This is a genomic window from Dokdonia pacifica (assembly GCF_900188275.1).
In the GTDB taxonomy this organism is placed as follows: domain Bacteria; phylum Bacteroidota; class Bacteroidia; order Flavobacteriales; family Flavobacteriaceae; genus Dokdonia; species Dokdonia pacifica.
The window spans coordinates 57,672-173,014 of sequence record NZ_FZNY01000008.1 but is presented as its reverse complement, the minus strand read 5'-3'; the positions used below and the strand labels follow the sequence as shown (position 1 = coordinate 173,014).

The 115,343-nt window shown below is 34.4% G+C and carries 114 protein-coding genes (2 of these 114 cut by a window edge); 56 read left to right on the top strand and 58 right to left on the bottom strand.

Annotated elements, in window-relative coordinates; translation table 11 throughout:
* Positions 1–778 carry the 5' portion of a sensor histidine kinase gene (locus CHB80_RS20880; RefSeq protein ID WP_089373449.1) on the bottom strand. 32 nt of this gene lie to the left of the window's left edge, so the window shows 778 of its 810 coding nt (coding positions 1–778); the start codon lies at positions 776–778; its stop codon lies beyond the left edge, outside the window.
* 635 nt (positions 779–1,413) lie between these two features.
* Positions 1,414–1,893: a hypothetical protein gene (locus tag CHB80_RS20875; RefSeq protein WP_089373448.1), complete on the bottom strand. Its 480-nt coding sequence runs from the start codon at positions 1,891–1,893 to the stop codon at positions 1,414–1,416.
* Positions 1,894–2,232: 339 nt separating this feature from the next.
* On the opposite strand from CHB80_RS20875, the gene CHB80_RS20870 reads away from it, so the two are divergent.
* Complete coding sequence (locus CHB80_RS20870) at positions 2,233–3,075, top strand: hypothetical protein (protein WP_143337202.1); 843 nt, start codon at positions 2,233–2,235, stop codon at positions 3,073–3,075.
* A 357-nt stretch (positions 3,076–3,432) separates the two neighbouring features.
* Here the strand turns inward: CHB80_RS20870 and rlmH are convergent, their stop codons facing one another.
* A complete protein-coding gene (rlmH, locus tag CHB80_RS20865) occupies positions 3,433–3,906 on the bottom strand; it encodes a 23S rRNA (pseudouridine(1915)-N(3))-methyltransferase RlmH (protein WP_089373446.1) in 474 nt (157 codons plus the stop codon).
* A 348-nt stretch (positions 3,907–4,254) separates the two neighbouring features.
* Here rlmH and nadC point away from each other — a divergent pair, with 348 nt between their 5' ends.
* From nadC to priA, 7 genes are all read left to right on the top strand, one after another.
* On the top strand, positions 4,255–5,115 hold the full coding sequence (gene nadC, locus CHB80_RS20860) for a carboxylating nicotinate-nucleotide diphosphorylase (RefSeq protein WP_089373445.1): 861 nt from the start codon (positions 4,255–4,257) through the stop codon (positions 5,113–5,115).
* Position 5,116: 1 nt separating this feature from the next.
* Positions 5,117–6,049, top strand: coding sequence for a YihY/virulence factor BrkB family protein (locus tag CHB80_RS20855; protein ID WP_089373444.1), 933 nt, complete (start codon positions 5,117–5,119; stop codon positions 6,047–6,049).
* A gap of 3 nt (positions 6,050–6,052) precedes the next feature.
* Entirely contained in the window at positions 6,053–6,613 is a 561-nt protein-coding gene (locus CHB80_RS20850; protein WP_089373443.1) for a chalcone isomerase family protein, read from the top strand.
* 69 nt (positions 6,614–6,682) lie between these two features.
* A complete protein-coding gene (locus CHB80_RS20845) occupies positions 6,683–7,117 on the top strand; it encodes a DUF2147 domain-containing protein (RefSeq protein ID WP_229746961.1) in 435 nt (144 codons plus the stop codon).
* Between the two features lie 147 nt (positions 7,118–7,264).
* A complete protein-coding gene (locus tag CHB80_RS20840; protein WP_179218232.1) occupies positions 7,265–7,804 on the top strand; it encodes a phage tail protein in 540 nt (179 codons plus the stop codon).
* Between the two features lie 46 nt (positions 7,805–7,850).
* Positions 7,851–8,390 carry a phage tail protein gene (locus CHB80_RS20835; RefSeq protein WP_179218231.1) on the top strand — a complete coding sequence of 180 codons (540 nt, stop codon included), beginning with the start codon at positions 7,851–7,853 and terminating at the stop codon, positions 8,388–8,390.
* 161 nt (positions 8,391–8,551) lie between these two features.
* A complete protein-coding gene (priA, locus tag CHB80_RS20830) occupies positions 8,552–11,005 on the top strand; it encodes a replication restart helicase PriA (RefSeq protein ID WP_089373441.1) in 2,454 nt (817 codons plus the stop codon).
* Between the two features lie 235 nt (positions 11,006–11,240).
* Here priA and CHB80_RS20825 read toward each other — a convergent pair whose 3' ends face one another.
* On the bottom strand, positions 11,241–11,942 hold the full coding sequence (locus tag CHB80_RS20825; RefSeq protein WP_089373490.1) for a LytR/AlgR family response regulator transcription factor: 702 nt from the start codon (positions 11,940–11,942) through the stop codon (positions 11,241–11,243).
* A 286-nt stretch (positions 11,943–12,228) separates the two neighbouring features.
* Here CHB80_RS20825 and rpsF point away from each other — a divergent pair, with 286 nt between their 5' ends.
* The 4 genes from rpsF (at position 12,229) to CHB80_RS20805 (ending at position 14,026) form a co-directional block, all read left to right on the top strand.
* Positions 12,229–12,567, top strand: coding sequence for a 30S ribosomal protein S6 (rpsF, locus tag CHB80_RS20820; protein ID WP_089373440.1), 339 nt, complete (start codon positions 12,229–12,231; stop codon positions 12,565–12,567).
* Positions 12,568–12,569: 2 nt separating this feature from the next.
* Complete coding sequence (gene rpsR, locus CHB80_RS20815; RefSeq protein WP_089373439.1) at positions 12,570–12,869, top strand: 30S ribosomal protein S18; 300 nt, start codon at positions 12,570–12,572, stop codon at positions 12,867–12,869.
* A 13-nt stretch (positions 12,870–12,882) separates the two neighbouring features.
* Positions 12,883–13,335 carry a 50S ribosomal protein L9 gene (gene rplI, locus CHB80_RS20810; protein ID WP_089373438.1) on the top strand — a complete coding sequence of 151 codons (453 nt, stop codon included), beginning with the start codon at positions 12,883–12,885 and terminating at the stop codon, positions 13,333–13,335.
* A gap of 211 nt (positions 13,336–13,546) precedes the next feature.
* Positions 13,547–14,026: a DUF6495 family protein gene (locus CHB80_RS20805; protein ID WP_089373437.1), complete on the top strand. Its 480-nt coding sequence runs from the start codon at positions 13,547–13,549 to the stop codon at positions 14,024–14,026.
* 56 nt (positions 14,027–14,082) lie between these two features.
* Here the strand turns inward: CHB80_RS20805 and CHB80_RS20800 are convergent, their stop codons facing one another.
* The 3 genes from CHB80_RS20800 to CHB80_RS20790 all read right to left on the bottom strand — a co-directional run bounded on the left by CHB80_RS20800 (position 14,083) and on the right by CHB80_RS20790 (position 17,290).
* Positions 14,083–15,318 carry an ABC transporter permease gene (locus tag CHB80_RS20800; RefSeq protein ID WP_089373436.1) on the bottom strand — a complete coding sequence of 412 codons (1,236 nt, stop codon included), beginning with the start codon at positions 15,316–15,318 and terminating at the stop codon, positions 14,083–14,085.
* Positions 15,319–15,329: 11 nt separating this feature from the next.
* Positions 15,330–16,745 (bottom strand): alpha/beta hydrolase family protein, encoded by a 1,416-nt coding sequence (locus tag CHB80_RS20795; RefSeq protein WP_089373435.1) that lies wholly within the window; start codon positions 16,743–16,745, stop codon positions 15,330–15,332.
* 152 nt (positions 16,746–16,897) lie between these two features.
* Positions 16,898–17,290, bottom strand: coding sequence for an endonuclease domain-containing protein (locus CHB80_RS20790; protein WP_089373434.1), 393 nt, complete (start codon positions 17,288–17,290; stop codon positions 16,898–16,900).
* 331 nt (positions 17,291–17,621) lie between these two features.
* Here CHB80_RS20790 and hisS point away from each other — a divergent pair, with 331 nt between their 5' ends.
* The 3 genes from hisS to CHB80_RS20775 all read left to right on the top strand — a co-directional run bounded on the left by hisS (position 17,622) and on the right by CHB80_RS20775 (position 21,385).
* Complete coding sequence (gene hisS / locus CHB80_RS20785) at positions 17,622–18,992, top strand: histidine--tRNA ligase (RefSeq protein WP_089373433.1); 1,371 nt, start codon at positions 17,622–17,624, stop codon at positions 18,990–18,992.
* A 262-nt stretch (positions 18,993–19,254) separates the two neighbouring features.
* Positions 19,255–20,817 carry an NAD(P)/FAD-dependent oxidoreductase gene (locus tag CHB80_RS20780; RefSeq protein WP_089373432.1) on the top strand — a complete coding sequence of 521 codons (1,563 nt, stop codon included), beginning with the start codon at positions 19,255–19,257 and terminating at the stop codon, positions 20,815–20,817.
* A gap of 109 nt (positions 20,818–20,926) precedes the next feature.
* Positions 20,927–21,385, top strand: a complete 459-nt coding sequence (locus CHB80_RS20775) for a hypothetical protein (protein WP_089373431.1) — start codon at positions 20,927–20,929, stop codon at positions 21,383–21,385.
* Here CHB80_RS20775 and CHB80_RS20770 read toward each other — a convergent pair.
* From CHB80_RS20770 to CHB80_RS20750, 5 genes are all read right to left on the bottom strand, one after another.
* A complete protein-coding gene (locus CHB80_RS20770) occupies positions 21,353–22,591 on the bottom strand; it encodes an RNA polymerase sigma factor (RefSeq protein WP_089373430.1) in 1,239 nt (412 codons plus the stop codon). The genes CHB80_RS20775 and CHB80_RS20770 overlap by 33 nt on opposite strands.
* Before the next feature lies 1 nt (position 22,592).
* Positions 22,593–22,940, bottom strand: a complete 348-nt coding sequence (locus CHB80_RS20765; protein WP_089373429.1) for a YciI family protein — start codon at positions 22,938–22,940, stop codon at positions 22,593–22,595.
* 418 nt (positions 22,941–23,358) lie between these two features.
* Positions 23,359–23,769, bottom strand: a complete 411-nt coding sequence (locus CHB80_RS20760) for a VOC family protein (RefSeq protein WP_089373428.1) — start codon at positions 23,767–23,769, stop codon at positions 23,359–23,361.
* Positions 23,769–24,185, bottom strand: coding sequence for a hypothetical protein (locus tag CHB80_RS20755; protein ID WP_089373427.1), 417 nt, complete (start codon positions 24,183–24,185; stop codon positions 23,769–23,771). Before CHB80_RS20755 ends, CHB80_RS20760 begins: the two co-directional genes overlap by 1 nt.
* On the bottom strand, positions 24,182–24,922 hold the full coding sequence (locus CHB80_RS20750; protein WP_089373489.1) for a protein phosphatase 2C domain-containing protein: 741 nt from the start codon (positions 24,920–24,922) through the stop codon (positions 24,182–24,184). The genes CHB80_RS20755 and CHB80_RS20750 overlap by 4 nt, the downstream gene beginning before the upstream one ends.
* Positions 24,923–25,071: 149 nt before the next feature.
* Here CHB80_RS20750 and CHB80_RS20745 point away from each other — a divergent pair, with 149 nt between their 5' ends.
* From CHB80_RS20745 to CHB80_RS20725, 5 genes are all read left to right on the top strand, one after another.
* A complete protein-coding gene (locus CHB80_RS20745; RefSeq protein WP_089373426.1) occupies positions 25,072–25,536 on the top strand; it encodes a heme-binding domain-containing protein in 465 nt (154 codons plus the stop codon).
* Between the two features lie 137 nt (positions 25,537–25,673).
* Entirely contained in the window at positions 25,674–26,900 is a 1,227-nt protein-coding gene (locus CHB80_RS20740; RefSeq protein WP_089373425.1) for a DUF4856 domain-containing protein, read from the top strand.
* A gap of 64 nt (positions 26,901–26,964) precedes the next feature.
* A complete protein-coding gene (locus CHB80_RS20735; protein ID WP_089373424.1) occupies positions 26,965–28,083 on the top strand; it encodes an imelysin family protein in 1,119 nt (372 codons plus the stop codon).
* A gap of 6 nt (positions 28,084–28,089) precedes the next feature.
* Entirely contained in the window at positions 28,090–29,484 is a 1,395-nt protein-coding gene (locus CHB80_RS20730) for an HTTM domain-containing protein (protein WP_089373423.1), read from the top strand.
* Positions 29,465–31,903 (top strand): TonB-dependent receptor domain-containing protein, encoded by a 2,439-nt coding sequence (locus CHB80_RS20725; RefSeq protein WP_089373422.1) that lies wholly within the window; start codon positions 29,465–29,467, stop codon positions 31,901–31,903. The genes CHB80_RS20730 and CHB80_RS20725 overlap by 20 nt, the downstream gene beginning before the upstream one ends.
* A 74-nt stretch (positions 31,904–31,977) precedes the next feature.
* Here CHB80_RS20725 and CHB80_RS20720 read toward each other — a convergent pair whose 3' ends face one another.
* Together CHB80_RS20720 and CHB80_RS20715 are read right to left on the bottom strand one after the other, a co-directional pair.
* On the bottom strand, positions 31,978–32,736 hold the full coding sequence (locus CHB80_RS20720) for an HmuY family protein (RefSeq protein ID WP_089373421.1): 759 nt from the start codon (positions 32,734–32,736) through the stop codon (positions 31,978–31,980).
* A 13-nt stretch (positions 32,737–32,749) separates the two neighbouring features.
* Positions 32,750–34,915, bottom strand: a complete 2,166-nt coding sequence (locus CHB80_RS20715) for a TonB-dependent receptor plug domain-containing protein (RefSeq protein WP_089373420.1) — start codon at positions 34,913–34,915, stop codon at positions 32,750–32,752.
* 113 nt (positions 34,916–35,028) lie between these two features.
* On the opposite strand from CHB80_RS20715, the gene CHB80_RS20710 reads away from it, so the two are divergent.
* Genes CHB80_RS20710 through CHB80_RS20690 form a run of 5 tightly spaced genes read left to right on the top strand, consistent with a single transcriptional unit; the run spans position 35,029 to position 40,498 of the window.
* Positions 35,029–35,934: a DUF6607 family protein gene (locus CHB80_RS20710; protein ID WP_089373419.1), complete on the top strand. Its 906-nt coding sequence runs from the start codon at positions 35,029–35,031 to the stop codon at positions 35,932–35,934.
* Between the two features lies 1 nt (position 35,935).
* Entirely contained in the window at positions 35,936–37,432 is a 1,497-nt protein-coding gene (locus tag CHB80_RS20705; RefSeq protein ID WP_089373418.1) for an ankyrin repeat domain-containing protein, read from the top strand.
* 1 nt (position 37,433) lies between these two features.
* Positions 37,434–37,922, top strand: a complete 489-nt coding sequence (locus tag CHB80_RS20700; RefSeq protein ID WP_089373417.1) for a DUF2271 domain-containing protein — start codon at positions 37,434–37,436, stop codon at positions 37,920–37,922.
* 11 nt (positions 37,923–37,933) lie between these two features.
* Complete coding sequence (locus tag CHB80_RS20695) at positions 37,934–40,129, top strand: PepSY domain-containing protein (RefSeq protein ID WP_089373416.1); 2,196 nt, start codon at positions 37,934–37,936, stop codon at positions 40,127–40,129.
* 15 nt (positions 40,130–40,144) lie between these two features.
* Entirely contained in the window at positions 40,145–40,498 is a 354-nt protein-coding gene (locus CHB80_RS20690; RefSeq protein ID WP_089373415.1) for a DUF6686 family protein, read from the top strand.
* Between the two features lie 87 nt (positions 40,499–40,585).
* Here the strand turns inward: CHB80_RS20690 and CHB80_RS20685 are convergent, their stop codons facing one another.
* A complete protein-coding gene (locus CHB80_RS20685; protein ID WP_089373414.1) occupies positions 40,586–40,831 on the bottom strand; it encodes a hypothetical protein in 246 nt (81 codons plus the stop codon).
* Positions 40,832–41,215: 384 nt separating this feature from the next.
* Between CHB80_RS20685 and guaB the strand changes: the two genes are divergently transcribed.
* On the top strand, positions 41,216–42,688 hold the full coding sequence (gene guaB / locus CHB80_RS20680; protein WP_089373413.1) for an IMP dehydrogenase: 1,473 nt from the start codon (positions 41,216–41,218) through the stop codon (positions 42,686–42,688).
* A gap of 100 nt (positions 42,689–42,788) precedes the next feature.
* Here guaB and CHB80_RS20675 read toward each other — a convergent pair whose 3' ends face one another.
* The 3 genes from CHB80_RS20675 to CHB80_RS20665 all read right to left on the bottom strand — a co-directional run bounded on the left by CHB80_RS20675 (position 42,789) and on the right by CHB80_RS20665 (position 44,491).
* Positions 42,789–43,400, bottom strand: a complete 612-nt coding sequence (locus CHB80_RS20675) for a hypothetical protein (RefSeq protein ID WP_089373412.1) — start codon at positions 43,398–43,400, stop codon at positions 42,789–42,791.
* Between the two features lie 193 nt (positions 43,401–43,593).
* Positions 43,594–44,064, bottom strand: a complete 471-nt coding sequence (locus CHB80_RS20670; RefSeq protein ID WP_089373411.1) for a nuclear transport factor 2 family protein — start codon at positions 44,062–44,064, stop codon at positions 43,594–43,596.
* A 10-nt stretch (positions 44,065–44,074) separates the two neighbouring features.
* Entirely contained in the window at positions 44,075–44,491 is a 417-nt protein-coding gene (locus CHB80_RS20665; protein WP_089373410.1) for an FKBP-type peptidyl-prolyl cis-trans isomerase, read from the bottom strand.
* Between the two features lie 98 nt (positions 44,492–44,589).
* Here CHB80_RS20665 and CHB80_RS20660 point away from each other — a divergent pair, with 98 nt between their 5' ends.
* Positions 44,590–45,096, top strand: a complete 507-nt coding sequence (locus CHB80_RS20660) for a lipocalin family protein (protein ID WP_179218230.1) — start codon at positions 44,590–44,592, stop codon at positions 45,094–45,096.
* Between the two features lie 7 nt (positions 45,097–45,103).
* On the opposite strand, the gene CHB80_RS20655 is transcribed toward CHB80_RS20660, so the two are convergent.
* From CHB80_RS20655 to CHB80_RS20630, 6 genes are all read right to left on the bottom strand, one after another.
* A complete protein-coding gene (locus CHB80_RS20655) occupies positions 45,104–45,766 on the bottom strand; it encodes a leucine-rich repeat domain-containing protein (RefSeq protein ID WP_089373408.1) in 663 nt (220 codons plus the stop codon).
* Between the two features lie 78 nt (positions 45,767–45,844).
* Positions 45,845–46,927, bottom strand: a complete 1,083-nt coding sequence (locus tag CHB80_RS20650; protein WP_089373407.1) for an amidohydrolase family protein — start codon at positions 46,925–46,927, stop codon at positions 45,845–45,847.
* Between the two features lie 111 nt (positions 46,928–47,038).
* The gene (locus CHB80_RS20645) at positions 47,039–47,755 is read right to left on the bottom strand and encodes a phytanoyl-CoA dioxygenase family protein (protein ID WP_308490026.1); all 717 of its coding nucleotides are present in this window, start codon (positions 47,753–47,755) and stop codon (positions 47,039–47,041) included.
* A 5-nt stretch (positions 47,756–47,760) separates the two neighbouring features.
* A complete protein-coding gene (locus CHB80_RS20640; protein ID WP_089373406.1) occupies positions 47,761–48,495 on the bottom strand; it encodes an SGNH/GDSL hydrolase family protein in 735 nt (244 codons plus the stop codon).
* Between the two features lie 439 nt (positions 48,496–48,934).
* Positions 48,935–49,504, bottom strand: a complete 570-nt coding sequence (locus CHB80_RS20635) for a hypothetical protein (protein ID WP_089373405.1) — start codon at positions 49,502–49,504, stop codon at positions 48,935–48,937.
* A gap of 21 nt (positions 49,505–49,525) precedes the next feature.
* On the bottom strand, positions 49,526–49,720 hold the full coding sequence (locus CHB80_RS20630) for a hypothetical protein (protein ID WP_089373404.1): 195 nt from the start codon (positions 49,718–49,720) through the stop codon (positions 49,526–49,528).
* Between the two features lie 391 nt (positions 49,721–50,111).
* Here CHB80_RS20630 and CHB80_RS20625 point away from each other — a divergent pair, with 391 nt between their 5' ends.
* The 9 genes from CHB80_RS20625 to CHB80_RS20585 all read left to right on the top strand — a co-directional run bounded on the left by CHB80_RS20625 (position 50,112) and on the right by CHB80_RS20585 (position 59,343).
* Complete coding sequence (locus tag CHB80_RS20625; RefSeq protein ID WP_089373403.1) at positions 50,112–50,621, top strand: IS1096 element passenger TnpR family protein; 510 nt, start codon at positions 50,112–50,114, stop codon at positions 50,619–50,621.
* Between the two features lie 42 nt (positions 50,622–50,663).
* Entirely contained in the window at positions 50,664–51,719 is a 1,056-nt protein-coding gene (locus CHB80_RS20620) for a nucleoid-associated protein (RefSeq protein WP_089373402.1), read from the top strand.
* 103 nt (positions 51,720–51,822) lie between these two features.
* Positions 51,823–52,722 (top strand): ABC transporter ATP-binding protein, encoded by a 900-nt coding sequence (locus CHB80_RS20615; protein WP_089373401.1) that lies wholly within the window; start codon positions 51,823–51,825, stop codon positions 52,720–52,722.
* Between the two features lie 6 nt (positions 52,723–52,728).
* Positions 52,729–53,571, top strand: coding sequence for an ABC transporter permease (locus CHB80_RS20610; RefSeq protein WP_089373400.1), 843 nt, complete (start codon positions 52,729–52,731; stop codon positions 53,569–53,571).
* Positions 53,561–53,821, top strand: a complete 261-nt coding sequence (locus CHB80_RS20605; RefSeq protein ID WP_089373399.1) for a hypothetical protein — start codon at positions 53,561–53,563, stop codon at positions 53,819–53,821. The genes CHB80_RS20610 and CHB80_RS20605 overlap by 11 nt, the downstream gene beginning before the upstream one ends.
* A 38-nt stretch (positions 53,822–53,859) precedes the next feature.
* Entirely contained in the window at positions 53,860–56,823 is a 2,964-nt protein-coding gene (locus tag CHB80_RS20600) for a T9SS type B sorting domain-containing protein (RefSeq protein ID WP_089373398.1), read from the top strand.
* Between the two features lie 60 nt (positions 56,824–56,883).
* On the top strand, positions 56,884–58,245 hold the full coding sequence (locus CHB80_RS20595) for a DEAD/DEAH box helicase (protein ID WP_089373397.1): 1,362 nt from the start codon (positions 56,884–56,886) through the stop codon (positions 58,243–58,245).
* Complete coding sequence (bla, locus tag CHB80_RS20590) at positions 58,242–59,003, top strand: subclass B1 metallo-beta-lactamase (protein ID WP_089373396.1); 762 nt, start codon at positions 58,242–58,244, stop codon at positions 59,001–59,003. The genes CHB80_RS20595 and bla overlap by 4 nt, the downstream gene beginning before the upstream one ends.
* 97 nt (positions 59,004–59,100) lie before the next feature.
* Positions 59,101–59,343 (top strand): CDGSH iron-sulfur domain-containing protein, encoded by a 243-nt coding sequence (locus CHB80_RS20585; protein WP_089373395.1) that lies wholly within the window; start codon positions 59,101–59,103, stop codon positions 59,341–59,343.
* Positions 59,344–59,502: 159 nt separating this feature from the next.
* Here the strand turns inward: CHB80_RS20585 and CHB80_RS20580 are convergent, their stop codons facing one another.
* The 3 genes from CHB80_RS20580 to CHB80_RS20570 are packed head-to-tail and all read right to left on the bottom strand — an operon-like array spanning position 59,503 to position 62,632.
* Complete coding sequence (locus CHB80_RS20580; RefSeq protein WP_089373394.1) at positions 59,503–60,921, bottom strand: CCA tRNA nucleotidyltransferase; 1,419 nt, start codon at positions 60,919–60,921, stop codon at positions 59,503–59,505.
* A 24-nt stretch (positions 60,922–60,945) separates the two neighbouring features.
* Positions 60,946–61,506 (bottom strand): L-threonylcarbamoyladenylate synthase, encoded by a 561-nt coding sequence (locus CHB80_RS20575; protein ID WP_089373393.1) that lies wholly within the window; start codon positions 61,504–61,506, stop codon positions 60,946–60,948.
* Between the two features lie 10 nt (positions 61,507–61,516).
* The gene (locus CHB80_RS20570; protein WP_229746960.1) at positions 61,517–62,632 is read right to left on the bottom strand and encodes a glycosyltransferase family 4 protein; all 1,116 of its coding nucleotides are present in this window, start codon (positions 62,630–62,632) and stop codon (positions 61,517–61,519) included.
* A gap of 35 nt (positions 62,633–62,667) precedes the next feature.
* Between CHB80_RS20570 and CHB80_RS20565 the strand changes: the two genes are divergently transcribed.
* From CHB80_RS20565 to CHB80_RS20555, 3 genes are all read left to right on the top strand, one after another.
* Positions 62,668–63,423, top strand: coding sequence for a Kdo domain containing protein (locus CHB80_RS20565; protein WP_089373392.1), 756 nt, complete (start codon positions 62,668–62,670; stop codon positions 63,421–63,423).
* Between the two features lie 141 nt (positions 63,424–63,564).
* Entirely contained in the window at positions 63,565–64,851 is a 1,287-nt protein-coding gene (locus CHB80_RS20560; protein ID WP_089373391.1) for a DEAD/DEAH box helicase, read from the top strand.
* Positions 64,790–65,506, top strand: a complete 717-nt coding sequence (locus CHB80_RS20555) for a DUF547 domain-containing protein (RefSeq protein ID WP_089373390.1) — start codon at positions 64,790–64,792, stop codon at positions 65,504–65,506. Before CHB80_RS20560 ends, CHB80_RS20555 begins: the two co-directional genes overlap by 62 nt.
* 52 nt (positions 65,507–65,558) lie before the next feature.
* On the opposite strand, the gene CHB80_RS20550 is transcribed toward CHB80_RS20555, so the two are convergent.
* From CHB80_RS20550 to CHB80_RS20440, 22 genes are all read right to left on the bottom strand, one after another.
* Complete coding sequence (locus CHB80_RS20550; protein ID WP_089373389.1) at positions 65,559–67,529, bottom strand: vanadium-dependent haloperoxidase; 1,971 nt, start codon at positions 67,527–67,529, stop codon at positions 65,559–65,561.
* 516 nt (positions 67,530–68,045) lie between these two features.
* Positions 68,046–69,326 carry an NAD(P)/FAD-dependent oxidoreductase gene (locus CHB80_RS20545; RefSeq protein ID WP_089373388.1) on the bottom strand — a complete coding sequence of 427 codons (1,281 nt, stop codon included), beginning with the start codon at positions 69,324–69,326 and terminating at the stop codon, positions 68,046–68,048.
* A 212-nt stretch (positions 69,327–69,538) separates the two neighbouring features.
* Positions 69,539–69,958, bottom strand: a complete 420-nt coding sequence (locus tag CHB80_RS20540) for a hypothetical protein (RefSeq protein ID WP_089373387.1) — start codon at positions 69,956–69,958, stop codon at positions 69,539–69,541.
* 24 nt (positions 69,959–69,982) lie between these two features.
* Entirely contained in the window at positions 69,983–71,671 is a 1,689-nt protein-coding gene (locus CHB80_RS20535) for a glycoside hydrolase family 13 protein (protein ID WP_089373386.1), read from the bottom strand.
* Between the two features lie 58 nt (positions 71,672–71,729).
* On the bottom strand, positions 71,730–72,650 hold the full coding sequence (locus tag CHB80_RS20530; protein WP_143337201.1) for a hypothetical protein: 921 nt from the start codon (positions 72,648–72,650) through the stop codon (positions 71,730–71,732).
* Between the two features lie 168 nt (positions 72,651–72,818).
* Positions 72,819–73,655, bottom strand: a complete 837-nt coding sequence (locus tag CHB80_RS20525) for a sialate O-acetylesterase (protein WP_089373384.1) — start codon at positions 73,653–73,655, stop codon at positions 72,819–72,821.
* 118 nt (positions 73,656–73,773) lie between these two features.
* Complete coding sequence (locus CHB80_RS20520) at positions 73,774–74,427, bottom strand: hypothetical protein (RefSeq protein ID WP_089373383.1); 654 nt, start codon at positions 74,425–74,427, stop codon at positions 73,774–73,776.
* 184 nt (positions 74,428–74,611) lie between these two features.
* Complete coding sequence (locus CHB80_RS20515; protein ID WP_089373382.1) at positions 74,612–75,439, bottom strand: LytR/AlgR family response regulator transcription factor; 828 nt, start codon at positions 75,437–75,439, stop codon at positions 74,612–74,614.
* Positions 75,440–75,527: 88 nt separating this feature from the next.
* On the bottom strand, positions 75,528–76,574 hold the full coding sequence (locus CHB80_RS20510) for an alpha/beta hydrolase family protein (protein ID WP_089373381.1): 1,047 nt from the start codon (positions 76,572–76,574) through the stop codon (positions 75,528–75,530).
* A gap of 198 nt (positions 76,575–76,772) precedes the next feature.
* Positions 76,773–78,527, bottom strand: coding sequence for an alpha/beta hydrolase-fold protein (locus CHB80_RS20505; protein WP_089373380.1), 1,755 nt, complete (start codon positions 78,525–78,527; stop codon positions 76,773–76,775).
* Positions 78,528–78,737: 210 nt separating this feature from the next.
* Complete coding sequence (locus CHB80_RS20500) at positions 78,738–79,496, bottom strand: toxin-antitoxin system YwqK family antitoxin (protein WP_089373379.1); 759 nt, start codon at positions 79,494–79,496, stop codon at positions 78,738–78,740.
* A gap of 252 nt (positions 79,497–79,748) precedes the next feature.
* Positions 79,749–83,246: a glycoside hydrolase family 9 protein gene (locus CHB80_RS20495; protein ID WP_089373378.1), complete on the bottom strand. Its 3,498-nt coding sequence runs from the start codon at positions 83,244–83,246 to the stop codon at positions 79,749–79,751.
* 580 nt (positions 83,247–83,826) lie between these two features.
* Entirely contained in the window at positions 83,827–84,369 is a 543-nt protein-coding gene (locus tag CHB80_RS20485; RefSeq protein ID WP_089373376.1) for a hypothetical protein, read from the bottom strand.
* Positions 84,370–84,591: 222 nt separating this feature from the next.
* On the bottom strand, positions 84,592–85,167 hold the full coding sequence (gene gmk, locus CHB80_RS20480; protein WP_089373375.1) for a guanylate kinase: 576 nt from the start codon (positions 85,165–85,167) through the stop codon (positions 84,592–84,594).
* Between the two features lie 128 nt (positions 85,168–85,295).
* On the bottom strand, positions 85,296–86,111 hold the full coding sequence (locus CHB80_RS20475) for a class I SAM-dependent methyltransferase (protein WP_089373374.1): 816 nt from the start codon (positions 86,109–86,111) through the stop codon (positions 85,296–85,298).
* A gap of 167 nt (positions 86,112–86,278) precedes the next feature.
* Complete coding sequence (locus CHB80_RS20470) at positions 86,279–86,953, bottom strand: ZIP family metal transporter (RefSeq protein WP_089373373.1); 675 nt, start codon at positions 86,951–86,953, stop codon at positions 86,279–86,281.
* Positions 86,954–86,996: 43 nt separating this feature from the next.
* Positions 86,997–87,422 carry a nuclear transport factor 2 family protein gene (locus CHB80_RS20465; protein ID WP_089373372.1) on the bottom strand — a complete coding sequence of 142 codons (426 nt, stop codon included), beginning with the start codon at positions 87,420–87,422 and terminating at the stop codon, positions 86,997–86,999.
* Between the two features lie 38 nt (positions 87,423–87,460).
* Positions 87,461–88,540 carry a zinc-dependent alcohol dehydrogenase gene (locus tag CHB80_RS20460; RefSeq protein WP_089373371.1) on the bottom strand — a complete coding sequence of 360 codons (1,080 nt, stop codon included), beginning with the start codon at positions 88,538–88,540 and terminating at the stop codon, positions 87,461–87,463.
* A 195-nt stretch (positions 88,541–88,735) separates the two neighbouring features.
* On the bottom strand, positions 88,736–89,311 hold the full coding sequence (locus CHB80_RS20455) for a Crp/Fnr family transcriptional regulator (RefSeq protein WP_089373370.1): 576 nt from the start codon (positions 89,309–89,311) through the stop codon (positions 88,736–88,738).
* 150 nt (positions 89,312–89,461) lie between these two features.
* Positions 89,462–90,514: an SMI1/KNR4 family protein gene (locus tag CHB80_RS20450; protein ID WP_089373369.1), complete on the bottom strand. Its 1,053-nt coding sequence runs from the start codon at positions 90,512–90,514 to the stop codon at positions 89,462–89,464.
* 467 nt (positions 90,515–90,981) lie between these two features.
* Complete coding sequence (locus CHB80_RS20445) at positions 90,982–91,416, bottom strand: DUF6326 family protein (protein ID WP_089373368.1); 435 nt, start codon at positions 91,414–91,416, stop codon at positions 90,982–90,984.
* 92 nt (positions 91,417–91,508) lie between these two features.
* Positions 91,509–92,204 (bottom strand): DUF4386 domain-containing protein, encoded by a 696-nt coding sequence (locus CHB80_RS20440; RefSeq protein WP_089373367.1) that lies wholly within the window; start codon positions 92,202–92,204, stop codon positions 91,509–91,511.
* Positions 92,205–92,599: 395 nt separating this feature from the next.
* Between CHB80_RS20440 and CHB80_RS20435 the strand changes: the two genes are divergently transcribed.
* On the top strand, positions 92,600–92,962 hold the full coding sequence (locus CHB80_RS20435; RefSeq protein ID WP_143337200.1) for a hypothetical protein: 363 nt from the start codon (positions 92,600–92,602) through the stop codon (positions 92,960–92,962).
* Positions 92,963–93,179: 217 nt separating this feature from the next.
* Here the strand turns inward: CHB80_RS20435 and CHB80_RS20430 are convergent, their stop codons facing one another.
* The 4 genes from CHB80_RS20430 to CHB80_RS24890 form a co-directional block, all read right to left on the bottom strand.
* Positions 93,180–93,692, bottom strand: a complete 513-nt coding sequence (locus CHB80_RS20430; protein ID WP_089373365.1) for a hypothetical protein — start codon at positions 93,690–93,692, stop codon at positions 93,180–93,182.
* 109 nt (positions 93,693–93,801) lie between these two features.
* On the bottom strand, positions 93,802–94,587 hold the full coding sequence (locus tag CHB80_RS20425) for a hypothetical protein (protein WP_089373364.1): 786 nt from the start codon (positions 94,585–94,587) through the stop codon (positions 93,802–93,804).
* Between the two features lie 171 nt (positions 94,588–94,758).
* Complete coding sequence (locus CHB80_RS20420; RefSeq protein ID WP_089373363.1) at positions 94,759–95,316, bottom strand: hypothetical protein; 558 nt, start codon at positions 95,314–95,316, stop codon at positions 94,759–94,761.
* A gap of 1 nt (position 95,317) precedes the next feature.
* Complete coding sequence (locus tag CHB80_RS24890; RefSeq protein WP_218823098.1) at positions 95,318–95,773, bottom strand: HTH-like domain-containing protein; 456 nt, start codon at positions 95,771–95,773, stop codon at positions 95,318–95,320.
* Between the two features lie 511 nt (positions 95,774–96,284).
* Here CHB80_RS24890 and pyrR point away from each other — a divergent pair.
* The 5 genes from pyrR to CHB80_RS20385 all read left to right on the top strand — a co-directional run bounded on the left by pyrR (position 96,285) and on the right by CHB80_RS20385 (position 99,775).
* Positions 96,285–96,824 (top strand): bifunctional pyr operon transcriptional regulator/uracil phosphoribosyltransferase PyrR, encoded by a 540-nt coding sequence (pyrR, locus tag CHB80_RS20405; RefSeq protein ID WP_089373485.1) that lies wholly within the window; start codon positions 96,285–96,287, stop codon positions 96,822–96,824.
* 2 nt (positions 96,825–96,826) lie between these two features.
* On the top strand, positions 96,827–97,756 hold the full coding sequence (locus tag CHB80_RS20400) for an aspartate carbamoyltransferase catalytic subunit (protein ID WP_089373362.1): 930 nt from the start codon (positions 96,827–96,829) through the stop codon (positions 97,754–97,756).
* Positions 97,756–98,091 carry a ribonuclease Z gene (locus CHB80_RS20395; protein WP_089373361.1) on the top strand — a complete coding sequence of 112 codons (336 nt, stop codon included), beginning with the start codon at positions 97,756–97,758 and terminating at the stop codon, positions 98,089–98,091. Before CHB80_RS20400 ends, CHB80_RS20395 begins: the two co-directional genes overlap by 1 nt.
* Positions 98,092–98,431: 340 nt before the next feature.
* Complete coding sequence (locus tag CHB80_RS20390) at positions 98,432–99,349, top strand: ribonuclease Z (protein WP_089373360.1); 918 nt, start codon at positions 98,432–98,434, stop codon at positions 99,347–99,349.
* Between the two features lie 18 nt (positions 99,350–99,367).
* A complete protein-coding gene (locus CHB80_RS20385; protein WP_089373359.1) occupies positions 99,368–99,775 on the top strand; it encodes a hypothetical protein in 408 nt (135 codons plus the stop codon).
* A 403-nt stretch (positions 99,776–100,178) separates the two neighbouring features.
* On the opposite strand, the gene CHB80_RS20380 is transcribed toward CHB80_RS20385, so the two are convergent.
* Positions 100,179–101,756 (bottom strand): FAD-binding oxidoreductase, encoded by a 1,578-nt coding sequence (locus tag CHB80_RS20380; RefSeq protein ID WP_089373358.1) that lies wholly within the window; start codon positions 101,754–101,756, stop codon positions 100,179–100,181.
* 11 nt (positions 101,757–101,767) lie between these two features.
* The gene (locus CHB80_RS20375) at positions 101,768–102,139 is read right to left on the bottom strand and encodes a hypothetical protein (protein ID WP_089373357.1); all 372 of its coding nucleotides are present in this window, start codon (positions 102,137–102,139) and stop codon (positions 101,768–101,770) included.
* A gap of 153 nt (positions 102,140–102,292) precedes the next feature.
* Between CHB80_RS20375 and pdxH the strand changes: the two genes are divergently transcribed.
* From pdxH to CHB80_RS20350, 5 genes are all read left to right on the top strand, one after another.
* Positions 102,293–102,937, top strand: a complete 645-nt coding sequence (gene pdxH, locus CHB80_RS20370) for a pyridoxamine 5'-phosphate oxidase (protein WP_089373356.1) — start codon at positions 102,293–102,295, stop codon at positions 102,935–102,937.
* Positions 102,938–102,940: 3 nt separating this feature from the next.
* Entirely contained in the window at positions 102,941–103,423 is a 483-nt protein-coding gene (locus CHB80_RS20365) for a SixA phosphatase family protein (RefSeq protein WP_089373355.1), read from the top strand.
* Between the two features lie 3 nt (positions 103,424–103,426).
* Entirely contained in the window at positions 103,427–105,490 is a 2,064-nt protein-coding gene (gene ppk1 / locus CHB80_RS20360) for a polyphosphate kinase 1 (RefSeq protein ID WP_089373354.1), read from the top strand.
* Positions 105,490–106,377 (top strand): Ppx/GppA phosphatase family protein, encoded by an 888-nt coding sequence (locus CHB80_RS20355; protein ID WP_089373353.1) that lies wholly within the window; start codon positions 105,490–105,492, stop codon positions 106,375–106,377. Before ppk1 ends, CHB80_RS20355 begins: the two co-directional genes overlap by 1 nt.
* 201 nt (positions 106,378–106,578) lie before the next feature.
* Positions 106,579–107,223 carry a porin family protein gene (locus CHB80_RS20350; RefSeq protein ID WP_089373352.1) on the top strand — a complete coding sequence of 215 codons (645 nt, stop codon included), beginning with the start codon at positions 106,579–106,581 and terminating at the stop codon, positions 107,221–107,223.
* Positions 107,224–107,301: 78 nt separating this feature from the next.
* Here CHB80_RS20350 and miaE read toward each other — a convergent pair whose 3' ends face one another.
* The 3 genes from miaE to CHB80_RS24465 are packed head-to-tail and all read right to left on the bottom strand — an operon-like array spanning position 107,302 to position 110,005.
* Positions 107,302–107,883, bottom strand: coding sequence for a tRNA-(ms[2]io[6]A)-hydroxylase (miaE, locus tag CHB80_RS20345; protein ID WP_089373484.1), 582 nt, complete (start codon positions 107,881–107,883; stop codon positions 107,302–107,304).
* Between the two features lie 27 nt (positions 107,884–107,910).
* A complete protein-coding gene (locus CHB80_RS20340; RefSeq protein WP_089373351.1) occupies positions 107,911–109,773 on the bottom strand; it encodes a DNA polymerase III subunit gamma/tau in 1,863 nt (620 codons plus the stop codon).
* 58 nt (positions 109,774–109,831) lie between these two features.
* Positions 109,832–110,005 (bottom strand): Lacal_2735 family protein, encoded by a 174-nt coding sequence (locus CHB80_RS24465; RefSeq protein ID WP_143337199.1) that lies wholly within the window; start codon positions 110,003–110,005, stop codon positions 109,832–109,834.
* A 97-nt stretch (positions 110,006–110,102) separates the two neighbouring features.
* Here CHB80_RS24465 and CHB80_RS20335 point away from each other — a divergent pair, with 97 nt between their 5' ends.
* From CHB80_RS20335 to rpsU, 6 genes are all read left to right on the top strand, one after another.
* Positions 110,103–110,333 (top strand): PspC family transcriptional regulator, encoded by a 231-nt coding sequence (locus CHB80_RS20335; protein WP_089373483.1) that lies wholly within the window; start codon positions 110,103–110,105, stop codon positions 110,331–110,333.
* Between the two features lie 3 nt (positions 110,334–110,336).
* Entirely contained in the window at positions 110,337–111,347 is a 1,011-nt protein-coding gene (locus CHB80_RS20330; RefSeq protein WP_089373350.1) for a potassium channel family protein, read from the top strand.
* A gap of 97 nt (positions 111,348–111,444) precedes the next feature.
* The gene (locus tag CHB80_RS20325; protein WP_089373482.1) at positions 111,445–113,058 is read left to right on the top strand and encodes an alanine/glycine:cation symporter family protein; all 1,614 of its coding nucleotides are present in this window, start codon (positions 111,445–111,447) and stop codon (positions 113,056–113,058) included.
* A gap of 14 nt (positions 113,059–113,072) precedes the next feature.
* Entirely contained in the window at positions 113,073–113,948 is an 876-nt protein-coding gene (locus CHB80_RS20320; protein WP_089373349.1) for a helix-hairpin-helix domain-containing protein, read from the top strand.
* Between the two features lie 58 nt (positions 113,949–114,006).
* Positions 114,007–115,185 carry an acyl-CoA dehydrogenase family protein gene (locus CHB80_RS20315; protein WP_089373481.1) on the top strand — a complete coding sequence of 393 codons (1,179 nt, stop codon included), beginning with the start codon at positions 114,007–114,009 and terminating at the stop codon, positions 115,183–115,185.
* A 91-nt stretch (positions 115,186–115,276) separates the two neighbouring features.
* Positions 115,277–115,343, top strand: partial view of a 30S ribosomal protein S21 gene (gene rpsU, locus CHB80_RS20310; RefSeq protein ID WP_089373348.1) — the 5' end (the start) only. It continues 128 nt past the right edge of the window; only the first 67 of its 195 coding nucleotides appear in the window; its start codon is at positions 115,277–115,279; its stop codon lies beyond the right edge, outside the window.

Here is a 115,343-nt window from a genome sequence, read left to right as displayed (position 1 = left end):
TTCCTTTATCAATTTCGCTTTCTACATCTAAGTCACATTCTAGAATGGCAGTTCTGCTTTTAATATTTTGTAAACCAATCCCTGATTGCTTTCTAATTTTTTTAATATCAAACCCGTTACCATTGTCTTTACAGGTAAACATAAAACGGTTCTCTCCTTCTTTCTTTAATTGGATGTTCATACGGCTGGCATCTCCATGACGTATGGCATTATTAATTAATTCTTGTGCAATTCTGAAGATATGTAGGTTGTTTGTTTTACTTAAAAAATCAAGTTCGTCTATATCGTATTTGATTTGTACTTGTTTGCTCTTTGTAAAATCTTCAAAGAGTTCTTCTAAGGCTACTTTAAGTCCAAATTTATCTAAGATAGGAGGGAGGAGGTCATGTGCAATTTTACGAGAGCTTTCCAGGGTGGTGGTCGTCACGCCTAAAATGTGTTCTAGTGATGCTTTTTGCTCTTCATTGATATCATCATCATCTAGTAATAAGTTGGTGGTAAGACTCACGACATTGAGGCGCGCACTAATAGCGTCGTGTAAGTCTTGTGCAATACGTTTGCGCTCTTCTTCTTGGGTAGCAATGGTTGCTTGTAAGATGGTTTTTTGGTGTTCTAGTTTTAAAGCCGCCTTTTCAAGCTCTTTTTGAATGATCTTACGTCTTGAATAATGGAAAAACAAAAGCAGTCCCGTAGTCAATAAGACTAGGAATATAATTCCATAGACGAGTGCAGCTATTACTGTACTTTCATCTTGTGTGATGAGAAACTGTTTTTCCATTCTAATGTTAATAAGATTAAAAAGATAGAATATAATATTTTTAATATGAGCCAAATACCTCTTGCTAATTCTCTATCTATACCTCTAATGTAATTTCCTAGTATGAAAATTAATGTGCTCGCGGTTAAATAAATTAGAATAGCAGCATTTATATATAAGAATTTTCCTTCTGTTACTAACGAATTATAGAGGTGAATAATTGAGTAAGTTATTAATGGAAAAGAAGTTAAAAGTACCTCTAATAAATTAAAATAGAAAAAGCTCAAAGGAGTCAGTATGTATTGAATCATTAAAATTAATATGACTATTATAAATGAAGCCTTTACATATATTTTTTGTTTTTTGTTTTTGAATAAGTGTAAATAGAAATATGTGAATAAAATAAATTGAAATATTAAATAGAAATTAGATAAATATAAATTTTCAATTCTTTCGTGATACAAATATTCTATTGTTAAAGAGTTAATTAGATTTAGTATTATGTATATTATTAGTAAGTTGTAAGCCATAACCTTTGAGAAAAGATTATGGCTTCTCAAATACAATTCAACATTCACAAATAATAAGCCTAACGTTAAATATTGAAAGACATTATTTAAATCTGTAATTGTCATTAATTTTGCAAATTATATTTATTAATGGTTAAGCGGACTATTAGGATCGCACTCATTTGGACATGGTCTTGTAAAATCATAAATACCACTACCTTCAATAGAGTATCTTGCTCCTGGAGGATAGGTCACTCTATTTTTTTCGTCTACCATAACGTCAATATCTACATTTGGTGTAAATGGATCAGGCATAGTTCCTACCATAATTAGTTTTTCGCCAAATCCATTTTTTCTGAATTTAACTGGGTCTTTTCCTCCCCCGTAAGAAGAATAGATAGATGTGTCAATACCCATATAAGCTCTTACTTCTTGATTATTAGCAGCTGAAGTGTTACCTGTTATGTTCCCCGTAGCAGGATCTACAGCAATAATTTCCATTTCAGCAAGCATAGCTAATAAATCACCTGTAGGGATTAAAAAAGCTTTTGCGTGATCTGGGTTGAGTTTTTGCCATAAGTCAGTGTCAGCGGTAGCATCATCAAATGGAATTGTTTTGGTACTCATAAGTTTAGAGGTTTTTGGTTAATAAGTCTCCAAGTTCGTTAAAATTGCTTGATTAAAAAATAGTTTTCTTAAAAACAGGTAGTTTTACGGGGTGTTGTTTTTAAAAGGGTTTCTAAGCTACTGTTTTTAATTGATTCTATATCTAAAAAGTGGCATAATAAAGCACATGAAATTAGAGTATTGCATTATTCTTATAGCTGTAAGAAAAACGAATGTAAATTATATGCTAGTATTCAGAATTGTCTTATATAAGGCTGTGGTTTTCCCGTAGAAGTACGTATAAATAGGTGCTTGTTGCATATTACATTTGCACTATTATAACATTTTAAAATACATGTGATGATGAATGTTAACTATAAAATATCTTCCCTGCGACTATTTATTGTTTTTGTTTTTTTGGTGTTGTTTATTATCAGTTTTGTGGGTTGTAAGCACAGTAGAGATACCAAAGTAGAAGTTGAAAGCTCAAAAACTTTCATAAAGCAAAAGAATATCCATCCAGGATATGATAGTGTGCAAGTAGCCCATTTAGGAGAATTATTTGAAAAAGCGATGATAGATGCTCAAAATCCTACTCCTACAGAGCGATATGCGCATCTATTACCTATAGAGGGAAACCCTAATCTCATCGATACACTCATTAATGGAGAGCGTTATATACAAGTAGTGTCTTGGAAATCGCATCCTGACAATTATTCTAAAAAAGGGATAGATAGTACGCAAGGATATGATATCTGGGTGACATTAGCTCCTATCATCAAAGATAGTTGTAGAAGCTTTTTTAAAACACAAAAGGATCCTATTATGCGTTTACGACAATTATTGGGATTACAACCGTTTACTCAAGAAACCTTCTTTTTAGAATTATGGGTAAAACCGGAAGATATATACCGTCCATGTCCAGATAATGGAACAGATGACACCATTTGTGATTTAAATGTGCCTAATGATATCTCTGAAGAATACCGAGCATGGTTTAATCACACAAGAGCAGTTCAGTATAATGATTGCACAGATACCGAATTTAAAGAATACGGATACCCATGGACACAATTAGGATATACCTATGATTGGAGTCCTGAGAACCCTTCAAATATAGGATTGTCTGAATTTGTGATTCGTAGACACCGATATATCTATGTGAGAGGAAAACATAAAACGGAGGTGTATTGTACGGAGTGATTCTTATAATAGAGTAGTGCTCTTTTTTAGAAAATGACATTATTTTCAGTAGAATACTTATTCAGATACTGTAGTTTTTTATGTGACGTATTCAACTATAGATTATTGTTATGTCAACCTGAACTCGTTTCAGGTTCTCATCAAAAGGAATCTGTTATTTGTATGATGAGATTCCGAAATAAATTCGGAATGACGGTATGTATTCATTTATCTATGGTGATAGGGTTCTCCTTTTATAACAAGATTTGATAACGGAAAGTTTCTATAAAAATGTGCTAAAAATTACATTTTTAAATAAACAACCACCCTAAATTATAGAGATGATGTCTTTTTTAACTAACGACTAATAGCTAAAGACTATCTATGATGATAGGGTTCTCCTTTTAGGATTGTGAAACCTCTATATAATTGCTCTGTGATAAATAATCGCACCATCTGATGGCTAAAAGTCATTTGTGATAAGGCTATTTTTCCTTGAGATGCTTTGTATACCGTTTCAGAAAATCCATAAGGTCCGCCAATCACTAATACTAGTGTTTTGTATCCGCCATTCATTTTTTTCTGTAAATATTGAGAAAAACCAATACTATTCATCTCTTTTCCATTTTCATCTAGAAGAATCAAATGATCTTGTGATCCTACTTTAGATAAAATAAGCTGCCCTTCTTTCTCTTTTTGTTGTGCTTCACTAAGGTTTTTAACATTTTTAATATCTGGAATAATTTCGATAGAAAATTTGATATAATGATTCAGGCGTTTGGTGTACTCTTCAATGAGTGCCAGTAAACGTTTGTCATCTGTTTTTCCTATACAGAGTAGTTTGATATTCATGGGGTAAAAATACTAATTCTTACTTTCTTACTCTGAATGTTATTAGTAGTTAGTTTTGAGTACTTAGTTTCAGGTTTCAGGTTTCAGGTTTCAGGTTTCAGGTTTCAGGTTTCAGGTTTCAGGTTTCAAGTTTCAAGTTTCAGGTTTCAAGTTTCAAGTTTCAGGTTTCAGGTTTGGAGTATAAAAGTTGATTTTTTAAATTTCGTATTTCGTATTTCGTATTTCGTATTTCGTATTTCGTATTTCGTATTTCGTATTTCGTATTTCGTATTTCGTATTTCGTATTTCGTATTTCATTATTCGTTATTTGTAGGGCTTTCCTTATTTTTACATAAACTAGTTATATATATGATTTCTCAAACGCAATTTGATCAAGAGATAGAAGGTATTATTGCAAATGCTATTCGTGAAGATGTAGGTGATGGTGATCACAGTTCGTTAGCCTGTATTCCAGCAACAGCCACGGGTAAGGCAAAATTATTAGTAAAAGACGAAGGGATTCTTGCTGGGGTAGCTTTCGCGAAAGCGGTCTTTGCCTACGTAGATCCATTACTTCAAGTAGAAGATCGTATTCCTGATGGAAGTCGTGTACAGCATGGAGATATTGCTTTTTACGTAACAGGTCCTTCACAATCTATTTTAAAAGCAGAACGATTGGTGCTGAACGCCATGCAGCGTATGAGCGCCATTGCAACGAAAACAGCCTTTTTTGTGAATTTACTGGACGGTACAAAAACACGCATTTTAGATACTCGTAAAACAACACCCGGTATACGCGCATTAGAAAAATGGGCTGTAAAAATAGGAGGAGGCGAAAATCACAGATTTGCATTATATGATATGATTATGCTTAAGGATAATCATATAGATTTTGCAGGAGGTATTACGCAAGCGATTCAAAAAACAGTAGCGTATCTAAAAGAAACAAAACGTGATTTGAAAATTATTGTAGAAGCTCGGGATCTAGACGAAATAGATGAGATTTTACAAAGTCATAATGATGTATACCGTATTTTGATAGATAACTTTAATTATGAAGATACCAAAGAAGCCGTACGCCGTATAGGTGACTTATGCCTTACGGAGTCCTCTGGGGGGATTAATGAAAAAACCATACGTGAGTATGCATTATGTGGTGTAGATTATATTTCTAGTGGAGCACTCACACATTCTGTATATAATTTGGATTTAAGTTTGAAAGCAGTATAAAATGGCATCGCTAGAAAACAAACTAGAACGCTTTGCTATTTTTAGATTCTGTGTGCATTGTCTTAAAAAAGTAACACTTCCTGGTTTTAAGGGGATGACTATTTATCATCTCATTAAAACATATCTCACAGGAATTATACGAGGTACACTTTCTGCAAGAGCAGGATCTATAGCCTATAGTTTTTTTATGGCTATATTCCCAACCTTACTTTTCTTACTGAATTTAATTCCTTTAATACCGGTGGAAGGATTTCAAAAGAAGTTTATGGATTTTATTTATGAATTAATCCCTAAACAATCACTGGCCTTTTTTGAACCCGTATTTTCTGATATCTCGCAAAACCCGCGAACAGGCTTGTTATCCTTTGGAGCTGTTTTGGCATTAGTATTAATGAGTAATGGAATTAATGCTATTTTTAGTGGTTTTGAAGGTTCATTTAATGTAAGTATTAATAGAAACTTTATTAGGCAATACTCGGTTGCATTAGGTGTTGCAATCGTTTTGGCATTGTTGTTGGTTACTACTATAACAGTATTAATATATTTTGAATATGTACTACATATGTTAAGAGATAGTGATATGGTGAGTGATGGTGCAGATGTTACGTTAGTTTCTGTAGGGAGTTATATATTTTTCGTTATTATGATATATATTGCAGTAGCAACATTATATTATTTTGGAACAAAACAAGGGAAGACGAGTAAATTTTTCTCTCCAGGTGCCTTAATGACCACTATATTATTTATGTTAACAACCTATCTTTTTGGAATTTATATCGATAATTTTTCAAATTATAATGAGTTGTATGGCTCTATAGGTGCTCTTTTAATTATGATGTTATATATTTGGCTTAATTCAAATCTGTTATTACTCGGTTTTGAATTGAATGCAGCATTACAAAAATTGAAAATGAATCAAACCCTCAATAAATAAACAATGAGAAATTTTATGTTAGCCTTAATGGCGATTTTTAGTATTGGATTTGCAAATGCGCAAACACAGGTAGGAGATGCAACACTTCCTAATCAAATGACATTAGAAGGTACAGATCTTGTACTTAATGGAGCTGGAATGAGAGAGAAAGTAGTTTTTGATCTATATGCAGGAGGATTATACCTTCAATCTAAAAGCAGCGATGCACAACGTATCATAAATGCAGATGAAACGATGGTGATAAAACTTGATATCGTTTCTAAACTCGTATCAAGTAAGAAAATGAAAAGTGCAGTAGATGATGGATTTGAAGCTTCTACAGATGATAATATTGCACCATTTGCAGAGAGAATTGAAAAATTTAAAAGCTTCTTTAGTGATAAGATTGTAAAGACAAATGTATTTGATATTGCATATATCAAAGGACAAGGAACTGTTGTTTACAAAAATGGAACTAAAATAGGAATGATTGAAGGATTAGATTTCAAAAAAGCACTTTTTGGAATTTGGTTAGGAGAAGATCCTGCAGATGACGATCTTAAAGAAGGAATGTTAGGGAGCTAATATCCTTATATGATATGATAAACGGTAGGCCTTAGCCTACCGTTATTTTTTATATGAAATTTGAAATAGATGAATAGTAAAGTTTTAATGCCTTTTGTATGCCTATTGTTTTTTGTGCAAGCTTATGCGCAACAAGGAACTATTTTTGGTAAGTGGAAAACAATAGATGATGAAACTGGAGAAGCAAAATCTACTGTTGAGATTTATAAAAAAGGAGATGCTGTATATGGAAAGGTAGTGGCAATTACAGATGTAACTCGTCAAGATGAGGTCTGTAATAAATGTGAAGGCAATGAAAAGAATACTCCTGTGATAGGTTTAGATATTATAAAAAACCTCAAAGAAGATGATGGAGAATATAAAGGAGGAACCATTTTTGATCCTGAAAAAGGAAAGAAATATACGGCAAAAATATGGCTAGATGAGGAGGATGCTTCTATCCTTCATGTAAGAGGATATATAGCTTTTTTTTACAGAACTCAAGATTGGATACGTATAGAATAATACTAGTAAATAATTACTTAATTATAAAACCCCGTAAAAATACGGGGTTTTTTCTTGGTCATAAGTTTTAGATTTGGTGGAATGTCAAATTATTTAAAAATTATTTGATGGAGAAAATTATTAACTAACACTAAAACACACACAATTATGAATCCATTTATTGGCGAAATTGTAATGTTTGCGGGGAATTTTGCGCCTAGGAGTTGGGCATTTTGTAATGGACAATTATTGCCTATTGCACAAAATACAGCTCTATTCTCTATCCTAGGAACTACCTATGGAGGAGATGGCAGAACAACCTTTGCATTACCTGATTTGAGAGGTAGAACACCTATTCACCCTGGTCATGGTCCTGGACTATCTACATATAGATTAGGACAAAAAGGAGGGTCTGAAGAACATACCCTTACTATTGGTCAGATGCCTACTCACAATCACATAGCAGCAAGTAATACAGACGTAAATGTAGGCGATACTGGAGGAGAATCTGATCCAGATGGAAACTTCTTAGGAGAGGGAGATGCTTATACAGGCGCATCAGCAGGAAATAAGCTTAACGGTGGAGCTATGACAACAGCTAGTTCTATGACTAACACTGGCGGAGGTCAAAGCTTTAATACCATGAAACCTTTTGGTACGGCTAATTATATTATTTGCATGTTTGGATCGTATCCATCTAGAAATTAATAGCTATCTAATCAATTTTACTAACAATACAAAAAAACAATATATCATGGATCCATTTTTAGGAGAAATTAAACTATTTGCAGGAAATTTTGCACCAAGAGCTTGGGCATACTGTGACGGACAATTATTAGCTATAAGCCAATACTCGGCTTTGTTCTCTATCTTAGGAACTACCTATGGCGGAGACGGAAGAACAACATTTGCATTACCAGATTTAAGAGGTAGGGCTGCTATCCACCCAGGAAATGGGCCAGGATTAAGTGCTTATCGATTAGGAGAAAAGGGAGGAAGAGAAACAATAACTCTTAATATAACAAATTTACCTTCTCATAATCATACAGTAACTTCTACTACTTCAGTAAATGTTGGTGATACAGGAGGAGAATCTGATCCAGATGGAAACTTCTTAGGAGAGGGAGATGTATATACAAGCGCATCAGCAGGAAATAAACTAAATGACTCTGCAGTAACTACAGCGACTACTGTAGGTATGAATGGAGGGCAACAAGCATATAATAACTTACAACCATTTTTGGGAGTACATTATATCATAGCACTACAAGGGGTATTCCCAAGTAGAAACTAGAAATAAATAATTTTCAATTTTTAATTGAAAAGATATAAGGGGAAGCAGCCTTCGGGTAGCTTCCTTTTTTTGTTACTGTTTTTACTTTGTTTATAATTCTTATCCAGATACAGCAAGAACATCTTACTTACTTTGTATTTTCGTTTATATTTTGATGCTAAATGCCATACTTTATAGATGCCATACTTCCTATTCCTGTAGAAAAAGCTTTTACGTATAGTATTACCGAAGCTGAAGCAAAATTTTTACAAGCAGGTATGCGGGTAGCAGTTCCTTTTGGAAAGTCAAAAGTGTATGCTGCTTTAGTAAAAAATATACATACAACGCCACCTACACTATACGAAGCCAAGGAAATAGAACATATTCTTGATGAAAAACCTATAGTAACTCAAAAACAATTTGAACTATGGTCTTGGATGGCTTCCTACTATATGTGTACAGAAGGAGAGGTCATGCGAGCATCACTTCCTAGTGCTTTCTTGTTGGAAAGTGAAACAATCATACGATTACAACCTGAAGTTGTTCTTCAAGATGAAGATCTTCAAGACGATGAGTTTTTAATCTACGAAGCGTTACAACATCAATCTGTGATTAAAATACAGGAAGTCATGGATATATTGGGTAAGCGTAAAGTATTACCCACCATTAAAAAATTACTAGATAAAGGAGCAATATCTGTACAAGAAGAAGTATATGAACAATACAAACCTAAGCTTGTTACTTTTGTGCAATTACACTCCCATTATAAAGAAGAAAAGGCTTTTGTAGCATTGTTGGATTCTTTATCGAGGGCTCCTAAACAGAGAGAATTATTACTTGCTTTTTTTTCGCTTAAAGCGAAAACCAATAAACCCATTACAACATTAGCATTACAAAAAGCGGCAAACGCAACAGCAACACAAGTTAAAACTCTTGTTGCAAAAGGTATTTTTGAAACATATGAAAAAAGAAAAGACCGCGTAGAATTTGAAGGAGAAACAAGCGGCACAAAAACATTAAATGAACATCAAGTAGAAGCTTTAGCGCAAGTCAAAGAAAGTTTTGAAACACAAAATGTATGTTTACTCCATGGTGTTACAGCATCAGGAAAAACAGAAATATATGTATCTATAATAGAAGAGTTGCTCCATACAGGAAAACAGATTTTATACTTATTACCTGAAATAGCATTAACCACGCAATTAATTTCTAGATTACAAAATTATTTTGGAGAAAAGGTGGCTGTTTTTCATTCTAAATATTCTGTACATGAACGCGTAGAAGTTTGGAATAATGTACTTCAAAATGCTTCGAAAGCTCAGATTATTATTGGTGCTCGTAGTGCAATGTTACTCCCTTTTTATGAACTAGAATTAATTGTTGTTGATGAAGAGCATGAAAGTAGTTTTAAACAATATGATCCTGCGCCTCGTTATCATGCAAGGGATGCTGCAGTGGTATTAGGGCACTTGTTTAAAGCAAAAGTGATACTAGGGTCGGCAACCCCTAGTGTAGAAACTGTCTACAATGCTAGACATGGAAAATATGGTTATGTATACTTAGGGCATAGGCATGGTAATATCTTAATGCCAGAAATAAACCTAGTAGATATTAAAGAAAAACAACGAAAGCGGGAGATGACAGGGCATTTTAGTGACACGCTATTAAGGGCAATCACAGATGCATTACAGCTAGGAGAGCAAGTTATCTTGTTTCAAAATAGAAGAGGTTTCTCACCTGTTTTAGAGTGTAAGACTTGTGGGCATGCTCCACAATGCCCTAATTGTGATGTGAGTTTGACATATCATAAATATAGAAATCAGTTGCGATGTCATTACTGCGGACATCATATCGCAATGCAATTAAAATGTATGGCTTGTGGAAGTCCGGATTTAACAACCAAAGGTTTTGGCACGGAACAAATAGAAGCAGAGCTTAAAGAATTATATCCTGAATACTCCATTGCGCGTATGGACTCTGACACAACAAGGGGTAAATATGGGTTTGAAAAAATAATAACAGCATTTGAGCAAGAGGAAATTGATATTCTGGTAGGTACACAGATGCTTACCAAAGGTCTTGATTTTAGAAATGTAACTTTAGTAGGCATACTGAATGCAGATAGTATGCTTAATTTTCCAGACTTTAGGGCACATGAAAGAAGTTATCAATTAATAGCCCAAGTGTCGGGTAGGGCAGGTAGAACAGAAAAACAAGGGAAGGTATTAGTGCAAACATACAATCCGTATCATCAAATATTGCAACAGGTATCTGCCAATAAGTTTGATGCGATGTATGAAGAACAACTGCAAGAACGACACGATTTTAAATACCCGCCTTTTTATAGACTTGTGCGTATTACTTTACGACATCGAGATTATCAGAAAATAGAAGAATCTAGTATATGGGTAGCAAAAGCTTTACGCCAAGCATTAGGGCGTGATGCTGTATTAGGCCCTGAAACCCCACCTGTAGCGCGTATTCGTAATCAATACCGTCGTAATGTGCTCATTAAGATTAATAGAAGGCAAAACTTAAAACAAATAAAAGGGCTTATTGCTAGGGTACAAACTAGTTTTAAGGCCATACCTCAATACAGAAGCGTACGTCTTATAATAGACGTAGACTGTTATTAGTCTATACTTTTAGGTTTTACCTTATAGTTGTGAACCTGTCTGCCGGCAGGCAGGTCTCGCAAGCTCGATTTCGTACTTCGACTCGCTCTGCATACTTCTACGTCACAATGTTCTCTGAAAGCGTATGTCGTCAACCTACTTGCACAAATAAATTTAGCTTCGTCTTTAAAAATAGCGCATAAAAAAATCCGCTTATTTGGGGGAGCGGATTTTACTGTTGTAAATTGGAATTAATTTAAGCAGATAATGCTTCAATTAACTCTGTCTTTTTATGACGACTTAATGGAATTTTTTCTCCATCAATCTCAATGTTTCTACTATTGTATTTATCTACTTTATCTATATTGATAATGTAAGATTTATGAATACGCATAAAACGTTCTGGTGGTAGTTGTGCTACAAAAGATTTCATAGTAGCAAGTACTACGATAGGGTCATGTACTGTAACAAGCTTTACATAGTCACCTAATGCGGTGATATATTTTAGCTCATTAAGCATTACCTTTTTCTTTTTAAGATTACTCTTTACAAAGATGTAATCATCATCATCTACAGCTCCTTCTGTTTTTAGTTTGTATAAACTTATTGCTTTGTATACCGCATTTGTAAATCTATCTTTCGTTATAGGCTTGCGTAAATAATCAATAGCATTATAATTAAATGCTTTGTACGCATATTTTGTTTTTCCTGTAACAAATATGATTTGTGGTTTATGGATAAGATCATCAAGGAGATCAAATCCAGATAAAATAGGCATTTCAATATCAAGAAAAATCAGATCTACTTTTGTTTCAAGTAAACCATTTTTTGTCTCTATGGCATTATTGTATTCGGCTACGAGTCGTAAATTAGGATGATCACTGATCATTTTTACAATCGCAAGGCGTTGTAGACTTGAGTCGTCAACAACAGCGCAATCTAGAATTACTCCTTCCACAGTCTTTAATTTAAATAGGTTAAGTGATACAATAATACTCAAAAAAAAAGGAAACACCAATAAAAAAGTGAATTTCGTCGGATTTTTATGTTTTTTATCGACTCTTTGAGTGTGATGATGTGAGTTCTATATGGCTATAAGTTGTTTTATTATAATTAATTAGGGTTAATTATTACACGTATTCAATAAAAACGAGTATTTAAGAGCATATTTATCTAAAATATACTTTGCTAAATCAATAACTATACTTAATTTTGCACTCATTTTTAAATTAAAATCATTCTATATGAATCATTATGAAACTGTTTTCATCTTGAATCCCGTTTTATCTGATGAACAGATAAAGGAAACAGTTAAGAAGTACGAAGATTTTCTTAAAAGCAAGGGTGCTAAGATGGTTAACAAAGAGGATTGGGGGCTTAAAAAGCTTGCTTATCCTATCCAACACAAGAAAAGTGGTTTTTATCACTTATTTGAATTTACAGTACCTGGAGAGGCAATCTCTGAGTATGAGCTTACGTTCCGTCGTGATGAGCGTGTAATGCGTTATCTTACTGTAAAATTAGACAAGCATGCAATTGCTTGGGCTGAAAAAAGAGTAGCTAGAAACAAAAAACAAGCGTAATTATGGCATCTTCTATCGAACAACAAGCAAAAGGAAAAAAAGACGGAGATATCAGATATCTTACGCCTTTAAACATTGAAACTAATAAGACAAAAAAATACTGTCGTTTTAAGAAATCAGGTATTAAATACGTTGATTATAAAGATGCAGATTGGTTATTGTCTTTTGTAAACGAGCAAGGTAAATTGTTACCACGTCGTCTTACTGGAACATCATTAAAATATCAACGTAAAGTAAGTGTAGCTGTAAAACGTGCACGCCACTTAGCACTTATGCCTTACGTGACTGATTTATACAAATAAAAACTAGACATTCATGGAACTTATATTAAAAAGAGACGTTGAGAATCTAGGATTTGCAGACGATATCGTAACAGTGAAAAATGGTTACGGAAGAAATTTTCTAATTCCTCAAGGAGCAGCAGTACTTGCAACTCCTTCTGCAAGAAAGGTTCTTGCAGAGAACTTAAAGCAAAGAGCTTATAAGGAAAAGAAAATAATTGATGATGCTCAGAAAGAAGCAGATAAATTAAAAGGATTAGAAGTGAAGATCAGTTCTAAGACTGGTGATGGAGATAAACTTTTTGGATCTGTAAATAATGCAGACCTTTCAGCGGCTTTAGAAAAAGAAGGCGTTGCTGTAGAGAAGAAATTCATTACTATCCCTGGTAATAACATCAAACGTTTAGGTAGCTATGAAGCGAGTATACGTTTTCATAGAGATGTTGTTGTGCCATTTGCATTTGATGTAATTGCAGAAGCAAAATAAGAACATAGGTATTAGAAGTTACTATTAATTTCTGATCATACATATTTAAAATCGCTCCATATGGAGCGATTTTTTTATGACATATATTGATAAACAACCCTGTAACTACTTATGAAATGGGTTTTTTATAAGTATCTTTGCATCCCTAAAAATAAAACATCTTTATACGCTTTCGCGAAAGCGTACTCAGACACATAAAACAAGGTATAGCATGCAATACGCTCGACTTACAAAAGAACAATTAGAAGAATTACACCAAGAGTTTATTAACTTTCTTGCTACACAATCCATCACCGCAGATGAATGGCAGGAGATCAAAACCAATAAACCTCATGTTGCCGAAGAAGAGATTGATGTCTTTTCTGATCTCGTTTGGGAAAATGTATTAACAAAGGCTAGTTACCTGGAGCATATGTCTCCTAACCAAATGCATCTTTTTGAATTGCGAGAAGATAAAATGGCATTAATTGCTGTAAAAATTGATAAAGAGGGCATCGATATTACTACAAAAGAAGGGTATCAGTGGTTGCAGCAAAATTTAGGAGACGATAATGTGGTGTTTATGAGTGCTAGTAAAAACTATGGCGAAAAACCCAATGCTGATAAATTTAAATTGATTCAACAAGGTGCTGTTATCACAAAAGGTGATTTATATCAATGGTTTTCTCGTTTTGTAGATATTAAAGAGTAGTATTTTAGGTAATTATATGAGGGTTTTTAGATCTTTATATAATTACCAATACTAAATTACTCATATCTCAACGACTCAATAGGGTCTAATTTGGCAGCTTTCAATGCTGGGAATAATCCTGATACCACTGCTATAAAAAATGTAATGGTTGTTGCTGCGATAATAGCATTCCATGGAACTGTAAATACAAGATCAAAGGATATTGCAATGATGAGTCCGACGCCAATTCCTAGAAATATACCTAATGCTCCTCCTAATTGTCCAATAATAATTGCTTCATATAAAAACTGAAATGCAATCGTAGATTTTTTAGCTCCTAATGCTTTTCGAACTCCAATTTCTCGGGTACGCTCCGTGACCGAAACGAGCATGATATTTACTAAAGCGATACAAGATCCAAAAATGGTAATTAAACTTATTGCCCATGCGGCTATTCCTAATGCTCCAGTTATGGTAGCAATCTGATTTACTAAATCATCACTACGACCTATTCCAAAATTATTTTCTTCAACAGGTGATAGCTTTCGGATATTTCTAAAGGTAAGTACCGCCTCTTCTTCTGCACTATCTAAGTATTCGGGGTCATCTACCATGACACTTACATTATAATTAATGTTGGGCTGTGTAAACATAGTGCGAGCTACTTGTATAGGAATAAGCACTCTTAAATCTTGATTATTACCAAAAGTAGCGCCCTTTTCTTCTAGAATGGCAATAACACTAAATTTTGTACCACGTATACTTATTGTTTTTCCAATAGGGTTATCATCTTTAAATAGATTCTTATTAAAATCACTACCTAATACACAAACACGAGTGTTGTTACTAATGTCAAAAGGAGTAAAATTCCTTCCTTTGTCTAATTTAAGCCCTCCATTTTGAAGAAAATTTTCATTTACTCCAACCACACGTACTTCAGGATCTGTTTTTTCACTTTCATATTTTACTTCAGCATTTCGAGTACCTGTAAAAGATATAGCTGTTTGAGCAGTAGGATATGAATATGTTTCTGCAAATTCTTTTACATCTCGGTATCCAATAACAGGATTTATGATTTTACGTTCCCCTCTTCGTTGGTTTGAAAATTCATAACGCTGTATGGTGATGGTATTACTTCCGATAGAAGCAAAATCATTGGTAAGTGTATTTTCAAATGCTTTTATAAATGTAAGTATTCCAACCAGCGCAAAAATTCCAAGGGAAATAATAAGTACGGTTAAGATAGTTCTCAATAATTGACTTTTGATACTATCTAATGAAATACGGAAATTTTCTCTAAAAAGTGAAAACATAGTGTGGTGTGTTATTTAGTCTTTTCTATAATCCAATCACTCAGGACTTTTAATGCATCTGGTGAAAATGTTTCTTCTAATTGTGCATATTCAGTTGGGCTTCCTGTTGTGGTGGTTTGAAATAGATGGTTCAAATTAGGAAATTCTACGGTAGTGACATCGGTATTTCCACCTTTTTTAACAGAACTTTCGATATTCTCAAGATTCTTCTTTGAGGGTACTTGTAAATCTAAAGATCCATTAATAGCTAATACAGGACATGTCACCTTTTCTAAAGTAGGTCTAGGATCTGTAACTATCAAATACTGAAACCAGTCTGAAGAAAGCGTGTTAATTTCACGTTTCATAAGTGCTTCTTTAGAACTTCCTTCTGGAATCATTTCTGGATTTTCATCTAAAGCATTACTTAAATATCTCGTGAGTTCTTCTTTAATTTTTGGAGTATCGCCATAATATTCTTTTACGGTGCCAAACATCATTTCTTGTGCAATACGATTTTTACGTAACATCTCATCATCAAACCCTTGAGCTTTCCCAATAAGATATCCTTGATCCATAAGTAATTCGTCTCCAGGTTGTCCTACTCCTGCTAACAGTGCTATGAATGAAACTTCTTTATTTTTAGCAGCCACCATAGGAGCGATCAATCCACCTTCACTATGACCCGCAAATCCTATTTTAGAAGCATCTATATCTGGATGATTCTTCAAAAAATCAAAAGCTGCTTGTGCATCTGTAGCAAAATCGGCGCTAGTAGCTCCTTGAAAATCTCCTGTAGATTTTGCTGTACCTCTGTCATCATAACGCAATACCGCAATACCATTACGGGTTAAATAATCTGCAATGACTAAGAAAGGTTTATGACCTAATAACTCTTCATTACGATCTTGTGGTCCAGATCCAGATATTAAAATAACTGCAGGAAGTTTCTTTTTACCTTTAAAAACAACTTTAGGAAGGGTGATCGTACCTGAAAAAGTAGCATTAGCTGCGGTGTTTTCAAAAGTTACTTCTTCTGTTGTATATGGAAAAGGCGCTTTAGGTTCTTGTGGCCTATTAGGCGCTTCTACAGTAACGGCTTCACGAGCAAATTCTAATGGAAATGTCTGTCCTCCTTGTTTGAAGGTTCCTTCTATATGTTTGTCACTATTTACGGTGCCTTCATAGGTAAGTCCCATATTGGTGATAGCAATGTTTAGGATGGCGTCTGTATAAGTAACAGTGGTAATAGGAATTCCAAATGCTTTTTGGTCAGGACTATCTAACGTTCCACTATAAGTTCCATCTGCTTCTGTAATATGTAACACTAACGGGAGTGTCATGCCTGGTTGTACTTCTAAGTTTCCATACCAATCTCCTGTCGCATTTTGAGCGAAATTAAAATGGCTGATAAGCCCCAATAAAACAACAAATACAATTCTTTTCATCAATACAAGTTTTAATAGTTGTTTGTGATAAGACTATTAAGGAGTAAAAAAGTTACGAGAAGTTTGAAAATTATTCTGAGTAATTACTAATATTCCATTTTTTGAAGACAAATAGTATTAGATAATTTAGCCAAAAATCAATTTCCCCAACCCTAAAGGGAGTGATTTTTTGTGATTGAGGTTATAGTAGCTATAATAGTTTCTTTTACTTTTCTAAAGTTAGTACGTATCTCTTCGTTTGAAAATCGTATTTCAGAGATTCCATATTCGTTGATTACTGATGTCCTATCTTTATCATATTGTTTTTGAGTTGAGTGTATAGGGCCGTCAATTTCAATAGATAATTTTGCTCGATGACAATAGAAATCTAGTATATAATCGTTAAAGGGGTGTTGTCTTCTAAATTTATAACCTTTAGGACGTTGTTTTAAATATTCCCATAATTTAGTTTCTTCTGGAGTAGCATTTTTTCGTAAATATTCGGCAAAGGCAAATTTGTCACTTTTTGCCTCTCCGTGCATCCCTTCATTTTTTAAATGATCCATTCTCAAAAGTAAAAAATAATCGATAAGTTCTCAGGCAATTTTCCCTACCCTTTAGGGCTAGGGAAATGGGAAAATTGGTGGCGTGTAATTTTTCTTCCTTTATATAAACCATAAGAAAAGACTATAAATACTAATCATAAACAGATTAATAATGTCTAATTTTTATGATATTTGCACTCATTCAAATCAAAGTTGAAATTCGAAAATAACACCGAAGTTCTATGCATTGATTCACTGTATAAGGAAAAGAAAATGATAGCAGGTTGATTTTTATACTATATAGCATATGAAAACAACTAGCTAACGACTAAAAGCTAACGACTAAAAACAAATGGCACAAAAACCTTCGATACCTAAAGGAACTCGCGATTTTTCACCGATAGAGGTCGCAAAACGATCCTATATTATGAATACCATTCGTACACAATTTCAGCACTATGGATTTCAGCCTATTGAAACTCCGAGTTTTGAAAAAAGTAGTACACTCATGGGAAAGTATGGGGAAGAAGGAGACCGTTTGATTTTTAAAATTTTGAATAGTGGGGATTATTTAAGTAAAGTGAAGGATGACGCTTTCGCGAAAGCAAACTCAAATGCACTTACGCCACAAATCTCAGAAAAAGCCTTGCGTTATGACCTAACCGTGCCTTTTGCACGTTATGTAGTACAACATAGAAATGATATTGTATTGCCATTTAAGCGTTCTCAAATGCAATTAGTATGGCGTGCAGATAATCCGCAAAATAATCGTTACAGAGAGTTTTGTCAATGTGATGCCGATGTAGTAGGGAGTGATTCTTTATGGCAGGAAGTAGAGTTTGTACAATTGTATGATGCTGTATTTACTGCGTTGAAACTTGAAGGAGTTACCATTAAAATGAATAACCGTAAAATCCTCTCTGGAATTGCTGAGGTGATTGGAGCAAGTGATAAACTCATAGATTTTACAGTGGCTTTAGATAAGCTTGATAAAATAGGGAAAGAGAAAGTGATCGCAGAAATGCTTTCTAAAGGTATTTCTGAGGAGGCTATCAAAACCGTAGATCCACTATTTACGATTTCAGGTAGTTTTGGAGACCAGTTAGCAACACTCAAAGGACTGCTGGCTACTTCAGAAACAGGAATGCAAGGAATTGAGGAGTTAGTCTTTATTAATGAAGCAATCGAAAGTTTAGGGTTGGAAAGTGCTACCTTACAACTTGATGTTACGCTGGCTCGTGGTTTGAATTATTATACAGGCGCCATTTTTGAAGTAGCGGCACCAGAAGCGGTGAAGATGGGAAGTATAGGTGGCGGTGGCCGTTATGCCGATCTTACAGGAATTTTTGGCTTAAAGGATGTAAGTGGGGTAGGGATATCTTTTGGATTAGATCGTATTTATAATACAATTGAACAATTAGATTTATTTCCAGAAGAAGCGATAGAAGGAATCAAAGTGTTGTTTATCAACTTTGGGAAAGAAGAAGCATTATATGCTATGAAAGCAATTAAACAGCTTCGTTCTAACGGGATTACTGCGGTGTTATATCCAGATGCGGCTAAGATGAAAAAGCAAATGACGTATGCCAATCGTCGTGAAATTCCATTTGTAATTTTAGCGGGTGGCGAAGAGATGGAAAACAAAACGTTTGCGTTAAAAGATATGGTAGCCGGAGAACAGGAAACCGTAACACTAGATGCTTTAATTGAACGATTGAAGTAATATTTTGATTGGAGATTAACGATTGTTGATTGCTGATTTTTGAACTTAAAAATATTGAATGCTTAAGTAAAAAAGAGTCATTTCAACAGCGTGAGGAACGAATGACGAGAAATATCATGGCAGTGAGCATCACCTGAAACTGTTTGTGTGATCTCTCCTAAAGTTTATCTTGAACGAAGTCGAAGGATCGAGATGACTGAATAATAATGATTTCCGCTTTCGCAGAAATACATACTAATAGCTAAAGACTAAGGACTATTCCATGAGTACACTCGTTCAAATAAATGTATTACCGCATCAAGCTGAAGATGATGATTATATTGCTGAGAAAGCTTTCGCGAAAGCGAGACTACGCGCAGATGATGTACGAGAATGGGATATCCGAAAGCGTAGTATTGATGCGCGTAAATCACCTGTAAAGATTTCATTACAAATTGAGTTTTGGAAGCATGATGAAGTACGAGAGTCTCTTCCTGTGTTTGTACCTCAAGAGGTACATAATGCTCCTGAAATTGCCATTATTGGTGCAGGACCCGCTGGATTATATGCTGCTTTACGTGCTATAGAAGGAGGATTGAAGCCTATTGTTTTTGAACGAGGAAAAGACGTACGAGCAAGACGTCGAGATCTTGCAGCTATCAATAAAGATCATATTGTAAATGAAGACTCTAACTATTGTTTTGGAGAAGGGGGTGCGGGTACGTATTCAGATGGGAAGTTATATACACGATCTAAAAAACGAGGTAATGTACTAAAGGCGATAGAATGGTTTGTACATTTTGGTGCTGTAGAAGATATTTTGGTAGATGCGCATCCACATATCGGGACTAATAAGTTGCCAAAAATTATTACTGCCATGCGAGAAGCGATTATTGAAGCAGGCGGTGAAGTTCGTTTTGAAAGTAAACTTACCGATCTTAAAATCGTAGATCAGCAGATTTCAGAAATACAAATTAATGATACAGACTGGTTATCTTTTAAAAACGTAATCCTAGCAACAGGACATAGTGCTCGTGATATTTTTTACTTACTACATAAAAGAAACGTAAAGATAGAAGCAAAGCCTTTTGCGATAGGCGTTCGTATAGAGCATCAGCAAGAATTGATTGATCATATCCAGTATCATGGTGATAGTGATAATCCGTATTTGCCACCAGCTTCCTATAGCTTGGTACAACAAGTAGATGGGATGGGGGTGTATTCTTTTTGTATGTGTCCAGGCGGTATTATTGCACCATGTGCGACGGCACAGGAAGAAGTAGTAACCAATGGATGGAGTCCTTCCAAACGTGATAACCCGTATTCAAACTCTGGGATTGTGGTGAGTGTGACTCCAGAAGATTTACCCAATTATAAAGAAGACGACCCGTTTGTGTGCTTAGATTTTCAAAAATCTGTAGAGCGTGCTTGTTGGGAAGCTGCTGGAAAAACACAAGCAGTACCTGCACAACGTATGCGTGATTTTGTAGATGGACGTATTTCAAAAAACTTTCCAAAGACTTCCTATCAACCGGGAATTGTCTCGGTAGACTTAAATAAGGTATTACCTCCAATGCTCTCAAAGCGTCTTAAGAAAGCATTCCTTGCTTTTGGAAGAAAGATGAAAGGGTATTTAACTAATGATGCTGTATTACATGCTCCGGAAAGTAGAACATCATCTCCGGTGTCTATCCCTCGTGATCCTGTTACGTTAGAGCATATAGAAATAAAAGGATTATATCCGTGTGGGGAAGGAGCAGGGTATGCAGGTGGTATTATTTCGGCGGCTATAGATGGAATTAATTGTGTAGACAGAGTGGTAGAGAAGTATAATTTACAGGATTAAACAATACCAAATAGGGTATTTCATCTGTAAATTTTTGTATTTCACAGGGTTACTAGATTTTTGTTTTTTAGTTTTTCTATTTTGAATAGAATGCGCTATCTTGCTTGCAATGGAGCCCCTAGATCCACATAATGTAAGTAGTGCTTTTCAATTGACGAAAACCATTACAAGTAAGATTGCCACGGTATATGTTTACAATAAAAATATTCTTGTTGTAGAGGTAAACGAAGGCGTTAATCTATCCTATGCATCAGCAGCGTCATTACTCTTTAAAGGATTATTGGTTTTGAAAAATAGACCTTGGGTGTATATTTCTCATCGCGTTCATTCGTATTCTGTGGTGCCCACTGACTATGAGTATCTTCATAGAATAGGAACATTAAAAGCACTTTCAATCGTTGTTCCTACTGGAACAGATCCTTCTACCACAGCTATAGAACAAATTTTTTGTAGAAAACCTTTTAAACTTTTTAATAATGGTTTAGAAGAAGCCATGATTTGGGCTGAAAAAATGCTCAAAGATGAGGTTAATGACTTAAAGAATGAGCGCAATTCTCTTCTTCTCTAAATATTCTTTTTCTTGTTGATTTGTTACTAGATCTATAGCGATATCCATGTGCATTATTGCTTTTTTGTAATCTTCTTGTGTTAGATAATAATCCGATAGTGTCGCATAATAAAGGTAACTACGTTGTCCCAACGTTTCTGGCTCTAATTGTTGCAGGAGTTGGTAGCTTTCGCGAAAGCGGGAATCCTGTAATTGAACTACCGCGATATTGAGCAAGTGTATAGGCATAGGTTGTAACGCATATAAGCATTCATACCAATGTAAGATTGCTTTCCAATTGGTATCTTTAAATGTTTTTGCTTTGAGATGTTCGGCAGCAATAGCAGCTTCATAATGATAGGTAGAGAAGGTATCGGTTTCTACGGCTTTGTGCATGGCAGTATTTCCTAGTTTGATAAGCGGGAAATACCATTGAGAGCGATCTTGATGTTGTAAATCTAAGAGCTGATTGTCATGCGTCGTTTTAGAATCTATACGCGCTGCATGAAAACACATAATAGCAAATAGGGCGTAGGATTTTGTGGTCTTTGTATTTTTATGATTGAGAAGCATTTTACATAAACGCATTGCTTCGGCGCAGAGTTCTTTGCGAACAATAATTTCTTTTTTTGTAGAATGAAACCCTTCATTAAAAATGAGATATAATACTTCTAAAACACTGTCCAAACGTAATGCTAATGTCTTTCCTTTTGGAATCTGAAAAGAAATATGTTCTTTTTGAATGGAAGTGCGTGCTCGGCTCAGGCGTTTTTTTATGGTCTCTTCTTTGGAAAGTAATGCTGCTGCAATTTCTTTACTACTAAACCCAGAAACCGTTTTTAAAGCAAAAGCAATACGATCTTTAGGATTGAGATAAGGGTGACAAGCAGTAAAGATCATACGTAGCTGACTATCTTCAATCTCACTGTCCAAAAAGAGTTCTTGTATAGCAATGGTGTCAATACCAGATGCGATATGAGGAACCCGTTTCTTTTCTGCAGTGAGTTTCCGAAATAAGTCTAGTACTCTATTTTTTGCTGCTTGTGTAAGCCATGCTTCTGGATTGTCTGGTTGATTATTTTTCCAGGAAAGTGTGGCTTTGATAAATGTATCTTGTATAGCGTCTTCTATAATTTCTAAATGTGGTAATCCAAAAATACGTACCAAAACAGAGACCATCTTCCCGTAGTGGTGCCTGAAAAGATGGTCTATAAGTTTTGGTTCCATATTATTTGTCAAAAACCATGATTTCACGAATTTCAACAGTACCTCCTAAATCATAATCAGGGAAATCTTGTGCAATGTCTTGTACTTGGTCTACATCTTTTGCTTCTACAATATAATAACCACCTACAATTTCTTTTACTTCGGCAGAGGTAAGATCTGTTACCGTTCTATCTTGACCAGAAACTCTGCGCATGTTTGGTGTAAGTGCATTACCGCCACGTAAAACACCTGCTTTCTCCATTTTCTCACCCCAAGAAAACCATTTTCCCATGCGGCTTTGTAACTCTTCTGGAGATAATCCAAGATCAGCATAATCAGCTCCCGTAAAAATCATCATAAATTCTTTCATAATTGTCGTTTTTAATTAAAGATTGTTTACTTCTAAGACGAAGCTGTTTTTTAATAAGGGGACAAAAAGTAAAAAAAATATTTCTTTTTTAAATATTCTTGGCTTCTTCTTCTTATTTAATTTTTAAAAAAGGGTATATGATATACGTTTTTTAAGATACTGATTTCAGATCAATCTCTTCAGTACTAAATATTTAATTGGTACGCTATTTGATTATATAATAGTAAAACAATAAAATAGTCTAACAAACGTTAGTTACTTTGAATAACTTAACCTATTTCAGATATGAAACATAAAGTAAACACCAAATTGAGCCCTGGATGTCACTAAAAAGAAACATATTGAAATATGTATAAATGAAAGCCTTCTTTTTAGAAGGCTTTTTTATGTTTACATCTGAATGGATCTTACATACTACTTACCCATAAAATGTATCTGAATCTCCAATAATAGTGGTAAGTTCTACAGTATGGCCATCAGGATCTTCTGTATAGATAGAATGGAAGTGTGTATGATCTCTAAAAATATATTCTAGTTGTAAGGCTTCGTATTTTTTTCTCGCTTTCGCGAAATTTTCCATACTTACATAAAAAGCAAAATGATCTATTCTTACGTTTCTTGAAGAAGCATTCAGAGGTGGGTCATCTAGTGTAGCAGGAAATATGGCAATACCCGTTTTGCCTGCCAGCATAAAAATAGGATATTCTCCCCATTCTGGAACTACTTTGCGTTTAAGTCCAAGAACGTTTTCATACCATGAAGCAGTAACTTCTATATCTTTCACACGTATAGCAACATGATCTAAATACTCTATAGCAAAATCATTCATTATACTTTTTTTAATTCAAATTCTCCCCAATCCCCTTGTTCAGGTTCTATACTCATTTCCCATTTCCCCATAATCTCATTCTTATCATCATTTAAAAAACCTGTATATCGTATTTCGGGATGTGGTTTATCTGGATCTATAGCAAGTTCTCCTTGATCATTTAAAAAATAAAGACAAGGGTATTGTTTAGTAAAGCTAATCAGATTTTTTTCTATAAATCCTTTTACTTCTGCGGGCTTGTCAAAGAGATGCTTTGATTCTTGGTCAATAGCAGTTCCTATAAATACATTGTCATGTATACTAATAGTCATATCAAATGGAATACGATGTTCTTGATTTACGAATTCTCCTTTCTCATCATAGATAGGATATGTAAAATAACCTGACCAATTTTGTTTGAGATATACTAGTTTCATGGGGTATTTATAATTCTTATAATAGCAAGATCATCTGTGACAACATGCTTCCATTGATTCTTTAAATGACGTATTTTTCTATCTAATAAAGTGTCATATTCCATATGCTCAGTATCTTGTAATACATATTCAATAATTTCTGATACTGGTTTTTGCTTTTCTTTATTTTCTAAATGCTTAAAGGTAAATATTCCATCAGTACAAAACGACATATCTTTAAAATTTGGGATCGATAATTTTTGTTCTTGATGATCATACCAAGTGTCAAAATCGTCATATAAATGATATCCTAAATAATCTGGCTTATCATTTTGCTCATACTCATACGTATTTCCATCTATATAAATCAAACCATCTCCAATGGTGATACATTCTGTTGCATGAGATGTTGTGTCTATAATTCCTAGTATAAGAGTAGCTAGTAATTCGTTTATTTCTAGTCCCAATTGGTTTTTGATAACAACCGTTTCTTTCATTACTTCTTTAAGAACCTCTTTAAGAGTTGTTTTTAAATCTAGAGTTTTGTTGGTAACAAACTCTTTATAGAATGTGCTTTTAGCAATCTTTCGTAAAATTTTTCCATAAAGCATAGATGCAAAAACAGATTCAGTGCCCATAGTACATCCGTCAAGCACTGCTATTAATTTATGATGGGAGGAAATTTGTTCGGTAATAAGGAAATCTTCGCAATGATTCGTGTGGAAAGCTCCTATTTGGAGCGTTGTGTATATATTCATTGCTGTAAAAGTCTTTATTAAATCTGAAGTATCCAAACGAGCAACGTATTACGATACTTATTGTTAACTTTCTTTTATTTAGAATAATTAAAAATAGTATTGTAAATACGTTCATATATTTTTACTTTTGTCGAAAATATACACACCTCATGATTCGTAAAGTTGTAAAGATTATCGCAATTGTAGCGCTTATAGCATTGGTTATTATTCAATTTATCAGACCTGATAAAAATATAGGAGACTATTCTGATATTGCTGCTTTTGAAGCAGAGACAAAACCATCTGAAGAAGTAAAAGCAATTCTTAAAAATAACTGCTACGATTGTCACAGTAATACAACTGTATATCCTTGGTATGCAGAAGTAGCTCCTTTTTCATTTTTCCTGGCAGATCATGTAGAAGAGGGTAAAGAACATCTTGATTTTGCAAAATGGGAAAGCTATTCTGTAAAGAAGAAAGATCATAAATTAGATGAGCTTGTGGAAGAAGTAGAAGAAGGTGAAATGCCATTAGAATCCTATACATTGATACACGGAAACCTCTCTGAAGAAGAAAAAGAGCTCTTGGAAACTTGGGTGAAGTCTGTACGAGCAGAGTTGCAAACCCAGTTATAATCTACAATTGCTGGCACATAACTAAAACTTAACATTGCTTATTTAAATTTAATCTAAATAAACTTGGCTAAATGATTTCTCTGACTTATTTTTGTCGTCGTAATTAAAAACGTTATTTATATTAAGTCTAAATAAAAATGAAAAAAATCCTATTTTCCACACTAGCCATTACGACTTTAGCTTTTACTTCTTGTAGCAATGATGATGACGGAGTCATTGTAGATCCGGGTCCAGATCCTGTAAATATTGAAACTCCTGTTACCTATTCTTTTGAAAGAGACGGAGAGTCTACCGTAAGTTTTTCAGGACAAACTACACGTATCCTCATGGGAGAAGAGTTAATCGCTACCATGTTAGATTTTGATACAGCCTCAGAGCAATTGTTATTAGATATGTATGCTAATGAAAACACTCCTTTTTCAAGTGAAGATTTAAATGCTTCAGATAAAAACGTACGAGGAAAAGTAGCAGCTTCTCAAGATTATTTTAGTAATAACAGTGCAGCATCTGCAACCATCAAACAATTTTTTGCAGATCTTATTTCTGCCCAAATAGATGAAGTATTTCCAGGAGAAAGTACTGTGGCAGAAGCTGGTGTTCCGGGTCAAATAGCAGATGGAGGAAGTACACGTTACATTAATTCTAAAGGATTAGAATATAATCAAGCAGTAACAAAGGGATTAATAGGAGCTTTAATGGTAGACCAAGCGCTTAATAATTATTTAGGAACTGCAGTACTAGATGCAGGAACTAATATAGCAGATAATGATAATGATATCGTAGCAGAAGGAAAACCATATACCAATATGGAACATAAGTGGGATGAAGCTTATGGATATGCATATGGTACTGCAGCAGATCTTACAAATCCAAACCCTACTATCGGAGACGATGATAGCTTCTTAAATAAATATATTGGAAGAGTAGAAGGAGACAGCGATTTTGCTGGAACTGCCGCTGCTATTTTTGACGCATATAAATTAGGACGTGCAGCTATTGTTGCCAAGAATTATGAAGTAAGAGATGAGCAAGCTGCCATCTTAAGACAATTAATTTCTGAAGTGGTTGGAATACGTGCTGTTTATTATTTACAACAAGGTAAAAACGGAATTGAATCTAATGACTTAGGAGGTGCTTTTCATGATCTTTCTGAAGGATTTGGATTTATCTATAGTTTACAGTTTACAAGAAATCCAGAAACGAATGCTCCTTATTTTTCAGCAGTAGAAGTACAAGGGTTTATTGATCAGTTAACTGAAGGAAATGGATTCTGGGATGTAACACCAGCAACATTAGATGAAATGTCTAGTACCATTGCAAATAGGTTTTCATTTACAGTATCACAAGCAGAAGCTGTAAATTAATTAAAAGAAAAACCCAAATACAGGGAGCCTTAGTGCTCCCTTTTGGTGGTAAAAAACAATACGAATGAAAAGATTTTTAGGAATTATTGCGTTAGTTTTATTTGCATATGCATGTTCTAGTGATGACGGTGACAATCCAACAGGAGGACCAGATCCAACACCTTCATCTTTTGATAGAACTGCGCTATTAGAAAATTGGGCAGATAATATTATTGTTCCTGGCTATGTAGATTTTCAATCTAAGGTAAATACACTTCAAACAGAAACTGCTGCATTTGTAGGAAATTCAAATGACTTAACAGCCATCAGAGCTGCTTGGTTAGATGCCTACACTACCTGGCAACGTGTATCTATGTTTGAAAATGGGCCTGCCGAAATTGTAGGGCTTCGTTTAAATGTAAATATCTTTCCTGCAAATGTTACTACCATAGAAACTAATATCGCTTCGGGTTCTTATGACTTAGCTTTATCTTCTAATAGAGCAGCTAAAGGGTTTCCAGCATTAGATTATCTTCTTTTTGGAATTGGAGCAGATGAAGCAACGATACTTTCTATTTACAATGGAGCAGAAGGAGATTTATATAAGCAATACCTTCAAGATATTGTAGCAGATATGCAAACTCTTATCACAACTGTATTAAACGAATGGCAAGGAGGTTTTAGAGATACCTTTGTAAATAATAATGGTTCTTCTTCTACCGCTTCTGTAGATCGCCTAGTAAACGATTATATCTTTTATTATGAAAGACATTTAAGAGCAGGTAAAATGGGAATTCCAGGAGGTGTATTCTCAGGTTCTGTAGAGCCTAATACTATAGAAGCACTCTATGCAGGAGACCTATCTAAACAATTCTTTTTAGAAGGATTAGATGCAGTACAAGACTTTTTTAATGGTCGCGCTTATAATGGAAATGCATTAGGCGAAAGTTTAAGTAGTTACCTTGATGAGTTGAATATCATCAAAGATGGTGCAGATTTAAGTACGATTATAGATAATCAGTTTAATTCAGCAAGACAAGCTGTTCAGAGTTTAGGAAGCTTTGAACAAGAATTACAAAATAATCCACCCACTACATTTTTAAATGCATATGACGAGGTACAACGTATTGTACCATTATTAAAAGTAGATGCAGTAAGTGCATTAAGTATAAGCATTGACTTTGCAGATGCAGATGGAGATTAGGACTTCATGAATAAAAAACTCCAAACATATTTGAATAGCCACATAGAGGCCGCTCCATTAGCGGTCTTTCGTGTGTTTTTTGGTATTCTGATGTTTGTGAGTATTATTCGTTTTTGGAGTTATGGATGGATTGAAAAATTTTACATCACTCCAGAATTTCATTTTACATTTTACGGCTTTAGTTGGGTACGACCTTGGGGCGAATGGACCTATCTTTTATTCGGTATTTGTGCCGCAAGTGCTGTGATGATCACAATAGGATGGAAGTGTCGCTTTGCAATGATTACCTTTTTTCTGAGCTTTACATACATAGAGTTGATGGATAAAACCATGTATCTCAATCATTACTATTTCATTTCTATACTTAGTTTCTTATTAATTTTTGTACCTGCAGGGCATTATTTTTCGCTAGATACGCTTTCGCGAAAGCGTAAACAAAAAGATCCTCTTTCTACAACAATGGCTATTGGATATGTACCGCGTTGGACCATTGATAGCATTAAATTAGTATTAGCAATTGTCTATGTGTATGCAGGACTTGCCAAATTAAACAGTGATTGGTTACTAGAAGCAATGCCCCTTAAAATATGGCTACCTTCAAAATTTGATATTCCTTTGATTGGAGATATAGTAAGTCAAGAATGGGCGCAATATGCCTTTAGTTGGATAGGCGCTGGCTATGATCTGTTTATTCCATTTTTATTACTCTGGAAGCCTACGCGTACGTTTGCCTTTGTGATGGTGGTGATCTTTCATGTATTGACACGCGTTTTATTCCCGATAGGAATGTTCCCATACATCATGATTGTAAGCGCATTGATATTTTTTGATGCTAGTTTGCATAAGAAAGTGGTATACGCTTTCGCGAAAGCGATAAAATATCCCAAAGAACTTTTAGAAGGAACTACCGTTTGGAAACCCCTTTCTGTACAACGATACAAACTGTCTGTAGGAGTTGTGGTCGTGTTCTTTTGTATCCAATTACTACTCCCTTGGCGATATGCTTTTTATCCAGGAGAGCTTTTTTGGACAGAAGAAGGGTATCGTTTTTCTTGGCGTGTGATGCTCATGGAAAAATCAGGATATGCACAATTCAAAATCAAAGATGGAGTGACGGGCAAACGCTTTTATGTGAATAATGCAGATTTCTTGACACCCTTACAAGAAAAACAAATGAGCTTTCAGCCTGACTTTATATTGGAATATGCACATTATCTTCGCGATCATTTTACAGCGCAAGGTCATAAAAATGTTGAGGTGTATGTAGAATCATACGTAGCTCTTAATGGGCGGTTGAGTACCACATATATAGACCCAGATGTAAATCTGGCAGAAATAAAAGAATCATTTACACACAAAAATTGGATCAAACCCTTCACTGATGAGATTAAAGGTTTATAATTTATTGTTTTTTATACTACTATCATTTTATGCACAAGCACAGTATACTGTTTCTGGTGTTATTACAGACGATACCAATACCCCATTGGCTGACGTAGAACTCTATCTACAAGGCGGGAATCAAGTAGTCACAACTGATACACAAGGAGCTTATGTTTTTGAAAATGTACAAGAAGGTACGTATGTGCTTACTGTTTTCGGACTTTCCTTTGAGCTCGTAGAAGAGCCACTTACGGTTCAGGGAAATACTCAAAAGAATTACAGTCTAGTACCTCTAGGAGAATCTTTGTCTGAAGTTGTTTTAAGTACGCGTAAAGAAAAAATATTTGCATTACGTTCTTTAAAGAAGGTAGAAGGAACAGCTATTTATGCAGGTAAAAAAAGTGAGGTAGTACTGATCGATCAAATCACAGGAAACCTTGCGGCAAATGCACCTCGTCAAATTTATAGCCAAGTAGTAGGGTTGAATATTTATGAGAATGGAGATGCGGGATTACAATTAAATATTGGAGGGAGAGGATTGGATCCTAATCGTTCGGCCAATTTTAATATTCGTCAGAATAATTATGATATCAGCGCAGATGTGTTGGGGTATCCAGAAAGTTATTATACACCTCCTGCAGAAGCATTGAGTGAGATACAAGTAGTACGTGGTGCCGCGTCTTTACAGTATGGAACACAGTTTGGAGGATTGATAAATTTCAAATTTAAAAAACCAAATCCAGATAAGAAAATAGAACTTATATCAAGACAAACTGCGGGTTCGTTTGGGTTGCTTACTTCTTTTAATAGTATAAGTGGAACAGTTGGGAAATTTAGCTATTATACCTATTTTAATTATAAAGAAGGGGATGGTTTTCGCCCCAATTCCCAATTTAATAGCCGTAACTATTTTGCACACGTAGGTTATAAATTGAGCGAGAAAACAACTATTACAGGAGAGCTTACCTTATTTAATTACCTAGCAAAACAAGCTGGAGGACTTACAGATGTTCAATTTTTAGAAGATCCAGATTTTAGTAATAGAGATCGTAATTGGTTTGATATCGATTGGAAAGTATATTCGTTACGTTTAGATCATAAATTTAGTCAGAAAACAGATTTTAGTTTACATCTATTCGGATTAGATGCGAGGCGAAGTGCTGTAGGATTTCGTCAAAATAGAGTTTCTCAGTCAGATGATTTAGAAGAGCCAAGAGAAGTTTTGGTAGATGATTTTTCAAATTGGGGAGCAGAAGCACGATTATTGACACGTTATAACATAGGAAAAAAAGATGCTGTACTTTTGGTAGGGTCTAAATATTATGACGCTAATAATAATCAACGTCAAGGACCAGGTACCACCGCCGCAGATGCTGATTTTTCTTTTGCAGATGATCAATTTCCAAATTTTGAACGTCAAGCACAGTTTGACCTCCCAAATAGAAACCTAGCTGTTTTTGGAGAAAATATTTTTAATATTACAGATAGACTTACGGTAACACCAGGATTTCGTTTTGAATATATCAAAACAGAAAGTGAAGGATCGTTTAGAAATATTGTGTTGGACTTAGCTGGAAATCCTTTATTAAATGAAGAAGTACCAGATAACAGAACTTTTGAACGTGACTTTGTGTTATTAGGAACCGGTATAACCTACAGATTAAATCAGGCAATAGAATTGTATGGAAATGTAAGTCAAAATTACCGATCGGTGACATTTAGTGATATTCGTATTGTAAATCCATCATTTGTAATTGATGAAAATATTACTGATGAAGAAGGATTTACCATTGACATTGGTGCGAGAGGTCGTATCGATAATAAATTGTCTTATGATGTGAGCTTATTTGGAGTGCGTTATGACGAACGTCTGGGGGAAGTATTGTTTACAGATACTGATAATAGTATTAAGAGACGAAGAGGAAATATAGGTGATGCGTTTATTTATGGACTAGAATTTTTTGGAGATTGGAATGTGAGAAATACATTCTTTGAAGAAAAAGAAAATATCAAACTAAATCTATTTGCAAACCTAGCTTTGACACAATCTGAATATGTAAACTCTGAAGAAATAGGGGTAGAAGGGAATCAAGTAGAATTTATTCCTGATGTAAACCTTAAAACGGGTATAAACTTTGGATATAAAAATTTAACGGCAAGTATTCAATATACCTATTTGACAGAACAATTTACAGATGCAACTAATGCTCCTCAAGATGTAAATGATAATCAACGTGGTATAGAAGGAAGTATTCCGTCGTATGGTATTTTAGATATCTCTGCGGCATATACTTATAAACGTTGGCGATTAGAAGCAGGTATTAATAATGCACTAGATGAATCGTATTTTACGAGAAGAGCCACTGGGTATCCTGGACCAGGAATTATTCCTGCAGAGCCACTAGCGTTTTATACGACCCTGCAAGTGAAGTTGTAATAAAAGGATATCGATATGATACTAAAAAAGCCTCTCAAATGAGAGGCTTTTTTAGTAAGTGATTAATTTTTGATTTAAAAAACAGTAACATTATTATTAGGTTGATACACATAATTAAATGTAAAATACCTACTAGCATCTACTGTTGTATCAGGATTAGAAGGAGCGCCTTCATAATAACTTAAAATTTCGACTTTTGCATAACGACCTTCTGTAGTTCTAAATACTAAAATCTTCCCTGGTAAAGGAGTAATTAAGAATAATGGAGGTCCTGAATAATTATACCAACCATTATCACTTCCTGAAGGAATAGCAAGTATATCGGCAGCATCTTGAACAAACAAATTGGTGTCTACAGATGTAATATCACTCATCGTTCCTGTAGCGATATAAGCGCCAGCATTACCAGTTCTCTCTGGCTCGTCTGTGGTTCCTTGTGAGACACCACCATTTACAATAATGGTCGTTGCTCTAAAAGCAATATCCCAATCTGTATCGCTAGTTGTGATTTGTCCTGTATCAAGATCAAACTTGGTAAAATCTCCTGAAATGGGTTGCCCTTGTCCTCCTTCTTGTGGGGCATGTACGTCTGTAATAGATGCAGTAATCAGATTTGCTAATGCTTGCGTATCATCATTATCATCCGAATTTGCAACAAAACCTTCTGGAGCTTCGCAGGCACTTTGTGATTCGTTGGCATTTCCTAAGCCATCGCCATCGCTATCTTCAAAGAATGTGTTTTCTGCGCAAGCTACCTCACCTCCGTCATCATCATTACTACATGAAGCAATAATGAAACTAACTAGTACTAATAAATAAAATCCTTTTCTCATTGTTGTATATATATTAAAATTGGTAATTAATTTTCACGTATCCTCGAGTTCCTGGAATTCCAGGAATGTTAGTATTTTGGAAATCAAACAGATTATCGGCTCCTGCTTGTATTTCAAAGTGGTCAAATAGCTTTTTACTAGCAGCTATATTAACAGTAGCAAAACCATCTACTACTATGGCATCGTCATCAAAGGCATCAAATGTTCCGTTTCCATTGGTATCTCCTAATCCGTATTTACTTCGATAAATGACGCGAGCATTGATATTGGATGTCCATTTTGGAATGTTATAAAAGAGTTTGAGATTAGCGGTATGTCTTGATCTATTAAAAAAACCAAAGTGATCATCTTCAGAGAGTGGAATAGAGGTCAAGTCTTCGTCTCTTACAAAGAGTTCTCCATTTTCTACTTGGTCTTTAATATCTTTATTGAAGGCATATAATAATTGGTAACCACCACTAATTTTAATATGCTGTGTGATTTTATAAGTAGCATTCAGCTCAAGTCCTTCTGTATAAATGCGGTCAAAATTTTTATAACTAAATACATTTTGACCGTTTGTTTTTCTTGCGATTACTTGGGTGTCAATAAGGTCGCTAAAGTTATTTCTAAAGGCATTAATATCTAGGGTAAGTTCATTAAAAGGGTGATAAGTAAACCCTATGTTATATCCTACTGAACTTTCGGCTTTTAATGCATCATCAAATTGAGAAATGATTTCATTCACATTTGCTTGCCCTTCTACAGTAGATATATTTTGTCCTAATGCTAATTGCCCTTGTTCAAATAATGTTTGTAATTCATTTGGTACAGCATTGTAACCTAATACTGTGTATCCTACTGTTGAGTTGGTGAAATTGAAATAAAGTTGTCTGAAATCGGGCGCTTTAAATCCATACCCTACAGAACCTTTTAAGGCTAGTTCATCTGTAATATTATAGCGTAAAGCTACTTTAGGGCTTAATTGGTTGCTGTATTCAGAGTGATTGTCAAAGCGCCCTCCAACGATTATATTCAAATTTTCAATAGGATTAAAATCATATTGTGCATATACATATTGCGAATTAAAACTCACTTGCTCATCAAAAAACGAACGATCTAATGATTCGTATTGGTACCCAGCACCTGCTGTTAGAGTACCTTCATTTTCAAAAGTGTAATTACTGCGTATTTCAGGTCGTACTAATTGTTGATCAAAAAATGTATCGGTAATAATTGTATCGGTATCAGTATCTCTTGCAAGGGATTCAGCGATGTAATTTGTATAGTACAATTCATATGAAGTGGTTAGGTTATCATTCCACTCTTGATCCAATCGTACATGCCCATTCCAGTCTTGTTCATTAGCTTCACCAGCAGCAGTAATAATTACTTGTTCTCCATTGGTATTGGTATCTGTAAAAGAAAATCCAGAATCTTGTGATTGATCAAAATAACGCCCAGAAGCAAATAGTTTTAATCGATCTGAAAAATCATAATAAAATCTGCCATTAAACGTATAGTTTTCAAATGGATTTACCGTCTGAGATACTGTTTCTGGGGTGAGATCATACCCTTCACTTGAAAAACGATTCCCAAAAATAGCGTATCGTATTTTTCCTTTCTTTTGTTGGAATGAAAGGTTAATATCCTGTTCTGTAAAGGAACCTACACGATAAGAAGCTTCTCCTTTTAACTTCTCATTTTTAGGTGTTTTAGTAATGATATTAATAACGCCTGCTAATGCTTCAGAACCATATAAGCTACTAGAAGGCCCTTTTACAACCTCGATTTGCTTTATATTCCCAGCGGTAAGTCTGCTTAGGTCAAAATTACCAGCCCGTCTTCCTACAAGAGGAACTCCATCTATTAATACAAGCGTATAATCAGAATCTATTCCTTGTATTTGTATGCCTTCAAAACCACTTTCATCTGTAGCTAGAACGAGACCAGTTTGTTCTGCCAGAATATCGTCTATTCGTAAACTTCCAGATTGTTTGATAGTCTTGCCAGAAACTAATGTAACGGGTAGTGGTAATGATGATAATTGGCGTTCTGTGCGGGTTGCTGTAAGAACAACTTCATCAAGTTCAGAGACGCGCGTAGTGTCTTTTTTCTTTTGAGGTTGTATTTCTTGTGTATACGCTTTCGCGAAAGCAAAAAAATATAACGTTAAGATTAGTAGGTAGTTAGCTTTCATTTTATCTAGAATGATTCTTAATAGTGAGCAAATATATAAATTATTCTTATTTAGATTTAATAAAAATAATTATTTTTGCACACGAACAATTAATCCAATTAAAAAGAGATATCATGAAAAGAACTGTGATTGCACTTATTGCAATTTTTATGCTAGGAATAGTACATGCACAAAACAAAAAAAAACAAGACGCAGCGGCTATAAAGAAAATGTGTGGTTGTTTTGAAGTGACTTTTAATTTTGTTGAAACATTTGAATACAGTGGAGATTCTTTATATAAACCATCCCACCCAGAAACCTCTACAGCTCTAGAATATGCAGCATTGGTGGCTGATGAAAAAAATAAGGTGTCTATACAGCATCTTTTGCAAGTTGGAAACCCTTCTCAACCACATATTGTAAAGCATTGGAGGCAAGATTGGATGTTTGAAAACCAAGATTTTTATATGTACGATGGAGATAATAAGTGGCGTTTCGAACAAAAACCTAAAGACCATGTAAAAGGACAATGGACGCAGAAAGTATATCAAGTAGATGATAGTCCTAGATATGAAGGATCTGCAACATGGGTACATGTAGATGGCAAGAGTTTTTGGGAAAATAGAACAGATGCACCATTACCACGTAGAGAATATACAACCCGTAGTGATTATAATATTACCGTACGTGGAAATCGTCAAGAGATTACCTCAGAAGGATGGATTCATGATCAGGATAATGATAAAGTGATACGTGAAGCAGGAAAAGAGGATATGGTGATTGCCCAAGAAAAAGGCTACAATACCTATAAGAGAGTAGACGAGAGTCGTTGCGCTGCTGCTGCAAAATGGTGGCAAGAGCATACCCAAAAATGGGAGTTAGTTCGTGTTAAATGGGAAGAAGTATATGGGAGAAAAAGTGATTTGTCATTAGAAGCTAAAGTGGATAATAAAGCATTATACAAACACCTTTTTGATGAAGCCATTACTGAATCTGTACAGATTAATCCTGTCATTGAATCTTTTATAAAAAAACCATAATATGAAATCAATACAATATATCTGTGTAGGAGTAGTACTTGTATGTTCGCAACTCGTATTTGCTCAAAATAATGTTTTCTTACAACGAGATTACTGGAAAGAAAATCCTTCTGTAGAAAAAATAAAAGAAGATATCAAAGCAGGAAATAATCCTTCTGAGCTCAATGGTAATGCTTTTGATGCTGTCGTATATGCGTTACTTGAAAACACAAATGAGAATGCTATAAAGTATCTTCTTTCGCTAGAAGGAAATGACGTAAAGAAACGAACGCATGATAGTCGTACCTATATTTTCTGGGCTGCATACAAAGGCAATACAGGAATTATGGAGCATCTTTTTGAAAAAGGAGCAGCTATTGATATCACAGATAGTCATGGAAATACACCAGTAACCTTTGCAGCCTCAACAGGTCAAAAGAATACAAAAGTGTATGATTTATTTGAAAAGAATGGTGTGATACTTACTCAAGAAAAAAATAAGGATGGTGTAAACGCATTATTCTTAATAGCGTCTTCTTTAGAAAATGAAAAAGAGCTTGCTTATTTTATAACGAAAGGATTTGATGTAAAAGAAAAAGACCCCAAAGGAAACACGCTCTTTACGTATGCGGCTAGAAATGGAAATGTCCCATTTTTGAAATTACTTATTAAAAAAGGAGTCGATCCAAATACAGTCAATAAAGAAGGAGGTAATGCCATCTTGTTTGCAAGTCAAGGGACACGTCGCTCGCAAAATGGATTGGAAACCTATACTTTTTTAGAAGGTTTAGGAATTCAACCTAATGTGATAGGAGATCGTGGTCGTAATCCTTTACATGCGATTGCTTATAAATCTAATGACTCTGCTATTTTCTCATATTTTATAGAAAAAGGAGTGGATGTGAATTTACAAGATAAAGACGGAGATTCTCCTTTTATGAATGCTGCAAATAGCAATACATTAGAAATTGTTCAGTTTTTATCGGAGTATGTAAAGGATCTCAATGTAAAAGATGAAAACGGACGCTCTGCACTTGCGATGGCTGTCAATCGGAATACCTCTGATGTAGTAGCCTTCTTATTAGAAAAAGGAGCCGATATCCAAACCAAGGATAAAGATGGAAATTCACTAGCATACTATTTACTGAATACATTTAGGGCAAAAGATTCAAAAGTGTTTGATGCAAAATTGAAATTACTTCAAGAAAATGGTTTGTCGATGAATCAAACACAATATGATGGGAATACATTATTGCACCTTGCGACACAGAAAAATAATCTTGCTTTATTAAAAAGAGTAGTTGCTTTTGATATAGATGTAAATGCTAAAAATAATGAAGGGTATACCGCATTGCATATTGCAGCAATGAAAGCAGAAAATGATGAAATCCTTAAATGCCTATTAAGTCTAGGAGCCGATAAAACCATAAAAACGGATTTTGATGAAACGGTATTAGATCTCGCTAGTGAAAATGAACTTTTACAACAACAACAAACACCATTAAATTTTCTTAAGTAATATGAAACGTATTATCAAACAAAGCACCATCGCCATTTGCGCTATTTTTTTATTGGTTGCTTTTACAAAACCTAGAGAAACTACTTCAGTAAAATGTATGATTCAAATGGTAAATTATACAGGGGAAGGAGCCTATATCGTAGTTTCATTAATCAACCCTGAAGGAGCCTATGAAGAAACCTTATATGTGCAGGGAAAAGATAAAGAGTGGTATAGTGATATTACAGAATGGTGGAAATTTTACGGAAAACGCCGTCCAGATATAGATGCGATTTCTGGAGCAACCATAAGTGGTGGAGAGCGTAAAATTAATGTGCTGAAAATTCCAAGTGATAAAATAGATGCTGGCTATAGCATCCGATTTGAAACTGCTGTAGAAGACCAGGAGTATTATGTAGATGATGTTCAGTTTGAGTTGACATCAGAAAGTGTAAAAAGTAAAGTAGAAGGAAAAGGATTTATTCGATATATCCGTATGATACCTCAATAATACATTCATATATGGTACTTTCTCTCTGGAGGTATAGTCACTTAGTACTGGCTATATCTTCTGCTTTATTTCTAATTATAGCTTCTATCACTGGAATTATTCTAGCATTTGAACCTATATCTAATAGTATACAACCTTATGTTGTAAACAACCTCCATGAAATATCTTTAGGAGAAACTATCCAAACGCTCAAAAATGAATATGATGAAGTATTAGAATTTGAAGTAACACCTTCAGATTTTGTCATAGCATCTGTCATTACTAAAGATGGAGAAAGTCAGACAGGGTATATAGACCCTATTACAGGAAAGATACTTGGAGAAGTAAAGGAGAGAGCTCCTATTTTTAGTTTTACAACAAACCTTCATAGGTCACTTTTCTTAAAAAGTATAGGACGGTTTTTTATAGGATTGGTATCTCTATTGCTTTGTTTGATCGCAGTCACAGGACTTTTAGTATTGGCACAACGACAAGGAGGTTTTTTAAAACTCTATACAAAGGTTCAAGAACGTAATTTTAATCAGCGGTATCATGTTATTTTAGGAAGGTGGTTGTTATATCCTATTTTAATACTTGCGATCACAGGAGTGTATCTTTCTGCAGAGAAGTTTTCCTTACTACCTGAAAGTGATTTACAGCATCATTGGGATGTTGATGGAACTGAAAATAAACCATCACTAGATCTTATTGATTTCCCAATCTTTAAGCAAACTTCTCTTAATGAAGTGCGAAAAATAACATTTCCTTTTTCTGAAGATACCGAAGACTATTATGAAGTAGCATTACTAGATAAAGAGTTATTCATACATCAATATAATGGTGCTGTTGTAAGCGAGTTAACATATCCATTTGTTCGAGTAGCATCTCAATTAAGTTTTAGATTGCATACAGGTCAGGGGAGTGTACTTTGGTCATTGGTGTTACTAGTCGCTAGTATGAGTATATTGTTTTTTATATACTCTGGTATTGCTATGACTTTAAAGCGTAGTAAAAAATCAAAATCAGAAAAGCCAATAGTTTCTCAAGGTAAAGATGCTAGTGAATATATTTTATTGGTAGGATCAGAAACAGGAAACACATATACGTTTGCAAGAGCGGTGCATAGATCGCTTGTTCAACAAGGGAAAACTGTTTTTATGTCTTCACTAAATGAGTATAGTACCTATAAAAAAGCCACACATTTACTCATCTTTACGGCCACGTATGGAGATGGAGATGCCCCTACAAATGCTCGTAATTTTGAAAAATTAGTAGCAAAAATCACCCCTATAACTCCTTTAAAATTTGCAGTAGTAGGCTTCGGATCATCTATTTATCCAAAGTATTGTCGATTTGCAATACGTGTAGATGCATTATTACATAAAAACCCTATGTATCAACCTGTGATGCCTTTACATAAAATAGATGATCAATCTGAAGATTCCTTTCAGCATTGGGTACACGATTGGAATACACACACAGAAATGTCACTACAAGCATCTATACGTCAAAATAAAAAGAAGCTACACAGCTTTACTGTTGTAGAAAAGACAGATCTTAATAAGGATGACACCTTTATACTTCAGTTAAAAAGTGCGAAAAGAGTACCATTTCAATCTGGGGATTTGGTAGCGATTACGCCAGAAAATGAAACAAAAGCACGGCAGTATTCTGTAGCGAAAATAGATAAGAAAATTGTGTTAAGTGTTAAGAAGCATGACCAAGGGAAATGTTCTTCATACATGAGTACGCTTGAGTTGGGCAACAAAATAAGTGGTACTCTAGAAAAGAATACGAAGTTTCATTTCCCTAAACATGCGCGTTCTATTATATGTATTGCAAATGGAACTGGAATCGCTCCTTTTTTAGGAATGATAGAAGAAAACACAAAACAAATCCCAATGCATATATTTTGGGGAGGTCGTACAGAAGAGTCTTTTGCAATGTATGAGAAGTTTATGCGTCGTGCGCTTTCGCGAAAGCGTATAAAATCTTATAAAAATGCTTATTCCAGAGAAGGAAATCAACAGTATGTGCAAGATGTTTTAGCTACAAAACGAGCTCTTATAGCCGAAGTATTGACTACAGGAGGTGCGATTATGATATGCGGATCATTAGCAATGCAGTATCAAGTGTTAGAGCTGTTAGAACAGGTTTCAAATGAAGAATTAAAACGTCCATTAATATATTTTGAAAAGAATCAACAACTATTCATGGATTGTTATTAAAAAAATAATAGTAGTATGTGTCATCAAGTAAAAACAATTGCTAAAAACTGTGACGGACAACTTTCTTTTTGTGAAAATTGCCAAGTATATCATTTGACATTTAATAATTTATATATAGAATTTACTGCTAGAGAACTAGAGTCTTTTAAGCGGTATGTATCTGGTATTGAAGTAGAATATTGGGAAATGAAGTATGAACGTATGGTTATAAAACGTAAAATTCCTATTCAGACTATGCAACAAAACCTATCTATGATGTTTAATAAACAAGAGCTATTATCATTAAAAGATTTGATTATGCAAAAGACCCAAAAGCCATTTGAAAATCTATCGTTATTAGATATTGATTATACGTTTTTTTTGAACTAGAATTTACACCAGTTTTAATAACAAGTAATACGACATAAAAAAAGCCTTATGACATATACCATAAGGCTTTTTTTATGTCGTATTTCGTTAAGCTTGCGCTTGTGGAGCCCATGAAGCGCATAACATACCTGGAGCAGATTTTTCTGGATTTGCACAATCACTTTTTTCGTATCGAGAGCAAGTAACACAATTACGTTCATCCTTAAGTGAAGCCTTCATTTCAAAGCTATCACACGTATAATGAGTATTTACATGCACCTTGTGTTTTGCGCAAAAATTTCCGTCTTTTAATTGATCACAATTACTACAATTGTGTGCGAGTCTAATAGCCATAATTCTTTTTTTTAGTGATTAAGTACATACAATTTAAAAACCAATAATTTTAGAAACAATATAAATAGCTGTTTTCAAAGCATTTGTATTTAGATTGAATTAAGATAATGTAGTATAAATACGATATAGACTTTAAAAAACGTACTTATAAAGGTCAATAATGCAATCACTAATAATAGTATAGAATTTTATGCACTTAAAAGAATGGATCGCTTATAAGAATTAAGTTTCCTTTGCTTAAAGTCTTCATTTTATCACTATCTTTGCACGCAATTAAATGTTAACTAGTAGGAACTTTTCTTAGTTTTTACGCTTTCGCGAAAGCATATACTGATTTTATCAAAATAGTATATAGAAGTACCGAACTAATAAAACATAATTGCAATGACTGCACACGAAAACAAAATCTTAGGAGAAGGTCTTACTTATGATGACGTACTTCTTGTCCCAGCTTTTTCTGAAGTACTCCCAAGAGACGTAAGTATACGCGCAAAGTTTACTAAAAACATTACACTTAATGTGCCTATTGTATCTGCTGCTATGGATACAGTTACCGAAAGCCGTATGGCAATTGCGATTGCACAAGAAGGTGGTATTGGAGTGCTTCACAAGAATATGACGATTGAGCAACAAGCCATGAAGGTGCGTAAAGTAAAACGTGCAGAAAGCGGAATGATCATAGATCCAGTAACACTACCATTAAGCTCTATCGTGTCTGATGCAAAAAATGCAATGCGCGAACATAGTATAGGTGGTATTCCTATTGTAGATGATGCAGGAAAACTATTAGGGATTGTAACCAATAGAGATCTTCGTTTTGAGAAAAATAACGATCGCCCAGTATCAGAAGTAATGACTTCTGAAAATCTAGTGACTGCAGAAGAAGGAACTTCACTTGCACAAGCAGAAGAAATATTACAAGATCATAAAATAGAAAAACTACCCGTTGTTAAAGATGACAATACATTGGTAGGGCTGATTACTTTTAGAGATATTACGAAGCTTACCTTAAAACCAAATGCAAATAAAGATTCATTTGGACGCTTACGTGTTGCAGCTGCTATTGGCGTTACTGGTGACGCTGTAGAGCGTGCTGGTGCTTTAGTAAAAGCAGGAGTTGATGCGATTGTAATCGATACAGCACATGGACATACAAAAGGCGTAGTAACGGTATTGAAAGATGTGAAAGCTGCATACCCAAATTTAGATTGTGTGGTAGGAAATATAGCTACAGGCGAAGCGGCAAAATACCTAGTAGAAGCTGGAGCCGACGCTGTTAAAGTAGGAATTGGACCAGGATCTATTTGTACAACACGTGTTGTTGCTGGTGTAGGTTTTCCACAATTTTCGGCAGTATTAGAATGCGCAGCAGCTATTAAGGGTTCTGGTGTACCCGTAATTGCTGATGGAGGTATTCGTTATACAGGTGATATTCCTAAAGCGATTGCAGCTGGAGCAGATTGTGTGATGCTAGGATCACTACTAGCCGGTACCAAAGAATCTCCTGGAGAAACTATTATTTATGAAGGACGTAAATTTAAGTCTTACCGCGGAATGGGTTCTGTAGAGGCCATGAAAAAAGGTTCAAAAGATCGTTACTTCCAAGATGTAGAAGATGATATTAAAAAATTAGTACCAGAAGGAATTGTAGGACGCGTACCTTATAAAGGAGAATTGAATGAAAGCATCCACCAATTTGTAGGTGGCCTAAGAGCAGGAATGGGATATTGTGGGGCTGGTACTATAGAAGCTTTAAAAGAAAATGGCCGATTTGTAAAAATCACTGCAAGTGGTATTAATGAAAGCCATCCACATGATGTAACCATTACAAAGGAGGCACCTAATTATAGTAGGTAATTCATAATATTCTTATACGACTATATAATAGTACGTAAAGATCAAACATTCATAAAAAAAATGCCTAGTCAAAATGACTAGGCATTTTTTTAACCTTTAGTTATTCCACAGAAAAGAAATATAATTTTGTAGAAGTATCAATGTTAGGTAATGTAGAAACAATACCACAATTGTCAAACTCTAACGTATTTGGATTGCCATCTACAGGATAATTAGATAAGATTTCTGTATTCCTATCGGTATTTGTTATAGAAGTATCAAAATTCCAACTGAGTACATAGTCTCCTTCTTCCACTGGTTTTAAACCAATTTCATAACGATATTCAGAACTGTCTTCAGAAAGTGTCCCTTCAATAGCTAAACCACCATTGGGACATGCACCTAAACGGGAAGTTTGTCCAACTTCTTCAATGATCTCAAAATTATTAATAGCGTCTACACTATTACTTTGATCCATAGCAGGTCTTAGCTTGTAAATAGAAACTAAATCCCCATTGTTAAAATCATTAGGGATGGAGTCTCCAAGTGTTTCATTAAAGGCTTGTGAAGATACTCTGCCAGTAATCCACAAGGTGTCATTTAGAGATACATTTGTAGTAGATACAGTAGCTTTAAAGTTATTTGTTATGATAACTTCATTGGGTTCATCCTCGCACTGAAAAGACATACATACTAAGGATAAAGCGAATAAGAGAGAAAGGGACTTTTTCATAATTGTTTTTTTTTGAATAATGAATTCTTTATTATTAAACAATTCATTTTATGGTACTCCTACTTCCTCTTATGTTAATTAGTGTTAACGTGTAAAAATGTAAACAAGGAATAATTGACAACATAATAAAATACCTGAAGAGGTAGTTGTCGTACTAAATCAAAATAAAAACCGTAACATCAAATACTGCGAATTAATCCTTTTGCATTGCTATAAATACATCCAGTGCTTTCTTAGTTTGCGCTTGTAATTTATTCTTAAAGAAGTTAGTGCCTCCTATTAAGGCTCCTTTAAAACCTAATGCTTGTCCGGCCCATTTACGAAGATTAAAGGTGTCAATATGTTTGATGATTTTACCATCTTTAAACTCAAAAGTAGCATCTATCTTATTATGTACTTTACGTCCGGTTTTACTAAAGTTATATTTGGCTTCCCAATGTGCCGTTCCTTTTCCTTGATCATACGTGATATCAGAAAAAGCAATTAGAAACTCTTTGTCTTTTTGAGATGCGCATAACATACGCCACATCTGACCTGGCTTTTCGCCCGTAAGCACGCCAAATGCAGGATCTTCAAATTGAATATCTTTATGATAACAAGCAATCATTGCTTCTGGATCTTTGGCCGCAAATGCAGTATAAAATTTTTCAATAACCTCTTTCATAGTAGGATGTTTAGTGTATGATATCAATAAGTTCTATTCTATAAACTAAAATGGAATCTTTAGATAATATGGGTGGATAACTAGAGCGTTTACTTAGTGAAGTTGGAACAATAAGTTTACGAATCTCTCCTTTTTTCATACCGCGTACGCCTTCATCTACTCCTTGAATTACCATTTTTCCTCCCAGTGTAAATTGAAGTGGTTTCATTCCTTCTGAAGAAAAGATAAGTGTTCCATCTCTATACGAAGTACTCTCGTGTATCTGAACATCTTGACCCAATTTTGCTTCCTCTCCTGTCCCTTCTTTCAGGATTTTATATTGTAATCCTGATACCGTTGTAATCATACCATTTTGTTGTTGTGTGTGTTTTTGACAACTAAATGATGCAATACATACCATTACAATTATTGAAAATAATTTGGACATACTTCGTAATTTCCTCCTAAGATACAAATACACTATCTAATTGGTGTGATACGATACGTTAATACCTTATAGAAATATAGAATATGTATTTTAGAGATATGAAACCATATGCAATTTTTTCCTGTATTCTTTTCAGCGTCTTTATATCGTGTAAAGACAAAACAAAAGAACCTTATATCATTCCTGAAAATGCTGTACACTTATTAACGGCAGATTCAGTCAAGACTTGGAAAATTGCAAAGCGATATAATGGAAAAACAAGAATGAATATGGGGGATTGCTTTTTAAAATACAGGCAACGCTTTCGCGAAAGCGGACTCGTAAAGGATAACAATGATTTGCAAAGAGATTGTGGTCCTTCTTTAGAAGCCACTTGGGAAATCACATCTTCCGAAAAAGGAGACTATTATTTAAAATTAACTAGTGATCAAATTCCTGAATTATTACAGCAAGAATCTAATGAGAAGTTTTTTAAAATCCTGTATCTAAGTAAAGACTCTCTTACGCTTTCTTATGTGCACAAACAATTCAATAACCGTCGCAGAATTACGGATTATTTAGTACGAGATGACTTAGAAGTAAAAGATCGCGAATTTCACTGGTGATGTGACTCTAATTACAATCTAATGATAAGGTGTCGTTGGTATCTAAAACCCAATTAGATGGTGTGTTTTCCAGTTGCGATTGACTTACTTTAATACAACTTAAAGGATTATTAAGGACTTCTAGGGTAAAGAGTTCTGGATTGTTTGACACATCCAATGCATTGATGTTGTTCCCATCTAAAATCAAAAATTGTAATTGTTGATTCGTAGTAACATCTATTTCAGAAATAGTATTTCCTTTTAATTCTAACTTCTCTAGATTAGGCATATTACTTACGTCAATTGTAGAGATAGAATTGTTTTCTAGGAAGATAAACTTTACTCTATTATTTTGAGAAAGGTCTATTTCTGATAATTGATTATCATTAAGCCATAAGTTATACAGGTTTGTGAATCCTTCTATTCCAGTGAGGTCAGAAATTCCTTTTTCATTAAGGACTAAATCCATGACATCTTCGATATTTTCTGTAGGAACAGAACCATCTAATTCATTATCTAAGTTTAATTCAATGAGTGCGGCTTCAAAAGCAGGGTCAGGAATAAGCGTACGTTGCACTTCTTGAGCTGTTGGTTCTATTGGAGTAATATCGGCATCATCATCGCCACAAGAAGTACTACTAAATGCTATGACAGACAAAAGGACTGGAAAAATAAACTTTGAAGATTTCATAATTAGCTAGTTTTACACTCCTAAAATATGAAATATTAGTTTTGTTTAATAAAAATTCAAAAAAGTTTAACAAAATAATTATTCTGGAAATAATGTTTTATCTAATCCAGGTACAATTCGCAATGCATTTTTATAGTATACTTTTTTAAGAACATCGTCTGGTAAGTCTAATCCATACATAGCCCAGAATGCGTGGTATTTTTTATGGTATGGGAAATACTCATCATCACTTTCTAATACTCTAAAATAGGTTGGGAATTCTTCAGGTTTCCAGCTATCTTTTCCAAATAGAATGCGATCTTGATATTTTATAAAGAAAGCTTTGGCTTGTCTTGGTTGTCTACCTAGTTCTGCTATAATAGCACCAATGCCTACATTCATATTAGGCATCTCGTCTAATAGTTGACTTAGTTTAGGGAGGTTGTTTGCATACCATCCCATATGAGCATTGATAAACGTTGTGTTTGGGTGTTTTTTAAACATACGATGTTGCTCAGCGATAAGTGTTTCCCATGGAGCTGGGTTATCTTCACCTCTTTTTCTTCTAGGTCGGGTTTTTAATTCTAACCATCGTTCATTATCTGCATCAAATTCATCCCAAAATGGTTTTGGATCTGCGGTATGGATTAATACAGGAATCCCTAGTTCTCCACATTTAGCCCATATAGGATCTAGTCTTGAGTCGTCTACTGTAACACGATTTCCTTGTGTGTCATTATATCGTAATCCTAAGCTCTTGTATATTTTTAAACCTCTCGCACCATTTTGCACATCTTTTTCTAATTGAGCTACCGTTTTTTCTGTCCATCCTGTGCTACCCACTTCACTAAAATCGATATTCGCAAAAACCACAAATCTATTCGGGTAATGATCTGCTATATTTTGAACAGATTTTTTTAAGTTTTCTCCAGAACGACCACTTAAGTTTACCATTATTCCCATATTAAGTGTATCCATTGCTGCAATCACTGGAGCTAGGTCTTGAGTTGGCATTCGGTACTGATGTCCGTGTACGTCTATAAATGGGAATTTTGCTTGGTTAACAATGTTCCCAGGAACGACGAGCGTAGAAGTAGGGTTGTATTCTTCAAAGGTGAGGTCTTGTGCTTGTACAGTAATTGATAGTATACAAATTGCTAATAGGAGTACTTTCTTAGACATAAAACGTTGGTTTTGGTTTCAACATAAGCCTCTAAGGTACTATCTAAAATTGATGCATAATAGATTTTAAAATAGCTTTAACGTTATGGAGTCATAAAAGTTTGCTTTGAGCTATAGGGAATGGTATTCTAACCATTCTAAAGGACTTTCTAGTTTTTGATCACAAAATTCTAGATGAATTACTCTTCTACGTTTTCCATTTGTGGTTCTATTAGAAGCATGTAATGTTAATGGTTTCATGAGCATTGCTCCTCCTTTTTTTACATTACCTATTTTTTCTGTATTTATATCCCAATCTTTTAAATCTGTACGGATAATTCCTTTTGAATGTGAGGTAGGTATTACCTTTAATGCACCATTTTCTAGAGTTGTGTCATCTAAATGTATTCTAATTGCGGTGCTGTTTTCTAAAACCTTTAGTGGTGGCTGTACACCATATTGCCCTTTTTTATAGGTCCAGTTTTTATAATTTGGCGTATCTATTTTTTGATTTACAGAAATACTTAAGTCTTGGTGATAGGGTACAAACCAATTTGAAGTTGGGGGTTTGTCAAAATATATTGCTTTTGTTAAAAAGTATTTTGTCTTATAAATAGTAGATAATAATGAAATAAGATGGGTGTTAAAAAGAACTTCTTTGAGTTTCGGAATGTTTTTAAGAAGCTGTCTTACAGCAAATAAATCATTTGTTTTTAAGAAACCTTCGCTATTTTGAGAAGCTTGGTCTACATGTGTCGTTATTTGTTGTATCTCAGAAATTGAATATACATCATCTAAAATAAAATATCCTTGTTTCTCAAGTGTATGTGCTAGATGATGTATATTCAATGAATTTATCTTTCTAGATTCAAATTTACAGAATTAAAATATTTATCGGCTACTACTTTTGCTCCTAGCGTATTATAATGTACTTCATCAGCTAGTAATACATCATACCATCCTGATGCCATATCTACAGAGATAACATCAGAATCTTGGGTTGTACGTTCTTGAGAAATAGTTGCGATGGCATCATTAAATCCATTAAAGATTGCTAAATTTTCTTCGGTATAGATTTCTGATACAGCTGGTGCAATTTGTTCTATAAATATGGTTATGTCAGGATTGTGATCTTGTAGAATATCAATGATTCCATGTATGTTTTCAATAGCATCTTCATTAGGCACATTGAGTACGAGGTCATTACCTCCAATACCTAATAAAATAACATCAGGCATTTCTACTTCTGCTAACATTTCTTCTAGAGAAAATAATAAACTTTTTGTAGTATATCCGCCTACACCTCCGTGGTTATTGTCGAAGTTTATTCCTTCTACTGGAGGATATTCGCTAGTGTCTACATTAGGTCCTAAAAAATCGACCGTCCAGTTATTTTCTATAAAGTTTTTCCAAAGCTCAAAACGATAGCTTTCATGGTTTGGTCTATTACCTTGAACTCTAGAATCTCCTAGGGTTAAGATGTTTACTTCATATGCTGGTGGAGCATCTTCAATACCTGTCTCATCAACACACGAAGTGAGAATGAAAAATGATAAAATAAAAGTGAGTTTATATATTCTTGGTGACATAATAATCTTGATTTGGGGGATGAGTATACTATGAATAATTAGTAGGTATAATTACTATAGAAAATGACCATGAATTTTAGCTTTTTGCTATTTTTATCTAGATGTATTCTATTTCATACATAGTATATGTGTATGAAAAATGATCTAGCTATAAAACATGAAAAGCAATATTATGGTTATAATATTTACTAGTAATTATACAATAGAATTTTGCTTATTACTTATTTGAAACTGGAAGTAATGTGGATACGAGGATGTAGAAGTGTAATTTGTGTCATGACGTTTAATTTTTGATTTGGGAAGTACAAATATAGTTAAATATGTGTATTTAAGCGATAATTAATTAAAAACATGTGACGATTATTCCTACAAAAATGTTAAAATCGATGAAATACATAGTTTTTTTAGAATTTCACAGATAATTACTTGTAAATAATTGTTAATCAGATGATTGTATTTTTATTAGTTGAGGGGAATGTTTTGTCCCTAACCATCCTTTTTTAAACAGGATTTCTACAGTGTCTCTATGCTTTAACTTATGATAGGCTGTTTTATTGATTTTTATTTTATTATTTAAAAATTCATCTGATTCAGGTTTCATAAGCCAGTTTAAATAATAGTGACCATCAATATTTGATTTTTGCGCTAGGATATACTTTTCAGTTACTTCTTCAATATTTTTTTGTCTATTTAAAAATAACTCAAGCCCTATAAATAAGGGTTTCGTAGAAGTGTAAAAAAATAATATTAGTATAGAAAAGGTAGCTATCATATTCAAGATTTCTTTAATGTTTCTTTCTTTGAAAGATCTAACAATACTAGAAAAGAATATAATCAATAATAGTACTATTTGTGTAATGATAATGATGTAAAACCTATTTTCTTCCAAATACTTAATATCTGAGTATGCGTATTTCTCTTCTTCTGCGGGATAAAAATAGAATTCTACAACTGTAGTAATCGCCAGAAAAATGATTAGAAAAGAATACTTTTTTATAAATTTTATCATTGTGAGAGAATATTTATACGTTTAATTATTTCCTTTTTTCCAAAAATTTATAGTTACATATATAAATAAGCCGGTCATACATAATGACATAACTGTTAATGATGTTCGTTGCGGCGTAATATCTGGAGCAGAAGAAGTTAGGATGCTATAGGTTTCGGAAATGCCACCTAAGCTTAAAAGTCCAAATAAATAGGCTACTACTTTGTTTGTATTCATAGAGATATTTCATAAGTAATAAAAAGTAAAACTACAATTTTAAATGGATTGATGTTTCTAAGTTTTTTCAATATGCTTATCAATACCATCTGTGACTATTCCAGCTAAACCGAAAATAGTGATGAGAAAGACAAATACACTTCCTGTTTTTTTTAAATAAATTCAATGATCCAGAAATTTTTGTTCTATCATAAATAGAACAAGTCTGATGATAAAATACTTATTGGAAACAAAGTATAGATGTTAATCTAACTGATTAATTATCAAGATGCAAAAGAGATAAGAAGTGATATGCATTTATAAAGAAATATTCTCTTAATAACTTCTTATACATAGACCCTGTATACTCGTAAAGGTATTAGTATCTTTACCCTCTAATATTTTTGAAGATATGATATATCGTTTTAGAGTCATTCTAGATACTGAAGAGGATGTATTTAGAGACTTAGAGATTGATCAAACGGCAACATTGGAAGACTTTCATAATGCCATCAATCAATCTTTTGGATTTGATGGAGGGGAGATGGCTTCTTTTTATAAGAGTGATGATCAATGGAATCAAGGAGAGGAGATTTCTCTTTTTGATATGAGTGATGGAGCAATGCAAGTACGATTAATGAATGAAACGCTCGTAGAAGATGTGATTAGTGAGGCAGAAACACGCTTATTATATGTGTATGATTTCTTAAGCATGTGGCGTTTTATGGTAGAGCTTGGTGAAATAGCAGAGCGAGAAGAAGGTATTACGTACCCTAATTTGATGTTTGTACACGGGCAAATTCCTGATCAAGCACCAGAAATTGCTTTTGAAGCTGATGAAGATGATATGGGACCAGAGTTTGATGATGATCTTGATATAGATGATCTAGATAACCTTAATTTTGATCAAAACTGGAACTAATTTTATTTCCTATTTGTAGCATATTTATAACAAACCAATTACATGATTAATTTATACAGCACACAAATTGAGTCCCTTTCTATTCATAGAATTGGGAATAAAAGTAAATCAGAAGGTCTTTTTGTGTCTAATGATCCATATCCTTTAAGTGATGAAATAACGCCTTTGATTAAGGAGTTCTTTTTTAAGCCATTTAGAGAAAAAGAAGAAAATTATTACCGCTTTGATCATGAAACAGATTTAGAATTCCATACGTTGTTTGGAATTGCACAGAAAGTTTTTGAAAACCCAGGAGCGACACACTTATTATCTGAAGAGATCGCAAAGCATTTATACGACCAGAGCGAACATCCCCATATTAAAGCGGGTGAATTATATATCGCACATTTAGAAAATGTGATGATTGATAATATCAAAACGGATGCTATTGGGATTTTTAAAAGCGAGTTAAAGCAAGACTTTTTACAATTTCGCGAAAGCGGGTCTAATTTAGAAATGCTTTTAGAACAAGGAATCAATCTTAATAAGTTAGATAAAGGGTGTTTGATTGTGAATCATAAACCAGAAGAAGGATATAAAATCCTATCAGTAGATTCAAATCGCTATGATACAAAGTATTGGCTTGAAAATTTCTTAGGTGTTGAGATTTTTGAAGATGATAATTTTTACACAAAAAAGTATTTGAAATTCTGCCAAGACTTTGCAAAAGATGTTGTGCTTCCTGCTGAAGATAAGAAGGAAGAGGTGCTTTTTATGAATCGTGCTGTTAATCATTTTGCTAAAAATGATGCTTTTAATGAAAGTGCATTTGTGAATGAAGTACTGGATAATCCAGATTTAATTCCTGAGTTTAAACATTACAAAACAGAGCAAGCTCCCAAATATAAAATAGAAGACTTAACAGAGTTTCCTATTAGTAATAAAGCCGTAAGTACGCAACGTAAAAAAATAAAGAACCTAATTCAGTTAGATACAAACATTCAAATCAAGCTAGATTTTATCAATCCTGAAAGTGCTGAAAAGTTTGTAGAAAAAGGTTGGGATGAAGAAAAACAGATGTATTACTATTTAGTTTATTTTAACAAAGAGCAGCAATAGCAAGGCTTAACGAAATACAGTCCCGCAATGCGGGACTTTTTTTGTAACAAAAAGTTTGAGTAACCGTCTAGTTTACATAACACAATCAAAAAACAATATCTTTTTGGAAACAATACTCACATTAAACAACCTTACCAAGCACTATGGTGCCGTACGTGCTGTAAATGATCTTTCATTTACCATAGAAAAAGGCAATGTATACGGTATTTTAGGCCCTAACGGAAGTGGAAAATCTACTACTTTAGGAATGGTGCTCAATGTCGTAAATGCTACTAGAGGAGATTATCATTGGTTTGACGGATCAGATTCTACACATAACGCACTCAAGAAAGTAGGAGCAATTATAGAGCGCCCTAATTTTTATCCATATATGACAGCTACTCAAAATTTGGGACTGGTATGTCAAATAAAAGGAGTGTCTAAAGATAAAATAGACGAAAAACTGGAAGTTGTAGGACTTTTAGATCGTAAGGATAGTAAATTCAGGACCTATTCTTTAGGGATGAAGCAACGTCTAGCCATTGCATCAGCTTTATTAAACGATCCAGAGATCTTAATTCTTGATGAACCTACCAATGGATTAGATCCACAAGGAATTCATCAAATTAGAGAGATCATAAAAAAAATTGCATCATCAGGAACTACTATTCTGCTGGCTTCTCACTTGCTTGATGAGGTGGAGAAAGTATGTTCTCACGTAGTGATTTTACGTAAAGGGGTAAAGTTGTATTCAGGACGTGTAGACGCTATGAATGCAAGTCACGGTTTCTTTGAATTAAAATGTGATGATACAGAAAAGCTGGTTGCTTATCTTAAAAACAATCCACTTTTTGGGGAAGTAAAAACTGAAGGCGATTTAGTTACTGGATTTTTAAAGAATCCGTTGAGTGCAAGAGAGTTGAATAGTCAACTTCATGCGCAGGGCATCGTTCTTAGCTACCTTGTACAACGTAAGGAAAGCCTAGAAGAGCAGTTCTTACAATTGACTAACAACTTAAACTAAACCGCTATGCTACGACTTTTAACTATAGAATATTATAAACTTAAACATAATAAAGTCTCAAGAGTTCTCATCTTAGGATACTTTATATTACTGTCTGCCATAGCACTTTTAGCATCTATAAAATTTAATCTTTTTGGTGCAGAGTTTAGACTGGCAGATCAAGGAATCTTTAACTTTCCATATATATGGCATTTTAATACCTACATCGCTGCAATTCTTAAATTTTTCCTTGCTGTCGTGATTGTGTCTATGACAGCCAATGAATATAGTAATAGAACATTGAAGCAAAACCTAATAGATGGATTAAGTAAAAAAGAATTTATTCTCTCTAAATTTATTACCGTTATTGTCTTTTCTGCAATCTCGACACTATTTATTTTTGTGGTGAGTTTGTTACTAGGTCTATCTTTTTCAGACTATAATGAGCTCAGTATCATAGTACAAGATTTAGAATATCTATTTGCATTTTTCTTAAAACTAGTGGGCTTCTTTTCTTTCTGTTTGTTTTTAGGAATTTTAATAAAACGATCAGCATTTGCGATAGGGTTTTTACTCTTTTGGTACTTTATAGAAGGGATCATACAACTCATTATGTTATATTTTGAAAATACACATAAAATAGAGGGACTAAGAGCTTCTGTGGTTCAGTTTTTACCATTAGAGTCTATGAGTAATCTTATAGAACAACCCTTCACAAGATTGAATGTCATCCAGTCTGCAGCAAATCAATTACAAACAGACATAGGTTTTGATTATGCAGTACATTGGTATGAAGTAGCGATCGTATCTGTATGGATTTTTATATTTATTTATTCATCATTTGCATTATTGAAAAAACGTGATTTATAATTTTCTTTTCGCTTTCGCGAAAATGAATCAGGATACAAAACAATCAAGAGCCAAGACAGAATATATGTCTTGGCTCTTTTTTTACGCTTCCGCGAAAGATGACTCATCTATTTACGAAGTACATATTCAGGAGCATACTATCAGAAAAAGGCATCTTAATTCTTATAGCAAAGCGGTCTTGATTCTTAGTCCTTTTTCGCGAAAGCGAAAAAACATACCTACATTGAGGAGGTTTTGGTATAGCACATAAAAAAAAGAAATGGTACATTTATAGGATACTAGGCAGTTATGCAAAAAAACTACTTTAAAATCCTACTCTTCTTTTTGCTTACTTCGCCCTTTCTTGAGGCGCAAGAGATAGAGCAGTTTACCATTTTTGCAGGACGTTTTGATTATACCGCTATAGGAAATACCCTCAATACAGATGAGAATGGAGGAGGAGCTCCTTGCGAAATTCTTACAGAAAGTGCTGCTACTTTAACTCTTGAATCAGATCAAACGGTAGAAGCGGCATACTTATATTGGGCAGGATCTGGAACAGGTGATTTTGATATTACACTTAATGATATCCCACTTACTGCAGAGCGTACATTTGCAGATCAAATAGATGATGATCGTGTATTTTTTGCAGGATTTGTAGATGTAACAACCATTGTTCAAGAAACAGGATCTGGAACATATACTTTTGGAGATTTAGACTTAACCGATGTGATTCCTCCTTTTTGTCCTACGGGAACTAATTTTGCAGGATGGGCCATTACTGTGATTTTTGAAGATCCAGATTTACCCTTGAATCTTGTCAATGTATTTGATGGTCTTGAAAATGTCTCTCAGTTTAATAATGAGCTTACTATAGAACTTGAAAACCTCAATGTGTTGGATAATGAAAATGCGCGTATTGGTTTTGTAGCTTGGGAAGGAGATGCAGGTATTGCTGTAAATGAAACCTTATCTATTAATGGAAATGTATTAAGTAACCCACCTCTTAATCCGGCCGATAATCAGTTTAATGGCACTAATAGTTTTACAGGACAGGATGATTTATTTAATATGGATATTGATTTTTATAGTATCGAAAACAATATTAATATAGGAGATACTTCGGCTACCATAATGCTTACTTCTGGGCAAGATTTTGTAATGATTAATAATATAATTACCGTATTAAATAGTCAGTTACCAGATGGTATCATTGCTATAGATGCCTTTGATGTTGCTTGTGGAAGTAGAGATGTAGAAGTTACATATACAGTATCAAATCAAGGTACTGACCCATTGCCAGTTGGAACACCCATTGCGTTTTATACAGATGGAACACTTGTAGGAACATCCATGACTGTAGAGGCTATAGCACCAGGAGAATCCCTTGTTGGAATGATTACACTTACCATTCCCAATGGGATTCCAGATATATTTACCTTGATAGCTGTTATAGATGATAACGGAACAGGAAATGGCGAAGTCACAGAAACCAATGAAGTAAATAATGAATCTACAGGAGTTACTATAAATCTTAATGTCATAGACCTAGTAACTCCATTAGAAGATATACACGTATGCGATGATGAAAGTAATGATGAGATTGCCATATTTGACCTTACAATAAATGAAGATCTAGCACTAGGTGGGCAGACAGGTATTATAGTAACATATCACGAAAATGAGGCAGATGCCATAACGGGAGATAACCCTATTCTTAATCCTGATGCCTATACCAATAGCTCAAATCCGCAAGAGATTTTTATGCGATTTAGTTTAGAAGCCGATCCTTTGTGTGTACGTATAGAATCTTTTCTATTACAAGTAGAGACACAGCCTATCATTCCTGAATTAGAAGATAGTATCGTGTGTGATGATGTGAGTAATGACGGATTTGCCTCGTTTAACTTAACGCTTCAGAATGCGCTGATTATTGGAACGCAAACTGAAGTTGCTATTCAGTTTTATACAAGTCTAGTAGATGCCCAAACGGAAACAGATCCTATTGAAAATCCGACAGCATTTCAAAATACTGTAAACCCACAAACTATTTTTGTAAGACTTTCTAATACATTGGCAACAGATTGTTTTGATATATCTTCCTTTCAACTTATTGTAGAAGATGTGCCAGTAATAGCTAATGAATTAGAAAACCTTTTGGTATGTGATGATCAGGATAATGACGGGATTTTTACTTTTGATTTGACTACAAATGAAGTACTCGCAGTGGGTGGGCAAACAAATGTGACGGTTACTTTTCATCTTACAGAAACAGATGCAACTAATGGTGAAAATGCAATTCCAAACCCTGATAGTTTTGATAACACTTTATCACCGCAAACTATCTACTTGCGTATACAACAAGACGATGATGCAATTTGTGTAACTATAGACTCATTTATACTAGAAGTTTTTGATCAACCTATAGTTCCTTCATTAAATGATATTTTATCCTGTGATGATAGTAGTAATGATGGGATTTTACTATTTAATCTTACACAACAAGAAAGTACTATATTAAATGGACAAGAAGATGTTGTGATCAGTTATCATACTACATTAGAAGACGCAGAAATAAATATAGGGGCAATTCAAAACCCAGATGTTTATCAAAATATAGAAAACCCACAAACGATCTACGTACGTATAGAAAATCCTAATAATACAGCATGTTTTGATCTTGGTATTTTTTCAATAGAAGCACTTACAATAGATCCTCCACAAGTATTACCAGATTTAGAAGCTTGTAATGAAGGGTTTGAAATGGCCACATTTGATCTTGTAGAAGCATCAGAAGGCCTTGTCGTATTTGATGATGAAGTCATAACAGGATATTATGAAAACCCTGACGATGCTTTTAATCAAGTAAATCAGATAGATGATCCGTTTGTATATACAAATAGTACAAACCCGCAGACTATTTATATCCGTACAGATAGACCAAGTGAAAGTTGTTATAGTTTGGCCCAGTTTACTTTAACAATAGAAAATTGCCCTCCTTTTGTGCCTGACGGATTTTCTCCTAATGCAGATAATCTAAATGATGTCTTTGAAATTAGTAATCTTAAAGACGTTTTTGACTATGAACTCTCCATTTATTCAAGATTAGGAAATCTAATTTATAAAGGAGATAATGAAATTCCATTTTGGGACGGGACTCCTAATCAAGGCATTGGAGGTTCAGAAGCTCCTACAGGAGTGTACTTTTGGGTACTAAAACTAAGAGATCCAAACATCGATGATATGGTAGGCTGGGTATACTTAAATCGTTAATACGAATTTCTTACAAAAATTTGTTAAAATTCACTAGCTTTGCCCGATCCTTCTAATGTTATGACTTTTAGAGAACTTAATCTTAATAATTCTTTGTGGAATGCGTTGGAAGACCTTGGTTTTTCAAAGCCAACCTCTATTCAAAAACTTGCTTTTGCTCCTGTAATGTCTGGTAAAGACGTAGTAGGAATTGCACAAACAGGTACGGGAAAAACGTATGCTTACATGCTCCCAATCTTACGAATTCTGACACACTCTCGTCAGGAGACTCCTAGAGTTTTAATATTAGTGCCTACAAGAGAGCTTGTTGTTCAGGTAGTTGATGAAATACATAAGATTTCAACCTACCTAGATGTGCGTGTTGCTGGTGTATATGGAGGAGCAAATATAAATACACAAAAAAAGCTCATTGCAGAAGGTCAGGATATCATTGTTGCTACGCCAGGGCGCTTGTATGATCTTGCCGTGAGTAGAGTTTTACAACTTAAAACAATTCAAAAACTCGTGATAGATGAGGTAGATGTGATGCTGGATTTAGGGTTCAGGCCTCAGCTTATGAATATTTTTGATATTCTACCTCCACGTAGACAAAATATTATGTTTTCTGCTACCATGACAGATGATGTAGATGCGTTAATTTCTGATTTCTTTCAAAAACCAGAACGTATTTCTGTAGCACGTAGTGGTACGCCACTTGAAAATATTACACAAATTGGGTATAAGATTCCTAATTTTTATACAAAAGTTAACTTTTTAATAGATGAACTCGCTTCCGCGAAAACATACCCAAAAGCTTTACTCTTTACAAGAGATAAACGTATGGCTGATCGTCTTTTTAAGAAACTAGACGAAGCATTTCCATCACAATGTGAGGTTATCCATTCTAATAAAACACAAAACTATCGTTTAAATAGTATTAAAGATTTTGAAGAAGGTGTGGTGCGTATTCTTGTGGCAACCGATGTGATGGCTAGAGGATTAGATATAGATGATATTTCACATGTAATTAATGTAGATACACCTAGTTATCCTGAAAACTATTTACACCGTATAGGAAGAACAGGTCGTGTAGAACGAAAAGGAACAGCTATTGTACTAACAACACCAAAAGAAGAAAAAGAATTAGAAAATATAGAGGAATTAATGCAATATAAAGTTCCTCAAACAATATTACCAGATACAGTTGTTATATCTGAAGAATTAGCACCTGAAGAGCGTCCAGAAGCAAAAGAAATCTATAATCCTATTCGTAGAAAGAATATGGAAGATGAAGATGCACCAGGACCCGCTTTTCACGAGAAAAAAGAAAAGAATAAAAAAGTCAACTTAGGCGGCTCTTATAAACGCACTATAAAGCAGAAATATAAAAAGCCTAAAACAAGGGGAGATAAAAATTACAATAAAAGGAATAAGCGAAAATGATAGAAAAATTACTTTATAGATGTAGTATTTTTTGTGTTATAGCACTAGTATTAACATCTTGTTTAGGGGGAAGTAAATTTGATCCAGATTCTTATGTAAGACCTTTAGAAATTGTGAAATTATCTGAAGATCATTACCAGCATATTTCATATTTAAAACTAAAGCAATCTAGCTACTATCCTTGCAATGGATATGTGTACATGTCTAAAGGGGAGGCCATTATTTTTGATTCTCCTATTACTGAAATGGAGGCGTCACAGCTTATAGATTTTCTTAAAAACAACCTGAAAGCTGAAATAAAGGGAGTTGTTGTTAATCATGCACATGCAGATGCCGCTGGTGGATTAAAAGCTTTCGCGAAAGCAAATATAAACTCCTATGCTTCTAATAAAACAGCACAACTATTAGCCAAAGATTCCATAACTATCACACACCCTTTTGAAACCAAACAAGAGATAAAAGTGGGAGATGCAATCATTGAAAACACCTATTTCGGAGCTGCTCATACAGAAGATAATATCGTTTCATATATAGCAGAAGAAAAACTTCTTTACGGTGGATGTATGATCAAATCATTGAATGCTACTAAAGGAAATCTAGCCGATGCAAACGTGCAAGAATGGCCACAAACTGTTCAGAAAATAAAAGAAGCATACCCAGAAGTGCAAACCGTAATTCCAGGTCATGGCGGTAGGGGAGATGTGTCGTTACTAAATTATACGATTCGATTATTTACAGCTAATGATGTAAGCGAGTAATAATTTAGAATAATTCCAAAAGTCTTTATTTATATATTAGGCATGTAATACTAATTTATAAAAATGTGATTTCCGTTTACACGGAAATGAAAAAGCTATGGAAGACAATAAAAAAAGAGGAGGAGATGCTCCTATTGCTTGCGAAGTAGAAGCAGGAAAAAAATACTCTTGGTGTACCTGTGGTCACAGTGAAAATCAGCCATTTTGTGATGGCGGTCATAAAGCTGCAGAAAGTACCCCTAACTTACGTTTTGAAGCACAAGAAACAGGAACTGTTTATTTATGTACATGTAAATTAACGAAGAACCCTCCGTACTGCGATGGATCGCATAATAATTAAGAGTTTTATAGATCATAATAAAAAAGGCTGATTCATACGAATCAGCCTTTTTTATTGGCACCGCCAAAGGGTTTAATACTCCGAAGCCTGCCTCGAAATTAAAACTCAGTTTCGTATAAATGCTCATGGACTTGCCCTGAGCTAGTTTACCCAGTAATCTTATGCAATTTGTAATCCTATCTCTTTTCCTTTTTGGATCATAAAAGCTTGTGCCGCTTCATATTCATTAGGAATGACGCCTTCTAGAATTGCTTCTTTAATCGCTTCTTTTATAATTCCAATTTCTTTGCTAGGCTTAAGATTAAATGTTTTCATAATCTCTTCTCCAGAAACAGGTGGTTGGAAATTACGAATATGATCACGTTCTTCTACTTCTTTTATTTTACGTCGTACCACTTTAAAGTTATTGTGATACTTTTTAAAACGTTTAGGATTTTTAGTTGTAATATCGGCTTCGCAAAGCGTCATCAGATCTTCAATATAATCTCCTGCATCAAATACCAATCTTCGTACAGCACTATCTGTTACGTGATCTTCAGAAATGACAATAGGTCGCGAACTCATTAATACCATTTTTTGAACAAATTTCATTTTGTCATTTAATGGCATTTTAAGTCGTTTGAATAATTTGTATACCATTTTAGATCCAACAAACTCGTGCCCATGAAATGTCCAACCTACTTTTTTGCTAAACTTTTTTGTAGGTGCTTTTCCTATGTCATGTAATAATGCTGCCCAACGTAACCAAACATCATTTGTGTTTTGTGAGATATTATCTACCACTTCTAATGTATGATAAAAGTTGTCCTTATGCTTTTGTCCTTCTACTTCGTCTATACCTTTTAATGCGATAAGCTCAGGAAGTATATAGGGAAGTAATCCTGTTTTTTCTAATAGTAAAAAGCCTTTAGAAGGTATAGGACTGAGCATTATTTTATGAAGCTCATCTACAATACGTTCTTTTGTAATGATTTTAATACGTTCTGCATTACGAGTAATAGATGCCAGTGATTCTTTTTCAATAGTGAAGTTGAGTTGCGTCGCAAAACGAATAGCACGCATCATACGTAATGGGTCATCACTATACGTAATATCAGGATCTAAAGGAGTTTGTATAATTCCTTTTTTAAGATCTTCTACTCCTCCAAAAGGATCGATAAGTTCACCATAATGAGCATCGTTTAACCGTATAGCAAGCGCATTAATGGTAAAGTCACGACGGTTTTGATCGTCCTGTAAACTACCATCTTCTACGATAGGATTACGACTATCTCTAGTGTAAGATTCTTTACGTGCACCTACAAATTCTACTTCGGTTTGTCCACTACGTAACATCGCTGTTCCATAGGTTTTAAATACTTGAACCTTGGGTTTATTAGGTAACAGTTGAGATACTTTTTGGGCAAGTTCAATACCACTCCCTACAGCCACTACATCAATATCTTTTGCAGTACCTCGTTTTAAAATATAATCACGCACAAACCCACCAATCACATAAGATTCTAATCCTAACGCGTCAGCAGCTTTAGAAATCGTATTAAAAATAGGGTCAGATAAGGCGTTTTGGTAATTAGGCATTCGTCTGTATGTGTTTGATAACTTTTACTTTCTAATAACAGAGACTTTTCCGTCATTAGTTAGTTTAATAATGGCAGAAGGTGAAAGACTTTTCTTTTCTCGATCCAAATTTACAACATAGTCTACGCCTTCCAAAATAACAGGGTCGATCTCTTTAAAGCTTCTAGGTGTAGGAGCACCACTAATATTAGCACTTGTAGAAACAATAGGTTTTCTAAATTTCTTTAATAAAATATTACAAAATTTATTTCGACATACGCGTATCCCTAATGTATTGTCTTCTGCAATAAGATTTTCAGCAATACGAATAGGATCATCATAAATAATCGTAGTAGGTTTAGCTGCATACTTTAAAATATCATACGCTACTTCAGGAATTTCTTCTACATACTGTTGTAACATTTTAAAATCACTAACAAGGCAAATTAACGCCTTGCTTTCAGCACGTTTTTTAAGTTGATATACTTTCTCTATTGCTTCAGAATTTGTAGCATCACAGCCTATTCCCCATACCGTATCTGTAGGGTAGAGTATAAGTCCGCCTCTTTTGAGTGTTGCAATTGCTTTTTCGTGTTCTTCTCTCATAATATATATGTCAAGATATAAGACTTCTATAAACGTCTAGATATTGTTTGGCAGCGTTTGTCCAACTAAAACTATGGGCGTGTGTTATATATGCTTCAGAAAGTGTTTCTGCATTTTTTGAATAATCTTCTAGTCCTTTTGTTAATACATCGGCCATATATCTTGCATCATAATGATCCCAATAAAATGCATGTGTGCCACCTACTTCAGGTAAAGATGTATTATTAGATATGAAAACGGGTTTTCCAAACCGCATCGCTTCTATAGGCGGTATACCAAATCCTTCTCGTAAAGAAGGAAATACAAAAGCGGTACAATGTTTTAAGTAATATTGCTTATCAAACTCAGAAATCTTTCCCGTGCATATCACACGATCTTGAAGTTTGTGTTTTTGAATACTTTCTTGCAATGTTGTTTTTGCATAGTCGGTCCCATTATTTCCAGATAGCACAAGCGTATACTTAGGTATAAGGGCAAGCATTTCTACGAGCGAATGGAAATTTTTACGTTCACTAAACTCCCCAATACTAAATAAAAATGGCCCATCCACCTTGATTTTAGGTGTGTGATGTTCTGGAAGCGTAATTGTTTCTAAAGTGTTACCGTTGTAGATAATATATTCAGGGACATCAGGGACTTTAAAATATTGATGAGTAGATGCTTGCGAATACTTAGAAATATACGTGATTGCATGACTTCTGTCTAGCTTAGCTTGAAAACGTTGATTACTCTCATGATTCAAATCTGTAGAAACTTCATCTATAAAATTGACATCATGTACTGTAAGTACATATGGGATGTCATGATGTGGTTCAATCTTTACATTTTGGTTAAGCGAATGCCATACATCATATTTCTTTCGGATTCTAAATGGAGATCGTCTATGTAATGTGTAGTATTTTTTATAGTCAAAATAATTGCCAAACTCTTTCTGAAAAGGCGCAGTATCTTTTGCATATAATGTGCACTGTATGTCAGTAGCATGAACATTATACATCCCTTTAATAAGGTGATAATTAAACTGTCCAAAACCTGTTTTTAGGTTTTTGAGGTTATGACTTTCTAAAAAAACAGTAGGAATTCTAGACATGCAGGCAAAGATAAATGAAAACTCCTGATTGTTCATTGTTTTATAAACAGTAGTTTCTGTAGTTTTGCAACGTGAACTATCATATAGCACCCACATATCAGGATAAGGCTGATCGTATATTGGATATCGTGACTCATTTTGAATCACGTGGTAAGAAATTTGATGAACGTGATCGTAATTCTTTGAAGTTATTTGAACTGGATGGAGAAACGATTAATATCAAATCTTTTAAAGTCCCTAATCTTATTAATAAGATTGCCTATCGTTATTTTAGAACTTCAAAAGCAAGACGCTCTTTTGAATATGGCAATCGCTTGTTAGAAAATGACGTGCTTACACCAGAACCTATAGGCTACTTTGAAGAACGAGGACTCTTTTTTGGTAGAAGCTACTATGTGAGTAAACATTTGTCATATGATTTAACGTATCGCGAGCTCATACGAGATTCTGAATATGTAGGTGATAAAAATATGCTGTCCGCTTTCGCGAAATTTACCTACGGTCTTCATGAAAAAAACATTCATTTTCTAGACCATTCTCCCGGAAATACATTGATTGTGATCAAGGATAATGGATATGATTTTTATTTAGTTGATTTGAATCGAATGGAATTTGGACCGATGGATTTTAAAACACGTATGACAAATTTTAGACGATTATCGTCTATTGAGTCTCAGGTAAAGATCACGGCAGATGCTTATGCCGAAGCTAGCGGAGAAGATGCTTCAAAAGTTTTTAAGGCCATGTGGCAGGAAGTACAAGACTTTCAAAAAGCATTCCATCGAAAAAAACGACTCAAGAAAAAATTGAAGTTCTGGAAGCGGTAGTGCCGTATTTTCAGTAAATAGTTAGTTTTTATGATGGTTGTATACGCTTTCGCGAAAGCGTATGACTTAAAATAAGACTACCTTTGTAAAATACACGAAATGATACAAACCTACATAAGCGTCATTTCTTAAGACCTATTTATGTCATTTCAATCATTAGGCTTATCCGAAGCCTTGCTTAAAGCAATAAGCAAAAAAGGATATACTACACCATCACCGATACAAGAGAAAGCAATTCCTGTTATATTGGAAGGGAAAGATGTACTTGCTTCTGCACAAACAGGTACCGGTAAAACAGCAGGGTTTACATTGCCTATGCTACAATTATTAACCGAAACAGAAGCCAGACGTAGACGCCCTATCCGAGCATTGGTACTTACACCTACACGAGAACTTGCTGCACAGATATATGATAATGTAAAAGCGTATAGTGAGTTTTTAGATATTCGATCTACCGTTATTTTTGGAGGTGTTAATCAGAAACCACAAGTAAGAACTCTACGACAAGGTGTTGATATTTTGATTGCAACACCCGGACGATTATTAGATTTACAAAATCAAGGGGAAATATCACTATCCAAAATAGAGTTTCTAGTACTGGATGAAGCAGATCGTATGTTGGACATGGGATTTGTGAGAGATATTAAAAAAGTAATTTCTTTAGTTCCTAGAAAACGTCAAACCTTATTGTTTAGTGCTACATTCTCTAAGAGCATTAAAGAATTAGCAAGCAGTATGTTGCATAAACCTGTATTGGTAGAGGCAACTCCAGAAAATACTACTGCCGAGAAGGTAAATCAAACAACGTATCGAGTAGATAAATCTAAGAAGACAGCACTTGTTACTAAATTTATTAAAGAAGGAAACTGGAATCAGGTACTTGTTTTTACACGTACAAAACATGGAGCTAATCGATTAAGTCAGAAATTAGATAAGGCAGGAATAACATCGGCTGCTATTCATGGGAATAAGACACAAAATGCGCGTACAAAAGCATTAGCTGGTTTTAAAAAAGGCACCATACGGGTATTGGTAGCTACAGATATTGCTGCTCGAGGTCTTGATATTCCTTTATTGCCTTATGTGATTAATTATGAATTGCCTAATGTTCCTGAAGATTATGTACATCGTATAGGACGTACAGGTAGAGCTGGTGCTAGTGGTCAAGCAATTTCGCTAGTAGGAGTAGATGAAAAAGAATATGTACGAGGGATTGAAAAGTTATTGGGAGAAAAATTACCCAGCAACATTGTACCAGGTTTTGAACCTACAGATACCATCGAAGAGTTAAAAGCAAGAGCTGCCGAAAATAAACAACAACATAGACAGTCTCGAAATAACAGATCTAGAAACAATTCACAAAAAAGTGAAGGGAACAATACAAACTCTCGAAGTAGTAGAAATCGTAATAGAAGAAGGAATAGATAGTCGTATAATGGGTTTTGATGCTACGTTATTTTCTAGAGATTTAAAAATAGCACGCTATGCATATCAGTATGGTGATACGGTGAATGAGGTATTGATAAAAGATTATCTTAAACATCTAAAATCGGTTGATCTTACTCGACAAATAAATGATGCAGCAAAACTAGCTTTTTGGATCAATGTGTATAATGGGATGACCAATTACGGTATTATCAAACTTGGTATTAAAGAATCTATGAAAGAACAAGCAGATTTCTTTAAAAGACCATTGTGTATGATAGGTGAATTGGAATTTTCTCTTGATGATATAGAGCACGGTATACTACGCTGTAATGCAAGAAAACATATATCTAATAATGACCCCAAATTAGGACTCATGGTTGATAAAGTAGACTATAGAATTCATTTTGTACTCAATTGTGGAGCAACATCATGTCCTGCAATTGCTTATTATACAGCAGTAGGATTAGAAGAAGAATTAACTCAAGCTGAAACTTCTTTTGTTTCTCAGGAGTTTATAGTCAATCATGATGAAAAAACCATTCAATGTTCAGCATTATTTGAATGGTATAAAGAAGATTTTGGAAATCGTTATTTGAATGATACTAAATATCAAGGATATTCTGTGTCACTTACACCGTATAACTGGCATATATAAAGAAAAGCGCTACTCAAAATGAGTAGCGCCTTTTTAATATATACAGAGATTATTATATTCTCTTTGTGTCTCCATTAAATAATGGAACTGTCATTGAGAAGTTTTCTCCAAACAATAACTTTTGTTCTTCAAGAATGCCTAAAGCAATCTCTTCTCCCATTAAGATAGACTCATAATAATCTGTAAAGTAATGTACTCCAGCCCAATCACGTCCTATAGAAATATTAGAACATAATTTGTTAAGCTCTCCTTCTACTGTAAGTTTTGCAATTTTATTATTGCTGTCTAATACAGGTACTACGCTTAACGATTGTCCTTGATCTACAGAAACGTATGCAAGATTAGATGAATGAACCTTATCTTCAGTAATTCCTGGTTTTACTTTTTCAAGGATCTTAAAATCTTCTTTTTGTAATTCATCTTTAGGAACTACTTCTAGAAGACTCTTATGATCAAAGAAAGCTTTAAGGATGGTTACACAAGCTCCAGCTACAGTAGCGTGACCTGCACCATATGCTGGGTGCATAGGAGATCCTTCACAAAAAGCCATAGGTAATAAATAGTTGCCAGCTTTTCCATTTTCATTTGCTACAGCATCTAAGATTTTACACTCTTCTAAATTATCAAACAGCTCTCTTAAGTCTGGAGCCATGTGTTGTAATTCATCAATTTTAAATAATCTAGCTGCTAGTGCTTCAGGACGTAAACGTCTATGTACGTTATACTTTTGGAAACGAACTGCTTTTAAAGCACGTGTCGCTACTTCAGTAACTAGCGATAAGATGTGTGGTCCACCAAAATGAGCAAATCCTTGTTGGTGATCAACCTTGTCATTTCCTTGGAAAGGAATTCCTGGATCAAATGCAGTTCCGTTTCCTAATAGAATTAAACATGCATTTAAGTACGCTTCATATAAAGCATCATAATGCACATATGTTGCAAGATCACGAGGTGTGTAGATAAATCTACGTCCTTGTGGAGAATTACCAGGAAGGTATGTTTCAAGTCCGCCTACATTAGCAGCATTTTGTACATCCAACCATTCTTCCCAAGTTTGCATATAATTTTGACCAGGCGTTGCTGTACGCACACGCTGATCTATAGAAATAGCTCCATAGGTGATTAATCCATCTCTAGTTCTACGCTCTGCGTCATTTCCATTAATACCAGTGTTTCCTACCAATAAAAATTGAGATAAGTAAGGACCTATATCATCTCCAGGAGTGATTCCTCTATAGGCTGTAGCTGGAGTTGGACATAAACGGTCACATCTGCGTATTTCTTCTTGACTGTTTAATTTTAAATCTACTTTTTCATTAAACCAATCAAGCTTTTGTAGTTTACTGGTAAATTCTTGTACTTGTTTTACATAATCGGCTTTGGTATCAAAAGCATCTATCACATAATCTGGTGATATATCTTCTTTTATATCCAGTCCGTCTCCACATCCCATAACACCATTGGTATACGCATGAAAAGGGATATCTCTTAATAACGCTTGGGTATACACCTCTGCCATTTCTCCTTCTAATTCCTCACTACCTAGGCGAGGTGCGGGAGGCATAGTAACAGCCTGTGCATCTGGTCCTTCTAGATCAAATGCAAGTCCTGCACTCTGACTTTCCCAAGCTCGTAGGCCTACAGGTCTGCCTCCGTTACCTGTCTTTGCTTTCTCTGATAACCAGTCAGGAAGCTTACATTCATAACCTACATTATCTTCACGTCCTAGTGGCGTGTCTCTAAAGTCTCTTTCATCACCACTATCAATCGCATTGATAAATTTTTGTACGTTAAGTGGTGTGTTTACTAATCCGGTTTTCTCATTATGAGGCATCCCTTTTGTAAAGGTCATTAGGTATGATGGTTCCCCTTTTTCAATACCATGACGTTCAGCATTTTCTTGGTCATGTCTAAAACACTGCTCATCTCCATTATCAATGTGTGGTAAATGCGGACGATCATACGCAACTTGCGCTGCTTTTCTTCTTCTTTCTCGAGCTTCCTCTCTTCTGTAATTGTTCATTTTTTTTATTGATTTTAGTTAATAAATTACGTTCTGATATTTGTAATATTGACAATTGATTATTTTGATTTTTTCATCATAATTTATAGGTTAAAGATAACCCAGATTAGCCTGAAATATGCTGATTTATAGCGGTTTAATCAGTAGTTTCAGTTCTTTATATATCTGATTTTCATGTAAATAAGTTGAATTTTCTTTCCCCAAATCGCAATGAAAGCCTATAAACAATGGGCTTTTCGTTTTAAAAGATGATTTTTAAATACAGAGCAAATTTATTTTATTGATATATAGGTGTTTAGGGGTATTTGCCCCTTTTTAAAAGGAGAATGAACTGCTTTTATACGCTTTCGCGAAAGCGTATATATAATATGTGAAATTTATACTTGTGAAAAGTGGATAATTGACAAGTTTGTTGAGAAGTGCAATTTCTTTAAAATAGAAAAGGATGTATAACTATATATAAAGAATAGTTATACATCCTTGTTTTAATGATGCTGTAGTCTGTTTAAAGTGTTTTTATGCTTTTGTAGGACGTTTATAAGGTCTTACAATCAATCGTAAACCATTATTATATCTAAAGTAATTCCACATCCAATTCACAAATACTACAACGCGATTTCTAAAGCCAACTAATAGCATAAGATGTACAAACATCCATACAAGCCATGCAAAGAATCCTTGAAATCTGAATTTTTTAAGTTCTACAACAGCTTTATTACGTCCAATAGTAGCCATAGATCCTTTATCATTATATATAAATGGGACTGCTTTTTTATTTCGCGCTAAGCGATTCAATGCTTTTGCTAGATATACACCTTGTTGCATGGCTACAGAGGCAAGCATTGGTAAGCCTTGTGGGTATCGTTCTGATTGTATAAGACCTGCGTCTCCTAATATATAAACATTATCTACTCCTTTTGCTTTGCAAAAATCGTCTGTAATAATACGGTGTCCTCGTCCAATCTCGGCAGCATTTAACCCTTCGGGAAAATCTCCTTTTACACCAGCTGCCCAAATTAAAGTGTCGGTTCTAAAGGATTGATCTCCATTTGTGGTTACTATATTGTCTTTATAATCGGTCACAAAGGTTTCTGTCCAGATATGTACTCCTAACTTTCTAAGTGCTGCAAACGCTTTTTCTGAAGAATTTTCATGCATAGGAGCGAGCACTCTTGGTGCTGCTTCGATAACATGAATTTTCATGACTCGTAAATCCAAATCAGGAAAGTCATTTGGAAGGATTTTGTTTTTAAGCTCTGCAAGTGCGCCTGCAAGCTCAACTCCTGTAGGACCCGCGCCTACAATTACAAAGTTCATGAGCTCTTCACGACGTTCTAGATCTGTTGTGTTAAGTGCTTTTTCAAAATTGCCTAAGATTTTAGAACGTAAATTGAGTGCGTCTGTAAGGGACTTCATTGGAAGTGAGTGCAATGCAATATTATCATTTCCAAAAAAGTTATTAGTAGCACCAGTAGCAATCACAAGTTGATCATAAAAAATATCTCCAATAGCCGTTTTGATGATAGATTTTTCGGTGTCAATATGCTCGACATTTGTCAATCTATAAAACGTGTTTTTCTTTTTATGTAATATTTTCCGAATAGGATAGGCAATAGAATCTGGCTCTAATCCTGCTGAAGAAACTTGATATAATAAAGGTTGAAAAGTGTGGTAATTGTTTTTGTCAATGAGAACGAGTTGATACTGATTGGTGTCAATCTTTTTTGCAACTTGAAGCCCTGCAAATCCTGCCCCGATAACAACGATTCGAGGTAAATCGATAGTGGGAATGTTCATTAAAAATGTTTGCAATAAAGATACAAAATCACAAAGGGATTTCCTTGTTTTTAAACACTAAATTACATGTCATTTTAGGTAATTATCTTGTCGAATTTCACAATAGAGTTATCTAATACAACTACATCAAGAAATACTACTTTTTAAAAGTACATGTTTCTTTAATTCTCATTATAGCTCGTCACAATTTTAAGTGATCTATTGGGGTGCTATCAATACTCAAAATCATAGGCATGTTTACCCCAATCTATCGTTTTGAATTTTTCAAGAATATCATCTTCTATTGGAAAGCAATATGTTTCTTGAAACCAGATTACTAATAATGAAGATGCATGCATATCTTCATTTCTTGCGGGTTGATGATGCCATAGCTCTGCAATACATACCGTAGAGGGTAAACTCATGGGCGTACCGAAACGATAGGGCCTGTTAATTTTTATGGGTGTTTGCTCAGGTTCAATTAAATAATAGTCATTCAAAAAAGACATTTCTTGTGCTCTTTTAATGACTGTTTCAATAGTACGTTTATTAGATGCATCGGTGGGTAGTCCTTCAAGAAGACCATTGTATGTTCCCCATTGATGTAACTCTCGGATACTTACTTCAATGTTATCTTTTAGGACTATGTTCATGGTTTCCGTATTCTTTAAGTGACTTTAATCTTCTAATCGATACACAACAGCTTGCCAAGCACCTAACATAAATTCTTTATAGGTTTGATCATCTAAGATAAGTGCATTCGAAATTACTTTTACTTTTCTATTATAGGTGATATGTTGCGGGAGTATATAAGTAACGGTATCATCACTAAAATTAAGTAAGATTAAAAAACGATCTGCTCCTAGGGTACGAGTATATGCATATACTTGCTCATGATCTGGATGTAAGCATTCATAATCGCCATATACGAGTGCAAGGTTCGATTTTCTCACAGCCGTCATTTTTCTAAAATAAGAAAGTACTGAATAGTCTTCGGTTTCTTGATGTGCCACCGAAACGCCATTAGTGTAGTTAGGATTCAAACGAATCCACGGGGTGCTTGAAGTAAAACCAGCATTTTGTGAAGCATCCCAATGCATGGGAGTACGGGCATTTTCGCGTGCGGCATGTTGCTCACTTTCCATAAAGGCAACTAAGTCACCACCGCTATTTTTTACATGCTCATAACGATTAATGGTATTAATATCTCGATAGTCCTCAATGTCTGTAAAGCGTACGTTGGTCATTCCTATTTCATCTCCTTGGTAGAAATAGGGAGTACCTCTCATAGTCAATAAAAAGGTGTGGAGTAGGGTAGCGCTATTTTTCCAATGTTCTGGGCTATCATTTCCCCAGCGACTTACAGATCTTGGGAAATCATGATTTGCTAAAAATAAACTTCCCCAACCCGCTTTCGCGAAAGCGGTATCCCAATCACTAAAAATTTTCTTAAACTCTGGGAGTTTCCACGCATCTTCTCGCATCGTAAATACCTCGCCCGGTTTACGGTCTAAAGACATCAAATCAAAATGGAAAAACATATCTATTTCCTTTCGATCTTCATGCACAAAATCTAATGCTTGATCTATATGAATACCCGGTCCTTCTCCTACTGTAAATGCATCATATTTAGAAATTACTTCACGATTGAGTTCGTTGAGGTATTCATGTATACGAGGTCCATTGGAATAATAAGCAATATATTCATGAGGAGCTGTGGCATTTATCTCAGGGTAGGTAGTGTCTTTGCTAATAAATGGTATGACATCCATACGAAATCCATCAACACCTTTTTGAAACCAGAAATGCATCATATCATAAATCTCCTGACGTACTTTCGGGTTTTCCCATTTTAAGTCGGGTTGCTTTACAGCAAAATAGTGTAAGTAATAGGCATCGGTATGTGTATCGTATTGCCATGCATTTTCATTGACATCAAAATAACTCCAGCGTTTTGGAGGCGCTCCTTTTTCGGCGGGCCACCAGTGGAAATAATCTCGATACGGGTTATCACGTGAGGATCGGGATTGTTGAAACCATTCATGCTCGTCGCTACAATGATTAACAACCAAGTCCATCACTAGGCGTAAGTTGCGAGCTTTCATTCCAGCTAATAGCTCATCAAAATCACTCATGGTGCCAAACTCTTCCATGATGGTACGATAGTTTCGGATATCATACCCATTGTCATCATTAGGGGAGTCATATACAGGATTGAGCCAAATAATATCTATGCCTAAACTCGCGATATAATCCAGCTTTTCAATAATCCCTCGTAAATCTCCAATGCCGTTTCCAGTTGTATCTTTAAAACTCCTAGGGTATATCTGATAGACAATTCCTTCTTTCCACCACGTTTGATGCATGTGCTTATTTTTGAAGACTAATTTAGGGAAAGTAGGGTAATATCTTATAAGGAAGGTATTAGGTATTTTGAATCAAAAAACAGATTACTTTACTTTCGGGTTCAAAGAACATATAAAGATCGCCATCTCCCCAGAAGTTCATCCCTTCAAAATCTCTTCTGTACCATTCGTTTTCAGGTTGAACACTGGTGCGTTTAGTATTTATTACATCACTCGTTATTTGCCCTAAAAAGCGCATGGTTTTTTGGGATTTTGGACAGGTTGGAATATCTGGATATTGTATCCAACTAGGTACCCCTGTATGTCCTACACTGTTATTGTAATCATTAGATTTTTGTCCTTTTATATATACTTTTTCATACACTATTTCAGAATCTGGTTGTAAGTCATCGTATGAATTGTCTGTTTCACTCAATTTCTTTTCATCGATTACTTTAGGATTCATGGGGTCGGAATAGTCAATATATAATTTGTCAAAGTTTAGATAGATAGGAGCAACGAGATGAATATCAAAAGGTAACCAAGCAAATGCTTCATCAGATTTAGAAAATTTTCCTAGATATTGAAATGGAGCATTAAACGTAAATGTAGGCGTTGTAAATTCTGGAGGTGCTTCTCCTCCTAAATAACTTTGAGAGTCTCTAACGCGATTAAACTCATAAATTTGATGAGGTTTGATAGCTGTGTATTCAAGTCCTATTTCGCTTTCGTTTAATTTCCGTTCTGTTTTTTGACCTTCCTCATGATCATAAGCTTTGACTAGTTTATTGTTTTCAAATACGAGCTCTATAGATGACCAGACAGTAAGGGCTGTTTTTTTATCTATGACTTGCGTTTCTATAAATTTCTGGCAGTCTTCATCTCCATTAAACTCCGCTTCCCATCCTGCAAGATATATACGTTTTTCATTCTCTTGTGCGTTGCAAGAACTCAATATTCCCATGGTGATAAGTAGTAGTATGTTTTTATAAAATTTCATATGCTGGAGTGGTTTGTATTTGATAACCATATGGATATGGTATGTACTAATATAAGAACCTTTTTTTGCTTTACCGTTTCACTCTCCTTGTAGTCTTGAATCTCACAAGTTTGATTTCGCGAAAGCGTATACATCAACCTGTAAGAAAAAGAGGTTAGTCTTACTGCATTATTCAGGGAGTAATGTAAGCATTTTGGTAGCATATCTTCTTCCCATTTCTCGATATCCTTCTGAATCGAAATGGGCATTATCTTGAGCAGTACAATCTGTAGAAGAGATAATGTAGGCAGTTTCTACAATGTCAGGTAAGGTATTGATAATAGGGTTCATACTCCCACAACAACTACCTTCTATAGAAACGACTTCACCAGCTAGCAATGGGACATCTTCAGCATTTAGAGAAAGTTCTGTAAGCATATCTTGATAAATTTTCTTAACATATGCTGGCCAACGTGGGTCTCCTGTATTGGTCTCTCCTTGATGTAATAAAATCCCTTTGATGACACCTTTTTGTTGCGCTACTTTAGCCATCTGCATTAGATATGCATAAGGACTTCCGTTGTAATCTTTTACTTTATTTGTAAACCAATCTTCTTGATAGGTGTCTTGATACTCTTGATATAGATCCTTATCAAATAACCGAATATCACAACCTCCAACGGCTACATTAATAACCCCTACTTTAATACTATCTGGAAGGTTTGCAACTAATGTTCTCCCAAAATAATCAGCTGGAGAAAGTCCTGAGTAACATTGTGATAAAGGAGGAACAGCTGGATACCAAGTATCTTTTGTTCTACCTAATTCAGGACAATCCAGTGCTTGCATTACTAGAAAACGATCTTCTATTACTTTGTCTTGAGCTTCAATAATACCCTGTCCTTCCATATTAGATTGTCCAAAGCACAAATAAATATGAAAATTGGGATCTTGTGCATGTGTTTCAAAACTCAAGATATTTGAAACCGCTATCATTAGAATAAATACGAAGCTTCTTTTGTGCATTACAGAAATGGTATTATAATGAGTTAATCTATCTGTATTAGATATTATTATGGAAAGATACTAAAACTCTACATAGTTGAGTAGTTTAAGATCTATATCCTACAGGTATAATTCGGCCTTAACGAGGTAATCTTTTCAATCCGTATTTGTATGTATATATCATAAATCCAATGATAATAAGTATGCCTATAACAGATGGGATATATTGACTATGGGGTTGATATTCATCTAATACCGTTCCTGTAAAAGCAGATAATAAAGCAGAAAAAGCACTAGTCATTTTGTAGATATGTTCATAGAGCCAAATATGATGCTTTTTGTAAGTCTCTTTAGGAATGAGATAACGTATAAAATCATAACTAATAACCAATAGCAAAGCACCCACAGTACTGTAAATAATGATTGGAGACCAGATCATCCCGATAGATTTGAAGTAATAAAGAAAATATGTCAATACCAGTAAACTTAGAATTGCTACAATGATATCTATACGTTTGGGTGTATTGGTTTTAGTACGGAGAACCCGATACCCTGAAAAAGAAACATATCCACTTAATACAGTAATGACTAATAAGAAGGTGTTTCTTTTAAAAACAAACACACCGATCATTCCGGTTACAATGACGATAGCGATTAGTTTCAGAAAGTAGTTCCCGCTTTTATTATGAATTTTCCCTCCTTTAGTAGTTAGAAGTGCTATAATCCCCAATAATAATGCAACGATTCCTGTAACGATGTGAAGTAAAATGTTTGAGTTGTGTGCAATATCCATATGCTTTGTATTTGATTGATGATATTCTGTTTTAAAACAAATTCATTGCAAATAACTGAAGTGCAGGTTACTATAAAAGAAGAATCGGGTAGGGGGACTGAATAATGGGTGAGTGATGTAATACAACGGGTGAATGAATCTTCAAAAAGAGAGAGATGGAAGCTAGTATTTGTATTAAAATGGGTTATTCAATTTTAATAAGCCGTCGAATGGTAGCGATATAGCTTTTACTACTCGTAATAGCATCAATTCCATTATCAAATTCAATGATATACCTACTATTAAGATGTGGTTTGATTTTTTTGATATGACTTTCATTTACTATATACTTTCGATGAACTCTAGAAAAATTTTTGTCCAATCGTTTTTCAAGAAAAGCTAGTGAATAATCACACAATCGTTTTTCTCCTGAAACGATATGTGCAAAAGCATAGTTATCATATGCTTCAAAATAAACAATATCGGTAATAGGAATCAATAAAATGGTTTCTCCTTGTTTTACAGGAATGCTTGTCATAGCTCCTGTAACATCCAGCGGTTTTGTGGGGTCATTTTTTTGCCTTTCTAAATGCTCGAGGCTTTCATCAGAAGTACTATTTTTAGGGATATAATTTAGGAAGAAACTAAATCCTAAAATCAATGCAATAATTCCATTAAATACATACATTTTACCTGAGGAGAATGGTTGGAAATCCTGACTTTGGAAAATTAAAGATCTGATATAATGTTCCACTTCTGTTGCTAATATCCCTATTAAAAAGAACACAGAAAATAAGAAGAGATATAACTTGACTTTAGATGTAAAGTGAGTTGTAAACCAAGTTTTATTCAATCCAATAGCTACAAGTGTATATCCAATTAGAAAACTTGTTACTATCGATTGAATACTCCATTGAATCCAGTTTAAGTTGGCATTCATGACATAATTAGCAGTACCTATTCCTATTCCCACAAATAGCATATGTGGTAAGAAGCGATTTGCTTTTTTTATAGAAAAGGATTGCGTTGCCATGATGAGGTCATCTATGGTGTTAAGATAGCATTTTTGGGGATTAATTTATTGGTTTTACAATAATTCATTCCTTGTTTAAGGAAGTATGTTATTTTGCTTGCAACCAGTTTTCAATAGCATCAAGAAAGCCATCGCATCTCTTGTAGGGTAAGTTATTATCTCGAAACTCATAGATCCCTCCAGTTTTACATTCAAGTATGTTATGATTACAATTAGGGAATGATGTTATGGTTAAGCTAGTATTTTGACCTATTGTTTTTTTATATAATGATTTGGTTTTTTTCCAGTCTACATTCGTATCTGTTTCTCCAAATAACGCCAAGACTGGAATTTTTACATTAGATAAAATCTTATCAAAATCTTCAATATAAATAGGTAAGCCTGTTTCTTCATCAAGAGTTTCTTTCATGAGCGGTACTTGAAATCCTGTGTATGCTTCTTCATTCATTTTACCATAATTTTCTTTCACAAATCGCTTCCAAAGTGCATTGTTTTGAAGGTCTTTTGTAGCATTCATGTAGGCTTCAAAACTTCCTCCTGAATGCGCGATTTTTATTCCTTCCAACCATTGATCTACAATTAGATTAATGGAATCTTTAGGCAGTCCTTCAATTCTTAGATTCTCTTCTAGGAGATAGCTAAAGTTTTCTTTGTCATCGACACCGCTTACTGAAATCCAAAATGCGACGTCTTTGTATTCATTTATTATAATTGGGTTTATCCAACCCGCTCTACTACCTCCATAGAGACCGATAGTATTTGATGCGGATTCTTGATTTTTCTGTAGCATATGGATGGCAGCTATCGCTTCCAGTGCGCTATTTTGAACCGATTGATTGTAATTAAATGTGCCTTCACTTTTCCCGCATCCCATTTTATCCCACATATAAGTAGCATATCCAGTCTTTACAATGGTTTCTCTTATATCTAAATACCATTCCTGAGCTACAGCATTGGTTTTTCCGGATCCATGAATGATCAGTATAATTCCTTTGGGTTTTTGATCTTTGGGAAGATTCAATACGCCGTTTAATGTTACACCTTCAAATTCAAAATCTAAAAGTTGTCTATTACTTTGGGCCTTTACAGTCGTAATTATCAGAAATAGGAGTGTTATAACAGTGATTCTTTTCATTTTTATAGCAGTATTTTTTAACTTCAATGTCCAGATATGGTTTGAAGTTTCTTGTGTTACATAAGTTTCCTAGTAGAGACCTATGAATTTGAATACTGTTACAATTCTAAAGAAGAAAAGTCTTTGATGGTTTGTTTGAATGTTCTGTTAATACATAGCTATGCTTTCTGTTTTCATTTTCGCGAAAGCGGAAAAATATCAATACCTCCAACTTTTCAAGTCAGCATTTTTTGGAGCAACTTTATGAACTTTATCTACATACTTTTTGATAAACATACGGTGATATCGGAGTCTACTAATATGATTTCCATTATCGTGATCGCCGTTCCAGCAATGTTCTGCTCTGTCACCATAATCTACTTCGCCATTATAATAAGGAGCAGCGGTTTCTGATAGGATTTCTTCGGCGAGATATACGGCATTGTTGAGATAATAATTGTCCATATCACCGCAATAGATATGAATTTTATTTTCCCAATCCTTACCGTTTTTTGCCCAGTCTCGTTTCAGAATATAAGCGAGGTCGTAGTTTTCTTTCCAATAGGAAGCGACTTCTTTATCTATTTCCCCAGTGAGGCGATCCCAGATTCTTTTAGGATAGCCCTCTTCATCTACAGGTGAGTAGGTTGCTTCCCAAATATCCCATTGTTGTCCTGACCTACCTTTTGTACCTAATACTAATTCTCGATAATTCATATCTTTTAAGCTAGCATCTACATTTCCTAAATAATCTCGATGACCAGGAACCAGTGTTTTTCTAAATGTACCTTCTTGGTAGTAGGCATTCTCATCTTCGTATATGTTTACCAAACAATACGCTCTAAAATCAATGGGATCCGGACAAGCGACAAAAGCCATTCCATACTCTTTTGGATATTTTACTTGCACAGCCAGCGATTCCCATCCACCTGTACTTCCTCCATAAACAAATCGTGACCAACCTTCTCCGATTCCTCTAAATTGTTGCTCGATATGCGGAATAAGCTCATACGTAATCGCATCTCCATAAGGTCCTTGTGCTTCACTATTGACAGCATATGAATCATCATAATAAGGTGTTGGATGTTGGATTTTAATGGCAATGACTCGAGGGAAATCAGGACCCGTCCAAGTTGTATAAAAATCATACGCTTCTTGCTGGACGGTTACATTATAGCCTTCAACATCAAAGCGCTCACTATATTCAGGTTTCAAATTGGGATCAGGTGGCGTCGTTCTAAATCCTCCAAAATCTCCCGGAAAATGCCCATGCATAATAGCAAGTGGATAGCTAACATCAGGATGCGTATCCCATCCTTCAGGCAACAGTATATGTGCTCCCAAATACATATCTCTTCCCCAAAAATCACTCAACAACTTGCTTTTAATTTTTATATGCTTTACATATTTTGTGTCTTCAGGTTCAGGAATTGGAGGTATTTTTTGATCTAATTTTATGTTGATAGCAGGAAACTGTCCATTATTGATTGTGATTTTTTGAGGTGTAGAATAGAGATTACCTGGCGCTTTGTTCCATTGTTGTCCTTCTCCTCTATCCATAGGTAATTTGACCACATGCCCATCTGCTCGTTCAAAGGTTTCATATTTGTGAAATAAAACTTGTACAAAGAATTCACCTGATGGCAATTCTTTAAAGTTACGAATGGGATACCCAAATGCTCCCATATCAAACTGTAGCGACTCTTCAGGTTTCCAGTCGTTAATATCCATTCCAAACGCTTGACACGTTTTGGAGTCGTCTCTAAGCTGAAATCGAGGTTCCGTTTCGATTTGTTTAGAAATCAACACAATCAATCTTCCATCCAATGCTTCTTTATAATGTTCTGTTGGAAAGGAAAATTCAATGCCTCCTATATCTCCTGAAGAATCAGCATTAGAACAAGAGAAAAAAAATGAGGTAAAGAGTAAAATAACAAATACGTATACATTAGATAAGATGTCAGATTTTTTCATATTGATGGTTTTTGTTTTTTCGCTTTCGCGAAAATTTAATTAGGATGGGTTGAGGTTATGTTATGAACAATCATTATAACAAGTACTAGTAAGGATTTTTAGTAAGAAAATCAGTGTGATCAAGCGTGTACTAATCTTTGATTAAGAACCCAATTTAGTATTGTTTTTATATTTAGTAAGCAACTATTTTTATGTTACTTACAAAAAAAATCAATCAATTAATTTCCCATCTTCAGTATAACGTTTACTACTCGTCGGAATACCTCTATTATCAATCATAATCACAAGTTGCGCTTGCCCATTTTCATAATACATAGCTTGCTTACCATATAGTTTACCATTATTGTATGTCACTAGTTCTTTAGCATTACCATTATTATAATATGTTTTATGCTCTCCATCCTTAGTTCCATTAACATAACTGGATTCACTATACAATTCACCATTTTTTGAGAAATATTTTTGCATACCATGTAATTCCCCAAGGTCATTGTAATTGGATATATGTGACAATTTTTTAGTGGCAAAGTCATATGATTTCCATGTCCCTATATTTTTTCCATCAATAGCTAAGCCAATAACCTCACCATTTTCATGGAATTTTTGAGTCTTTTTATGATTCCCTTTCTTGTCATACTCAGTAATAGAATATTTTTTACCATCTGGATAATACTCAAGCCATATTCCTATTTCATTGCCAGATTTGTTGAAACTCCCTTTTTTGGATACTTGTCCGTTTTTGTAATACTCTAACCATTCTCCAATTTGCTCTTCTCTTTTATTATAATACCCTTTTTCTTTTAGCTGTTTATTATCATAATAAGATTCATAAACGCCGTTAAATTCCCCATTTGAATTATATGATATTTTTTCTTTAATATTTCCATTGGAATAAAAAGTCTCTTCTACCTGTGCATGTAAGAAATTAAAAACGCTTAAAATAAATAAGAATGCAAATAGATTTTTCATGATTTGTATTTTAGTTTTAATGCTTGCTAACGTATTCTTGTATGATTTCGTTACATGTTTAAGCACTTAAATTTAACAAATACAAACTGAATAGAAAATCTGAGGGGCTTTTAAAATAGTCTTGTTTCCTTTGACCCATGAATCTTGGCCTCATTGCTTCCTGTTTCCATTTTCGCGAAAGCGGAAAAAGGGTCACATAAAAAAAGGCGCTTATCATATGATAAGCACCTTCCTTAGTGGAATTCGTAAAAATTACATTTTGAAAAACTTCGCAACGTATTTTTCTCCTTCATTTTCTACTTGCATCACATACATTCCTTTTGATAGGGAATTGATGTTTAGCGCTCTTGATGATTCAAGTGCTTGATCTATGATAAGTTTCCCATCCATTGCAAATACTTTTACCGATAGATTAGAGGCATTTTCTAAACTAATATTGATAATATCTGTAGATGGATTTGGATAAAGCTGTAACGGATTTGCATCCGTAATTTCAACATCTTCTATGGATAGGGCTTCTTCTTGAATTCTGTATAGTGCCGCTGTCGAGTAAAATAGAGGCGCATTCCAATTAATTGTCACTTCGTTTGAAGAATATGAACACCATGTATCTACATATGAACGTGCAGGATCTGTACTTGGATATCCAGGGCATCCATCTTGCTGTCCTGAATGAGGACCACCAGCGACCATACCAGGTACTGCATCAAATACCGTATCGGCTTCAGAAATTCTGTGATGCGGATTATTCATAGATAGATCACCAAATCCACTCACAAAGCAATAACCAGTTGCATTACGACCTAGTAAATAATCTGAAGCTGTAAAGGCCGCATCCAGAAAAGTATCGTCCCCATCTATCTGATAGGCTTGGATTAATAACATCATTTGATTTCCTGCTTGCCCATTACTTCCCCAATTGTAATCTCCAGAACCCATAGCAACACGCATTGCACTGTTATTTACTTTATCTTTTAATTGGTTTGCAGTTTCTAGGAATTTTGCCGTAGCACTAGCTACATCAACATCATTATCAATCTGTTCTGCATTATTTACAATCGAAATAAGTGCAAGTGGCGCTGTATATCCCCAGAATGGAACACCATTACCAATCGCTTCTACATCAATATCATTATTATACGTTTGATCACTAGTCGTAATAAAAAGCTCTACCGCAGCCCATTGAAATTCATCAGAGACATTGTTATCTCCATACTCTCCTGTAAATACATCATCTGGCTGGTCATAATATACCGTCGGATTTGCCTGTGCCCAAGTATATGCACTTTCTGATGCGGCAATAAGTTGTGCGCTATATCCAGGAAGTTCAGCTTCATAATTGGCATAGATACGAGATGCCATTGCCGTTACTGCTGCAAAGTTTAGTGCCGCCGATGTTGATTTTTGTACCACATAACGATCTGCAGTATAATCTGCTGGCATGATGATTCCTTGGAAGTTTAGTCCTGTTAGTTTATGATAAACCCCTCCGTCATTAGGATCTTGCATGGCAAGCATCCAGTCTAAATTCCATTTTATTTCATCCAAAATATCAGGAATAGCATTAGATGTTTCTGGAATATCATAGGCTTTTGTTTCAAAATAGTCTGGATAGTGTTCAAATGCAGCAAGTAATGTGTAGGTGCTAATACCACTATTAACGATATACTTGTTGTAATCACCTGCGTCATACCAGCCTTTTGGCGCAGAAATCACAGTCCCTTCTGGACGTGCATCTGATGCCGCAGAAGAATGTACTAAAATTTCAGTATCAGGTAATCCTAAAGGCCTTGCATAATCTCCTCCATATCCAGCAGTAATTTCTGTAGAAGCTCTATTGTAATAATAATATTTAAAAGCAGCTTCGCTTAAGGCTTCGTATACGTTTTCGCTTACGCGGAATTCTGCTTCTTCATCATCTACTGTAATAACGTAGATGCCTTCCGTACTAATTTCAGAGACATCTATAGTCGCTACATATTCTTGTGATTCGTTCCATAATTGCGTCGCTGAAGTCATTCCAGAAACTACAGTTACTCCATCAGCATCCACAACCGTATAGGGTAGTGGTTCAAAATCGGTCTCGGAAGTGAGATTGATAAGTTTTTCTCTATTCAAGTGATATCCCACTTGATTGTATCGTATGTTTTTACCAGCAGGCAATGCATCTTCTAGCGGTTGCCCTATAGAAATCCAGTCAATATCAATCACTCCCTCATAACCTCCTGTCGCATCATTTACATACAATAGCAGATTAGTAATCATGGTAGGATCTACTGCACATGGCGCATCGGCAGCTTCGCAAGGCGTTCCTCCATACCCTCCATCTAAGAAATTTCCATCAAAATCTAATGTATAGATAAAATAATCTTCTGTAAGTGTTGCAGAGCTCGCTTGTAAGTTCGTAACATAACCTTCGGCATCTTTCATGTCGATACGAAGGGTAGGAGTATTTGTTCCCTTTGCTTTGATATATAATTGTGGTGCAGAAGAAACATCAAAAGCCATAGGAGTCCCCATATCGTGTAGGTCATATTCAAACGCATTAAAAGCACCAGCTGTACCATTGGCAACAATGTTTAAATTTCCTTCTAAAAGAGAGACTGTATAGGCATCATTAGAATCTGTTGTTAAGAAGTCATCATATTGATCACTATATAAAAGTTCTGGTTCATCTTCATTTTCAAGAGGTTCTCCTACAGAGATCCAATCAATTTCAATCGTCCCATCATATCCTCCTGTAGCAGCATTTACAAAAAACACAAGATGAGCAATTGTAGTTGGATCTACAGGACAAGGTGCATTTGCTGACTCACAGGGACTACCTCCATAACCACCATCTAAAAAATCTCCTGTAAAATCCAATTGGTAAATCCCAAAATCATCATCCAACGTTACTGCATTTGCTTGCAGATTGGTCACAAAGCCAGCAGTGTCTCTCATATCAATACGAAACTCAGGCATACTAGTGCCTCTTGCTTTGATATAGAGTTGTGGGTTTGCAGAAAGGTCATAGGCTTGTAAGGCTCCCATATCATGTAAATCATACTCAAAAGCATTAAATGCACCTGCAGTTCCATTTCCAACAATCATTAGATTTCCATCAACTAGAGAAGACGTGTAGGCATCATTAGACTCTGTAGTCAGGAAGTCATCAAACTGATCACTATATAACAAATCTGTAGCTTGTTCTTCCAAAGGTTCCCCTACCGAAATCCAATCGATTTCAATAAGGCCATCATACCCACCAGTCGTATCATTTACGAAGAAAACAAGGTTGGTAATTGTAGTAGGATCTACAGGACAAGGTGCATTTGCAGATTCACAAGGACTTCCTCCATAACCACCATCGTTGAAGTCTCCATCAAAATCAAGTGTATATACCGCAAACTCTTCTGTGAGTGATGCATAGTTTGCAGAAAGATTAGAGACATATCCTTCGGCATCTTTTACGTCTATACGTAATACGCCCACGCCATTTGCTCTGGCTTTGATGAAAATTTGTGGGGGAGATGTCATATCAAAAGTAGTAGGAGTGCCTGCAGTATGTACATCATATTCAAAGGCATTAAAAGCTCCTGCGGTTCCATTTCCTTGAATGTTGAGGTTGCCATTATCAAGACTTACATCATATGCACTGTTGGATTCAGTAGTCAGGAAATCATCAAATTGATCGCTGTAAATAACTTGTGCATTGGTGAGTAGACTAAACAACCCAGCTATAAGAAGGGGGTAGTAATACTTTTTCATAGTGTGTGAATTTTAGCTAGTTTTTATTTTTAAACAACCATACTGTTCTGGTGTGGTATGGTAAAGTTATAAAATCCATTTGAAAATCACTTCTTATTTAAGAGTTTTTATTTCTTTTTTTTGAAAGGAGCGTAGTTTTAGAATGTTATAATCATTTCAATTACAGGTATTTTAATAGAAGTAGCGTCTTCTTTTTTCCGCTTTCAAGGAACAATATGACGAAGAAGTTTATACTGAGCGTAGTCGAAGTACGAAAGCGCAAGTAGGATAGATTGAAGTTGTGTGATATTATACAACAGTTGTCTTACTACGATTTTTTAATTTCCATAGCATATGTGTAAAACAACTAGCTAACGTACCAAAAACCCAAAAAGACAAGGTTACTCCTAGCATGGGTAATCCACAATTAATTTCATCAGGATCGAGTTTTGGGTAAAACAATTTTGGAAATAAAAAGAAATGTGCGATAACTATAAAAAATAGCAACATAGAATCAGGAAACTTGATGGTGTATCTACTATTTATAAAATAGATCACATACTGAACTAAAGAAACTACTATGATAAAGTATAAAATCATTTTAAAACTTACCTATAATAGGTTTCTTCATAAGCTTTTCTAAGCGATCCGTATTTTCATTCCATTCATAGGCTCTTGGATCTACTTGTGTGAATACGCCTGTAAGATCATTTTTCTTAAAAGCTATGATAACAGATTCTTTTTTTACTTTCCCATTTTGGTGAACCGATTTAATCGTATAGTCTTTTACTTTTGAGATAAGACAACCTTCACAAGTAGAATATGTGCCATTTAAAACAATGATATCTTGAATTGTATATATTTTTTTAAGAGAGTCTGGCTCGTATCGTACTATTTCAGAAGTAATAATTTGATAGGTTCCTTTTGTGAACTTTGTAGAGCTCGTCTCTTTCTGGGCATCTATCATGCTCGTTCTGGTTTGATATACAAGGTTATCCAGTTCTTTTACATCAGAATATTCCATTCCGACGAGATACTCAAACTCATTGGTATCAGAAACGATTTTTTGGACTTGAGAAAATGCATGAAAGGATGTAAAAATAAAAGCAAAAAGAATAGAGTAAGTGAGAATATTTCTTTTCATTGTGTTTGATTTTAAGTGCGTTATGAGTAGATGCTGTCACAAAAAACATACCAGACTATGATGATTATTGTTAATAAATGAAATGTGTGCTATGTAATAGTGTGTTGTGTTTTTCCGCTTTCGCGAAAGCTTACATAGGATGGTCTGAACTTGTGTTATGAACACTAGTTGTGATTAAACGCTGGAAATGATTTACAGTTTTTGTATGTGTACAACTTACTTTTAATGGGAATCTAAAAATGAATTTACAATTCTTTCCGCCTTTTTAAAAGAAGTTTCTGGATAATCATTCACTAAAATAAAATCAAACTCTTTCGCAAATTTCATTTCTTTTTTAGCTTTATTTAACCTTGTTTGCAATGTGTGTTCAGTTTCAGTTTTTCGGTTTCTTAATCGAGTTTCTAATTCCTTCAAAGATGGTGCTTTTACAAAAATTGAAATAGCTTTATCTCCAAAGTACTTTTTTAAATTCAGACCTCCCACAACATCTACATCAAATACTATAATTTTATGCCCTTCCCAAATCCGGTGTACTTCAGAAATTAACGTACCATAATAATGGTCTTTATAAACTTCTTCCCATTCAACAAATGATTTTGATTGTATTTTTCTTTTGAAGTCATCAACAGATAGAAAATAGTAATCTTTTCCATCAATTTCGGTATTTCTTCTTTCTCTACTACAAGCTGAAATGGAGAATGCTAAGGTATTATTCACTGAAAGTAAGTGTCTGACTATCGTAGTTTTCCCTGCTCCTGAAGGTGCTGAAAAAATAATAACTTTCTCATTTAATTTCATATTGCTTGTAAGCCTGATTTTAGCACAAATATGAGGAATATCGATTTGTAAATCCTTTAATTTAGTTTATAGTTATTAACGAAAAATGCTAATGTGTCTTACGAACACTCATTACAAAATTTCAGGAGCTAAGCTTTGGGTTTTCGCAATACATAATGGTAATATACCATCTTTCCATTACTAAATTCAGTATGGATGTTTGAACCTTTCACTCCTGCAAAATCATTTAGAGGTTTCCGTAGCCAGCCCTTTACCATCTTTTGAAAGAACGCTAATTTGAACTCATGAAATGCCTCCATAGCATTGACTACTTCCTTTGAAATCAATTCCTTTTTGTGAACTTCAAATCCTGCATCACTAAAGGTCGTATCAAGTGCATCGATCTCTTCTGCAGGACGAAGATCAGCAAACAAAAAATATCCATTAGGACGTAATACTCTATATACTTGCGCCACAAATTTTTTCATAGACCCATAGCAATGTGAAGATTCAACATTCACAATCACATCTATACTTTCATTTGCTAGCGGTAAGTTCTCTGCATCCCCATAAATAAAAGTTAATCCTTCTACCGAATGATGTTCCTTACTGAATTTGATGGCGTTTTTAGAATAATCAATACCTGTCATCGTCTTTGGATGAAGATATCGCTTGATGTACGATGCACCTCCGCCACGACCACTTCCCACTTCTACAGCATCTTTATCTTTAAGATCTACAGCAGACGCCACATGATGATATAACTGAATCATGTATCGATCTTTCTCTTCCTCCTCTTTCAAAGGGATTTTAATAGATGTGTCACTAGATTGGTATCCATAATTCATATACGTCCATTCCTCTGTAGGATACTTCTTTGCCAGATACTGATATAGTTTTTTCCAAACAGCTCGCTTGAATCCTGGAGAAATTTTAAGGAAGAATGCAAAAATATTAGAAAGCATAGGTTCGTAAATAGCGTTTATAGTATACCTCTCTGCTGTTAAGCAGGTTGCGGTAGAATGTACTAAGGTAGCTTATTTTGTATTCAGTCTTGATGATGTGTGTATTTTTTTGAACCTGTTCTTTTTCACACATTCATAGTTTTCATTTTCTTTTCTTATGAGGGTTTTTAAATCAAATTGGCAACAAAAACACCAAAGCATATCATTGCCAATTTAGATAAATTAAAGCTGTGACCTTCACCAGTTTCAAACAAAATAGTTGTAGCAATATGTAAAAAGATACCAATGACTATCGCATTAATAAAATCGATATATTCAGTAGCTAAGATCATATTATTGGATATATAAGTGCCTAAAGGTGTCATTGCCATAAATACGATCAAGAAACTAATAATTTGTACTTTGCTATAACTAGATTGCAATAAAAAAGTAGTGATTAATGCCGCTATTGGAATTTTATGAATCAAGATACCATACACCATATCGTTATGTTGGTGAATAGGAAACCCTTCTAAGAAACTGTGGATACAAAGGCTTATAAATAGTACCCAGGGAAATTCTTTATCTTTTTTATGTGTTTGTACATGACCATGTTCTACACCTTTAGATAAAAACTCTAAAATAATTTGCAATAAGACACCACACATTATAAAAAGTCCAGTTTGTTTGGCACTTAAATGATGATATACTTCTGGTAATAAATCAAAAAGTGTTAGTGCTAATAGAAATGCACCACTAAATGATAATAGGAGTTTAGTGCCTATTGACTTTTGTTTTTTGGTTACAAAAGCAATAACAACGCCTATAACAATGGCAAAAACTGGAAGTAAATACGTATTCATAATTATAACTGTAAAAAATGACACCTGGGTCTATTCTTATTTTTTATTCCTTAGGACTCTTTGTTCTTGTAGCATATGTTTTGCTAACAATTTTCCACGTTCCGTCAATTTTTAATAGATGCATAAAATCAATGTAAGAAAAGGTGTCATATTCCAGTTCTAACTGAGCACTTGCAGCATCTTCAGCTATATGTATAGCCATAATGCGGGTTTTTGTTTTTACGGGATCATTTGCCTTGACATATGAGCTTAACGCTTCAATAGCATTCACATCTTCATATTTTTTGTCTATCCATTTCATAGTGGCATTTGGATGGAATGCCTTTTCAAAAGAAGTAGCATTGTGCGTAGTCATTCCATCGAGATAATAATTGATCGTTTTTTCAATTAATTGTAGATCGTTATTTTGAGCTTGTACTTGTGTCATAAAACTTGTGATTAAGATGAACACGAAAAATATTTTTTTCATGATAAATGGTTTATTTTAAATTTTTGATATGAAAATGTTTATGGGCGTAAAGCCACTTTAAGTGTTCCGGAAGAACGGTCGCGCATTAAATCATATCCTTTTACTGCTTCTGCTAATGGTAAAATATCCGTAAAGATTTTACTAGGATCAATCACACCTCTTTCTACGATAGGAAGTAATTTTTTCATATATGCAGCTACATTTACAACCCCTGTATGAATTGTTATATTTCTAAATAATGCCGATGAATAAGGTTGCTCAACAGGTTCATAAAGATGACCAAACCCTAGAACACTAATTGATGCACCCGCTTGCGTCATTTCCATACCTTGTGCAATTGCTGTTTTATTACCTACAGAATCGATCACAGAATTTGCGCCTCTTCCTTCTGTAAGTGATTTTACAAATGCTACAGGATCTTCATTTTTTGAATTGACAACATGCGTTGCTCCAATTGTTTTGGCTAATGCTAATCTACTGTCATGGCGTCCTACCAAAATAATAGTAGAAGGTCCAAATAATGTAGCGGCCATTACGGCACTTAGTCCTACTGCACCATCACCAATAACCACTACAGTTTCTCCTGTTTTGATATTGGCATTTAATGCACCGTGATACCCAGTAGCAAAATTATCTCCTAATGGAAGCACTTTTGTATCATGCTCATCTCCTGTTAATCCTTCTGGAAGTTTAAATAGTGAAGAATTACCATAGGGAACACGTATAAATTCAGCCTGTCCTCCTTGAATATCATCACCACCATGTTGTGCAAATAGGGGAGTTCCAAATAAACCTCCGTGATCACATGCAGAGGGTAAGTCACGTTTACAATAGTAACAATCTCCATCAACAAACATGGCCGATGCTATGACACGATCACCCACTTTTAACGAATGAATATCTTTCCCTACTTGATCAACGATACCTACAAATTCGTGACCTATTCTCATTCCCTCATATAAGCCCATTTCAGGTCCGTTTTGAGTAAATTCTAAGTCTGCGCCGCAAACACCTGCAAGGGTTATACGTACAATAACATCATCGTCTTTTACTAGTTGAGGTTTGGGTATATCTACCACCTCAATTTTTGCTCGTTCTTTATAAACTACTGCTTTCATAATAAATTCTTTATTTTTTCTTTTAAAAGAATACCGTTTCGTTCTATAGAATTAAAGTCACATACAACGTAAACGAGTATCTGTCAATTATTGACAGGACAAAGTTGCGTCATAGCTGAAGAAGCAAATATGATATGTGTTAAGAAAAACGCTTGACTTAGATCAAGGTGTAAAATTGATGTAGATCAACTTTTGTTATGAGCGAGAACGAATTCTACTTATTGACTCTGGAGAGATGCCTAAATAAGATGCTAAGACATACTGCGGTACTCTATTGGCAATTTGCGGATATTTAGTAACATACTCCCAATAACGCTCTTCAGAAGTTTTACTGATATTGGTAATCACTCTTTGATTAGAATAGGATAAGGCCTTTTCTATATAAAGCCTAAAGTATTGGCATAAAGCATGTATTCTTCCACAAAGTTCTTCTACATCGTCATACTTCATTTGTATGATTACAGAATCCTCAAGCGCTTCTGCATAGTATTCTGCAGGAGTTCTATTTAGATAACTATGAAAGTCTGTGAAGAACCAGTCTTCTATTCCGATACTCACCGTATGTTCTTTTCCAGCATCATCTAAATAAAAAACTCGTACAGCACCTTTTACAATATAGTTTCGATATTCAGATACAAACCCAGGTTGAATAATGAATTGTCTTTTCTTTACTCTAGTGGTTTTTAATATGGAAGTAAACGCTGCTATTTCGCTATCCGATAATTCAACATATCTGGCTACATGATCCAATATTTCCTTGTATTTACTCATCAGTTTAGGTGTTTTGATCCTTATTGGACTGCGCTTTTATAGTATTGACGGTGCGTTTCAGCAACTAAATTAGTAAATACTAATTTAATAGAAAATCCGTAGTATTTTTTGAGTAGATGCAGAACAAGCAATTGATTATATGCGTTGTGGTTAGTAGTTTTTTAAATCTAATTCCGTCACAAATTTTATATATTCCATGACTTCTAAATTATTTGAATTTTCTGTTTTAATAGAATTGATTTCATTTGCCCAATCGTTCGTTTTTTCTTTAGCATATAAATGGATATTTCTTAAAAATGCTAATGGATTCATTTTTGAGCACTTTGATATTTCTTCCTTAGAATTAAGATAATCAAATTTAGTTAAGAAGTTTAAGATGCAAATTTTTTGTTCAATTTGCTCGATAGATTTATATTTTTTCCAAAGTTTGTTGAGTGAGTTATTAGTCAAGGTTTTTAGGCTTCTTAAATAATTTAGTCTTCTGAATTGCCAATATTCATGATCAATGTTAGATATAAATTGAGTGACAATATCTTTTTCTTTTTCTGACTGAGATATAAAATCATTTTTCATGATTTCTTCTCCAGATATAATTCGATCTAGCCAATTCTCATACCAGTCTAAAAAATTATTTTCTTCAAAAAAACTAGGGCAATACTCTATTTGGTCATAAGTTACCACTAGACGTCCTTTGTTTTTTCCGTTAATTACAATTCCTAGGTATCCGGAACACCCTGAATAACCAATGTTTAAAATACCCGAATAAGCCTCTGCAATCTCTTTATCATAATCTTCATCTGAAATATTATCATCCATTTTATCTTGTATTCCTTCCCATTTTTCTACTGTTGTGTTCTCATTAAAAAATGGTTCTTTTTCAAGATATTTTGATGAAGGTTCTACAATGAAATGAAATGGATGGCCTAATTTAAAAATACCATAGTCTGGCCCAGCACCTGAATTGCCTACAACAGAGTTTTTATATTCTAGTCCGCCATTTCCAATTTCAGTTAAAAATAGTTTATAAGCTTTTGGAAGAGTAATATTATAAGTGTTTTCAAAATTGCTCAGCTCATTAGTTAGTATAGGTGTGTCTAAAACATATTGGTGAGATGTAGCACCAAATACCTCAAAAAAAGTGTCTGTGTTTTTAGCTAGCCCTAACTTTATTTTTATTCTTTTTATTTGATTTAAGCTGTTCATTAAATTACTACCAACGTGTTTGTGTATAATTTGTTAGGTGTTTTAAGTACCTAAATTAGTAAATACAAATGGAATAAAGCATTTGCAACGGTTTTCATAAGTAGATTCTTTACCAGATACTGATATAGTTTATTTCAAACGGCTCGCTTGAGTACCTGAAATATTTTAAGAAAGAATGTAAAGTATTGGTAATCATGAATGATTAATTAGTCCTGAAATAACAAGTATAATGGTAGAGTTTCTATAGCTAGCTAGTTATAAAAGAAGGTTTAATCATAGTATTAGTCTGTTATTACTTTTAAATAGGTGTTTTTCGCTTTCGCGAAAGCTTACCTAGGACGGGTTGAAGTAGTGTTTTGAGTTAGTAGTTGTATATGCTTTATAAGCACTCGGTACAAACGAGCGCTAGAAGGTTTTTTGCGAAAAAAAACAAGAATGGAATTATGATCGTTGCATTTAATAAAAAATCAAATGCTATTATTTTCATGTTCAATTGGCCATTTCCATGCATTCAATACAATGAGAATTGCAACAATAATGAGTAAAGCTCCATAAAACATATAGAAATACCATGTCGTACCTATAATGTTTACAATCCCAATAATTACATGAAATATACCCATAGCAATATTCAGAATACGGTTGGTTTTGCTATTTAAAGTTAATGAGAAATAAATCATGCAAGCAGGAATAATGGTAACGATAGAAATAAGTAAAAGCGACATCTGAGTAACTTCAAAGCCGTCTATTACTCCAGACATTACGGCTTGTATTTTTTCAGGCATGTATAGCTTGTAAAAATCGGTATATACGTATAGTAGTATGAATACGAGCCATAACGCTGCTAATTTGATTTTTATATCAACCTTCTTGTTTTTTAAAATCGTCTTTTGCGTGTCCATGTTTTCTTATTCTTTGAGTTTTGTAATACAATATCATTTTTAAATAGTAAGCATGCTATCTCGAAATCCAATCTTCAAATCGTAACTTTCTTTTAGTTTTCTGCTTTTTCCTTAGCTCCAATAATTAGTAACCATAAGCAAATACCCATCTCGCCCAAAGCTTGAGTTATACTTGCAATAGTTGGAATTATAGTTTCTCCAAAACTATCTGGAAAAAGGAAATAGCCCAAAAAATCAGCGAGGTAACCAAAACATGCAAGCATTAAGAAAACACCCATTATTTTTGGTATAATCCCAGATTTAAATACTAAATAACCGAAAGGGAATAACCAAAGTCCCCAAAATATTTCAACCAGAATAATCCCATTATTATGAGATGTTAAAAGCGCCATCATTTGCGAATGTTGTACGTTAAGATCGATATGTTTCAGAATTTCGGCGTCATTAATAAGGGACAGTACATCTAATTTACTAATGAGGTTTACATAAGAAATAGGAACACTTATTAAGACAAGAATAACCATAATTCTTGCAATACTCTCATTCGTTTTTCGGAGTAATACATATAACGCTAGTGATAAGAATATAAATGTAGTATATAATATCAGATCACTTAAAACACCTATTTTGAACAAGAATTCATTTGCTACAATAGTATTATAAGTTTCGGTTGCATTATCCCATACAATGAGTTTAGAAGGAACATACACAAGGCTAATAACTCCACTTACTACAGTAATTAGGTACAATAAACCTGCAGTTCTTGCATCTTTTTTGATTGATCTCATCTTTCTAGAGTAACGTTATACACTATATAGACGCAAATTTTTCGTAAAAGGTTGCCTAGTCAAATAATTATTAATTCTTCAATATCTAATGATGGTCGTAGTACTTATGAATATAGAACTTTAAAGCACTCATAACAAATAAGCACTAGAGAGGATTCAGTCTTCGGTATTTGGACATTTTTTAGCCATTTTTGCATATAGCAATATCTTTTTGTTGCTTTTCTTTGATCTTACCTTGCATGTAATAATCTATAAGTCAGGTATTTAGACTGATTTTTTAATTCAGGTAGTTTAACGTTATTCAAGAACTCATAAAAGAATGAGATTTGTAATGTACTAGTATGTTGGAGTTTATAGGCCATTTATTACAAATATTAACATCTAAAACTAAAATTATGAATCAAGAAGTAAAAAGACCAGAAAGTTTGGTTGCGGCTGTTGCCCCAAATGAAATGAAAGCAAGTCCAGTTGTTGGAACTGGAGAAATCGATTTTAAGCTTACTGCTGAAGAATATCAAGGGAAGCTTCGATTAACATCAGCGGCAACCATGGTTCCGTATAACATGTACATAGAGGTTTACCAAAATGGATTTCCATCAAATCCAGACACAGATTATGTTACAGGAAAGCCTATTAAACAACACATTGAAGTACTTGATACTGATCTTGTGTGGGGTACAGGGTATAGTTGTGCCATTATTCTGAAAACCAATGACAGTACATATACATATGAATATGTTTGTCAGTTAACTACATAATCTATTTCATTAAAATATGATTTTTTGCCCAAGAGCATGTCGCTTTTGGGCTTTTTAATGCACATCAGTTTTAACAGAAATTGTTATCGTTTTTCTACTCCTGCCTGACAGTAAGAACGCGCTCGAAAACAACATAAGATGCGTTGCGATTACAATAGTTACTTTTATAGGTATAGCTTAGAAAGTACTGATTGGAAATGAGTGCTGGCGGGGGATTTTATACCTTATTAGCTTTAGTTTTTTCAATTGTTAAGGTTAGTTTTTTTTTAACAAATTCTATTGTACGCTTTGTATGCTCTTCGGCTTGATAATTGGCAACAACGTTATAATGATTCAGTAATTGTTCAAGTCGTTCAATTACTCTTTCTAAAATTTCTATATCTAAATCTATAACTAAACCTAATTCTGCAGATAAATTAGTACACAAATCACAAGTTTCTTTATCCCAACAGTTTATCAAAGCAAGACAATATACTCTCTTTTGCAAAACATAATTTAGGTTTTTTGAATTGTACTCGGCAATTACTATGGCTAACCGATGAAGAACTTCCGAAGCCCATAAATCTATGTTTTTCTCGAAATAATTCCAATCCTCATCTTTTAACTTGTCAATATGTTTTCCAAACGATTCTAAAACATAGGATTGGCCATAGGTAAAGTCATTCCAATCAAAATCATCGACTAAATAATTATATAATTCTTGTATTTTTCGATTTTTGAAGTCGTGCATTAAATTAAAGTTAATGGTTTCGGTTATGGACAGTTGCGTGGTTTAGTACTGCCTTTTCAAAATAAGCCCGTAAAAGCAATTGTTTATAGCCATTGTTAGCTGTAGTATTTTATATTTTCATTTTTCCGTTTATCGATATTTCAGAATGTACATAATTGCAATTGAATATATCATAAACTTCTAAGTTAAAACTAATAGACTCTCCGCTTTCAAGCATTTTTTTAGTTTTAAATTTTTTTACGGGTCTATCACAATCAATAATTTCATCAATTTTAGGATAATTAAAAAACCAACTTCCTGGGTTTTTTAAACTATCTGTGACTGGTAAAATTCTTGCTAAGTACAACATTTGTTCTATATTAACTTCAAAAAACAATGATTTTGGGATACTGAATTTATGTTTGCCATTTCCCTCTTCGTAAATATCTTTTATGAATTCCGGAAGTGATTTTTGAAGAGGCCATTCTTTTCTTTTTCTCAAGAAAAAGGATATACAAACAAAGTCAGTGTAATAGTATTTTATTTCAACCTTATTTTCAACTGTAATAAAATATTCAATTAAAATTATTCCACCGCCAAGACCAATATGACTTGCATTAGAATTTGGAATAATAGTACTCGCTTCGAGTAGTGTTATTGGTTTGAAAAATTTTTTATTTATTTTCCAACTACTTGTTCCATTTCTCTCAGCAGATTTTAATTGAATTGCTTTTGAATGATTCCTGTATTTAATTAATAAGTCATATCCATTTTTGTCTATAATGGGTTCCAATAACTCAAAATCAATTTTATTTTCAAGCCCTGTTTTCTTTATTTCATAAAACAACTGATAATTGAATAGTTCCTCTCGGTCTTTTAAGTAATATGGGTTTTTTACAATTTCAGATAGGTTCATTTATCAGGATTCTATTTTGTTTCATATTACAGCTAACGGGTTTGTATATTTTTTGTAGAGTGGTTTAAACATTGAATTTAGTAAATAAAAACAGAATAGAAAATCTGCGAATATTTTCGTTAGTAGGCAAGAACTAGCAATAAATTATATACGTTGTTGGCAGTAGTAATTTTACGGATTATATTTTCTAAATTGTTTTGTATAACCATTATTTTCTCCAATACTTATTCTTTGTCTATCCAATTTTATAAAAAATTTTCTACCTTGATCATCTATGAAAAATTGTGTGTATGCTAAAAGAACTTCTTCTTTATATTTTTTTATTATTTCTTCATCCCATTCTAAACCAAAATGCTTTGATAGTCTTTTTAAAACTATTATAACCTGTTCTTCCGATCTTAAGTTTGATTCATAGTCAGAAAGTGTTTCTATAACATCTCTTATAAATTCAGTTCTAGTTTTTTTGTTTTCAAACGCTTTTTTAATCTCCTTATTTAGTTTCCTGGGTAGTTCGATTTTTTTTCTTTTATTTTCAACTTTTATAGGTTGGTCTGAATTAATAGGTATTCTAATTTTTAATTTCTGTCTCTTTCCATTTATAGGAAAATTGGTTTCTTTATCAATGTGTACATCATTTTCTGGATTGTCAAAATCTTTAATTTCTTGAGTACCTCTTTTATGGTCATCAATTATAATTAACTGGTCTTTTATTAAATCTTTTAATGCCATTTTATTTTATCGTAATGTATTCAGATAATTTTATTCCTTTATTTAATTCAGCAAAATAAGAATCATTAATTTCCGAGATGCTTATAATTTCATTGATTGAATAATTTTTCGTTTTAATGAGTTTTCCGTATTTAATTCCAAACAAATAGATAGAAGAAACAGTTTCTCCATTTTTAGCGTTTTCATAGTTGTCTTTTAGAATTTTTCCTAAATTATTTAGTTCTAGTTCATCATTTTCAAAGACAACTTTTTCTCTTAGTTTTATTCCTTTATTTAATTCCGTGACATAAGATTCATTCAATCCTGATTGATTAATAATATCTTTAGAAGAATATTTTTCCTTTCTTATAATCTCACCATATTTAATTCCGAATAAATGTATTTGAACAACCTTTTCACCATTATAAGCATTCGTATAATTATGACTTAATATATCTGATAATTCTTTTATTTCCATTTATAGCTTTTTTTCAAGGTTTGAGTTTTTATTAATGCTAACGTTAGTATAAAGCTAATATACAATATTTTACATGCTAACGTCTATGTTTGATGAGGTTATCATATGTTTTTAAATCTTTAACCTATAACTAGAAAATGGTGGGTTGTCGAAAGGTTGAGAAAGTATCAATGCTATGATAACAAGTCATAAAAAGAATATAGACGTTTCCTTAGTCATTTCGACAGAATGAGGAACGAATGATGAGAAATCGCATAAGAGTGAATTAGATGTGGGATCTCTTTTTTTGATGAAATGGTGTAAGACCGCTTCGCTATAAGACATAGGACATAAGACAATTCACAAGAAATAGTGTCCTACGTCTTACGTCTTCCAGTCCTATGTCCTAAATCCAATTTCGTACTTTGACAAGCTCAGTATAAACTTCTTCGTCACGTTGTTCCTCGAAAGCGGAAATAAAAACAAAAAAACTCCCTATCTTTGCTCTCCGAACATTGTTTTGGAATCATCTATGAGTCAAAAAGTATTACTTAATGCGACCGAGGTACATATTATCCTCAATAGACTGGCTTGTCAACTCATTGAAAATCACGAAGACTTTACCGATACCGTACTGATAGGAATTCAACCACGTGGGATATTTCTAGCCGAACGGATCAAACAATTACTCACCGATACCTACAAGATTGAAAATGTAGAATTGGGGTATTTGGATATTACATTCTTCCGGGATGATTTTCGCAGAAGCGAAAAAATACTAGCCGCCAATAAAACGCAGATCGATTTTGTAGTCGAAAATAAAAAAGTGGTCTTTATAGATGATGTACTCTATACAGGACGTAGTATCAATGCGGCGTTGACTGCAGTACAGAGTTTTGGACGACCTAAAGAAGTAGAATTATTGTGTTTGATAGACAGACGTTTTAGCAGACACCTCCCTATACAACCTGATTACCGAGGGCGTCAAGTAGATGCCATTAACGAAGAGAAAGTAAAAGTGAGTTGGGTAGAAAATGAAGGTGAAGACACCGTGTATGTCATTAATAAGTAGCCATGAGTGAATTAAGTGTAAAACATTTACTAGGAATAAAATACATCACCAAAGAAGACATTGATCTGATCTTCCAAACCGCCGATAACTTTAAAGAGGTGATCAATAGACCGATCAAGAAAGTGCCTTCCCTACGTGATATTACGATAGCCAATCTGTTTTTTGAAAATAGTACGCGTACCAAACTTTCTTTTGAGCTTGCTGAAAAACGATTGAGTGCCGATGTGATTAACTTTTCAGCAGCGGCTTCTTCCGTGAAAAAAGGAGAGACACTTATTGATACGGTAAATAATATCCTATCTATGAAAGTAGATATGGTGGTGATGCGCCATCCTAATCCAGGAGCGGGTGTGTTTTTATCGAAACACATTAATGCGAGTATTGTGAATGCAGGTGATGGAGCACATGAGCACCCTACACAGGCATTACTAGATAGTTATTCGATACGAGAACGTTTGGGCGATGTAGGAGGGAAGAATGTGGTGATTGTAGGTGATATTCTACATAGTCGTGTGGCATTATCCAATATTTATGCGCTGAAATTACAAGGGGCTAATGTCAAAGTATGTGGTCCTAAAACCTTGATGCCAAAATATATTGAAAGCTTAGGAGTTGAAGTAGAGTTAAACCTCCGAAAAGCACTGGAATGGTGTGATGTGGCTAATATGCTACGTGTGCAAAATGAACGTATGGATATTAGTTACTTCCCAAGTACTAGAGAATATACCCAGCAATATGGAGTAGATAAAGCCTTATTAAATTCGTTAGATAAAGAGATTGTGATTATGCACCCTGGTCCCATTAATCGAGGTGTGGAAATCACCAGTGATGTCGCCGATTCTGATCAGGCAATTATCCTGAATCAAGTCGAAAACGGAGTTGCTGTTCGTATGGCGGTCTTATATTTATTAGCTTCTAAAATCAAACAATAATGAAGGTCACACAAAAAGATACGTATACCATTCTTGAAGATGAACATGATGATGTATTAAAGTTTGCGTCGTACTTGGAGTATGTAGTTCCTGAAAAATATGAAGATTTAAACTTAGTAATTGATCTTTTAAAATACACCGAATTGACATTAGAGCAACTTGTAGCTTTTATTAAACTTTCAAATTACCAACGCGCCGATAAAAAATCATTTGTATTTGTAAATACAGGGATTGATTATGATGTGATCCCAGACGAAATGGTTGTGGTACCTACCTTACAAGAAGCCGAAGATATCATCCAAATGGAGGAAATCGAGCGTGATCTTGGGTTTTAATTTCATTGCTGTACTTCGACTTCACTCAGCATTAACTTCGGGGGGAATCTCAATATCGTTTTCCAGAATTAGAATACTTTCCAAATCTAACTACATGCTAGTTTGGTTTTGGCCTTCGAAAGGTTGTCGTGAAATTTGACGTGAAGGTTCCGCAAAATTTCAGACTGTTTGAGCATAGCGAGTTTCTGAAATTTAGGAGACGAACAATAAATTTAGACAAGGTTTCGCCAGCCTAGACTTTTTTGTTTCTTTTTTTGTCAATGAAAAAAAGAAAAGAAAGAATCTAATTCTCTCAACTTATATTTATTTTCGCGTTCCTATTCATAAACAAAAAACACTCATGAGCAGTACCTGCACCGTATCTATTTTAGGCTGTTATGCCGCTGCTCCGGGTGCGTTTAAAAACCCTACTTCGCAAGTATTAAATATCCGTAATCATGTGTTTTTAATAGATTGTGGAGAAGGAACACAGGTTGCCTTACGGCGAAATAAAATAAAGTTTGTGCGCATCAAGCATATTTTTATCTCGCATTTACATGGTGATCATTTTTTTGGCTTGATGGGTGTGATCTCTACCTTTAGTTTATTAAAACGAACGGCCCCGCTTACAATTTATGGGCCTGTAGGAATTAAAGAAATTGTGTTGCTACAGCTGAAATTGATGCAAAATTTTACGAGCTACCCATTACATTTTAAAGAGCTGAGTAGTAAAGAACCTGAATTGGTGTATGAAGATGATGCAGTGACGGTTACTACCATTCCGTTGCAACATCGTATTTATGCTAATGGGTATTACTTTCAAGAGAAAGAAGGAGATCGCAAATTAGACATCAATGCCGTACTGAATCTCAATATTGATAAAGCCTATTTCAATAAAATCAAACAAGGAGGTGATGTGACGCTAGAAGATGGTACTATTGTACCTAATTCAGAGCTTACATTTGATCCACCTAAACCAAAGAGCTATGCCTATTGTAGCGATACGCGTTACAAACCTGTGATTGCCGATCAGATTCAAAATGCAACGGCTCTGTATCACGAGTCTACATTTCTGGATAGTCATGAGCATCTGTGCAAACCTACGGGACATAGTACTGCCAAACAAGCCGCTAGTATTGCCAAACAAGCCAATGTAGAAAACCTTATTTTAGGACATTACTCTACACGATATAATGACCTAGAAGCATTTAGAGAAGAAGCAGAAACAATATACCCAAATGTTCATCTAGCAGATGATGGGAAAGTATTTACGTTTTAAAAGAGATAAGAAAAGATCATGGAAGAAAAGAAAAAAATATCCAAAGCCGCTGCTGCTCAACTTCAAGAGCATTTTGATCAATTAATTCCGCGTAATCTTTTTTTGGTAAAACAAGACACCTATCTCGATCGTGTATATCGAATTGCAGGATCTACTGCCGTAAAAAATAATATTACCATTGCTTTTAAGATTATAGAAGATAATGGGTATGTCTGTGAATATTTCCTTGATGCAGATGGTTATACAGAACACAGACGCTATTTTTTAGCCTCTGATGAGGTGGAATTACTTGAAAATTACGAAGCATTATATGACGATGAAGAACTTTCTTATGAAGAGCATATGCGCATCGTAAAGCATAATAAAGCCATCCGTGATCTCCTTATCCAAAAAGGATTTGTAAAAGGGAAGAAGAAGAAAAAGTAAGTGGTTTTCGCTTTCGCGAAAAAGAATAGAGAACATAGACCGCTTCGTTCTTAGAATATAGATTTCTTTGTTTTGAATAATACACCCCTTAATCCCCTCTTCTTAGAAGGGAAACTCATATCCATAAAAATTTTCTTTCCGCTTTCGCGAAATGTCATGCCGAATCTGTTGAAGTAGTGTAACTAATTATGTTTTCATCTGAGTATTCCCTCCTAAGAAGGAGGGTAAGGGAGGTGTAAAACTATTGTAATTTTATAATTCATTATACGCTTTCGCGAAAGCGTACCTAGTCACATTCCCATAATGAATATAGTAAGAGGTGTGCACTTAGAGTAACACAAAATAGAGTGCTATTCTATTTTGTAAATATCTATATTCTATGATCTAGACTCTTTTCTAAAAATTAAACAATAGGTCCCAGTAGCGTATCTAAACCACAACGCTCTATAAACTTATTCGTAAATACCTTTGCTGTTTCATTAGATAATAACGTATTACGAGCATCGATCCATGCATTTACATTAGCGGTACCGTACATATTCTTAACACGGGTTTTGTTGAGGTTGAAATTGATTTTTCCCCAATGAAGTGTATATGGAATGTTCTTTTCTTCCAATCGATTCCAGACAGCTTCATAAAAAGTACGTGCGGCTTTACTATCTACACCATCCATTTCTAGGACACAGGTATGTGTAAATTTTGTAAATCCTAAGGTAGCTTTAGTTCCTTTTACATAGCGTAACGAAAGTCCTCCTGGGAATGGACATTTTTTATTGACGTCTATAATTTCTTCTACTACTTTTGCTGAATCTTTGATGTCTATTCCTATAGCGGCACTGGCTACTTTTCCTCTAAATTTTGTGTAGTTGAAGAGTTCGCGTATAGTTCCTGTTTGTGGAGGTTGCGGAGCAAAAGCCAATCCAAACATCGTATTGACCATTGGAGGAATTAAAAGATCCGAAATGACGCCTAATCGATCTAAAGTAGAAGACATAATACCCAGTAAATCATCCCCATAGGTAAAATTATTATCACGTACTACCGGAGTGTATGGAAGCTGATAGGGTTTTTTATACATATACTTTAAGAAGGCACCTTTACTAGGATTGTTCTTTTCAAACTTATGAAGGTTAAAGAGTACTTCAAAGTGGTATAATTCTTTATTAGAACCAGCTCCAGGTAAATTAAGACCAGAGAAATCTAGTTGTGTCATGGCTTTTTTTAGATCGGCATTGTATGGGATATCTCCTTTGCGGTGTTCTTCTAATAAGAAAATAGGTTCGGTTTCTATCATGACGCCATGTATAAAACCAAAACTTCCGAAACTCACTAAAGCCGCTTCAAATAATGCATCATCTTTAATGATTTTGGCATCCAACCAATCTACAAATTTAGGTGCCGCAACTGGATAAGAAGCTCGCTCCAACCACACATGTTCATTAGGTCCTGTAATAATGTGTAATCCTACTACAAAATCTTGGATAGCACCTACCTCAAAAGCAGCTCCGTGTGTTCCGGTAGATAAAGCTCCTGCAATAGTTTGGCCATTACTGGCTCCTGATGCTTTAATAGATCGAGCAGGGTTTTTAGTCGAAAGACGATTATTGATTTCATAGATAATACTACCACACTGTAGGAAGTATAAGTCTTGTGGTTGTTTTGGGTAGTCGGTCGCTACATAGTTTCGCGTAAGCGGAAATGAAAAATTTAAAGAAGCCGTATCAATCAGCCCCCCTTCGGTGACACCTACTTTGGTAAATGACCAACCACTTCCCATAGCACGGAGTCTAATGTTATTATCAATTCCGTGTTTGATGAGCCATTGAAAGTTTTTAGTGCTTTTATGATAACGCTCTCTTCTGCTTGCTCCAGTTGGGTTAAATACTTTAAAGGAAGTATTGGGAACAAGATTGTGCGTAAAGTTTTCGTGCTTATTGGTCCATTCTTGAATGGGTAGTTTTTCTAATCCTTCTGGTATCATACTATGTGGTATTAATCGTCTAATCCTCCATCACCTTCTTGATCTCTTGCACAGCCATAGGTAACGGTTCTATGATTTACAGTTCCTACAGTGACTAAGCTTAATAAGAAATCTCCTAAAGATGATTTTGTTTGAACCCAAGTCATGGCTTTATTTCTACACGGACATTCGGTGCCTTCTATTTCTGGATTGGCACTTACCGTTTTTTGTTTTAATCCCCAGAAGTAGCTCCAGCTACTTTTTTTTTGGCATGCAATATTTACAGCACCATCTTGATATGGATTTGCTTCGACACGAGTACTAACGCAAGAGGTGATACTACTAAGCAAAAATAGGGTACATGCTATGTAGCAGTATGGTAGGAAATGTCTTTGTGATTTCATGTGAGAATAGTTTACTTGTAAAGTTATAAAAGTCAATAGATTATAGCAAGGGGTGAATGCCCCTATTTAAAAGTGGGTTATATAAGGTTAATTCTGTGTAAAACCCTGAGTGACTTCTTTTAACTTCGTTAGCTTTCTCGTACCTTAGCACGTATGAATAGAGACTTACATGCATTTAGACAAAATTATGCAAAAGGAGCTTTGCTTATAGACGATATGAGCGCACATCCTATGGAGCAATTTGCTATTTGGTATAAGGAAATAGAAGAAGATGGCGGGGTAAAAGAACCTAATGCGATGACGCTTGCTACATTAGGAGAAGATGGTTTCCCTAAATCTCGTATTGTATTGCTTAAAGAGTATGATCAAGAGGGATTTGTATTTTATACAAATTATGAGAGTGAGAAGGGGGTGAGTATGGCAAAGCATGCGAAGATTGGGCTCTCTTTTTTTTGGCCTAGTATGGAGCGTCAAATAGTGATTAAAGGAGAGGTACGTAAAGTAACTCCAGAACGGTCGGATCGTTATTTTAATGCACGACCTAAAGATAGTCAGTTAGGCGCTTTGGTTTCAGATCAGAGTACGGTTATTGAAAATCGTCAGGTTTTAGAAGATAAAATGACTGCGCTTAAAGCGAAATATGAGCATGAAGATATTACAAGGCCATCACATTGGGGTGGTTATATAGTAACACCTGTTTCTATGGAGTTTTGGCAAGGAAGACCGAGTAGACTTCATGATAGGATTCGGTATAAACTGGAAGATCAGCAATGGATAAAAGAACGTTTAGCGCCCTGAGATATGAAAACATTGTATTTAGTTAGACATGCGAAGTCAAGTTGGAAATTTGATGTGATAGATCACGAACGCCCTTTAAATGATAGAGGACTCAATGATGCGCCAAGAGTGGCAGCTCATGTGGCAAGTAAGATGCCAAAGCCAGACCTGATGATGAGTAGTGATGCGATGCGTGCTAAGACCACTTCGTTTTTTTTCGCGAAAGCGTATCAAATACCTGAAGAAGAAATCAAATTGGATTACAAACTGTATGATTTTGATGGACGTGATTTGCTAGAAGTGATTCGGAATTGTGATGATTCTGTAAGCTGTCTTATGGTTTTTGGACATAATAATGCAATGACTAATTTTGTAAATACATATGGAAATAATTATGTAGATAATGTACCAACATGTGGGTTTACAGCTATTAAATTTAATACAGATCATTGGAAGGATATAAGTCTGGGAGAGACTATTTTTACATGCATACCTAAAGAATTATAAAGAATGAATGAACTCCAGAAGAGCAAGTATATAAATAGAGAGTTAAGTTGGTTACAGTTTAATGGGCGTGTATTACAAGAAGCTGCCGATGAGACCGTCCCTTTAATAGAACGACTCCGTTTTTTAGGTATCTTTTCTAATAATCTTGATGAATTTTTTAAAGTTCGTTATGCTACAGTTCGTCGTATTGTGCGAGCTGGACGTAAGGGTAGAAAAGCATTAGGGGTATATACAGCAGAAGAGCTTCTGCCCATGATTACAGATATTGTGATACAACAACAGGCAGAAAGTTTACATATCTTACAGGATATTTATAAAAAGCTTGAAGCGGAAGGAATTCATGTAATTAAAGAAACAGAGATTGAGCATGAAGAGCATCAGAGGTTTGTAAAAGACTTTTTTACAGAAGAGATAAGCCCAGCGATTGAAACTATTATCTTACGTGAAGATGTAGAGTTACCACGTATACAGGATTTAGATGCATACCTTACTATAAAAATGGTGATGAATGGTGAGGAAGCGCCTATGTATGCATTGCTTGAAATTCCTAGTAGTATCGATCGTTTTATTGTGCTTCCTAAAATAGATGATCAGGATCGTATTATTATGATAGATGATGTCATACGATATAATCTGGATAGTATCTTCAATATTTTTGATTATAAATTTATCTCAGCTCACATGATTAAAATTACACGTGATGCTGAGCTGGATATAGAATCAGATTTAGGTAAAAGTTTTATAGAAAAACTATCAAAGTCTGTACAAGGTAGAGAAGATGGAGCGCCTGTACGTTTTGTATACGATAAGACGATAGAGGAGGAGACATTAGCTTTCTTGCTTAAAAAACTGGATATAGAAAATGATGATAGTATCATTCCAGGTGGGAGATATCATAACCGAAAGGATTATATGGGATTCCCTAGTTTAGGGCGAAAAGATTTATTATACCCAAAACAGAAACCGCTTCCTATAAAAGGGATTACTTTGGATTGTAGTATGTTTGAGAAAATAGCTCAAAAAGACTACTTGCAATATGCTCCTTATCACACATTTGCTTATACCATTAAGTTTTTACGAGAGGCGGCATTAGATCCAAAAGTAAGGTCGGTAAAAATTACGATCTATAGACTTGCAAAAATATCTCATATAGCCAGTGCTTTAATTAATGCAGCTCAAAATGGAAAAGAAGTAACTGTTCAAATAGAGTTGCGAGCGCGTTTTGACGAAGAGTCAAATATGATGTATGCTAAGCAAATGGAAAACCAAGGAGTGAAACTTATTTTTGGTGTACCTGGATTAAAAGTGCATAGTAAAGTGTGTGTGATAGAGAGAGAAGAACAGGAAAAAATAGTGAGATATGGCTTTATAAGTACAGGTAATTTTAATCATAAGACAGCCAATATTTATACAGACTATACCTTGTTTACAGCAGATCAAAAAATCCTAAAAGATTTGTCTAAGTTATTTGTGTTTTTTGATACAAATTATATCGTCAATAAGTATAAGCATTTAGTAGTATCTCCTCATTACAGTAGAAATACGTTCTATAGATTAATAGATGAAGAAATAGAAAAAGTAGAAGAAGGAGGAAAAGGATATATTTGTCTTAAACTGAATAGTCTATCTAATTATGCTATTATTGATAGGTTGTATGAAGCTAGTCAAGCTGGAGTGAAAATAGATTTAATTATACGAGGTATTTGTTGTTTGATTCCTGGAGTACCTGGATTAAGTGAAAATATACGTGCTATTAGCGTGATAGATAAATTCTTAGAGCATCCTAGAGTATATGTTTTTGGAAAAGGTGACGAGTCTAAAGTTTATATATCTTCTTCAGATTGGATGTCTCGTAATTTAGACAATAGAGTAGAGGTGAGTTGCCCTATTTATGATCAAGATGTTAAAAGAGAAATCTTAAAAACACTAGATATATGCTGGAATGATAATGTAAAGGCACGAAAACTTAATGAGAGACAGGATAATGCATATGTAGAGAATGATAAACCAAAGGTAAGATCTCAATTTGCGACTTATGATTATTACTTAAATGCGCTGAATGATTAATGTTGACTATTGAAAAATATGCTGCTATTGATATAGGTTCTAACGCTATAAGACTTCTGATTGCTAATGTTATAGAACAAGAAAATAGTCCTACATTATTTAAAAAGAATGAGTTAATCAGAGTTCCTATTCGTTTAGGTGAGGATGTTTTTTCTGTAGGTGAAATTTCAGAAAAAAATAAGCAAAGAATGATAGATGCCATGCAGGCGTTTAGATTGCTTATGAATGCTCATCAAGTTAAGTATTATAGAGCTTGTGCAACATCTGCTATGCGTGAAGCTTCAAATGGAGATGAGGTGGTGCAAATTATAAAAGAAACATCTTCTGTAGAGATAGAAATTATTGATGGAAAAGAAGAAGCAGCTATTATTGCTGCAACAGACTTATATAGTGTTATAGAAAAAGATAAAGTGTATTTGTATGTTGATGTTGGAGGAGGAAGTACAGAATGTACTTTATATGATCAAGGAGAGGTTAAAGTTTCTAAATCCTTTAAAATAGGAACTGTACGTATTTTAAAAAACCTTGTAGATGAATCTAAGTGGGTAGCACTATCTGATTGGATTAAGGAACATACAAATGGGTATTCTAAAATCACAGTTATTGGTTCTGGAGGTAATATCAATAAGATTATTAAAATGAATAGGAAGAAATCAAGGAAATCTCTTTCTTATTTAAATATGCTCAATTTTTATGAAATGTTAGATGCGTTAAGTTATGATGAGCGTGTTGTTAAATTAGGTCTTAATCCCGATAGAGCTGATGTAATTATTCCAGCACTTGAAATTTACTTGAGAACTATGAAATGGTCTAATGCAGAACATATTGTTGTGCCTAGTATTGGACTCTCAGATGGTATTATAAAGACATTATACAAGACAAAATAGAGGGTTTTATCGTTCAACTTGAAACCAATACTGGTCATTAATCGATGTTTTTTAAACATTCAAAGATTAATAGTCATCCTTCTTTTGTTTTTTTTCATTAAACCCACAAAAGAATGTATCTTTCACTCGGAAGATAAATACTTTAGCTATAGAAGAGTTGTATTAGAACAACAATTTTATAGTATATAACACTTATAGATTATGAAAAAAATTACATTGTTATCTAGCATTTTTATGTTTGTATTCTGTTCATTATCCTATGGACAAGAAATAGGATATGGTTTTAAATTAGGGTTGAATGTAAGTCAGATTAATAGCTTTTCTTTTGATATTGTAAATACAGCAGGCGATACACCTAGACAAGGTGGATTTGATTCTCAAGAAGGGAGTAGAATTGGTTTTGCAGCTTCGTTTTTTGCAGAAATACCACTTAGTGAGCGTTTAAGTTTTCAACCTGAATTTGCATATTCTGCTCAAGGAAATAAATTTGAAGGACTTCGTTATGAATACCTTCAATTGCCATTAGGGCTTAAAATTAATCTTGATAAATTCTTTGTAAATGTTGGACCTCAAGCTGGATTAAAAATATCTGCATTTGAGCAATCTGCTAATTTTACAAGTTTTGAATTTTCAGGATTTGGAGGGTTTGGATATCAATTTACAGAGAATATATTTGTAGAAGCTAGATATACAATTGGTTTTACAGATGTATTTGAAGACGATGCTGCTGTAGTACTGCCGTTATTCTCTCAGACTGCTGATATTACTCCAAACACAGATAATATATTAACAAATGCTGAAGGGAAAAATAGTTACTTTACCATAAGTATTGGTTACCGATTATAAGTAAACTATTTTAAATAAAAACAAAAAATCCCGAATCTAATGATTCGGGATTTTTTGTTTTATTATAATGATAAGATACTACCCATGAATGCTTTCACTTACGCTAAGATCTTTCATTACTTGAGCTTCAAATTCAAGAAGTTCTTGCCATTTTGCGTCTACTATTTTTCGTTCACCATACTGACGAGCAAAGCGTAAAAACATGGTGTAATGTCCAGCCTCACTAATCATTAGTTTCTTATAAAATCGCGCCAATTTTTTATCTTCTAATTCTTCAGAAAGTAAACGAAAACGTTCACAACTTCTAGCTTCAATAAGGGCCGCTACAAGAAGCCTATTAATTAAACTCTCTACTCTTGATCCCCCTTTCGGGAAGTAAAAACGCAATTTATGTACATATGCATCTTTACGTTCTCTTCCTAGTGTTAAGCCACGCTCAGTCATAATATCATGTACCATTTTAAAGTGACTCATTTCTTCTTGTGCTAAGTCGCTCATTTCTGATACTAGTTCTGAATACTCTGGAAAACCAATAATAAATGAAATAGCAGATGAGGCTGCTTTTTGTTCACAATATGCATGATCTGTAAGGATTTCGTCAATGTTTTTTTCTACAATATTTACCCATCTTGGATCTGTGGGCAATTTAAGATGTAGCATCTGTATAGGCTCTTTTTCTTCCATAGATTATAATTCTAAATCAAATGCACGTTTAAGAATTTCTAAATCGGGATTATACTCCTTTAATTTATCATATTTTTCTTGAGGTGTATAAGCGTATTTACGTTGTACTTCCTCATTTACGATAATATCAAGAGTGATGTCATAGTTATTCAATTTCCTTTTAAGGAATTCTAGTAAAGGTCCTTGCGCTCTTTCTACCTCTACCTTCATAGTTGCATTAGGGTATTCTAATTTTATGATGGTACCATCTAGTTTTGGAGTGTCTGCTTCTAAATTGGAAGCTATGATTTTTTCTCCTCTATTAGATAATTTAACGACGTATTCTTTCCAGGCTGCTTGCATTGCTATTTCTGTAAAAGGCTCTTTAGGTAGATTTGTAACATCTACTTTCTGCTCTTTACGTTTTTCTTCTAACTCTTTCTTACGTTGTAAGCCTTTTATAGATAGCCCAGAAATTCGCTCTTTTGTAATGGCAATTTTAGGTTGTACCACATCTGGTTTAGGGGTTGTTTTTGGGGCTTCAGGTGGTGTTTCTGTATGCGTTTTTTCAACCGTAGGTTGGACTGAAGTTTCTATGTGTGCTGCTGGTTGTGCTGGAGTCGTAACATTTATGGCAACACTATTTTCTTCTTTTTCAATAGCAGGTTGGACTGAAGTCTCTATGGGCGCTACTGGTTGCGTTGGCGCTTCAGTAGTCTTGGTAATAGGAACAGATGCTTTTAATGTCCTATCTGCTTTTTGAGCACTTTCAGGTGATAGCTTGTAAAACGACGGTGGAATTATGAAAGGTTGGTCATTTTTTTTTTCTCCATCATAGGTGATAGAGGCAAGTTGCATCAGGCAAAGTTCTACAAGTAGTCTTTGGTTACGACTTGTTTTATAGGTGAGATCACAACTATTTGCCATATCAATTGCTTTTAATAAAAAAGCAAGTTCAGTTTGTTGTGATTGCTCGTAATATTTCTTTTTTGTGCCATCGCCTACTTCTAGTAGATGTATGGTTGGTGGATTCTTGCAAACCATTAAATCTCTAAAGTGAGAGGCAAGTCCTGCAATAAAATGATGACCATCAAATCCTCTAGATAGTATATCATTAAATTGTAAAAGCAATTGTGGAATGTCGTTTTTTAGAATATGATCTGTAGCCGTAAAGTAGGTGTCATAATCTAAAACATTTAAGTTTTCTGTTACCGCTTTTCGCGAAAGCGTTTTACCGCTAAAACTCACAACTCTATCAAATATAGATAAAGCATCTCGCATCGCACCATCTGCTTTTTGAGCAATGATATGCAAAGCCTCTTCATCTGCTTCTATACCTTCTTCTTGTGCAATTTGAACAAGATGTTTTCTTGCATCTGTTACCGTGATTCTTTTGAAATCAAAAATTTGGCAACGCGATAATATAGTAGGTATGATTTTATGTTTTTCTGTAGTAGCAAGTATAAAGATGGCATGCTTAGGTGGTTCTTCCAATGTTTTTAAGAACGCATTAAAAGCGGCTTGTGATAACATATGAACCTCGTCAATAATATAAACTTTATAGGTGCCAACTTGCGGAGGAATACGTACCTGATCAATAAGATTTCTAATATCATCTACAGAATTATTAGAAGCGGCATCTAATTCAAAAATATTAAAAGCAAAATCTTCATCTGGGCGTGTATTTTCATCCTGATTAATTCGTTTTGCTAAAATACGCGCACAACTTGTTTTCCCTACACCACGAGGGCCACAAAATAAAAGAGCTTGTGCGAGGTGATTATTGGCAATGGCATTTTCAAGCGTATTGGTTATAGCCTGCTGACCCACAACATCTTTAAATGTCTGAGGGCGGTATTTTCTAGCAGATACGATGAAATGTTCCATAGCTACAAATATAAAATAGGGATTTCAAAAACTACCTATTGCTAAAAAGATTTCTAATTTATTTATTAACAGAAAGTGTAGCAATCTCTTTTTCTATTTCGGCAGCTTTTGCATATAACGCATCACTTTCTGAACGATTAATTTTTGAAAGTTTAAACGCATCTTCAAGTATTTTTTTGTGCTGTTTCTGTAGTTTTTCTAGTGGTGATTTTTTTCCAAAAAGTCCAAACATAGTTTTTTATTTAAAAATACGTCTTTAATAGGATATTTGTGATATTATGATGCAAAAAGATACAAAGGATGTACATATACTTTTGTATTTTGCAGTAATGTTAAAACTTGTATATAATATCAGGCATTATTTTGAGAAGCATGGGTTTTATGTTTCTTCTCGACTTGCAGATCGGCTTGGGATGCGAGCAAAAAATGTGCGATTGTTTTTTATATATATGTCTTTTGCAACATTAGGTGTTGGTTTTGCATTATATCTGACATCTGCTTTTTTATTAAAGCTCAAAGATTTAGTGTATACAAAACGAACTTCGGTTTTTGATCTATAGTATATGTTTGAATTTTTTAGATCTAAAATATATGTAGCGATCACACTAGTGTTGGTGACATTACTGATTGGAGTTTTAGGATATAGGGTGATTGCTGGTTATGAATGGGTAGATGCACTATATATGACTGTTATTACAGTAACTACAGTTGGATTTGGTGAAGTAAACCCGCTTACTCCTGAAGCAAAAATTTTCACAGTTATTCTTATATTGTGTAGTGTTGTTATAGTGGGGTATGCTATTTCCGTAATTACAGAATATATTATAAGTAGAAACGCTTATGATACTATAAAACATAAAAAAGTGCAGAAACAAATAGATAAATTATCTAATCACATTATTGTATGTGGTTATGGACGTAATGGTAAGCAGGCAGTAGAAAAACTGCGTGCCTACAATAAATCTTTTGTTATTATAGACAAAGAAGAAGATGTCGTACAACGTTATGAAGATGCCAATACATTATTTGTAAATGGAAATGCTAATGAAGATGAGATATTGTTAAATGCAGGAGTAGAACGAGCTAGTACACTAATTTCTGCATTGCCAGATGATGCAGATAATTTATTTGTTGTATTAAGTGCAAGGCAATTAAATCAAAAACTTAAAATCATAAGTAGAGCAGAGTATGAAACTTCTCAAAAGAAATTAAAACTGGCAGGAGCAGATAATGTGATCATGCCTAATAGAATAGGAGGAGATCATATGGCTTCGCTTGTAGTGGTGCCTGATCTTATAGAATTCTTAGATAATCTATCTGTTGTTGGGGAAGAAGACTCTATTAATGTAGAAGAAATTGGGTTTGAAAAATTTTGTCCTGATGGAAAAGAGGTAAGTATCAAAGACATAGATTTACGCTATAAAACGGGGTGTACTATCATAGGCTATAAATCTCCAGAAGGAAAATATACGGTGAATCCTAGTGCAGATTTTATTCTAAAAAAAGACTCTAAACTAGTTGTTATAGGGCGTCCAGAACAAATAATAAACCTACATCGTATTTTTGGAATTTAGTATTTGTAACCGATTTTAAGAGTCATTCCTTTGATTAAGGAGCTTTTTTTTGCATATTGCTAGCTGAATTTAATAATAACCTAACATACATTAAATGATGAAGAAATATCTTCTTTCACTTTTAGCCATTTTAACTCCTTTTTTGATTTTTGCCCAAGAAAGTCAAGAAGTAGGGATAGATCAAAAAATAGATCAAGCTTTCAAACCAGTTTCCGATTTTTTTAGTGATACGATATTCTTTCTTGTTTGGAAAGACCCGGATATTCCATTTGTATTAGTTCTTTTAGTAGCAAGTGCTTTATTTTTTACTATTTATTTTGGATTTCCTAATATCAGATATTTTGGAAAAGCAATTAATGTAGTTCGTGGTAAATACGATGATATTGAAGGGGGGCATTCTCTAGGTGATGAGCGTGCTGGTGTAGATGGAGATATTCCTGATACGATTAGAGATGAAAGTCAAGATGGGGAAGTAAGTCACTTTCAGGCGCTGGCTACAGCAGTATCTGGTACCGTTGGTAATGGTAATATTGCTGGAGTTGCATTAGCTATTGCATTAGGTGGACCTGGAGCTACATTCTGGATGATTATTTGTGGCTTGTTAGGTATGTCTACAAAATTTGTAGAATGTACACTCGGGGTACAATATCGTGATGTAGGACCAGATGGAACAGTTTATGGAGGTCCTATGTACTATATTAGTAAAGGATTGAAAGAAAAAGGATTTGCTGTTCTAGGTAAGATAGCGGCAGTTCTTTTTGCGATTTTTTGTATTGGAGGATCTTTTGGAGGTGGTAATGCAGCGCAGTCTAACCAAGCAACTATAGTTTTAAAAGAAATTTTTAATCTAGAAAGCACAGGAGCTGGTTTCTGGATTGGAGTTGTTTTAGCAGTTCTAGTAGGTGTTATTATAATAGGTGGTATTAAGCGTATAGCTTCTGTGACAGAAAAAGTAGTACCTCTTATGGCTGTAATGTATATTGTAGCTTGTCTATATATTATATTAAGCAATTTCTCATTAATAGATGATGCAATTGGTTTAATTGTAAAAGAAGCTTTTAATCCAACGGCCTTTGGAGTTGGTGGTGTTATAGGAGTGTTATTGGTAGGTTTCAAACGTGCAGCATTCTCAAATGAAGCTGGGGCAGGATCTGCTTCTATTGCACACTCGGCAGTAAAAACAAAATATTCAGCTAGTGAAGGTCTTGTGGCTTTATTAGAACCTTTTATTGATACCGTAGTGATTTGTACAATGACAGCATTGGTGATTGTGATATTTAACTTTGGAGGATTCTTTGAATACGGAGGAGATGGTTCAGGTGCTGTTCTTATAGATGGAATATCTTATGAAGGAGCAGGGATCACTTCTAAAGCATTTGCTGAGTATATTCCTTATTCTAATGTGTTCTTGACTATCGCGGTAGTTTTATTTGCTGTATCTACGATGATTTCTTGGTCATACTATGGACTGCAATCTTGGAAGTTCTTATTTGGACGAGGAAAGACAGCAGATTTAGTTTATAAATTTTTATTCTTAGCTTTTGTAGTTGTTGGAGCATCTGCAAGTATGCAGTCTATATGGGATTTCTCTGATGCAATGATCTTTGCAATGGTATTCCCGAATATGGTAGGACTCTATTTCTTATTCCCAGTAGTTAAGAAGCAATTAAAAAGATTCTTAGATGCTATAAAAGCAGGTAATAGTCAATAGTAAAATATACTATAATGAATAACTTCAAATCCCATTTCTTTTATGATCGACAAAAAAGAAGTGGGATTTTAGTTTTTAGTGCACTCATTCTTTTGCTTATTGGAGTCTCCTTCTTGTATGAACCTACACAAGATATTGCTATCTCAGATGAAGAACAATTGGAAGTTCTTGCATTTCAAAAGCAAATAGATTCGCTTAAATTAATTGCGATAGAAAATAAAAAACCTAAAATATATCCTTTTAACCCTAATTATATTACAGATTATAAAGGGTACACACTAGGCATGAAAGTAGAAGAGGTAGATCGCTTACACCGCTTTCGCGAAAGCGGACAATGGATCAACTCTATTTCAGACTTTAAGAAAGTAACTAAAGTCTCAGACTCATTACTAACTATTATTTCTCCTTATTTTAAATTTCCAGAATGGGTGACAAATCCAAAACCCAAAAGAACGTATAATTCTCAGCCAAAATGGAAAACGTACGATCAAAAGAAAGACCTTAATAAGATAACTTTAGAATCTTTGCTAGTGATTGATGGTATAGATGAAGTTGCTGCAGATAGAATACTGAGGCATATCCAAAAAATTGGAGGGTATCAAATGGATGGACAGTTGTATGATGTGTATGGTGTTACTACAAAACAAAAACGGGCTATACTTAATGAGTACACTGTAAAAGAAAAGCCTGCAGTACAATTTATAAATGTAAACACAGCTTCTGCATCAGATTTAGCTACAATTCCACTTCTTAATTTTGACCTCGCAAAAGAAATTGTAGATTATAGAATACTACACGAAGGTATAAAATCGTTAGAAGAATTGTCAGGACTAGATGGTATGACAGACTACAAATATGCTAGAATTAAGTTATATTTGTCTGTTAAATAGAACAACTACAAATCTGTTTAACAATTTTACAATTTTAGGCCTAAATTTAACAATAAAGATGAACGAATTATATTTTACAGAAGAACATAATCTTTTCAGAGAAAGTTTACAGGATTTTCTTCAAAAGGAGGTGGTTCCTCACATAGATAAATGGGAAGAAACCGGAAAGATTGATCGTTTTATCTGGGAGAAGTTTGGAGAAATGGGCTTTTTTGGAATTGCATACCCAGAAGAATATGGAGGTATGGGATTAGATTTCTTTTATACAGTCATTCTTCTTGAAGAACTTCAGAAAATAAATTCTGGAGGTTTTGCTGCTGCTATATGGGCACATGCGTATCTTGCTATGACCCACCTTAATGCTGAAGGGGATACAAGAATAAAATCTGAATATCTTGCACCAAGTATTACGGGAGAAAAAATAGGATGTTTATGTATTACTGAGCCTTTTGGTGGAAGTGATGTAGCGGGTATGAGAACTACTGCTGTAAAAGAAGGAGATCATTACGTTTTAAATGGTTCCAAAACATTTATAACAAATGGAGTCTATTCAGATTATCTAGTAGTTGCAGCAAAAACAGCGCCTGAGTTAGGAGGAAAAGGAATGAGTATTTTTGTGGTAGACCGTGATACACCTGGAGTGTCTGCTACAAAATTAGATAAATTAGGATGGAGAGCTTCAGATACTGGGGAAATTGCATTTGACAATGTTCGTATACCAGTAGCTAATCTAATGGGTGAGGAAAACAAAGGATTTGGGTATATCATGCAACATTTTGCTACAGAACGTTTAATTATGGGGATTAATGCACATGCAAGGGCAGAGTATGCTATAGATTATGCATTAGAATACATGAAAGAACGTACGGCATTTGGACAAACCATAGATCGTTTTCAGGCATTACGTCATAAAATAGCAGAGCGTAAAGCTGAAGTAGAGATGTCAAAAACATTTAATTATGCTATTGCATACCGTCTTGATAAAGGAGAATATGTGGTAAAAGAAGCAACGATGTCAAAATTGACAGCTACCAAAATTGCTGACGAAGTAATTTATGATTGTCTTCAGATGTTAGGAGGGTATGGTTATATGGAAGAATATCCTATGGCTAGACTTTTAAGAGATAGTAGATTAGGACCAATAGGAGGCGGAACATCAGATATTCTTAGAGAGATTATTGCTAAAATGATTATCGACAAAAAAGAATATAAAGTGCAAACTGAAACAAAAGCATAAAATAATTCAATAGGAAGTTGCAGGAATAACTATTAGTAGTATATTTGCAGCCTGAAAACAGAATAAGAATTTAAAGAAAGGAGGTCCCACTATGTTAATTATACCAGTAAAAGACGGAGAAAATATAGATAGAGCGCTTAAACGTTTCAAGCGTAAAT

What these genes read in the sequence shown, in the direction of transcription:
- CHB80_RS20705 (WP_089373418.1), top strand. Translation starts at nt 35,936, where the DNA reads ATGAAATCAATACAATATATCTGTGTAGGAGTAGTACTTGTATGTTCG.
- CHB80_RS20675 (WP_089373412.1), bottom strand. Translation starts at nt 43,400, where the DNA reads ATGAAAAAGTCCCTTTCTCTCTTATTCGCTTTATCCTTAGTATGTATG.
- CHB80_RS20520 (WP_089373383.1), bottom strand. Translation starts at nt 74,427, where the DNA reads ATGGATATTGCACACAACTCAAACATTTTACTTCACATCGTTACAGGA.
- CHB80_RS20610 (WP_089373400.1), top strand. Translation starts at nt 52,729, where the DNA reads ATGCTACGACTTTTAACTATAGAATATTATAAACTTAAACATAATAAA.
- guaB (WP_089373413.1), top strand. Translation starts at nt 41,216, where the DNA reads ATGACTGCACACGAAAACAAAATCTTAGGAGAAGGTCTTACTTATGAT.
- CHB80_RS20635 (WP_089373405.1), bottom strand. Translation starts at nt 49,504, where the DNA reads ATGATAAAATTTATAAAAAAGTATTCTTTTCTAATCATTTTTCTGGCG.
- CHB80_RS20460 (WP_089373371.1), bottom strand. Translation starts at nt 88,540, where the DNA reads ATGAAAGCAGTAGTTTATAAAGAACGAGCAAAAATTGAGGTGGTAGAT.
- CHB80_RS20350 (WP_089373352.1), top strand. Translation starts at nt 106,579, where the DNA reads ATGAAAAAAATTACATTGTTATCTAGCATTTTTATGTTTGTATTCTGT.
- CHB80_RS20800 (WP_089373436.1), bottom strand. Translation starts at nt 15,318, where the DNA reads ATGTTTTCACTTTTTAGAGAAAATTTCCGTATTTCATTAGATAGTATC.
- CHB80_RS20840 (WP_179218232.1), top strand. Translation starts at nt 7,265, where the DNA reads ATGAATCCATTTATTGGCGAAATTGTAATGTTTGCGGGGAATTTTGCG.
- rlmH (WP_089373446.1), bottom strand. Translation starts at nt 3,906, where the DNA reads ATGAATATCAAACTACTCTGTATAGGAAAAACAGATGACAAACGTTTA.
- CHB80_RS20720 (WP_089373421.1), bottom strand. Translation starts at nt 32,736, where the DNA reads ATGAGAAAAGGATTTTATTTATTAGTACTAGTTAGTTTCATTATTGCT.
- CHB80_RS20325 (WP_089373482.1), top strand. Translation starts at nt 111,445, where the DNA reads ATGAAGAAATATCTTCTTTCACTTTTAGCCATTTTAACTCCTTTTTTG.
- bla (WP_089373396.1), top strand. Translation starts at nt 58,242, where the DNA reads ATGATAGAAAAATTACTTTATAGATGTAGTATTTTTTGTGTTATAGCA.
- CHB80_RS20465 (WP_089373372.1), bottom strand. Translation starts at nt 87,422, where the DNA reads ATGAAAAAAATATTTTTCGTGTTCATCTTAATCACAAGTTTTATGACA.
- CHB80_RS20805 (WP_089373437.1), top strand. Translation starts at nt 13,547, where the DNA reads ATGCAATACGCTCGACTTACAAAAGAACAATTAGAAGAATTACACCAA.
- pyrR (WP_089373485.1), top strand. Translation starts at nt 96,285, where the DNA reads ATGAGTCAAAAAGTATTACTTAATGCGACCGAGGTACATATTATCCTC.
- CHB80_RS20530 (WP_143337201.1), bottom strand. Translation starts at nt 72,650, where the DNA reads ATGAAATTTTATAAAAACATACTACTACTTATCACCATGGGAATATTG.
- CHB80_RS20515 (WP_089373382.1), bottom strand. Translation starts at nt 75,439, where the DNA reads ATGGCAACGCAATCCTTTTCTATAAAAAAAGCAAATCGCTTCTTACCA.
- CHB80_RS20790 (WP_089373434.1), bottom strand. Translation starts at nt 17,290, where the DNA reads ATGGATCATTTAAAAAATGAAGGGATGCACGGAGAGGCAAAAAGTGAC.
- CHB80_RS20695 (WP_089373416.1), top strand. Translation starts at nt 37,934, where the DNA reads ATGGTACTTTCTCTCTGGAGGTATAGTCACTTAGTACTGGCTATATCT.
- priA (WP_089373441.1), top strand. Translation starts at nt 8,552, where the DNA reads ATGCCATACTTTATAGATGCCATACTTCCTATTCCTGTAGAAAAAGCT.
- CHB80_RS20375 (WP_089373357.1), bottom strand. Translation starts at nt 102,139, where the DNA reads ATGAAATCACAAAGACATTTCCTACCATACTGCTACATAGCATGTACC.
- CHB80_RS20655 (WP_089373408.1), bottom strand. Translation starts at nt 45,766, where the DNA reads ATGAAATCTTCAAAGTTTATTTTTCCAGTCCTTTTGTCTGTCATAGCA.
- CHB80_RS20740 (WP_089373425.1), top strand. Translation starts at nt 25,674, where the DNA reads ATGAAAAAAATCCTATTTTCCACACTAGCCATTACGACTTTAGCTTTT.
- CHB80_RS20500 (WP_089373379.1), bottom strand. Translation starts at nt 79,496, where the DNA reads ATGAAAAATCTATTTGCATTCTTATTTATTTTAAGCGTTTTTAATTTC.
- hisS (WP_089373433.1), top strand. Translation starts at nt 17,622, where the DNA reads ATGGCACAAAAACCTTCGATACCTAAAGGAACTCGCGATTTTTCACCG.
- CHB80_RS20835 (WP_179218231.1), top strand. Translation starts at nt 7,851, where the DNA reads ATGGATCCATTTTTAGGAGAAATTAAACTATTTGCAGGAAATTTTGCA.
- CHB80_RS20320 (WP_089373349.1), top strand. Translation starts at nt 113,073, where the DNA reads ATGAATAACTTCAAATCCCATTTCTTTTATGATCGACAAAAAAGAAGT.
- CHB80_RS20730 (WP_089373423.1), top strand. Translation starts at nt 28,090, where the DNA reads ATGAATAAAAAACTCCAAACATATTTGAATAGCCACATAGAGGCCGCT.
- CHB80_RS20670 (WP_089373411.1), bottom strand. Translation starts at nt 44,064, where the DNA reads ATGAAAGAGGTTATTGAAAAATTTTATACTGCATTTGCGGCCAAAGAT.
- CHB80_RS20795 (WP_089373435.1), bottom strand. Translation starts at nt 16,745, where the DNA reads ATGAAAAGAATTGTATTTGTTGTTTTATTGGGGCTTATCAGCCATTTT.
- CHB80_RS20870 (WP_143337202.1), top strand. Translation starts at nt 2,233, where the DNA reads ATGATGAATGTTAACTATAAAATATCTTCCCTGCGACTATTTATTGTT.
- CHB80_RS20700 (WP_089373417.1), top strand. Translation starts at nt 37,434, where the DNA reads ATGAAACGTATTATCAAACAAAGCACCATCGCCATTTGCGCTATTTTT.
- CHB80_RS20595 (WP_089373397.1), top strand. Translation starts at nt 56,884, where the DNA reads ATGACTTTTAGAGAACTTAATCTTAATAATTCTTTGTGGAATGCGTTG.
- CHB80_RS20535 (WP_089373386.1), bottom strand. Translation starts at nt 71,671, where the DNA reads ATGCATCAAACGTGGTGGAAAGAAGGAATTGTCTATCAGATATACCCT.
- CHB80_RS20585 (WP_089373395.1), top strand. Translation starts at nt 59,101, where the DNA reads ATGGAAGACAATAAAAAAAGAGGAGGAGATGCTCCTATTGCTTGCGAA.
- CHB80_RS20845 (WP_229746961.1), top strand. Translation starts at nt 6,683, where the DNA reads ATGAATAGTAAAGTTTTAATGCCTTTTGTATGCCTATTGTTTTTTGTG.
- CHB80_RS20750 (WP_089373489.1), bottom strand. Translation starts at nt 24,922, where the DNA reads ATGAATATATACACAACGCTCCAAATAGGAGCTTTCCACACGAATCAT.
- CHB80_RS20760 (WP_089373428.1), bottom strand. Translation starts at nt 23,769, where the DNA reads ATGAATGATTTTGCTATAGAGTATTTAGATCATGTTGCTATACGTGTG.
- CHB80_RS20545 (WP_089373388.1), bottom strand. Translation starts at nt 69,326, where the DNA reads ATGAACATTCCCACTATCGATTTACCTCGAATCGTTGTTATCGGGGCA.
- miaE (WP_089373484.1), bottom strand. Translation starts at nt 107,883, where the DNA reads ATGCTACATCTTAAATTGCCCACAGATCCAAGATGGGTAAATATTGTA.
- CHB80_RS20430 (WP_089373365.1), bottom strand. Translation starts at nt 93,692, where the DNA reads ATGCACGACTTCAAAAATCGAAAAATACAAGAATTATATAATTATTTA.
- CHB80_RS20580 (WP_089373394.1), bottom strand. Translation starts at nt 60,921, where the DNA reads ATGCCTAATTACCAAAACGCCTTATCTGACCCTATTTTTAATACGATT.
- CHB80_RS20505 (WP_089373380.1), bottom strand. Translation starts at nt 78,527, where the DNA reads ATGAAAAAATCTGACATCTTATCTAATGTATACGTATTTGTTATTTTA.
- CHB80_RS20435 (WP_143337200.1), top strand. Translation starts at nt 92,600, where the DNA reads ATGAATCAAGAAGTAAAAAGACCAGAAAGTTTGGTTGCGGCTGTTGCC.
- CHB80_RS20640 (WP_089373406.1), bottom strand. Translation starts at nt 48,495, where the DNA reads ATGTCACCAAGAATATATAAACTCACTTTTATTTTATCATTTTTCATT.
- CHB80_RS20850 (WP_089373443.1), top strand. Translation starts at nt 6,053, where the DNA reads ATGAGAAATTTTATGTTAGCCTTAATGGCGATTTTTAGTATTGGATTT.
- CHB80_RS24890 (WP_218823098.1), bottom strand. Translation starts at nt 95,773, where the DNA reads ATGGAAATAAAAGAATTATCAGATATATTAAGTCATAATTATACGAAT.
- CHB80_RS20745 (WP_089373426.1), top strand. Translation starts at nt 25,072, where the DNA reads ATGATTCGTAAAGTTGTAAAGATTATCGCAATTGTAGCGCTTATAGCA.
- CHB80_RS20540 (WP_089373387.1), bottom strand. Translation starts at nt 69,958, where the DNA reads ATGAACATAGTCCTAAAAGATAACATTGAAGTAAGTATCCGAGAGTTA.
- CHB80_RS20620 (WP_089373402.1), top strand. Translation starts at nt 50,664, where the DNA reads ATGATTAATTTATACAGCACACAAATTGAGTCCCTTTCTATTCATAGA.
- CHB80_RS20485 (WP_089373376.1), bottom strand. Translation starts at nt 84,369, where the DNA reads ATGAAAAGAAATATTCTCACTTACTCTATTCTTTTTGCTTTTATTTTT.
- CHB80_RS20725 (WP_089373422.1), top strand. Translation starts at nt 29,465, where the DNA reads ATGAGATTAAAGGTTTATAATTTATTGTTTTTTATACTACTATCATTT.
- CHB80_RS20395 (WP_089373361.1), top strand. Translation starts at nt 97,756, where the DNA reads ATGAAGGTCACACAAAAAGATACGTATACCATTCTTGAAGATGAACAT.
- CHB80_RS20650 (WP_089373407.1), bottom strand. Translation starts at nt 46,927, where the DNA reads ATGTCTAAGAAAGTACTCCTATTAGCAATTTGTATACTATCAATTACT.
- CHB80_RS20475 (WP_089373374.1), bottom strand. Translation starts at nt 86,111, where the DNA reads ATGCTTTCTAATATTTTTGCATTCTTCCTTAAAATTTCTCCAGGATTC.
- rpsF (WP_089373440.1), top strand. Translation starts at nt 12,229, where the DNA reads ATGAATCATTATGAAACTGTTTTCATCTTGAATCCCGTTTTATCTGAT.
- CHB80_RS20455 (WP_089373370.1), bottom strand. Translation starts at nt 89,311, where the DNA reads ATGAGTAAATACAAGGAAATATTGGATCATGTAGCCAGATATGTTGAA.
- CHB80_RS20690 (WP_089373415.1), top strand. Translation starts at nt 40,145, where the DNA reads ATGTGTCATCAAGTAAAAACAATTGCTAAAAACTGTGACGGACAACTT.
- rplI (WP_089373438.1), top strand. Translation starts at nt 12,883, where the DNA reads ATGGAACTTATATTAAAAAGAGACGTTGAGAATCTAGGATTTGCAGAC.
- CHB80_RS20735 (WP_089373424.1), top strand. Translation starts at nt 26,965, where the DNA reads ATGAAAAGATTTTTAGGAATTATTGCGTTAGTTTTATTTGCATATGCA.
- CHB80_RS20630 (WP_089373404.1), bottom strand. Translation starts at nt 49,720, where the DNA reads ATGAATACAAACAAAGTAGTAGCCTATTTATTTGGACTTTTAAGCTTA.
- ppk1 (WP_089373354.1), top strand. Translation starts at nt 103,427, where the DNA reads ATGAATGAACTCCAGAAGAGCAAGTATATAAATAGAGAGTTAAGTTGG.
- CHB80_RS20780 (WP_089373432.1), top strand. Translation starts at nt 19,255, where the DNA reads ATGAGTACACTCGTTCAAATAAATGTATTACCGCATCAAGCTGAAGAT.
- CHB80_RS20425 (WP_089373364.1), bottom strand. Translation starts at nt 94,587, where the DNA reads ATGAACCTATCTGAAATTGTAAAAAACCCATATTACTTAAAAGACCGA.
- CHB80_RS20470 (WP_089373373.1), bottom strand. Translation starts at nt 86,953, where the DNA reads ATGAATACGTATTTACTTCCAGTTTTTGCCATTGTTATAGGCGTTGTT.
- pdxH (WP_089373356.1), top strand. Translation starts at nt 102,293, where the DNA reads ATGAATAGAGACTTACATGCATTTAGACAAAATTATGCAAAAGGAGCT.
- CHB80_RS20525 (WP_089373384.1), bottom strand. Translation starts at nt 73,655, where the DNA reads ATGCACAAAAGAAGCTTCGTATTTATTCTAATGATAGCGGTTTCAAAT.
- CHB80_RS20665 (WP_089373410.1), bottom strand. Translation starts at nt 44,491, where the DNA reads ATGTCCAAATTATTTTCAATAATTGTAATGGTATGTATTGCATCATTT.
- CHB80_RS20445 (WP_089373368.1), bottom strand. Translation starts at nt 91,416, where the DNA reads ATGGACACGCAAAAGACGATTTTAAAAAACAAGAAGGTTGATATAAAA.
- CHB80_RS20775 (WP_089373431.1), top strand. Translation starts at nt 20,927, where the DNA reads ATGGAGCCCCTAGATCCACATAATGTAAGTAGTGCTTTTCAATTGACG.
- CHB80_RS20570 (WP_229746960.1), bottom strand. Translation starts at nt 62,632, where the DNA reads ATGAACAATCAGGAGTTTTCATTTATCTTTGCCTGCATGTCTAGAATT.
- CHB80_RS20335 (WP_089373483.1), top strand. Translation starts at nt 110,103, where the DNA reads ATGTTAAAACTTGTATATAATATCAGGCATTATTTTGAGAAGCATGGG.
- CHB80_RS20315 (WP_089373481.1), top strand. Translation starts at nt 114,007, where the DNA reads ATGAACGAATTATATTTTACAGAAGAACATAATCTTTTCAGAGAAAGT.
- CHB80_RS20770 (WP_089373430.1), bottom strand. Translation starts at nt 22,591, where the DNA reads ATGGAACCAAAACTTATAGACCATCTTTTCAGGCACCACTACGGGAAG.
- CHB80_RS20420 (WP_089373363.1), bottom strand. Translation starts at nt 95,316, where the DNA reads ATGGCATTAAAAGATTTAATAAAAGACCAGTTAATTATAATTGATGAC.
- nadC (WP_089373445.1), top strand. Translation starts at nt 4,255, where the DNA reads ATGATTTCTCAAACGCAATTTGATCAAGAGATAGAAGGTATTATTGCA.
- CHB80_RS20755 (WP_089373427.1), bottom strand. Translation starts at nt 24,185, where the DNA reads ATGAAACTAGTATATCTCAAACAAAATTGGTCAGGTTATTTTACATAT.
- CHB80_RS20600 (WP_089373398.1), top strand. Translation starts at nt 53,860, where the DNA reads ATGCAAAAAAACTACTTTAAAATCCTACTCTTCTTTTTGCTTACTTCG.
- CHB80_RS20510 (WP_089373381.1), bottom strand. Translation starts at nt 76,574, where the DNA reads ATGAAAAGAATCACTGTTATAACACTCCTATTTCTGATAATTACGACT.
- CHB80_RS20365 (WP_089373355.1), top strand. Translation starts at nt 102,941, where the DNA reads ATGAAAACATTGTATTTAGTTAGACATGCGAAGTCAAGTTGGAAATTT.
- CHB80_RS20875 (WP_089373448.1), bottom strand. Translation starts at nt 1,893, where the DNA reads ATGAGTACCAAAACAATTCCATTTGATGATGCTACCGCTGACACTGAC.
- CHB80_RS20380 (WP_089373358.1), bottom strand. Translation starts at nt 101,756, where the DNA reads ATGATACCAGAAGGATTAGAAAAACTACCCATTCAAGAATGGACCAAT.
- CHB80_RS20575 (WP_089373393.1), bottom strand. Translation starts at nt 61,506, where the DNA reads ATGAGAGAAGAACACGAAAAAGCAATTGCAACACTCAAAAGAGGCGGA.
- CHB80_RS20450 (WP_089373369.1), bottom strand. Translation starts at nt 90,514, where the DNA reads ATGAACAGCTTAAATCAAATAAAAAGAATAAAAATAAAGTTAGGGCTA.
- CHB80_RS20685 (WP_089373414.1), bottom strand. Translation starts at nt 40,831, where the DNA reads ATGGCTATTAGACTCGCACACAATTGTAGTAATTGTGATCAATTAAAA.
- CHB80_RS24465 (WP_143337199.1), bottom strand. Translation starts at nt 110,005, where the DNA reads ATGTTTGGACTTTTTGGAAAAAAATCACCACTAGAAAAACTACAGAAA.
- CHB80_RS20440 (WP_089373367.1), bottom strand. Translation starts at nt 92,204, where the DNA reads ATGAGATCAATCAAAAAAGATGCAAGAACTGCAGGTTTATTGTACCTA.
- gmk (WP_089373375.1), bottom strand. Translation starts at nt 85,167, where the DNA reads ATGAAATTAAATGAGAAAGTTATTATTTTTTCAGCACCTTCAGGAGCA.
- CHB80_RS20340 (WP_089373351.1), bottom strand. Translation starts at nt 109,773, where the DNA reads ATGGAACATTTCATCGTATCTGCTAGAAAATACCGCCCTCAGACATTT.
- CHB80_RS20560 (WP_089373391.1), top strand. Translation starts at nt 63,565, where the DNA reads ATGTCATTTCAATCATTAGGCTTATCCGAAGCCTTGCTTAAAGCAATA.
- CHB80_RS20355 (WP_089373353.1), top strand. Translation starts at nt 105,490, where the DNA reads ATGTTGACTATTGAAAAATATGCTGCTATTGATATAGGTTCTAACGCT.
- CHB80_RS20625 (WP_089373403.1), top strand. Translation starts at nt 50,112, where the DNA reads ATGATATATCGTTTTAGAGTCATTCTAGATACTGAAGAGGATGTATTT.
- CHB80_RS20385 (WP_089373359.1), top strand. Translation starts at nt 99,368, where the DNA reads ATGGAAGAAAAGAAAAAAATATCCAAAGCCGCTGCTGCTCAACTTCAA.
- CHB80_RS20660 (WP_179218230.1), top strand. Translation starts at nt 44,590, where the DNA reads ATGAAACCATATGCAATTTTTTCCTGTATTCTTTTCAGCGTCTTTATA.
- rpsR (WP_089373439.1), top strand. Translation starts at nt 12,570, where the DNA reads ATGGCATCTTCTATCGAACAACAAGCAAAAGGAAAAAAAGACGGAGAT.
- CHB80_RS20715 (WP_089373420.1), bottom strand. Translation starts at nt 34,915, where the DNA reads ATGAAAGCTAACTACCTACTAATCTTAACGTTATATTTTTTTGCTTTC.
- CHB80_RS20495 (WP_089373378.1), bottom strand. Translation starts at nt 83,246, where the DNA reads ATGAAAAAGTATTACTACCCCCTTCTTATAGCTGGGTTGTTTAGTCTA.
- CHB80_RS20330 (WP_089373350.1), top strand. Translation starts at nt 110,337, where the DNA reads ATGTTTGAATTTTTTAGATCTAAAATATATGTAGCGATCACACTAGTG.
- CHB80_RS20710 (WP_089373419.1), top strand. Translation starts at nt 35,029, where the DNA reads ATGAAAAGAACTGTGATTGCACTTATTGCAATTTTTATGCTAGGAATA.
- CHB80_RS20855 (WP_089373444.1), top strand. Translation starts at nt 5,117, where the DNA reads ATGGCATCGCTAGAAAACAAACTAGAACGCTTTGCTATTTTTAGATTC.
- CHB80_RS20400 (WP_089373362.1), top strand. Translation starts at nt 96,827, where the DNA reads ATGAGTGAATTAAGTGTAAAACATTTACTAGGAATAAAATACATCACC.
- CHB80_RS20390 (WP_089373360.1), top strand. Translation starts at nt 98,432, where the DNA reads ATGAGCAGTACCTGCACCGTATCTATTTTAGGCTGTTATGCCGCTGCT.
- CHB80_RS20765 (WP_089373429.1), bottom strand. Translation starts at nt 22,940, where the DNA reads ATGAAAGAATTTATGATGATTTTTACGGGAGCTGATTATGCTGATCTT.
- CHB80_RS20550 (WP_089373389.1), bottom strand. Translation starts at nt 67,529, where the DNA reads ATGAACAATTACAGAAGAGAGGAAGCTCGAGAAAGAAGAAGAAAAGCA.